Below are 113,611 nucleotides of genomic sequence, written 5' to 3'. Positions count from 1 at the left end.
TTGGCGTTAGGGTCCAGGGCAAAGGTGTAGAAATAGTTTCCCACAAGGATCAGGGCACCCAATGCCAGCAGGATCAAAAGGAAGACGATCACCAGGGCCGCCCTGAGGCCGCAAATCGCTGTTTTATTCACAGGGGGTCACTCCTTCGGCCTGGAGAGAGGCCCGGTCCGTCCCAGATACTCCTGGGTCTCCACCGGGAGCTTCCGCTTCCCCAGCCCATAGCGTACCAGACGGTTGACCACGCTGTAAAACATGGCAAAGACCGGGACACCCAGCACCATGCCGGCGAATCCAAACAGCCCGCCGAACAGCAGGATCGAGAACAGCACCCAGAAGCTGGCCAGTCCCGTGGAGTCCCCCAGGATCTTGGGGCCCAGAATATTCCCGTCAAACTGCTGGAGCACAAGGATAAAGATCACGAAATAAACACACTGGATAGGACTGATGATGAGAATCAGCAGGGCGCATGGAATGGCACCGATAAAGGGGCCAAAAAAGGGGATGACATTGGTCACACCGATGATGACCGCCAAAAGGGCGGGGTATGGGAAGTTAAAGAGATTGCAGCACACCAGCGCGATGATCCCAATGATGAGGGAGTCCAGCAGCTTGCCGTTGATAAAGCCGCTCATGATGCGATAGGCATTGCGCACCTCCTCCACGATCAGGTCCGCCCAGCGGGTCTCACACACACTGTACACGATCTTTTTGGCCTGGGCAGAGAAGATATCCTTTCTGGCCAGCAGATAGACGGAGACGATAACGGCGATCAGCAGGTCCTTGGCCAGCATCAGCAGGGCGATGAACACAGCGGACACACTGGAGAACATGGAGGTGAGCCGGGGAACGATCTCCTGCTGGAACCAGGACAAAGAGCTGTTTACGGACTCCAGATTGGGGAGCAGATCGGACTGGAGCCACTCCTCCACCGACACAGCTACCGAGTTGTAGTAGGGCATGACCGCTGTCTGAATGTCCGGGTTATTGGCCAAAAATTCCATCAGCCGCTCCTGGAGGGTCATAAAATAGCCGGGGATGGACTGGACCAGCCCTACCACGCTCTCATAGACCTGGGGCAGGACCATGGCCAGCAGGATATAAATGACTAGGGCGGCGAACAGAAGGCTGAGGATGATGGCCACTGCGTTGAGAAAGCTCAGGTTCCGCCGGTCTGACAGGCGGCTGTCCGGGGTGAGTCCGGTGAGAAATCTTAAAATGGCCCGGTGGATGGGCAGCAACAGGAAAGCCAGGACCGCTCCGTAGTAGATGGGACGGAGAATGCGGTTGACCGTGGAGAGAAAGCTCAGGATGCCCTTGAAGTGAAAGACGGCAAAAAAGACGAGGATAGCGGCGGCGATGACCAGAAATGCAGTCACGCCGGCAAAAAAGTATGGATTTTGCGGCTTCTTGTTCACGTGGGCAGCTCCTTTTTCTCAGACTTTCAGCTCTGTGTCCTCATCCTTCAGGCAGTCCTGATATTTGGCCAGAGCGGGGGCGACCTGCTCCTTCAGGAACTCCTCCACCTGCTGGGGGCAGCGGCCGATGTAGCGGCTGGGCTCCAGATGGGCGGTGAGCTCCTCCCGGCTCATACCAAAGGCCGGGTCCTCTGCGATCAGATCGATCAGATTGTTGGGCAGGCCCAGGTCCTTTACATTCCGCCCGGCTTCCTGGGAGAGCACACGGATACGCTCGTGGAGCTCCTGGCGGTTGCCGCCCCGCTTCACCGCATCCATCATGATGTTCTCGCTGGCCATGAAGGGCAGCTCCTCCAGAACGTGGCGCTCAATGACCTTGGGATGGACCACCAGACCGGAGGCCACGTTCAGGTAGATGTTCAGGATGGCGTCCACAGCCAGGAAGGCCTCTGGCACAGACAGGCGCTTGTTGGCGGAATCATCCAGGGTGCGCTCGAACCACTGGGTCGCGGTGGTGACAGCGGGGTTGCCCGCGTCCACCATGACGTAACGGGCCAGGGAGCAGATACGCTCGCAGCGCATGGGGTTGCGCTTGTAGGGCATGGCGGAGGAGCCGATCTGGTTCTTTTCAAAGGGCTCCTCCACCTCCTTCAGGTGGCAGAGCAGCCGCATGTCGGTGGCAAACTTGCTGGCGGACTGAGCGATGCCGGACAGGGTGGACACCACGTTGTAGTCCATCTTCCGGGAATAGGTCTGGCCGCTCACCGGGACCACGGCGTCAAAGCCCATCTCACGGGCTATCTTCCGCTCCAGCTCCTTGACCTTCTCGTGATCCCCCTCGAACAGCTCCAGGAAGGATGCCTGGGTACCGGTGGTCCCCTTGGAGCCCAGCAGCTTCAGGGTGGAGATGCGGTGCTCCACCTCCTCCAGATCCATGAGCAGCTCGTTCATCCACAGGGTGGCCCGTTTGCCTACCGTCACCAGCTGGGCAGCCTGAAAATGAGTAAAGCCCAGGGTGGGCAGGGCCTTATACTCCTCTGCGAACTTGGCCAGCCGGGCGATGACCTTTACCAGCTTGGCCCGGACCAGCTCCAGTCCCTCCCGCATGAGGATCACGTCGGTATTGTCCCCCACATAGCAGCTGGTGGCCCCCAGATGGATGATGGGCATGGCTTTGGGGCACAGCTCACCGTAGGTGTGGACATGGGCCATCACGTCATGGCGCAACTTCCGTTCCCACTGGGCCGCCTTCTCATAGTCGATATCAGTGATATGGGCCTCCAGTTCATCCACCTGCTCCTGGGTCACCGGGAGCCCCAGCTCCATCTCGGCCCGGGCCAGCGCGACCCACAGACGTCTCCAAGTGGAGAATTTCTTGTCAGCGGAAAAGAGATACAGCATCTCGTCGCTGGCATATCGGGAGGACAGCGGACTTTCATAGGCGTTGGTCGGCATTTGCATCAAACCTCATTTTATTTAGAATCTGGGCAGCTCTCCCCTGCCCGCTTGTATCAAATATTATAACGTACTCCCCGGGGGATTGCCAGTGCTTTCCCAAATTTTCACGAAAACTTAAGAGAGGAAAGCGGGAGCGCGGACATGGGTCTGTCCGTGCTCCCGCTCTGTTTCGTCATGTTTAGATGGTCTCGCCCTTCAGGAAACGCTCCAGCCGGTTCAGGCCCTCCTTGATGTTCTCAATGGAGGTGGCATAGGACCAGCGAACAAAAGTGGGGGCACCAAAGCCAGTACCGGGCACCACAGCCACCTTGCCGTACTTCAGGAAGAGGTTGCCGAAATCGTCCGCGTCCCGGATGACCACGCCGTGGAGCTCCTGGCCGATGAGCTTCTCGATGTTCATCATCACATAGAAAGCGCCGTGGGGCTTGATGCAGCTGACGCCCTCGATGCTGTTCATCCGCTCCACCATGTAGTCACGGCGGCGCTCGAAAGCCTTGCGCATGACCTCCACACTCTCCTGGGAGGCAGTGAGGGCGGTCACAGCGGCCTTCTGGGAGATGGAGCTGGGGGAGCCGGTGCAGTGGCTGAGGTAGTTGGCGATCACCTTGGAGACCTGGTCGTTAGCGGCCACATAGCCGATGCGCCAGCCGGTCATGGCATAGGACTTGGAAACACCATTGACCAGCAGGGTGCGTTCCTTGATCTCCGGGCTGATGGAGGCAAGGCTGACGAACTCCTCTCCATCATACACCAGATGATAATAGATCTCGTCGCAGATCACGTAAATATCCTGTTCTACGCAGACCTTGGCGATCTCCTCCAGCTCCTTGCGGCTGTACATCATGCCGGTGGGGTTGGATGGGTTGTTCAGGATCATGGCCTTGGTCTTGGGGGTGATGGCGTCCCGCAGCTCCTGAGCGGTGAGCTTGAAATGGTCCGCCTCCCGGGTCTCCACAATAACAGGCACGCCGCCGGTCATCTTGATGAGCTCAGAGTAGCTCACCCAGTAGGGAGAGGGCAGGATGACCTCGTCCCCGGGGTTGATGAGGGCCCTCAGGGCCACATAGACGCAGGGCTTGGCGCCGTTGGACACGGAGATCTGCTGGGGGGTGTACTCCACGCCGCAGTCGGCCTTCAGGCGCTGGCAGATGGCCTTGCGCAGCTCCACCGTGCCGCTGGAGGGAGTGTAGCGGGTCTCGTTGTGCTCGATGGCGGCAATACCCGCCTCTTTGATATAGTCCGGCGTATTGAAGTCGGGTTCTCCGGCTCCAAACCCGATCACGTCCTGCCCCTCGGCTTTCATCTGCTTGAACAGAGTGTCGATGGCCATGGTGCTGGACGGCTCAACAGCCAGTGCGATCTTGGAAAGCTCTTTCATATCAATGTTGTCCTCCTTCTGGCGAATCACGCATGGCATATTATATGCGCCGACTTGCAGGATTGCAAGTGGTTTCCGGTTATTTTCCTGAAATTCTGAACAATTTGGCAGGGGACGGTGCAAGTCAGGGGTAGAGCTCCCTCCATTCTGTGCTTTTTCACCAAATTCTCCTCTGCCCTGTTCCCACTCCCGTTCCTCCAGAGGGCAAAAGGACCCGGGCCCCCCTCCCGGATCTGGCTTGGGGGTCCCGGGTCTGTGTGTTTTCTCTGAGTCAGAGCTTTTCCCGGATGCGCCGGCCCATCTCCCGGGTCCCGATGGGGATGACGCCGGGCTCGGCGATGTCAGCGGTGCGCCAGCCCTCAGCCAGCACCGCGTCCACGGCGTTTTCGATGGCCTGGGCCTCCGCGGCCAGGTGGAAGGAGTAGCGGAACATCATGGCCACAGACAGGATGGTGGCGATGGGGTTGGCCTTGTCCTGGCCGGCGATGTCCGGAGCGGAGCCGTGGATGGGCTCATACAGGCCGGGGGCGGCGTCCCCGATAGAGGCGGAGGGCAGCAGGCCGATGGAGCCGGTGACCATGGAGGCCTCGTCGGAGAGGATGTCCCCGAACATGTTCTCGGTGACCACCACGTCGAACTGGCCGGGGTCCCGGACGAGCTGCATGGCGCAGTTGTCCACCAGCACGTCCTCATAGGACACGTCGGAGTATTCCTCCGCCAGCCGGTGCATCACCTTCCGCCACAGGCGGCTGGTCTCCAGCACGTTGGCCTTGTCCACGCTGGACACCTTGTTCCGGCGCAGGCGGGCCAGCTCAAAGGCCCGGCGGCCGATGCGCTCGATCTCCTGCTCTGAGTAGGCCATCAGGTCGGTGGCCTCCTCCCCCCTGTCCTCAGTCTGATAGCGGTCCCGCTTGCCGAAGTAGATGCCGCCGGTGAGCTCCCGGACCATCATCAGGTCGATGCCTTTCTCGGCGGTCTCCTTCTTCAGGGGGCAGGCGCCGGCCATGGCGGGACGCAGGGCGGCGGGGCGCAGGTTGGCGTACAGCCCCAGGTCCTTTCGGATGGCCAGCAGGGCCGTCTCCGGGCGCTGTTCCGCTGGCTTGTCGCTGCCCCACTTGGGACCGCCTACGGCGCCCAGCAGCACCGCGTCGCAGGCCCTGCACTTCTCCGCGGTGCCTTCGGGGTAGGACACCCCCACTGCGTCAGTGGCGCAGCCGCCCATCAAAATGTCCTCAAAGGTAAAGCTGTGGCCGAACTTCTTCCCCACGGCTTCCATGACCTGGACCGCCTCGCCCACTACCTCTGGGCCGATGCCGTCGCCCCGGATCAGCGCGATCTTGTAGTTCATTTCGCCACCCCCCGGTCCTTCAGGGAGTTGAGCAGGCCGCCGCTTTTGATAATTCCGTCAATAAACTCCGGGAAGGGGGCCGCCTGGTAGGTCTTGCCGGTGGTCTCATCGGTGATGACACCAGTGGCAAAATCCACCTCCACCTGGTCCCCAGCCTGGATCTCCTCCGCCGCTTGGGCGCACTCCATAATGGGGAAGCCAATGTTGATGGCGTTGCGGTAGAAGATGCGGGCAAAGGAGGGGGCGATGACGCACTTCACACCGCAGGACTTGATGGCCAGAGGGGCGTGCTCACGGCTGGAGCCGCAGCCAAAGTTAGGACCGGCCACGATGATGTCGCCGGGCTGGACGGTGGAAGCGAAGTCCTTATCGATGTCCTCCATGCAGTGGGAGGCCAGGGCCGCGGGAGAGGGGTCGTTCAGGTGCCGGGCGGGGATGATGACGTCAGTGTCCACGTTGGCACCGTATTTGTAAACCTTCATTGGTTCGTCGATCCTTTCTTTACAAATTAAGAATTAGGAATGAGGAGTTCGGGACCTTATATTCCCCGTTCGCTTTAGATGCGGGGGTCGGCCACGCAGCCGGCCACTGCAGAGGCGGCGGCCACGGCGGGAGAGGCCAGGATGACTTCCGACTGCACATGACCCATGCGGCCCACAAAGTTGCGGTTGGTGGTGGAGACGCAGCGCTCCCCCTCCGCCATGACGCCCATGTGTCCACCCAGGCAGGGGCCGCAGGTGGGGGCGGAGACAGCGCAGCCGGAGGCGATGAAGATCTCCAGCAGCCCCTCTTTCATGGCTTGGAGGGTGATCTCCTGGGTGGCGGGGATGACGATGCAGCGCACATTTTCCGCCACCTTTTTCCCCTTCAGAATAGCAGCGGCCTCCCGCAGGTCCTGGATGCGCCCATTGGTGCAGGAGCCGATCACCACCTGGTCGATGTGCAGGCCGGCCACCTCGCTGACCACCTTGGTGTTCTCGGGGAGATGGGGCATGGAGACGGTGGGTTCCAGCTTGTCCAGATCGATGACTACCTCCCGTGTGTAGACCGCATCGGGATCGGCCTCAAAGGCCTCGCAGGGGCGGCCCACCCGGCCGTTGATATACTCCATGGTCTTCTCGTCTACGGGGAAGATGCCGTTCTTGCCGCCGGCCTCGATGGCCATGTTGGAGATGGTGAAGCGGTCGTCCATGGACAGGGAGGACACGCCCTCCCCGGCGAACTCCAGGGACTGATACAGGGCACCGTCCACCCCGATCTCGCCGATCAGGTGCAGGATCACATCCTTGCCGCTGACGCAGGGCTGGAGCTTCCCCTTCAGGGTCACCTTGATGGCAGAGGGGACCTTGAACCACAGCAGGCCGGTGGCCATGCCCGCGGCCATGTCGGTGGAGCCGATGCCGGTGGAGAAGGCACCCAGCGCGCCGTAGGTGCAGGTATGGGAGTCGGCCCCCACGATGACCTCTCCCGGGGCGGCCAGCCCCTTCTCGGGGATCAGGGCGTGCTCTACGCCCACCTGGCCCACGTCGTAGAAATGGGTGATGCTGTGCTTGTGGGCAAACTCCCGTGCCTGCTTGCACAGCTGGGCAGACTTGATATCCTTGCAGGGGGTATAGTGGTCCAGCACAATGGCGATCCTGTCCTTGTCAAAGACCTGGGTGAAGCCAGCCTTCTCAAACTCCGTGATGGCCACAGGGGTGGTGATATCGTTGCCCAGGACCAGGTTCAGCCTGGCTTCGATCAGCTGGCCCGGCTGGACTGAGGACAGCCCGGCGGCCTTTGCCAGAATTTTTTGTGTCATCGTCATTCCCATGGAATGTGCCTCCTCACTTTTGTGGGTGATTTTTTCCTGTCCAGTATGACGGTTCTCTTGCCAAAAGAATGTTAACTATGATACAATTAATAGGATTTCTTGGGAAAAGAGGAGAGATCGATGGAATACGCCAACACCTTTTCGCTGGACTTCCCTGTGGAGCTCTGGCGTCCCTTCGCCCAGGACCGCCCCTCGGTCCGCTGCTCCTCCGGCTATCTGATCTACCTCCAGGGGACAGAGGCCACCTGCTTTTATTATTTGAAAAAGGGAAAGGTAAAGAGCTTCATCCAGTCGGAGGACGGGGCGGAGCGCACCCTAAACCTGTATCAGCAGGGCTCCATCTTCGGGGAGGCATCCTTTTTTGACGAACTGCCCCGGGTGTCCTCCGCCGTAGCCCTCACCCCCTGCGAGATCGTCCCCATCGACCGGGAGCAGGTCACGGCGGAATTTACCCGGAATCCAGGCATGGCCATGGCCATGCTGAAATATCTGGCCCGGACGGTGCGGCTGCTGTCCGCCCATGTGGACGACATGGCCTTCCGTCCGGCAGAGTGGCGGGTGGCTCAGTACCTGCTCTCCGCAGCATCTGGGCAGGATCAGGTGTCCTGTACCCAGGAGGAGATCGCCTCATCCATCTCTGTTAGCCGGGTGACCGTCAGCCGCATCCTGAACCAATTCTCCCGCAGGGGGCTGGTCGCTCTGGGATACCGGAGCATTTCTCTTTTGGACCGCAGGACTCTGGAAACGCTCTGCACACCCTAAAGCTGGAGCGGCGCATTTCTGATGCGCCGCTCCAGCTTTTTAGGTCTCTAATGTATCCATAAGCTGCCGAAGCTGCTCCAGCTCCGGCTGACAGCCATAGTCCTCTAAGTCCCAGGGGTCCAGCTTCTCACAGAGCAGCGCACGCCCCAGCTGCCGGGCCGTGTCCGGATCACGCGGCGTTCCGATCCCCAGAGCATAACATCGAATCAGGCGGCAGCGGCAGTTGACGTTTCCCTTTTCCGCACCCGCCTGGTAGAGCGCAAACGCCTGCTTCGGGTCCTGCTCTACTCCAATTCCGATCTCATAAAAACGCCCCAGTGCCCAAAAGGCAGCTTCATCCCCGGACTGCTGGGCCTGTCGGTAGCAGTCCAGCGCCTCTGCGATGCGGCCCGCCTGTTCTGCATGCCAGCCCATGTTATAGAGCGCACAGACACTCCCTGCCTCCGCTGCACGCTGATACCAAAACATAGCCTGTTCGAAATTTCGGGGCCCTCCCCTTCCATTTGCCAGCATCTCCGCCAAATTGTTCATGCTGGAGGCATTCCCCTTCTCTGCCGCACACCGGTAATATTCGACTGCCCTGGCGTAATCCTGTTCTGTCCCGATGCCGTATTCATAAGACCAGCCCAAAAGCCCCAAGGAGTCGGCATCCCCCACTTCGGCGGACTTGTGAAACCAGATCAACGCCTGCTTCAGGTCCTCTGCAACTCCAATGCCGCCCTGACAGCACCGGCCCAGTTCATACATGGATCGGACGGAACCCCGCTCTGCTCCCTGCCTGTACCAACTTACCGCAGCTGCCGGGTCTTTTTCCACACCTTTTCCCTTTTCATAGCACCAGCCCAGATTTCCCATCGCAACAGTATTTCCGGCCTGTGCCGCCCGCCGATACCACTCCACGGCCTGCTTCCAGTCCTGGGGAACACCGTGTCCACGCTCATAGCACCACCCCAGGTTGCACATGGCGTTGTCCTGCTCTTGTTCCGCAGCCCTTCGCAGCCAGATGACTGCCTGCTTGTCATCCTTCCCAATGCCCCTGCCGTGGAGGAGCCGGTATCCAAAGCTGCTCATAGAGCGGGGATTGCCCGCTTCCGCGCCTCTGCGATACAGCTCTGTTGCCTGGACCTGGTCCTGCTCTACCCCGATCCCTTCAGAATAGCACCAGGCCAGATTTCCCATGGCGCGGATGCTGCCCGCCTCCATTGCACGGCGGTACAAAGCTGCGGCCTTTTTCCCGTCCTGATCCACGCCCTGCCCTGTCTCATACAGCCACCCCAGGCAGCGGCTGGCTTCCGCGTCTCCGGCCTCAGATGCCTGTTCATACCAGTGCGCGGCAAGAGGGAGGCTGGCCTCTACGCCCTCCCCATGCTCATAGTCCCAGGCCAGGCAGTACATGGAACGTACGTCTCCAGACTCGGCTCCACGCTGGAACCACCGGGCGGCTTCGGCGTGGTCCTGCTCCACGCCTTTTCCGTTGTCATAGCACCAAGCCAGGTTGCCCATGGCCCGGCCGCTCCCGGCCTCGGCGCTCCGCAGATACCACTCCGCCGCCTTCTCCCAGCTCTGCTCCACGCCCTGGCCCGCCTCATAGAGCCAGCCCAGGTTGCACATAGCATCGCTGTCCCCTCCGTCCGAAGAGCGGCGGTACCAGTAGGCGGCCTGAGCATAGTCCTGTCCGATCCCCCGGCCCTTCTCACAGCACCATCCCAGATCATACTGGGCCGTGGAGTCCCCCTTCTGAGCCCCCAGGGTCCACCAGCGGACCGCCTCCTGGTCATTTTGAGGGACCCCATCCCCCTTCAGGCACATCTGTCCCAGCTCGCAGGCCGCGGACTCGGCCCCCAGCTCCCATGCCCGGACCAGCAGGTCCCAGGCCCGGTCTGGGTCCCGGGGCATCCCGGTCCCATTGAGGCAGCAGATCCCCAGAAGCAGAGCGGCCCGGCTGTGCCCCTGCTCCGCCGCCTGCGAATAGAGCTGGACCGCGCCGTCCGCGTCCTGCTCCACCCATTTTCCGTGTTCCATCAGCCAGCCCAAACAGCACTGTCCGTCCGCATCCCCTGCCTGAGCCGCACGGCGGTACCACTGTACGGCCTGCTTGGGGGAGATCTCCGTCCCGATGCCAAACTCATAGTGCCGGGCCAGCTCCGCCTGGCTGGAGGCGTCCCCCTGAAGGGCGGAGGTCCGCAGCCATTCCAGGGCAGCCTTTTGGTCCTGGGGCAGTCCCAGCCCCTGTTCCAGACAGCGGGCCAGCAGCCTCTGCCCCCGGGAGGAGGCGTGCTCCGCCGCTTGCCGGAACAGCTCCACCGCCTTTTTCTGGTCTGAAGTGGTGCCGATCCCCTGCTCATAGCAGACGCCCAGATTGCACACCGCCGACAGGCTCCCCATCTCCACGGCCTGCTGATAAAGCCAGAAAGCCTGGCGGGGGTCGGCCTCCACTCCGAGCCCCTGTTCCATACAGATGCCCAGGTTGCAGGTCCCCCAGCCGCTTCCCTTGCCGGCGGAGCGGCGGAAGCAGGCCAGTCCCCTCTCTTTCCCATCGGGCCGGCTGATCCAGAAGACACCAAGGGCGGACCAGTCATCTCCGGTCATCTCCCCCTCCGCCGCCTGGAGCATCCGCTTGCCGCAGCGGGGACAGAACTCCGGCAGCCGGGGCCCCTCTCCAAAATAGCCGCACCCCTGGTCTGAACAGCGAAAAATCATACTGCTCTCCTTTCTCTGGCCAGCCTACTCCAGGCCCTGCTCCAAAATTCGATAGATGGCCTCCATGTCCAAGCTCCGCCGCAGCATGTCAGCCAGCCGGTCATACTGCCGCTCCTTAAAGGTACGGGCGTCCTCGGTGCAGGACTGTTCTCCGTTCCACTCCACCCCCTTCTCATCCAGGAGCAGATCCACCAGCCCGCAGGTGAACGCACCGCTGTCAAACAGTCCGTGGAGATAGGTCCCAAGCACCCGGCCCTCCACGGTGAAGATACTCTCTCCCCCGCTGGTCCCCATATGGATCTCATAGCCCTCCAGAGGACACCCCCTGAGCCGTCCATAAAATCCGTCAGGGAGATCCGCTTGACAACACTTCTGTTCTCTGGACTTTTTACGAGAAAAGGTGGTGGCCACCGGCAGGAGTCCCATCCCATGCATGGAGCCGCCTCCCTCCACGCCCTGGGGGTCCTCCAGAGTGCGGCCCAGCATCTGGAATCCGCCGCAGATCCCGATAACTGGGACACCCTTTCCCACCAGCCGGAGGATCGTCCCCTCCAGCCCGCTCTGCCGAAGCCAGGACAGGTCGGCCAGGGTGCTCTTCGTACCTGGGAGGATGACCAGATCCGGCCTTTCCAGTGCCTGGACCCTGTCCACATAGCGCAGTCCTACCGCCGGATGGCGCTCCAGAGGGGCGAAATCGGTGAAGTTGGAGATGCGTGGCAGGCGGATCACCGCCACGTCCAGGGGCTTCCCCTCCCGTCTAGCAGAAAAGTGCTGGGAGAGGCTGTCCTCTTCATCCAGATCCAGCTCCATCCAGGGCACCACCCCTACCACCGGCACATGGGTCAGCTCCTCCAGCTGGGTCAGGCCGGGGCGGAGGATCTCCACGTCGCCCCGGAATTTGTTGATGATAGTCCCCTTCACCATAGCCCGCTCATCAGGCTCCAGCAGGGCCATGGTCCCGTAAAGGGCAGCAAAGACACCGCCCCGGTCGATGTCACCCGCCAGCAGCACAGGCGCCCCCGCCATCCGGGCCATCCCCATATTCACGATGTCCTCCGCCTTCAGGTTGATCTCTGCGGGGCTGCCGGCCCCCTCCAGTACGACGATATCGTGGGTCTGGGCCAGGGCGTGGTAGGACTCCAGAATAGTGGGGATCAGCTGCTTTTTGTAGGACAAGTAGGCAGCGGCGGACATGCTGCCCACCACCTCCCCGTTGACGATCACCTGGCTCCCCACATCGCTGGTGGGCTTGAGCAGGACGGGATTCATCCGCACAGAGGGCTCCACGCCGGCCGCCTCCGCCTGCATCACCTGGGCCCGCCCCATCTCCAGTCCCTCCCGGGTGATGAAACTGTTCAGCGCCATATTCTGGCTCTTGAAGGGAGCCACAGAGTACCCGTCCTGCCGGAAGATACGGCACAGCCCCGCCGCCAGAACGCTCTTTCCCGCATTGGACATGGTCCCTTGGATCATGATGGATCTAGCCATGGAAAGCCTCCCTCTCCTGCTGAATGGCCTGGATCAGCCTCTTATTTTCCCTGCGGCTCCTGACGCAGACGCGGTAGAAGCCAGGACCCAGCCCCTGGAAGTCGGCGCAGCTCCGGATCAGGATGCCCCGGTCCAGCAGGCGCTCCCGCCAGCCCTCCTCCCCCTGGAACAGCAGGAAATTGGAGTCGCTTGGGTAGACGTGGAACCGCAGCCTGCTCAGTTCCTGAGAGAGATAGCGGCGCTCCTCCTCCAACTGCTGGTGGACGCGAAATGGCCAGTCCGGCGCATACTGTAAAGCAGATATCCCTGCCTGTTGTGCCAGCTGTGACACCGGCCAGGGCGGGCCCTCCTCCGCCATAGCGGCCAGCAGCGTCCGGTCATCGGACAGGCAGTAGCCCAGCCGCAGCCCGGCCATGGCATAGCTCTTGGTCAGGGCCCGCAGCAGTAGCAGCCCTCCGCCCTCCAGCTCCCGAACCAGCCGGTCCGGCTCCCCTGGAGACAACTCCAGAAAGCACTGATCCACCACCAGCAGTGCTCCGGCCTCCCGGCAGCGGGCCAGAAGGGCCCGCAACAGCTGGGGAGAGATCAGTGTGCCTGTGGGGTTGTTGGGATCACAGAGGAACACAGCATCAATTTCCTGGGAAATTTTTCCGAGCAGGGCGCTGGAAAAGCGGAAATCTTCGTGCATATTTGCGTAATGGAATTTAACTTTACAATTATTTTTGTACAGGGCCCTGTGGTACTCTGAAAAGGTCGGGGCCAGGACCAGGGCGTGGTCCGGACGCAGGGCTCGGACCAGCCGGTCGATTAGGTCAGAGGCCCCGTTCCCACACAGCACCCAGTCCTCCGGAACGCCGTCCCGGGCGGAGATGGCCCGCCTTAGGCCACGGCAGAGGGGGTCAGGATAGGCGGGAGAGCGCTCCAGCGCCTCCCGCGCCGCCTGGATGGCGCAGGGCGGCACCCCCAAGGGGTTCAGGCTGATGGACAAATCCAGCACAGGCCGCTCCAGTCCATAGATGTCGCCACCGTGGGTCCTCTCCTCCATTTCGCTCCCTCCTATCTGAATATGTGAGAACACAGCACTGCCGCTGCGGCGCACAGGGCCAGACACAGGACCTCGGTCCCGTACATCAGTCGGTTGGCCGCCGGGATGTCCTCCGGCCGGATGGGCCGCTCCGCCTCCCCGATGGTGGGCTTTCGGACCAGCGTCCCAAAATAGCTGGCATCCCCGGCCAGCTGGACCCCCAGCGCCCCGGCACAGGCCGCCTCCGTCTGAGCGGAGTTGGGGGACTTGTGCTTACGCCGGTCCCTGCGCCAGATCCGCAGTGCGTCCCGCCCCCGGAATCCAGGCAGCAGAGCGGCGGCCAGGCACATGAGCAGGGCGGACAGCCGGGCTGGCAAATAATTGGCCACGTCGTCGGTGCGGGCCGCAGCCCTGCCGAAAAAGAGGTATCGCTCGTTTCGGTATCCCACCATGGAGTCCATGGTATTGACAGCTTTGTACACCATGCCTAGGGGCAGCCCGCCCAGAGCCAGCCAGAACAGGGGAGCGATCACGCCGTCAGAGGTGTTTTCTGCCACCGTCTCCACTGCGGCCCGGGTCACGCCGTCCCGGTCCAGGCACTGGGTATCCCGTCCTACAATGCGGCCAACCGCCCTCTGCGCGTCCATGAGGCTCCTGCCGGTCAAGGCCCGATACACCGCCATACTCTCATCCCGGAGGCACCGGGCGGCCAGCAGCTGATAGCTGAGCCAGACCTCCGCCGCAGTCCCCGCCGCCGGAGAGAGGGCATATAGAGCGGCCAGGAGCAGCAGGCTCCCCCCTCCGAAGAGCAGGACCATGGTCAGCACCAGCACCCCGCCAGCCAGCAGTTCTCCTCCCGGCGTCCTGGGAAAAAGCCGCCGCAGGCCGGTCTCCAGGCGGCTGATGGTCCATCCCATCAGCCGTATGGGGTGGGGCATCCACGCCGGGTCCCCCAGGAGCCAGTCCAGCGCGGCAGCGGCCAGCAGGACCCACAGGCGGCTCACAGCGTCTCCAGAAGGGTGAAGGCCAGCTCCTTCCCCTCCTCCACCCGGACTAGGTATCCGCCGCAGTTGCTGGGCAGCCAGCTGTAAAAATCCTGATGTGGCACCGCAAAGCCGGACATAGCGGACATCAGGGTCCCGCCATGGGCCAGAATCCCGGGCCGGGACATGCCCAGGGCACGGGCCTGCTCCACCACATGGGCCACCCCCCGGCGGCAGCGGGCGATGTGCTCCCCCAGCACCTCTCCTCCGGGAAAGGCGATGTGGGGGTCCCCCGCCAGCCACGCCTGATAGATGGGGTTGTCCTTCAGCTCTGCCCAAGTCTTGCCCTCAAAGGTTCCGAAATCGCACTCCTTCAGCGCGTCCACCAGCCGCTGCTCCACGCCGGGAAACAGGATCTCAGCCGTCTGCCGGCACCGGAGCATAGGTGAGACCCACAGCCCATCGATGGGAGGCATCTCCCCCCGGCGGCGCTCCGCCAGCGCCACGCCCTCCGGGGCCAGGGGGTGGTCCTGGGAGCCTACATACTGCCGCAGCAGATTCCCTCTGGTGGAGCTGTGGCGGATCATCAGCAATTCCATGTCTATTCCTCTCTGTCTGTTCTATTTTAGTCTTATAGCCAGCCCGCAGGAGATCCGGTACACCGCCTCGGCCCTCTCCGCCAGCTGGCAGCAGAGGCGGCCCACCGCCTCCCGCCGCTGCCGTTCCTCCGCCTGGATGGGGACCAGGCCGCAGCCCACCTCGTTGCAGATCACTGCCCGCAGTCCCATCAGCTCCTCCAGATCCGGGAGGGGGTCCAGCGCCTGGAGGTCGTAGAGCACCTGTGTCCCAAGCCCCAGGACCGGGGACAGCTCCTCCTCCCGGACCCCCAGCTCACGCCGGGCGAAGTCCCGTTTTCCTGCCCCAAGGCCGCCCACGATCAGGATCATATCAACACCTCCGCTATCTCTCTCGCCAACACCATCGCCGCCAGACAGCCCAATTCGCACACCTGAAGGAACCACCCCGCCAGGTCACCCGTCAGACCGCCGAACTCCCGACGGGCCATTTGGATATACCAGAGATAGACGAGGATGGCGGCGGCCACAGCGGCGCAGCCCACCCCCAGCATCCCGATGGCCAGCGCCAGCAGAGCGCACAGAAACAGCAAAAACCGCTGCCGCCCCCTCCCCTGCTCCTGCTCCGTAAAGGCGGCCAGCAGGCCGTCCGCCCTAGCCCCCGGCTGGGTCAGCGCCCCGTACCCCGACATGGCCCGGGAGAGCACGGGGACCAGAGCCAGTGCCCACAGATCCTCCTTCTCCCAGCCCGGCTGGCACCACAGGGCGTATTGCAGGAGGAGATAGGACACACAGCCCAGCACCGCGAAGGCCCCCACGCGGGAGTCCTTCAGGATCTCCAGCTTCCGGGCCCGGTCCTGGTGGGAGGCCAGCGCATCACAGGTGTCGCAGAAGCCGTCCATATGGATACCACCGGTGTAGGCCAGCGGCAGGAGGACCGCCCCCGCTGCCCGGAGCTGCGGCGTCAGCGTCAGCAGATCCGCCAGCGCGGACCAGGCCAGCAGGAGCAGACCCAGGACAGCCCCCACAAGGGGAAACGCGCACAAAACCCAGGCCCGGCAGTCGTCGGACCACCGGACCCAGGGCATGGGAAGACGGGAGTACATGGAGAAGGCCATAGAGACCGCCCGCAGATACCTCAACAGCACTCCTCCTTCCAGATCACCGGCAGTCCGCAGACCACCTCTATTACCCGGCCGCACCGCCCTGCAGCCAGCCGGTGCAGGCTGGCCAGCCCGTCCAGATAGACCGCCGTCTCGGGAGAACAGGGGACCTCCTCTCCGAACACATCGGCGCTCACCACCACCAGGTTCTGGGCCTGGACGCTGAGCCGCTCCAACCCCTCCGCCGTCCGGAGCAGGGCCCCATCCGGGTCGAAGCCCGAAGGGGAAAACAGCTCATTGGCCCATAGATTGCCCAGATCCTCCAGCAGCACGCTGCTCCCCACCGGGATGGTCAGCCCGCCCAGGTCCCGCGGGCACTCCAGGGTGGAGAAGCCCTTGTTCTGCCGCAGGGCCCGGTGGCGCCGGACCCGCGCCCGGCTCTCCTCATCCATCGCCTCCATGGTAGCCAGATAGATCCGAGGCCCCTCACCGGACAGCGCACACAGAAGATCTTCCGCGTACCGGCTCTTGCCGCTGGCCGCGCCGCCGTACACCAGTGCCTCCATCTCAGCTCTGGCGGCGATAGGGCGGGATGCCCAGGCCCTGGAAGGTGGCCATGTCCCGATAGATGGACATGGCCATATCCAGCATGGGCATGATGGTCACGGCACCGGTCCCCTCTCCCAGCTTCAGGTCCGCCGAAACAATAGGGCGCAGCCCCAGGGCGTCCAGGAGCAGGCCGCTGGAGGGCTCCGCTGACCTGTGGCTGGCGATGAGGGCCTTGGCCGCGTCCGGGCAGAGCCGCACAGCCAGCAGGGCGGCCGCGGCGGAGATGGCGCCGTCCAGTACCACAGGCACATGGTGGAGGGCGGCCCCCAGATAAAAGCCCGCCATACCGGCGATATCCAGCCCTCCCACCTTGGAGAGCACATCCAGCGGGTCCCGGGGGTCAGGGGCGTTGACTTCGATGGCCCTGCGGATCACGGCGATCTTCCGCTCCAGCCCTTCATCTGACAGGCCGGCGCCCCGGCCCGTCACCTCCTCCACCCGCCGCCCCAGCAGCACTGCTGTCACGGCGGCGGCGGTGGTGGTGTTGCCGATGCCCATCTCCCCTGCCGCCAATAGGCGATATCCCCTGCCCTTGAGCTCCTCTGCCAGCGTGATGCCGGTGACCACTGCGGCCACCGCCTCGTCCCGTGTCATGGCAGGGCCCTTGGCGATGCTCCTGGTCCCACGGGTCACGTGGCGGCGCAGCAGGCCGCCCTCCTCCACCGGGTGGGCGATCCCGATGTCCACCGGGAACACCTGTGCTCCAGCGGTCCAGGCCATGCGGCAGACACAGGCCTCCCCCCAGGCCATGGAGGCCGCCACAGAGGCCGTCACCTCCGGCCCGGTCTGGGTGACCCCCTCCTCAGTCACACCGTTATCTGCGCAGAAGACGGCCAGAGCCTTTCTGTCCAGACTGACATCCGCGGTCCCCTGGACTCCGGCGGCCCGGATCACCGCCTCCTCCAGCAGACCCAGGCCCCCGATGGGCTTGGCGATGGAGTCCCAGCGGCGGGCCGCCTCCGCCATAGCCCCCTGATCCGCCGGCGTGATGCCGGAGATCGCGATACTCAATACGCTGGTCGTCATAATGCTCCCTCCTGAAATCGCCCGCACGCCGCCACGAACCGGGACGCAAAGGCCGGATTTGACCGAAAATACAGGTGCGGAAATCCCGCGAACAGGGCTCCCTCACACCGGACACAGAGCCACGCTTCGCCTGTCAAAGGCTTTTGCGCCCGGCAGGCCGTTCCGTTGTCCCCACTGTCCCAGCGGTGGAACTCGTGGGCTGCGATGGTCTCCCCCCGAGGAAGATAAGGGGTGTCCTGCTCTGCCGTCAGGGAGATATAGCCGAAGCGGCCGGTTCCGGATGCCCGTTTCCCCCTGCCGGACAGGACCCCCGCCATGGGCCAGAAGACACCGTTTTCATCCTCCAGCTCTTCCTGGAGATAGAGAAAACCGCCGCACTCCGCCAGCACTGGCATCCCGGCGCGGGCTGCCGCACAGATCTCCGCCCGCAGAGCCCTGTTCCGGCTCAGCTGCCGGGCATACAGTTCCGGATAGCCTCCGCCCAGATACAGGCCCTTTGCCCCGGAAGGCAGGTGCCGGCTGGTCAGGGGGCTGAACTCCACCAGCTCCGCCCCCAGCTCCTCCAGCAGTTCTAGGTTATCCTCATAATAAAAGGAGAAAGCCCGGTCCCGTGCTACGGCGATGGGTATCCCGCCGCCGCTCCGGGGCCTCGCTGTCTCCAGCGATGCAGTCAAAGGGGGGGCTGAAGCCGCAATGGCGAACAGGGCGTCCAGGTCCACGCTCTCCTCCATCTGGCCGGCCAGACGCAGGATCTTCTCCTGAAGCCCCTCTACCTCGGCCGCCGTGATGAGGCCCAGGTGGCGGCTGGCCAGCGCACAGTCCGGCATCCGCGGGATATGCCCCAAAACCTGCAGGCCGGTCTCCCTCTCCAAAATGGGTGTGAGATGGCGGCAGAGCTTCGGGGAGCACTGATTCAGGATGACGCCCTGTATCATGTCGGGTGCCTGGAATGACCGCAGCCCCTGCAAAACAGCAGCCAATGTGAGGGAGGTGCCCCCTGGAACGACGGTGAGAACGACCGGCGTATCCGTAGCCCTGGCCAGGTGCCAGCTGCTGGCCCGTTCCGTTCCGGCGATCCCATCATAAAAGCCCATGCAGCCCTCCAGAACGGCCAGGCCATGGCCCGCACCGGCACGGGCCATCAGCCCCCGCACCGTGGGCTCGTCCGAAAAAAACAAGTCGAGATTGCGGCTGGGCAGACTCAGCACCTCCCGGTGGAAGAGAGGGTCAATATAGTCCGGGCCGCATTTGAAGGCACAGGGGTCCAATCCCCGGTTCAGGGCGGCCTGGAGCAGCGCGCAGGTCAGAGATGTCTTCCCGCTGGAGCTGGCAGGGGCCGCCACCATCACTCTGGGGAGCGATACGGTCTGATGTTCCATGGATCAAGTTCCTCCCAGTGGGTTCCTCGGATTCTCATTATAGCGGCTCTCCAGACAAAATGCAATCTGAGAATCCAGACATTCCTGCCCTTTCCAGGCCCGATCCAGAAAGCTCCTCGAAAAAAAGAGGGCGATCCGCCGCGGACATGCTCTGGGACGCCTGTGTCCCGCCGGGGCCGCCGCTCTCCCCACGGCATAGGATGGTGCGGAGGAGCAATCCTCCAATCCACACAAGGAGGAATCCTGCATTGAACAAAGAAACTTGCAGCGCGGCCGGATCGGCCAGCTGCCCGGACTATTTCGGCACACTCCCCTCTTGTGCCGGGCTGGCTGTCCCCTATGTCCCCTTTCAGCAGAATGGGTCTCAAAAATATTCTCAGGGGGATGCCCTGAGTAACGGTACGCTGTTTCCCGGTCTGAATCTGCCCTTCCATCTGAAAGTGGAAGGCAGCACCCTTCCCTCCAATCCGCTGGTAGAGCTCCAGGCACTGGAGTTCGTGGTGCTCGAGCTGGGCATCTATCTGGATACCCATCCGGATGACATGGAGGCATTCCAGCTGTTCCAGCAGTATGCTGCCATGGAAAAGTCCGCCAAGGCGGCCTATGAAAAGCGGTTCGGGCCGCTGATGAAAAGCACGGCGGCCACGGAGGACACCTACCGTTGGCTCCAGGACCCATGGCCCTGGAACTACCAGCAGAATGAGGTGAAGTGACATGTTTATTTATGAAAAAAAGCTCCAGTTCCCGGTAAAGATCGCCACACCTAATCCCAAACTCGCCGCTTTTATTATCAGTCAGTACGGAGGTCCCGACGGGGAGCTGGGCGCTTCCATGCGCTATCTGTCCCAGCGCTACTCTATGCCTTATGCCGAGGCAAAGGGACTGCTCACCGACATCGGTACTGAGGAACTGGGCCATATGGAGATGGTGGCTGCCATCGTCCATCAGCTGACCCGGAACCTCACTGACGAGGAGGTACGGAACTCCCCGTCCTTTGCCCCCTATTTTGTAGACCACACCACCGGCGTCTATCCCACGGCAGCTTCGGGCTTCCCCTGGAGCGCCGGCTCTATCCAGTCCACGGGCGACGTCATCGCTGACCTTACAGAGGACCTGGCAGCAGATGGTGCAATGGCGTAAGGCCAACAGCCCTTAAAATGCATCAAACTCCCTGATTCCGCAACAAAAACGGAATCAGGGAGTTTTCCTATCTTATACGGTTTAAGTCAGCGCTGTCAAGCCCTTCTCCTTCAGGAAACCATCTGCATTTTGAATCGCCGCATCAATTTCTTTGTGGTTGATCCGGTTTAAGTCGGCCTCCTTCTCCCCCTTCAAAACCAGCCGCACCTTGCACATCTGGAAGAGCATGCTTACCAACCGGACCGTGTTCTCTGTCAGCGTCTTCTCCGCATCGGAATAAAGATTCCAGTCAGTTTTTCCGGACAAAATCACCAGATTGCCGAGCTGCTCCAGATGACGCCGGTAGACCCGATCTACAGCGGAGAGTGTTTTTTCAAATTTTGCCTCCGTATCGGCCAGCTCCACCAAATACAGCCGGATCTGGTTGATTTCTTCCTCCGCCTTTTTCATTTGCTCCATGGCTTGATTGGCCTTATCTGAGAGCTTGCTGCCGGTCAGATTGAAGATGATCCCACCAACCAGAAGTCCCATGCCCAACGTCGTCGCGCCGAGAATCGTCGTACCAAGTGCGATCCCTCCGCCGCCGGCCGCAATCGCTCCGCCGCCCAGAGCAGCCAGCGTGGCATTGGTTGCCGCAGCGCCGCTCAATGAGGCAATGGCCGTTCCGGTAGAGGCTGTCCCAAACGCCATAACGGCGGCTGTTGTCGCACCAGCAGCGGCAAACCCACCGGCTGTGCCCAACGCGGCACCGCCAAGACCGCCCAGCAGGACTCCCGCTCCTACAGATACTTCCTTCAGTTCCTCGGCATTATACATGGGGATCTTCACATCATCCTTGCTATATTCTTGGAACTCAGGGCGGTTCTGGATTCGGTCAAAAATGTCGGAAAATTTCTGAAAGCTCTCCAGGATCTCCAGTTCTTTCTTACCCAGCGCATCCATGGCTTCGGTCGTCTGCTTGTTCTGCGCTTCAAAGCGAGCAATGTTGTCCTGGTGCCGCTGTTCCGCACTCTTCATGGTGTCGTGAGCTTTTTTCATTTTTACGCCCCCATGAATGGCGCTTCCAACCCCGGCAGCAGCGGCAGCAGCGGCGGCTCCTCCTAAAATAAGCGGTAATGGCATGATAATATCCTCCTTCACTCTTTCAATAATTTACATGCCTCTTTATTGAGACGGATATACTCCTCATAAGTCATCATCTCCTGAAAAAACAGATGATAACATTCATCGACCCGGCACAAAAGCGGCCGGTTTTCATAAATGCTGCACAGATTTCCAGCCAGGTACCGGCACGTCCCGTCCCCCCGGTCCAGTTCGGCATACAGCTTGGACTTCCTTAGATTCCGGCAGCATGCTCCGCATCGATCGCAGTAAAACATCACCGAAACACCAGATGATTCTTTTTGTTGGACATAAAGGTATCAAAATTTCCCTGCCAAGGAAGGTCAATTCCTAAGTCAATCATGGATTTCCGAAGAAGGATGTTAAGTTGATCTTCTGTCTGAACGTGATCCATATACTGAAGCGAATGATTATAAAATTCCGTTTCTTGCTGGAAAGATTCCAAATCAATGCTCTTCAGTTGGGTAAGATAGAGCTCGAGACTTTTGTTAATCCGCTTATATGCATCCAATTGTTTTTGAAGTGAAAGCGCAATTCCGGTACGAATACAGATTTCTTTCAAAACCAATGTACTGAAACGTACCCAGGCAATCAGATTCATACGCAAAAAGAGATTTAACCAATTCCCGCCAGAACGAATAGCCGCATCTGCTCCATCCATCAGACACAGCGTGCCGTGTCCAAAAAGTAGCATTACTCTCAAATCCGCATGAGCTTGCGTTGGCACACACTCGGTCAAAGGAATTCCACGATAAAAATACCTCTTTATTGTCCAAATGAGCCGAATGGTTAAATCACATACCAGAACCGGGATCGCCATAGCAAGGCTAAAACGGGCATCATATCCCTCTTGGAAAGCCCGGATTGCTAAGGTCGCAAAATCTTGTCGATCTTTTCCGATTTGAAAACTTCCAAAATTACAAAATTGAAAAAGCTCAAAAAAAGGAATAGCCACGCCTGTCCCTCGTCCAGAATTTCCTCGACTACCGGAACTCCCTGCAATATCGGACATGATATGTCCAAACCAGTTTGCCACACCACAGAAAAGTTTTGAAATAACATTATGTCCTTGCAATTCGAATGTCTGTGTCTGTATTGTAATTAGTTTTCCATTGCTGATAAAGGAAGCAGTTGAGGTAAATTGGTTCAGAATGGAAAAAAAGAGCCCGACGACATCCGGCGAGTGGGCCAGCGATTTTATATGATGATTCTTGGTGCTCATAGCAAAAACGCTGTCTACATCCGCTGTGTAACGTTGATCATAATTTACTTTAAATTTTCGCTCTAAGTAACCGATTGCACTGGCAACATTGCTTTCCTTTCCAGCAGCCGGTTTCCAGCCTGTCATGCTTGCAAATTTCATGACGGCAGTATCGACCTGTTTGTCCGTCCACTGCCCAAGCGCACTCTCGCCCGGAGCCCCTACAAAAAAAATATCAAGCAAACCTGCAATGGCTCCGCAGGCAATGGAACACAAATAATCTTGTGTCTCACAGGAATCCTGTCTTAACAAGACAGCATCACTTTTGGAAATGGCTCCCCACTCCATTATGGATTCTCCTTCCAATTATTCTACAACCGTTTGACTCGATTCCCCTGACTTTTCAGCCACATATCGATCCCCTTTCCAAACACTTCCGCCCGGATCTCATACGTCCCGTCCCGCTCGCCGACAATCTCCGCTGTGGGCAGGCGGTCCAGGACGGCTTCCACCGACAGTCCCTGATACAGAAAATGAACCGTCCGCAGCCTCCCTCCGTACATGAATTGGACCCGCTTTCGAAATTCCCCTTCTGAAAAGCGCTGACTATATGGGACGGTGAAGTGTTCCGATTGTACCTGGATCTGTTCCAGGCGGTCCACCCGATAGATAGTGGGATAGGGGTCCTCCGGATATTCAAATTCCTCATTTCGGTCCACGTTTTTCAAAAATGCCGCCAAATAAAAGTAGAACTCGGAGCACATCAGGCCCACTGGTTGGAGCCGGCGGTGCTTCTTCTCTCCTGTCTGAGTTTGATAATCCGCCTCGATCTCTGAATGGGTCTGAATGGCCTGCCCCAGGGTCCATAAAATGTCTACCAGCGGTTTTCCGTGGCGGGGCTCCACATAACAATGGCGCTCGTTGGAAAGAATCTCCTGGAGCTTTTCCCGCTCCGGCGGCCGTATGCCAGGAGCCAGGAGTTTATCCAGAATCTGATCCAGCTCCCGCTTTGATAGCGACCGGCTTTCTAGGAGAATCTTGCAAACCGCCAGCATTTCCCCACAGGAGAGAAGCGCACCCTTACCCTCGGACAGCCGGTAGCAGTTCCGCTCCGGATCATAGTGGATCTCCAACGGCGGAGTCTGCTCCGCAAAAAAGTTCCGGAGCTGTTCAATATCCCGCTGAATGCTGCGCTCAGACACGCCAAAGACTTGCGCAGCCTCTTTCTTCCAAATGCTCCCCCGGTTGACCAACTGATCGTACAGAGATAGGAGGCGGAATCCTTTTTCCTCTGCCATTTCTCTCCCTCCTTCTCCATTATACCGACCGGGTTAGACGGAAACTGTCCATGAGAAGAAAAAAGCTCCTGTTTCCTATCCCTTATTCTACCCTAAAAGTTCTTTTATTTCAACACCAAAAGTTTATTTATAGAAGGAACTCTCCGGGATAAACTGAATGAAACTACTGGGGGGCGCTATATGGACTGGATAGCAATCGGAAGCAGGATACGAAAACAGCGGGAATATCTTGGCTACACCAGAGAACAGTTTGCCGAACTGCTGGAGGTCACACCGAAATTTTGTTCGGATATTGAACTCGGCGTCAAAGGGATGTCTGTTCCGACCCTCTGTAAGATATCTTCCACGCTCCGTCTGACCACAGATTATATTCTATTTGGCAGAGCAGAGGCTCAGGCCGACGATCCGATTTCTCTTCTCCTCCACAGCTGTACAAATACAGAGCGGGAGTACGCCGAAAGTCTGCTGAAAACCTTTCTTTTGGCCATGAATACAAAAAAAGATTCGCCTTAACCGGCGAATCTTTTTGCTTTCCGATAAAATGTGCTGGGTGACAAGTCCAGCTTTCTCATAGCTTCTGCTGCTGTCAGCTCTCCTGCCCGCCACCGTCGTATAACCATGTCCAGACCTGGCGGCTCAATGGGTTTTCGCCCCTTATATCGCCCTTGACCTTTTGCAGCCGCAATTCCTTCCCGCTGCCGCTGGAGGATGTATTCCCGTTCCAGTTCTGCCACCGCACCAAAAACGGTCAGCATAAACTTTCCTGTGGGCGTCGTAGTGTCGATCGCCTCCTTCTGGGATATAAATTCTACACCTTTGCCTGTAAGCCGCTCTACTAATTCGAGCAGGTCGCGGGTGTTCCGAGCAAACCGGCTGATCGACTCGACAATAACGGTATCCCCCTTTCGCACATACTCCATCATTTTCTGCAGTTCCGGTCTCTGTGCATTTTTCCCACTGGCCCGGTCGATGTAGAGGTCATCCACGCCCAGGCGCTCCATCAGGATCTCCTGACGAATCGTATTCTGCTCTTGTGTGCTCACTCTGATATAGCCGATTTTCATCGTTCATTCCCTTTCTCTTGCCAAGTTTACAGTTCCTTGGTATACTAAAATTGATAAAGTTTGTACAGAATCTTGTTTCGGGGAGTGGTTATTATGGCAGTCCGCACGCTATCTGAGATCCAGGATATCGTTTCCCGCTTAGCCCGACAATACGGTGCGAAGCGGATCTATCTATTTGGCTCTTACGCCCGCGGAGATATGAATGAGGACAGCGATATCGATCTCCGCATTGATAAGGGCGCAATCCAGGGGTTACAGCTGGCAGGTCTTCTCCTTGATTTGGAAGACTCTCTTGGAGTGTCCGTCGACTTGATTCCAACCACCAGTTTGGATTCCTATTTTTTGGAATCCATTCACAACGATGAGGTGCTGCTATATGAAGCCTCTTAATCGTGATATCCACATCCTGGAGCATATTGTCTCCTATTGTCAGCAGATTGAAGATACCGTGGCCCGTTTTGGCAACGATGGCTCTATTTTTTCCTCAGATCCTATTTATCGAAACGCAGCCGCTCTCTGTATCCTGCAAATTGGAGAGCTGGTAGGAAAATTGAGCGAGGAATTTCGATCTCAGCATTCTTCGATTCCCTGGCGTCAAATCAAAGCCATGCGGAATATTGTCGCTCATAGTTATGGTACCGTAGATCCGGAAACTACTTGGGAGATCATTCAATATGACATTCCAAAGTTAAAGGAATATTGTGTTTCCCTCTTAGATGCTCCTGCAGAAATAACTTGAACCTTTCTCAAAAGGGTCGGTTTCCAAATTGGCACATGCCAAATCTCGGAAACCGACCCTTTTGAAATACATAATCCGTGTGCCACTAGGGTATGCCCTATTGGCACACGGTTTTGGTTTATCCAGGCAGGATCAGCAGACTTCCGCTGATGTTCAGGAACTGCTCCGGTCGCCGGAAGATGCTCATATATCTCTGAATCTGTTCCTCTGTCAGGGAGGCAAAGCTGTCCCCAGCCAGTCCGCACACAAAGAAAGGGCCAGAGATCATATCATAGACCGTCCCATCTACCGTTCGCAGGGCTCGGTTCAGGGGCAGCTTCAGCAACTTTCCCTCCTCGTGACACACAAGAGCGGCAGAATCCTGAAAGGGGTAGACCGCTTGGATTGGGCCGCCCACTACCTGCTGCATTGCGTTCAGGCCATGTGCGATTTCTCTTACATAGGGTGCTTTTCCTGGCTCCACCATTAGAATTTTCATGCGTTTTTCCTCACCATAATTCTCTGCTATATAGAACGGACTCCAACTCTTCGGGCGTAAATCCTCCCTGGTACAGCTGATCAATGTCCTCCGGTGTGTATCCAAAGGCGGCAGCCACTGACTTGATTTCCTCCAGGTAAGGGTCCGCTTCTTCCGTCTTTTCTCCAAACCTGCGCCAACTGCTGTACGGATACCATCCCGGCCATCGCCAGGAGGAAAACAATTTACTGTCGTCAAACTCTCCGTAGGAGATATGTCCGTCCTCGTCGATTTTCAAAATCTCTCCGCTCTGAATTGAGACCGGTATCGGTTTTCCAAACGACAGACGCAGACACCGCAGCGCCCGGTTCAGGATCTCCTCTGTAGACGCATACAGGTAAAGTCCCGCACTTGGGTAGTGGTAGAGGCACATGGGGTTGTCCCCCTTGATGAAGTACAGTTCATTCTTAGGCCCCAGCAACGTGACGGTGTAGGAGCCCTCCAGCTGCTCGGCCATCCGCCGTAGGCTGTCAAAGTTCAGCGCTCTCTCCCGCTCCAGGATCTGGACCGCCACATAGCTGTCCGTCTCGATCCTGGTCTTGGGTAGCCGCAGCTTTTTCCGCAGCGACCGGTCGTTCTGGATCACCCCGTTGTGGGCCAGAGCAAAGGGTCCCTCCTTGACACGGCCCGGAAAGGGGTGGTTATTGTAATTGCGTTTTTCACCCCCCTGGGTGGTCATGCGGGTGTGCCCCATCACCGCCCAAGCGTCTCCAGGAATCCTCCAGTGCATGGCATGGGCGGGCCGTGGACGCTTATAGACGTGGAGCTGTCCCCGGCTGTGGTAGGCAATTCCGGCGGCGTCCGTTCCCCGTACCTCGCAAGCCGTGGAGAGTACGGCAAGAATCTGGTTTCGCTCCCCTTTGGACAGGCTGTGTCCGTAGTCGATTAGGCCGAATAGACAGCACATCTCACAGCTCCTCCTCTCCGGCCACCGGCTCATTTACATACAGGCGGCGCTCCTTACAATACTGCACCAGCTCCGGAGCCTGACAGCCGGAGACAAAGGTGGTCCAGGATACGGCCTTCAGCTCCTCGTCAGACAGAAAAATCGCCACATCGCAGATCCGGTCAACGAGCTGCAAAGTGGCGATTAACGTGTTGTATTTTAGTGAGCCCCGGAAGATCCGAAACTCAATGGTACTGTCGTTCTGGAGATTGACGCAGGTATAGCGGCTTCCATTGGTTCCCTTCTTGGCGTGGTCCAGAATATCCTTGGGATGTTCCTTGTAGCCGTATCGGGCCGCCCAGTGTTCCAGCTGGCGCGGAGTCCGGCGGCTGAACTTCAACAGCTCCTCCCAGTGCTTCTCAAAGAAGTAGAGCACCCGGGCAATGGCGGCTTCCTGCTCCTGATAGGTCTCACCGAAAGCGGCACGGCTCACATGGACATGGAGCCCGCAGGTCCCGGCCTGATGGCTCCGGTACCCCATGGAGACTGCCTCTCGCAGGATCTCCCTCCAGGGCATGTTCTTCTGGTGGAACTCCGGGGTCATAGGATGGGTCACGATCTCAAACCCATCGCTCAGGGAGCCGTCGTGCTTGCAGTAGATCAACTCCCGGCTTTCGTTGGCCAGTTCCAGAATCTGCTGGGCGTTGTCGCTGCACTCCCCAGCTCCATCAATCTCCAGTTCCACGCCCAAGTAACGAGGGCCCTTTCCATAAAAGATCGGGGTAGGCTTGTAATAGTAATCTTGAATGGCCTTTTGCTGAGTGGAGCGGGAATAGCAGTCGCGACACAGAGGTTCCTCATTGCCGACATCATCCCAGGCGTAAAAGGCCTGGTCATTACGAATCAATCCCCCACAGCGGCTGCAGTTGGTGTAAAGGCGTTCATAGCAGTCCTGGCAGAGGCGCGTGTTGGAGTCTCCTGCGTTATGTTCGCTCCAGAGCCGTTCCCCACAAACAGAACAAATTTCGGTTTCCTGGTCCAGACAGTCCGGGCAAAGATCCTGGTCGTCAAACTCCCGCCGCTGGTCCAACTCGTATTCCCCACCGCAGACGGCACATGTAAAAGTTTCTCCTGTCATGGCTCTTCATCCTCCTGTTTCACAAAATAGTCTATGGCTGCACACAGTAAGGCTGCTGCAGCCGCCAGAAGAACCCCGAGCAGCTTCTCCTGGGCCTCCTGGCGGTCATCCTGATTCACCCCATAGTAGTACAGACTTGCCGGAACAGCTGATTCACCAGTTCCACGATGACGGCGCGAATGACGGATAAAAGCGTTTTCAGCATAGTTTCCTTCTCCTTTCCAACGAAAAATGAGAAAAGCCGGAAGCTGCGTTTGAGGCGTAAACCTCAGCAGCTTCCGGCTTTCTATCGAAATGATATATTTTTGAAGAGGACAGGAAAAGCAAACAGGGTGCAACAGGGGAATAATGCAAAAAGGGGGAATTCATATGTACCGTGATTCACTCGACTACGCCCAGGACCGGTTCTCAAACGTCCTGGAATCGTGCACCGTCCTTACTCCGGCTGAAGTAATGGAAGTTCTTGGAATTGGAAAAAATAGTGTCTATACACTCTTGAATTCCGGGAAGCTCCGTGGATTTCGGATTGGAAGAAGCTGGAGGATTTCAGCAGAAGCACTGGAGGAATTCATCGTAAAATAAATCGCTAAATCGACTAATACTTTTTAAAATTTTACTTAATTAATTTAGTCCATATAATTAGTCTCCTTTCAACCATCTTTATCAAAAAACGCGCAGACACTTTTTCCCATGAAGTGCCGGCGCGTTTTTTCTTATTTGGTCATGAACCCGAGCGGTAAGAGCTTGTGTCTTGCTCCATCTTCTGCAGCGCAACGTGCACGATTTTATGAGCAAAAAATTTCTCCGACAAAATTTGGGCACGGATTTTCAGGACAGATACCTTTTCAGAACTCCCCGTCTTGGTCCGAATCTCAAAAGAGCGGCGGGTCTGAGTTTCTCGCTGTACTGTCTCCAGAAAGCCTGCCTTCTCCATCAACAGTTCCCAGTTTCGTTTTGTAAATTTATAATTTTCTGCAAACAGCTTCTTTAGCTCAGGAAAATAGGAATTTTTTAGCAGGAACATTTGTTTCCTCGGGTCGTACCAGAGGCAAACAGTTTCCCTATCACTACCTTTCCCGCGAAGACGAGCACAGCGTTTTTCTGAAATTAACTTTATCAGGTAGGTCTCTAAAACGGCTCGGACCGGAAACTCCGGCTGGAACTGCTGCCACTCCCGCAGAAGCGCACGTTCCAGCTGTGCGATCATAGGCCCCTGTTCGTCCTCCGGAGCGCACAACTGTAAGAAACACTGATATGCCGCCAGAAAATAGGCGACCTTTTTCTGTGATTGCTCATCTAGATTGTATTTTTTCACACCTTCCACTACGTCTTTGTAAAGTCGTTCGAGCGTTTGCTTTTCCACAAAAATTTTTCTCTCTATCGCTCGAATGTCTTTGCGGGCCTGTTTGAATCGATTACGGAATTCTTCCTCCAAGTGATCTATTTGAGCTATCGCCCATTCCATTATCTCATCTCGGCACTCTCCCACATCTTGTAATACAAACATCTCCAATGACTCCAGCCGTAATGTCTCAGATTTCGTATTGTTTTGATACCACTCCTCTGGGGTATCACCGGAAAAAGCAAAATTATGCTTATTCGCTGCCGCCATAAGATGGTCGACAAGATCTTTGACAACCGGAATCGATTTTGTAAATACAGCTTTCTGCCTGGCTTCCCAACTGTCAACAGATACATTGCGTAGTATCCCTGTGAAGTACGCCAACAGAGGCTGTAAAAATGGTTCCACAAGGAATTCTGCTCCCGTTGGGATGGTAAGAGAAAGACACAGTTTTTGGGCCGAGACTTCCACAGAAGGTTTTCTCCCCACCCACAGTACACCCGCCTTCTGAAGGACCTTTGCCTCAAATTCCGACATCGAAACATCCTTACGTGCCATCTTCTCTGTGGCTTGAAAGATCTTCACTCCATCTACAATTGGAAAACGCGGTGGAAGTTTAGGGACGATATCACAGCACAACTTTGCCAGTTGGGTTGCTTTGTCCAGGTCCATACAGGAAACACAAATTGCAAACTGTTCAGAAAAATGTTTTTTTACTTGCAGATACGGCGTCGACCGGTCCAGTCGATGGAACTGGGGAAAAAACGGCTTCAGGACCGAGAACAATGTAAATGCCAGCAGTATGGCTGCAATATCCCCTGCATTCGATTGAAGCAAACTTTTGAGGCGGTTCCATGCCTGATCCTTCGCTTCGATCAATTCGGGTCCTAATGTTGTATACGGACATCCTAAATAGTAGGCGATTCCCTCCTTTGTAAACTGCCAGACTGGAATGGGCCCCATTCCCCAACACCGAACCAGAAAATTATTGAAGAGAACTTTGTTAATCCGCGCTACCTGTTGTTTTGGAAAGGGAAAAACCGGAACTCCTATACTGCCCGACTGGTGTTCTGTGCTGCGCCTAAGAATCCGGCCGGATCTATCAGTTTCGATCAAAGAGAGGCGTGTATTTGAGGCCCCATTTAACGTCCAGCTCTCCGCCAAAATATATCGAAACTTGAGGGCTTCCGGTGCTATGGAATACTTTCTGCATTCAATATCGATTGGTTTAAGGAACCAAATACTCTTTTTCTCTTCTTGATGTTTTTTGGGGGGATTCTTAAACCATTTGACGCGCTGTTTGCCCCGTTTGTTATGATACGAACATTTGCAGATACAAATGCTGGAGACCGCGTTCGCAAAATCTGGGCTCTGAGGGGATGGCCGGTAAAGTGGAACATTGTCTAGTGAGAGGCGACCCAGAAGTTCTTCGCCACAGTCATCCCAAAAATCTTCCGCCTTGTCTCTGTCTTTTTGATATATGGATGTCACCACGTCTCCTGCACCTCCTTTGCCCTCTTGGGTTTTCTAGGGCTTATAAAAAATTATACTATCCCTACATAGTCCATAACGGGTTCCCCAGGGAATGCTCACTGCACAGAAATATTGCGGGCATTCCCCGCTTGCGGGAATTGTACCAAATAAGGAATGAACTTAAAATGGGAAAAAGAACACCAATACTGGTCTATCTTACATCAGATGAACGGCAGCGCATCACCGCATTGGCCCAGAAAGTTGGAATGGATCGCTCTGCTTATATCCGACACCAATGCCTCAATGAAAATCCAAATCTGGAACCCGTCAACCGCGATTTGGCACAGCTTCTATGTGACCTGGCGAATGCAGCTCAGGAACTGGACTGTGACAAGGCGCTTCGGGAGAGGCTCAGCAGATTGGAGGAACAGTTATGGCAATCTATCGAGTAATCCACCATTCGGGCAAATACCACGATTGGAACGCGATCCGGGATCTACTCCAATATGTCAGTTCACCGGAGAAAGCGAAAAACGGACTTATCTTTGGCGGAGCTCTCTTTCCAAATATCGCAGCAGACTCTATGGAGGGACTCTGCCGGACGTTGGGTAAGACAGAGGGACTTCTGCTCCGGCACTCAATTCTCAGCTTCTCCCCAGAGGAGAGGATCGATGCCTGGGACGCAGCGGACATCGCAACCCGAGCCATCCGCTATTACAAACAGCAGTACCAGATCTTAGCCGCTGTACATGAGGACAAACCACATCTTCATATTCATTTTGTGATGAACACTCTCAACTACCGCACAGGGAAGAAGTATCCCGGAGATCGAGCCGATTACTATGGCTTCCTGGCATACCTTGGTAAAATTTTAAAACCCTATGGACTAAAGGTCAAGCCAGAAAAATAATCAAATATCATCCTATTAGAGAAACAGCAATCATAAAATGACTAAGAAAGGAGCACACCCTTTATGAATCGACTTCCTCTCCCTACCCCATCCTGCCGGAGTGTATTCCGGAAATCCGAGACTCCCCTGACGGCGGAGCGGTACACCAAGATCTGGATCCAGCTGATCAACCAGATGGAGCATTCCAACTCCATTGCAGCAGGGCTCCAGTAACAACCACAAAAGCGGTCTCCTGACGAGCATTGTCAGGGGGCCGTATTTTTTATAGGAGCGATGTCCAATGTCCAAAGCTGCAATCTACTGCCGCCTGTCGGAAGAAGACCGGAATAAGGCCTCCGCCGAGGACGACAGTGCCAGCATACAAAACCAGAAGTCCATGCTCCTGCAGTACGCCATACAGCAGGGCTGGGAAGTATTTCACATTTACAGCGACGATGACTACACGGGTTCCGACCGAAACCGCCCGGAGTTTCGCCGCCTCTTAGCGGATGCTCAGGCCCATAAATTTGATATCATCCTCTGCAAAACTCAGTCCCGCTTTACCCGTGAGCTGGAGCTGGTAGAAAAGTACATACACGGGCTTTTCCCGCTGTGGGGAATCCGTTTCGTCAGCATTGTGGATAATGCTGATACCGACAACAAGGGGAACAAAAAATCCCGCCAGATCAATGGCCTGGTAAACGAGTGGTACTTGGAAGATATGTCGGATAATATCCGCAGCGTCCTCACCAACCGCCGGGAACAGGGCTTTCATATTGGCGCCTTCGCCCTCTACGGATATCAGAAGGACCCGGCTCAGAAGGGCCATCTGATCATTGACCCAGAGGCCGCCGCAGTCGTGCGCCGGGTCTTTACCTTGTTTTCACAAGGATACGGAAAAACGGCCATCGCCCGAATTCTGAATGAGGATGGGATCCCCAATCCCACCGAGTATAAGCGCCGGAAAGGATTGCGGTACCAATCTCCCCCTGGAAAAACAGGAACGCTGTGGAAATATCCTGCCATCTCCCACATGCTGACCAATGAGATCTACATCGGCAACATGGTCCAGGGGCGGTACGGCAGTGTATCTTATAAAAGCAAACAGAACAAGCCCCGCCCCAAAGATCAGTGGATCCGAGTGGAGCATACCCATGAGGCAATCATCGACCGGGACCTCTGGGATCGGGTCCAAGCATTGATACATGAAAAGGCAAAGCCCTTTACCGGCGGTTCGATTGGGCTCTTTGCCAAAAAAGTGCGTTGCGCCAACTGCGGATACACCATGCGCTCAACGAAGAACCGCGGACGGCACTATCTCCAGTGCTCCAACCGCCGCGTTTCGAAAGAGGTCTGTACCGGCGCATTTATTTCCGTGGAAAAGCTGGAACGCATCGTGGTCCAGGAGCTGAACCGGCTTTCCGCGCAGTATTTGGATCAAGATGAGCTGGAACGAAACCTGGAGTTTTCCAGCTCCCTCCAGGCCCAGAAACAAAAAGCGCTGGATCAGCTCTCCAAATATCAGGCGCAGCAGGAGGAGTTTCAAACGGGCCTGCGGGAGCTCTACCTGGACAAGGTGCGGGGAATTCTGTCCGAGGCGGATTTTCTCAGTCTCTCTCGGGACTTCTCCAAGGAAAAGGAGCTTATCGAGGGGAAAATCGCGGAAACCAACTGCCGGCTGGAAGAACTGGACACCCGGATTGCCGCTGGGGACAACCGCCGGGAACTGGTCCAACGATACGCCAACCTGGAGCACCTCACAAGGGAGATGGTGGAGGTTCTGATCGACTATATTCTGGTCGGCCGGAGGCAACCTGGGGAAACGGCCCCACCGGTGGAGATACACTGGAATTTTTAAGCAGGGCCAAAGACGCAGGGAAAAGAAAAGGCTCTTTCCCCTGCGTCTTTTTACCACACACTCAGGAAAAGATTATTTTTTGTCAGTATAACCCCCGCACATGTGGGGAAAAGGACGGCTACACGATAGCCCCGGAGTTTCTTCTGGGATCACCCCCGCACATGCGGGGAAAAGTTGCAGGTTGTATGGATATGGCGCGCCGACTAGGGATCACCCCCGCACATGCGGGGAAAAGTGATGGAACTCAAGCCGCCGCACCTCTACGTTGGGATCACCCCCGCACATGCGGGGAAAAGTGGCTCCCGGAGGAGCTGATCCGGTCGGAGACGGGATCACCCCCGCACATGCGGGGAAAAGGTAGAAAGAATCAAGTCCCTGGACGATGACTCGGGATCACCCCCGCACATGCGGGGAAAAGAGGACCTGGGCGGGAACGGGCACCTGGAGACCGGGATCACCCCCGCACATGCGGGGAAAAGAGGACCTGGGCGGGAACGGGCACCTGGAGACCGGGATCACCCCCGCACATGCGGGGAAAAGTATCAGGAGGATGATGATATGACTCAGGATCAGGGATCACCCCCGCACATGCGGGGAAAAGCCCGTGTCCGAGCTCACGGAGTAGGGCACGTCGGGATCACCCCCGCACATGCGGGGAAAAGTTCTGACCAGCGGCAACGGTTACGATTGCGCTGGGATCACCCCCGCACATGCGGGGAAAAGCTCTGTGTCGTTACTACCCCAACCGGAGGTTCGGGATCACCCCCGCACATGCGGGGAAAAGATCCATTAGCCGCACAAGAGCCGCCTTGTACTGGGATCACCCCCGCACATGCGGGGAAAAGTCTCTTGGCTGAACACTTCTCTGGCATCATCAGGGATCACCCCCGCACATGCGGGGAAAAGCACCGCCGATATTCTGGCCTACATGGAGAGCCGGGATCACCCCCGCACATGCGGGGAAAAGACTCAGAAAGCCTTGAAAGACAAGCGCTTATTTTTTCAAGTGCTCATTTTCCATTTAACTTCTGATATATCCCAAGTGTCAGTTCACAGTCTTTCTGTGCTCGATGGCAGCCCGTCACATCCAGTCCCAAATAAGCGGATATTGCCTCAAGGGAATAACTGTTCAGCCCGGCAAGTTTCTGTCGGGCCAGCTTCAAGGTATCTATACACTGGTTTCTTGGTATCGGCAGCCCCACTTTCTTACAGCCAGCCTGGAGGAAACCGTAATCGAATGCAGCATGATGCAGCACCAACGGGTCAGAGCCGATAAACGTAAGGCAGTCTTTTAATATATCCCATAGTGCCCTGCCACTATGCACAAGCTGTCCATCTGTTAATCCTGTCAGCGCCGAAACGGCAGGAGGAATTGGGATTGGACACTGAACCAAGGCATGGAATTCAGCATCCACAAAGCCATTTCTTACGCGGAGCGCAGCGATTTCTATGATATGATCTTTCAAGTGTGAAAGGCCAGTAGTCTCAAGATCCAGCACTGTATAGTCAGATTCAAACTTGGCCTTTTGCCGTACTCGTTGGATACGGAGGCTGCGCTGATATGCAGCCGCTTTGCTGCATAGATCCCGTGAATTTTTCTCCTTCTTCTCCGCCTCCGTGATTTTACGGCCAAGTGGTCGCCGCATGAGTTTGACTCCGTCGTAATCGACCATTTCCCATGTAGTATTATGTACTCGGAATTCCATTTTCTGCTCTCCGGGAGCAGGATACACCATTGTAGCCTGACCTTGCTGGACTGTTTCACAAATGCGGATCCACAGTGCTTCTCGCACTCGGGCAGATACGTTTCCCACATAGACTCCGGTGTTAATTTCAAACAGCCATTTGGATAGGTCTCCCCTTAGTTTTGGAGGACAGTCCGTCAAAACGACGATGATCATTCTGGCATATCCCCTTTTTCCGCATAGTTTCTGCCGTTTGAAATCAATCTCTTATGGCTGTCCCAGAGATAAGTAATGTCTGTTTTTCCATTATCCGGCTGGTCGTCATCTGACAGTAAAAAACGTATATCCCGCACAATTTGCTCCAGAAGGTGTCTGGCGGCCATTTCATCTCTTATTCTGCGGCGAACTGCACTTGGAAGATCATCCGGCTTTTTTGCCGCTATCTCAAATGCAATGGGAATGGTGAGGTCCGCCTTATAGAGGTCTGCAATATCATAAACAAATGAGCGCTCATGGCCCACATGAATGAATCCCAGCCCCGGAGAACAACCCAACGCTGCAATGACAGCATGCGCAACTCCATACAAGCAAGCATGCCCAGCTGAAAGTGCCTGATTCACAGGGTCTCCGGAGGAGAAATTATCCGGGTCAAATTCCCGGCCGTTCCAAGGAAGATTCCATTCCTTCGCCGCTGTGCGGTAGGCTTTTCTGACACGGACTCCCTCTCTGCCCCGCAGTTGTTGTGTGGTAAGGCCCGAAACGTCCTCCTCTGGGAAGCGGAGTTGATACATTTTTCTGACCACAGCCAAGTGAGTACGCTGATTGCTGACCAACTGAGCCTGTTTCATCAGCAACTGAGCACGGTGGGTCAGCGGTCGTCCGCTGGCATAGAACCTCACCCCGTGCTCTCCCACCCAGACAATCCCTACACCGGCATCTCCAATCAACTCGATTGCCCTATGTGTGACTGTCGTACCTGGTCCCAGCAGCAGCACTGTAATGGCTGCTGCTGGGATTCTTGTCGTTCCCCGCTCATCCCGCACCAGGATTGCGCTGTCCTCCCGGTTGATCTGGCAGTGCTCCAGATACAAAAAGGTCAGCCGATCTCCAATTTGGGGCAGTGCCTGTAAATCAGGGCGCTCCATCCCAGGTATCTTATCCATGAGCGGTCCCTAGTCCCATGACAGTCAACATGCCCTGTCCAAATGCTTTGCCGCGCCCGATTCCTTCCACCAGGGTCTGACGGAAACGCACCTCATCTGTCACTGTAAGTATACCGTCAAAGGTCACGGAAAGCAGTGTGATCGGATGCTTTCGTTCATTGCCTTTGTAGAACCGCTGCCATTGACTACTGATAACCACAACTTCCTCCGGATCCACGAAAAAACCGTGGGCCTCACACCGGTCAAGCAGCCACTGAGTCTGGTGTTCCGGCGTAATATGTGCATGCACTGCCCCCCGCTTTTCGTTTTCAGCAGACTTGACACTTTTCGTTGGATTTGCCGTCAGACGAAACTGCCAGATTCTATTGGAGTGAATACGCTCCAGTAATGTATCGTAGGATTTGGTCTGCCAGGGCGGTCCGCCCTCCTCTTTTCCAAACTGCTTTACCATCTTCGTCAGTTCTGGAATCCGGGCGCTGAGTAAGAGCAGATCATACCGTCCCTGAAACTTATCTATCCGCCAAAGTCGCCGCTCTCTCTCACCCGGAAAGGATGACTCTATGGCTCCATGAAGCAGATTAGGGGAGATCAGCGCCTTCCTTGTGTCGCGCTTGTTCACATCCAGTTCCATTCTGGTCAAATACATAGAAAATCCCCCTCTATGACAGCTCTGACATCGGATCGTGCATAACTTCTGGTGGTATTACCGGAAAGTGCTCCTCCATGCCCCGATAGGTGTATGTCCGGGCACTGTTATGGAAGGTGACCGGCAGGTCCCGCTGGAGCCCCATATTTCTTCCGCCGCAGTGGGCATCGGTCATTAGACGCAGTTTCGGCTGCTGCTTTCCCAGCCGTCTCTGCATCCACAGTGAGGCCTGCCATGGCTCCTTTTTCAGTGCGTCTACCAGATTTTCTTCCCGGATCCCAAGTGTAAGAGGCAGGGTGGGCGGACAGGAGCGCCTGCCCAAGAACAACGGGTAGATCGGGGATTGCAGAGCCTTGTCCAACTCCTGCAGCCATTCTTCATCCTTACTTTCTAAACCTACCAGGAACACTGCATCACAGAGATAATACCGCTGGGTAACATATGTGGTTTTCGCCCCCTGATGAGCGGTGTGAAAGTCCCGGAGCAATTGCCCCTCTTGATCTACCCGTACTCCAAACCGGAGTTGACACAGATCATCAATAGAATCAGCTCTACTTCGTCCTAGTGCGGCCGCCAGCAGTCCAATGACTCCGCTTTTTGTTGGTTCTCTGCCTGTGCGCCGCACCTCAAACCTAAAGTCACTGCCCCACGCCTGCATAGATGCGGCCAAGCGTAACAGCAGGGTGCTCATTTTTCTTCCTCCGCTTTACAGTAGTCCGCCACCATATTCTGCACCGCATCCAGCATCTCCTGCATTCTGATCGATGGCGCGAGTGCTTCAGCTCTCTCTGCCGAACCAACACAGAAAGCCTGCTCCGGCGGTGCCACAAAGGACTGATAGGTTCTCAAGGCATAGCGACCCAGGGCTCGGACCGAGGCTCCTACATACCCTTCACCATTGGCCCGCACAGGGCACTCAAATGCTCCAGCCAAGTTGACCGGCTGGTCGCACCGCAGCGTAACATAGGCTAAGTCAGGCGCTGTACGATTAGCAAAGGTATTCTGCTTCCCGGTAGGCATGGACAGCAGAAACGCCTTTACAAAGTTCTTTGTAGCCTCCGGAGTATCCTCCTTCAGATGCTGCGCCAACTCCTGCACGTTGACCGTTGCGTACCGATAGAGGGTCGCCGAATAGAATTCTACAGTCCCCAAATGACCTGCTCCCATGTTGTCATTGTGAGCGCAGTCATCCACGGCGGTAAAATAGTCATATTCGTTGCGCACCTCATGGGTAGAAATACTGTGGGCCACCTGGGCAGCGGCATCGTAGTTGAGAGATGGGTCGCTGGCCACCATACGGCCAAACAGCGCCATATCCACGGAAGGATACTCCTGAATGGCGTTTTTATAATACTGCTTGTCCGTTTCCCCCACGATCGCTAGCCGGGCCAGTTCTTTTGCTTGGGCTTGACTGAGGAACAACAGGGCATCAGTCTGAGATGCTTTATTAACCTTGATCCCGGCATTTTCCAGTGCTTTGGCTGCCATCTTTTCGCAGCCTTCCTCCACACCCTGCGCTTTCAACTGAGCTGTGACCAATTCCACCGCCCGTTTGGTCCGCAGGCCCAACTGCTCCCGGGAAAACATCTCCCGGAACATAAGCCGAACCGCTCTCTTCCACGCCTGGCTGGACACTCTGGCCCGAGTGACGCCACCGTAAACGGCGGTTTTAGGGCTTCCCGTGTCATCCCGGTTGATACAGCTGGGGGGAACGGTCTGCAACACATGTACATCCACATACAACTTTGACTGATTATTCATGAACTCCATCCTCCTTTGTTCCCGCAATCTGCTCAGTCAGCGTGCGGCGGTAAAAATCCTGTCCCCAACGAAGGCGCACTTGTGCCTGAAAATTTGGCTGCTGATACCAGAATAAATCTTCGGCCAATGCCGGGTAGTCCAAGGGGATTCCCTTGCTGCGCAGAAGCTGCACCATGCCCCGCATATGATGGGATAATTCCTCCATGCTGGCTGCAGTAGCCAGTGCGTAAAAGCGCCTGGATATCCGCCCTTCATCCTCTTCCGAACCAATCAGTCTGGCAGCAGACTTTCCTAATGTTGCTCCAGACTGGCTCATCCACTCCTTTTCAGGATCCTGCCCCTGCTGGTGGAGCGCAAACAGAGTCAGTGCCGTATAGACCGCCCACTCCGCCCGGCTGGGTTTCCGGTCTCCCATCCACCCCTCGGGCATTCCATCCAAAAAGAAGCCCCACAGTTGAGGTATCTCCCCCGGTACGTATCCAACGCCCCTGCGCAAGTGGGCCAGCGTGCTGCGGAAAGCGCTCTCCCCCGCCTGGCTTTTTAACTGTTTCAGTTTCCGGGCTGTAAACTGCGCCACCCGGCCAATGGTGTTTCCCTGACTCATCCTGTTTCACCCTCCCATTGCTTTAATTCTATCAAAAATTGATTAAACGCTTTGGGTGCACAGTAGTAGTGGTCTTTCTCTTTCTTTCCCATTTTCTCCGTGACTTTCCTGCCCACCAGCGCCACAGTTCCTCCTTGCTCAACCAGCTCATGGCCCAGATCCAAAGCGATCTTTTTTGCTCGACTCCGCCAAACCGACAGCAGTTCCCGCTGTTCTTTCAGCTTGATATCCGGATCGATGGTCAGCAGCCACTGGCGGAATGGGACATCCAGCCGATAATAGCACTGCTCTTGCGTTCTTTGTACCGCTGTTTTTCCATCTCCCCCCATAGCCCGTTCCAATTTATAGGCTAACTTCCCCACCATCTTTACAAGCTGGTCACAGTGGCTCACTTCATCGCTTATGATTCTCTGCCACTTGTACCCCAACTCGTCCAACAGGCCGCTGTACATCTGCAGCTGATCGGAAAATTCGTCCGTGATACCACAATACATATTGCCGTATTGGACTCCTGCAATCTGAAAGACAATCAATTTGCTCTTTTCCAGTTTCTTTTTGGCTTTTATAAGACCAATCCAGGCCAAAACGCCAGGCTTTCTCCCCGTTTGCCCCATCATGACGGAGAAATCCCGCCACATCTGCCGGCTGGGCTGGTGGGGTTTTGGACGATATCCGACGACTGTATCCCGCTCCCGGATTCCATCCCAGAGCGTCATCTGTTCACTGAATGCATTTTCCTTTGGAAAATAATCGCCTGCAGCCTCCACATAACCAACTACTCGCTGATCTTTTCGCAAAAGGAGAATCCGGCGGCATTGAAGGGTCAGCAGCGCAGCTTGGCTTCCGGGCAGGGGAATCTCCCGCAGTTTTTCCTTGGGAAGTTCCTCTTCCCACGAAGGGACGCCCGCCTCCCACCGTTCCGTTCCGTCCTTCCATAGCACTAGATTCAGCATCAGGGTTTCAAACAGTGTATCTCCCTTGGCAATAATAAGCCCGATGCTACCCAGCCAACTCAATTTTGGGGATGGCTTTTTGGCTGCAGTATCACCAAATCCTTGAAGAAAAATCAACCACCGGGCAGCCTCCGCATATGTCAGCTGGTTTTTCCGCTCTCCTGCCCACAAAGAAAACAGTTGGGGCTTGTTGCTGCTCTCAACCAAGGCCCCATTCATCTTTTTAGCTGGGTTGGTCGTGCCCTGCAATTGCGGAACCTGGTAAAAAGGTCGCTCCGGATGAAAAAGCCAGAACCTCTCCTGCCACTGAGACAGATATCGTTGAATGGGCTCCGATGGGAACATCCCTGACTCCCACAGAGCCCCCCATCGTCGAAGTGCCTCCTGTACACTTGTAGTCTCATGTGGTTGTCCTCCCTCATCTACACGAGAGAATACTGTATAAACCACTGCCAGCAGTAGCCGCAGGATGGCGCTATCCTGTGTCTTGCTTTCCCCTGTCAGATCCCGGATCTGATGGGCTTGCAGCAGTGCCTGCGTCAAAGACACACTTCTTACCTGGTCATCCAGCCCGATTACACAAATCCAAGGCTCTTCCAACAGAGAGAATTCCCGTTGCTCCATGTTACTCCTCCTTTCGCACACACTGAAGTCCGATCTCTCTGGTATAAGTCAATTGATATCCGCGCAGCTCCGCTCGTCCTTGCTCATCTAAGAAGAGAAACAGCTCTCCCTGCAGGAGGGACGCATAATTCCATTCTGGTACAACTGCCCGCTGATTTGCTTCTAACTCAGCAATGGTACGATCTATCGTTTTGCCGCACAACACTCTGGGAAGCTGTAGCCGCTGACGCAGGATATATCTGCATTCCTGTTGAGAGGGGATATGATCCCTTGGTACCAGAGCCCCCCCATATTGCCAGGGCAAAAAGGCCACTTCTCCGGAATCTCTCTGTTCCATGACCAGTACATCCAATCCCGGTGTACCATCACGAACCGAAGCCAGGGATACCCATTCACTGTCACCCAAAGCACTGTCCAACAGTCCGTGGATGGTCTCATCCAAGCTGTCGACACCAGGAATTCGCAAGGATTGGGCCCGCCCCTCTTTCTCCAGAATATTTCGCTGGTACTCCTGCCAAAGTGCCAGAGCAGGATCTCCTTCAGGCAGCACTGCATTTCCATCCAAGTAGGCCTGCTGTACCAGTGGGGAGATATCGTCCGGCAAGATAATCTGCTCCGGAAGAAGCTGAGCGGTACGGTATAACAGCCACTTCCCATAGACCGCTGTTGTGCCATCATCGGGAGCATTTTGATCCAGCACCACGCATGTGGCTTCCTCAAGTCCCGCTGGACGCTGCCTCTTATGCCGGTGCAGCCGCCCGATCCGCTGCAAAAGCAGATCCATAGGACACAGCTGTGTAATCATAAAATCGAAGTCAATATCCAGAGACTGCTCCAAAATTTGAGTTCCCACCACGATCATTCCTCTGCGCTGCTCCGGGGTGGATCGTTTTCCCAACAATCGAAGTAGTTTAGCCTCTCGCTCTGAACGGTCTCCCATGATGAGTCTTGCATGAATGAGAATGACAGGATTTTCAGGGAAAATATGCTGCAGCTCCTGAGCCAGCTGCTGCGCCCGATGGACTGTATTCACAATGATTCCCATACAGCCCCCCTTAGCAACGACACCTCCCACCAGAGCATACAGCTGCTGTTCCTCTGCCTGCTGCATCCGAATCAAACGGGGTGGTTGATCTACCCGGATATTTTTCTGCTGTACCTGCATCCCATCTGTCCAGGTCAGCAGTGGATAAGCCTGGTTCTTCTCCCAACTCAATCGGATCTCTTTTTCAGGCATCTTGTTTTGATACGCAAAAATCAGATCCCTGCGCCGCCGAGAAGGCAATGTAGCTGAGAGCAGGATGACAGGAACCCCGTATTTGCCAAGCCAGTTGAGCGCACGGTCCAGATATCGATTCATATATGCATCGTAGGCATGGCATTCATCCACGACAACTACCTTACCTGCCAATCCCAGATGGCGCAGCATCACATGCTTCTGTTTCAGGGCGGACATTAAAAGCTGATCTACCGTTCCAATGACAAACTGCGAGAGGAGGGCCTGTTTTCTCCCTTCAAACCAAGGGTGAACCACCAATCCAGATGGATCTACATCCTCATTCTGCACTGCCTTTCCGCGAAAAATGGCCTGGTAATCCTCGTTCAGATCGGCCATGCCGTGGGCAAGGCGGATTCCATGCTGCACCCACTCAGATTGCTGTTGTGCCCACTGCTTCAATCGGGGAAAAATCCCGTTGGATGTGGCCTGTGTAGGTAGGCCAAAGAAGATGCCAGTACATCCAAGTCTGCTACCAATCAACTCCGCCGCTGCCAGCGCTGCTTCCGTCTTTCCAACTCCCATCTGGGCCTCTAAAATGAAGATTCCAGGCCGTGTACTCTCTTCGACCGCCTGAACCATTTCCTGCTGAACCGTATTCCATGTAAATCCAAACCGACTGCAGAATTCCTGCACATCCATGGAATAGGTATTTGGGCACCACTGCTGAGGGAAAGACAGCCTCTCCCATCCCTTCTGAATCCGTGTGGGATAGGTGAGGGATTCACCCATATCTTCCAACTCTAGAAGCGGGAAATACGTGGTATTGCTGGCAATCCAGTCTGCCATAATCAGCAGGCCGGAAATTAACATTTGGGTTGGAACATCCAGTTGGGGAAGATTATCAATCTGGGAGTACCCACACTCGTCCAATGCAAACTTGATCCAATCTTGCCACATTGACTCCCACTGCATCCCATCGGAGCTTCCCTCCCCCTCTAAACCGTAAAAATTCTCCTCATATAATTCCAGCCAGTCTTCTACATCATCCCAAATTTCCTGTGGACGCCCGTGATGCGCACCTACAACAGCAGCTACCCCAGGTGGGCAGCCAAAATGGAGCAATATTGCTTCTCCAGATAATCCATGAGGGGTTTTACCCGGCTCAAGGAAGGAACTCCGGGACGAAATCTTTATACCACAGTTTTGTAGTATCTCTTCCAGTACAGGTGCTTGATCCTTTATTTTTGATTGAAACACCGGTGTGCATTTTCCGATATCGTGAACCAGCGCAAGAAACACGCACACCTGTGTCCATTCCCGCTCTGTCAGTTGCTGTGTCTCTAAGGGGTGGCATGGCCCCCGCTCGGACACCAGTAGTTCCATCACTCCAGCTGTATCTAACAAATGGGCCCAGAGGGGCAGCCACCCTGGCTGCCGCCGTTGCCCAGACTTAGCGATCAGATAATAAAATGACTTGTTTGACAAGTCATGGAATATTGGAATCTTCAGCATATTGTCTTCTCTTTTCTGCATTATAGCTGGTTTCTGATAAACACATTATATTTTTCCTCTTATGCAAAAGCAAGATATTTTCAATAAATTTCCTTTTTTATTCTCTATTTTATATTCAAATATCACAACATCAAGATCTTCACAACTATGTTGCCCTTACACCATTGCAGCAGAGCAGAAAGCCCGCCTCACCTATGACAATATCCTGCGTCTCAGTGATGACCCGGATGTGAACAACGTGATCCGCTTCCTGCGGGAGCGGGAGATCGTCCACTTCCAGCGCTTCGGCGAGTGTCTGCGGCTGTGCAAGGAAAAGATGAACAGCAAGAATGTCTATCTCACCAACCCCGCATTCGACAAACAGATGACGCCCCAGCCCCGGAATGCCTGAGTGTCCCGGAGTCTGCTATCAAAAAGTGCAAAAAAGCCTGCGGTCTGATGGACCGCAGGCTTTTTTGTGGGTTCAGACCCGGATCAGCTCATAGGTCCGGCTGCCCAGGCCGATCTTTTCCCCATGGGCCAAGCAGCTCTCCCACTCGCACTCCGGCGTCACATTCCGGAAGTGGTCGTGGAGATCATGGAAGCCTTCCTCATGCATCCGGTCATCCAGAAGGCTGCCTGGGATGGGCTGCTGCCGCAAACAGGCATCCACGCACGCCTGGTCCAGGGCCACCGGGTCAAACGAAGCGAACATCCCCACATCAGGCAGGATGGCCATATCGTTGTCCCCATGGCAGTCGCAGTAGGGAGATACATCGATCACCAGGCTGATGTGGAACTGGGGCCGTCCATCCACCACCGCCTTGGCGTATTCGGCCATCTTCCGGTTCAGCTGCTCACAGGCACAGTCGTTGGGGTTAAAAATGGCATCAAAGTTACACACCGCGATGCACCGCCCGCAGCCCACGCACTTTTCCTGGTCAATAAATGCCTTACCCCCATCGTAGGAGATAGCGTCCTGCCCGCACTGCTTGATGCACTGGCGGCAGCCTGCGCAGCGCTTCTGCTTCACCACCGGCTTGCCGCCGGAGTGCTGCTCCATCTTGCCCCGGCGGCTCCCGCACCCCATGCCAATATTTTTCAGCGCACCGCCGAACCCGGTCTGCTCATGGCCCTTGAAGTGGCTCAGGCTGATGAACACATCTGCGTCCATGATGGCGCGGCCGATCTTAGCCTTCTCCACATACTCGCCCCCCGCCACCGGGACCTCTACGTCATCATTGCCCCGCAGGCCGTCTCCAATGATGACCTGACAGCCGGTGGAGAAGGGGGAAAACCCGTTCTCATAGGCGCTCTCAATGTGCTCCAGGGCATTTTTCCGCCTCCCCGGGTAGAGGGTGTTGCAGTCCGTCAGAAAGGGAACGCCGCCCAGCTCCTTCACCACATCCGCCACCGCCTTGGCGTAGTTGGGCCGCAGATAAGTCAGGTTCCCGGGTTCTCCGAAGTGGAGCTTGATGGCCACCAGCTTTTTTTCCATGTCGATCTCACCGATCCCAGCGCTGCGGATCAGCCGCTGAAGCTTGGTGAGCTGGCTTGTCCCCACAGGGGCCCGGAGGTCCGTAAAGTAAACTTTCGATTTGTTCATAGATCTCACATCTCCTCACATGCATCGATTGCATCGATCAAAACTCAGTTGGACGGCATCTGTTGTTTGGCGCGTCTGATCTCCAGTATCCCGGGGATGATATTGGCAAACGAGCCCGCCAGGATCAGCAGGATACCCGCCAGCATATTGCCCGGGATCTCCTCCCCGTGGACCATCCAGGCCAGTATGGGCGAGAGCGCCGGCTTGAAGAAATACACCAGCGAGACCACGCTGGCCGGCTGGTATTCCATAGCCAGGAAGTAGGCGCAGAAACCCACGCCGGCCACGCCGGCCGAGACATAGAGCACATAGGGCAGGTTCTGGAGGGTATAGCCCTCCAGAATGGGGATCTGGGCAAAGGAGGGCAGACCGATGGACTGGAAGAATCCCGCCACGGCGGGGATATGGGTGATCAGGATAAAGCAGAAAATGATGACGCTCCCGAAGAGGAAGCTGAAGCAGGTGACCACCGCGCCCCCGTACTCCGCACACTTTCGTTTGCCCATCACCCCGTAGATGGAGAACAGCACAGTGGAGCACAGGGCCAGTCCTACGCCCACCATGTTCAGCTTGATATGCAGGGGGTTGATAATGGCCAGGGTCCCCAGGATCTCCAGACTCAGGGCTGCCAGATGGCGCCTCTTGATGGGCTCCTTCAGGATCATGAAGGCAAAAAAGGTAACAAAGACTGGGTTGCAGCTGAACAGGACCGCCACCACGGAGGACTCGGTAAAGTTGATGGACATCTGATAGATCGGCATGCAGATGGCAATGCCGATCAGGCCCAGCAGGGCGAAATAGGCCACGCTTTTCCGGTCCAGGCGCTTGCTTCGCTTCTTTAGGGTGTAGACAGCCACCGGGGCCAGAAAAACGAAGCCGATGGAAAAGCGGGCCAGCGTCAGCTGGACCGGATTGACCTCCCCCGCGATGAGTTTCAGCACCACCTCCATGGAACTGAACGCGATAGTTGCAATCAGGATAAAAAAATATCCTTTTTTCATGTTAAGTGTCTCCCCTTACAGGCTCATGTAAGTTTGTTTTTTGATTATAGCACAGCAGGCCCTGAAAAGGAACCAAAACTCAGAGCAGACACCGAAACGGCTGGACCAGGAGCGATGTGATGGGATAAAGTGCATGCTTCCAGTCTCCGTTATCCCAGGGGGTCACCCCTTCCTTCTCCACATAGGTCTCCAGTCCGGACACCAGCAGAGAATCCTCCTCCATTTCCGCTAGGTAATGTTCCAAGACCGCATTAAATTCCTCCCCATGGATCACGAACATCACTTCCGTATCCACATAGGTGCTGCGCATATCCAGATTGTAGGAGCCTACCGCCGCGAGGTCCTGGTCAATGAGCAGGGACTTTCCGTGGGAGGAGTAATCCCCGTACCACTCCCATACCTGAGCACCGGTATCCAGCACCCGAGCCTTATTGCGGTAATAGTCGGAAGAGGCCATAAAATTGTCCCCTACTCCCATGGAGTTGATCTGAACGGAGAAGGGCACCCCGCGCCCAGCCACCCGTGAAAGTCCGTCATACATCGACTGATCACATACTGCGTAGGGTGTTTGGAGGTAGACTCTCTCCTCAGCACCCTCCATCAGCTGCTGCAGCTGCCACCATACCAGAGGTTCTTTTGCCAAAATATTGATCGGGTTATGGATAAAAGTCACAGCTTTTAATGGGACCGTGGCCTCTATGTAATCTGTATTCTGTTTGCTCAAAAGCTCCGGATGAGCCTCCCTCCATGTGCTGTGCCGCATATGGAGGGCTTCTGTCTCCAGAAGTACGCTCTTTCGATAGAAAAATGGTGCGGACTCCAGCCAGGTTTTGCTGTGGCTGTCAGACCAAACCATCTGAAAGTACTGCTCCACCTGATGGAGTACGCTCTCACCGCTGTCAGCCGTCCCTGCGGCAGAATTATAGAACAGAATATCCAGGTCATGACTCTTTTCCGGGTCCGGGACATAGTCCCCTAAAAATTTATCAAAAGTGTTTCGTCCGCCTGCCAGCAGCAGCCGGTCATCTGAGAGAATATATTTGTCATGGAGCCTGCCGTTAAAGGTCCAGGGCATGAGCGGATTGGGCGTATTATAGAAACGGATCTCAATATTGGGATGTGCGCCCAGGGCATAAAACACCGGCGAGGAGGCCATGCTGACCAGGCCGTTCATCCCATCCGTGAGGACCTGGACCTGGACCCCGCGCTCCGCTGCCGCCAGGAGGGCCGCTGCCACATCCCTGCCGCTCTCACAATCCCGGATATCAAAATTGGTGAAAATCAGCCGCTTCTGCGCCTCTTCAATCATGCGGATCCGGATCTCCAGTGCGGCAACATTGTCATCTATCAGGGCTGCACGATCCACGCTTCCAGTCCCATAAAATCCACTTTTGTCAAATCCTCTCTGAAATTCTTTTGACACTCCCGGCTGGAACAGAAATGGGAGCCACATTCCCAGGAGCAGATAGACCGCATAACACAGAAAAACCACTGGCAGAATCCGCAGTATAAGGTGTACATGCCGGCCACCAGCTCCCCCTGCTTTGAATAAATGTTTCATCTTATCTGTAAACCTCCGGGCTTTGTTATGAGAGCAGACGCTTTCATTCTCTATTTTTCATTATTATAGAACGAAACGACTTTTTTCTCAAGGGGATATGATCGGAACCCACACAGGCTTTCGATCGCACTGTCCCTCAGAAGCGGACGGCGGACCGTCTGCCCCCTGCTGGCCTCCAATGAGCTGACAGCCGGGTATTCTCTATCAGAATACCCGGCTGCCTCTGACTTTTCACATCTTTACGCGGTGGAACACCTTTTTTCCTTTTTTGAGCATCAGGCCGTCGCCTGCCATCTGGTCGGCAGTGTAGGATGCGGCCACGTCGGTGACCTTCTCCCCGTCCACCTCCACGCCGCCCTGTTCCACCAGGCGGCGGGCCTCCTTCTTGGAGGGGGCCAGCTTGCACTTCATCATCAGGTCCAGGATGCCGATGGAGCCGCCGGCCAAGTCCTCCTGGGACAGCTGGGTGGCCGGGACATTGCTCATGTCTCCGCCGCCCACAAAGAGGGCCTTGGCGGCCTCCTGGGCCTTCTCAGCCTCCTCCTTGCCGTGGACCAGAGCGGTCAGCTCATAGGCCAGAATCTCCTTGGCGGTGTTCAGCTGGCTGCCCTCCCACTTGTCCATCTCGTCGATCTGCTCCAGAGGCAGGAACGTGAGCATGCGCAGGCACTTGAGCACGTCGCCGTCGCCTACGTTGCGCCAGTACTGATAGAACTCATAGGGGCTGGTCTTGCTGGGGTCCAGCCACACCGCGCCCTTGGCTGTCTTGCCCATCTTCTTGCCCTCGGAGTTGAGCAGCAGGGTGATGGTCATGGCGTGGGCGTCCTTGCCCAGCTTTCTCCGGATCAGCTCAGTGCCGCCCAGCATGTTGGACCACTGATCGTCGCCGCCGAACTGCATGTTGCATCCGTAGTGCTGGAACAGGTAGTAGAAGTCGTAGGACTGCATGATCATATAGTTGAACTCCAGGAAGGAGAGTCCCTTCTCCATCCGCTGCTCATAGCACTTGGCCCGAAGCATGTTGTTCACCGAGAAGCAGGCTCCCACATCCCGCAGCAGCTCGATATAGTTCAGTTTCAGCAGCCAGTCGGCGTTGTTTACCATCTGGGCCTTGCCCTCACCAAACTCGATGAACCGCTCCATCTGCTTTTTGAAGCAGTCGCAGTTGTGCTGGATGGTCTCCGGGGTCATCATGTTCCGCATGTCGGTGCGGCCGGAGGGGTCCCCAATATAGCCGGTGCCGCCGCCGATGAGTGCGATGGGCCGGTTGCCCGCCATCTGGAGGCGCTTCATCAGGCACAGGGCCATGAAGTGGCCCACATGGAGGGAGTCGGCAGTGGGGTCAAAGCCGATGTAGAACACCGCCTTCCCCTCATTCACCATCTTGGAGATCTCCTCCTCGTTGGTCACCTGGGCGATCAGTCCGCGGGCTTTCAGTTCCTCATAACAGGTCATCGTACTTTCTCCTTTTTATTCAATATTCTGCTGGCATGAAGTGTTTTCAGCAGGACTGTTGTTTCTCTCCCTGAGCAGGCACGCGCTCCTTGTGCTCCCTGCGTCCACAGATCACATTGTAGGCCACCACGCTGCCCACCACGATCACCGCGCCCACCAGCGCAGTGGGACCGATCATTTCATGGTAAAAGACGGCTACCAGGATGGGGTTGAGGACCGGCTCGATGCCGGAGACCAGGCTGGCCGTCACCGGCGGAGTGGTCTTCAGGCCGATGGTGAGCAGGATATAGGCCAGTGCCACCTGGAACACCCCCAGGATCAGGACGCTGACCACCGCTGTGGCGGAGAAGTCGGTCTCCATGGCCACAAAGGGCAGTCCCACCACCGCGCTGAATACATCTCCCCAGAAGACCGAGCTGATGGCGTCCCCCTCCGGCATGTCGTTCATCATGAACACACCGGCGTAGGAGATCCCGGAGATGAGGGCCAGCACGTTCCCCACCATCCCGCCAGCGGAAAGGCTGTCCACAAAGAAGAACAGGATGCCGCCCAGCACGGCCGCGCAGGTCACCAGATCCAGCTTTCCCGGCCTGCGCCGGAAGAAGATGGCGGTGAACACCATCACGAAAATGGGGGCGGTGAACTGGAGGACGATGGCGTTGGCCGCCGTGGTCATCTTGTTGGCGATGGAGAAGAGGATGTTGGTCCCACACACCGCCAAAGCGCCCAGCAGGACCCAGCGGTTCATCCTGGGCTTGTGGCGAATGGCCCACAGGTACAGCCCGATGACCACCAGGGCCACCGCGGTCCTGGCTCCGTTGATAGACATCCCGTTCCACGGGATCACTTTGATGCAGAGCCCCCCGATGCTGTACAGCACCGCGGCGGCAAAGACGCACAGGACGCCTCTCTGCTTTGCGGACACGACACCGCCCCCTTTTCTGTCTCTCTCCACATTTCCAGACCGCCCGAACTCATTTTGCGGAGTCTCCCCCGCTGTTCCCGCCCCTGCGGCGCGGGAATACACAGAGAGGATCGGGCTCTCTGAAAAATGCCCCCTGTCCCGAAGGACAGAGGGCATGAAATGCGGTACCACCTCTGGACCGTCCTGTCCTCGCGGGCAGGACCTTATGGAGTGCTGGACTCCGGCGCGGTAACGGGCGCGGACCGGCCTGTCCCCTACTGCGGCTTGTCCGGTTCGGGCGGCTGCTCGGAGGCGTATTCCCGGAGCGCCCCTCTCCCCCTCTCACCGTCCGGGGGTTCTCTGGGCAGCGGCGGCTCCGCTACTGGTCCTCTTCATTGCAATGTGTGCAATATAGCACACGCCGTTTTCTTTGTCAAGGGGCGGGCGGGGATTTCCGGACAGATCTGGGTCCGGGCGGCCGCCCCGGCCCTTGTCACTCGGACCGGCCCATGGTACAATAGCACCGCCCCCCGGCGGGGTCCGGGGAGGCGGATCAACAGATAAGTGGTGATATCTCATGCATCAGATCCTCATCGTGGAGGACGACCCTGCCCTCAGCCAGGGCATCCGCCTGGCACTGGGCCAGGAAGGGCGCCAGTTCGTCCAGGCCGGCACCATCGGCCAGGCGGAGCGGGAGCTGGCGGAGCGGACCTTTGACCTGCTCATCCTGGACCTGAACCTGCCCGACGGGAACAGCCTGGACCTGCTCTCCCGGCTGCGGGACCGCTCCGCCCTGCCGGTGCTGATCCTGACGGCCAACGATCTGGAGATGGACCAGGTGACCGGTCTGGAGCTGGGGGCGGATGACTATGTGACCAAGCCCTTCTCCCTGGCGGTGCTGCGCGCCCGGGTGAACAGCCTGCTCCGGCGCAGCCGTCCTGCCCCCGCCGCACTGGAGCTCCCCCCGTTCCTGTTCGACTTTGACGCCATGGTCTTTGCCAGGGACGGCGTGCCGTTGGAGCTGTCCAAGACGGAGCAGCGGCTGCTGCGCCTGCTGGTGGAGCACCGGGGACAGACCCTGTCCCGGGAGGTGCTGCTGGACCGGGTGTGGGACGGCGGCGAATTCGTGGACGAAAACGCCCTTTCCGTGGCGGTGAACCGCCTGCGCGCCAAGCTGGCGGACGCCCCCATCCGCACCGTGTACGGCCTGGGCTATCAGTGGGCGGTGGACTGAGATGGACTGGAAGCTGATCCTCTGCATGGGGCTGGCGGCGGCCGGCCTGCTCTTTGGTCTGTCCCAGTGGCTGCGCGCCCGGCGTCAGTTGGAACGCATGGACCGGATGCTGGACCGGGCCATCGATGGGAGCTTTTTGGAGAGCTCCTTCGATGAGTCCGTCCCCTCCGCCCTGGAGTCCAAGATGTCCCGGTTCCTCAACGGCTCCGCCTCCTCCGCCCGGAATCTGGCGGAGGAAAAGAGCAAGATCGCGGCTCTGATCGCCGACGTGTCCCACCAGACCAAGACCCCCATCGCCAATCTGCTGCTGTACGCCTCCCTGATGGCGGAGAGCGAGCTGACCCCGGAACAGCGGGCCCAGGCCGAGGCCCTGAAGACCCAGGCGGAGAAACTCTCCTTCCTGGTGGATGCTTTAGTCAAGTCCTCCCGGCTGGACAACGGCATCCTCACTCTGTCCCCAGCACCTCACCCCATCCAGCCCCTGCTGGATGGGGCGGCCGCGCAGGGGCTGGCCGCCGCCGGACAGCGTGGCATTTCCCTCACTGTCCTGCCCTGGGAAGGCGCGGCCCGCTTTGACTCCAAGTGGACGGCGGAAGCCCTTTACAATGTTCTGGACAACGCCTTGAAATATACCCCGCCCGGCGGGACAGTGACCCTGTCCGTCACCGCCTACCATATGTTCTGCTGCATCCAGGTCTCAGACACCGGCCCCGGCATCCCGGAGGAGGAGCAGGCCCAGATCTTCTCCCGCTTTTACCGGGGGGCCGCCGTCCGGGAGCAGGAAGGGCTGGGGCTGGGCCTCTACCTCACCCGCCGCATCCTGACCAGCGAGGGGGGCTATATCCGGGTGTCCTCTCAGCCGGGAAAGGGCAGCACCTTCTCCCTCTATCTGCCACTGGAGTGACGGCTCCCCCGCGGCCCCGCCCCTGAAATCTTTCAGCTCTGAAAGATTTCAGAAAGAGTGTGGAAAGGATCTTTTGCTAGAATGGGCACTGTCAACAAGGGCAGCGCCCATTTTTATCCATAAGGAGCGATCAACATGACAATTTTGGAGACCAAGGATCTGAGAAAATTTTACGGCAGCGGCGACACCCAGGTGAAGGCCCTGGATGGGGTGGACCTGAGCGTGGAAAACGGGGAGTTCGTGGCCATCGTGGGCACCTCCGGCTCCGGCAAGTCCACCCTGCTCCACATGCTGGGAGGGCTGGACCGGCCCACCAGCGGCGCTGTGCTGGTGGACGGGAAGGACATCTTCTCCCTGAAGGACGAGGAGTTGACCATCTTCCGCCGACGGAAGATCGGCTTCGTGTTCCAGTCCTATAATCTGGTGCCGGTGCTGAGCGTGTATGAAAACATCGTCCTGCCCATCCAGCTGGACGGCGGCAAGGTGGACCAGTCTTATGTAAATCAGGTCATCGAGGCCCTGGGGCTGGAGCAGAAGCTCGAGAACCTGCCCAGCCAGCTCTCTGGGGGACAGCAGCAGCGCGTGGCCATCGCCCGGGCTCTGGCCACCAAGCCCGCTATCATCCTGGCCGACGAGCCCACAGGCAACCTGGACTCCAAAACCAGTCAGGACGTGCTCTCCCTGATGAAGGTCACCGGGCAGAAGTTCGCCCAGACCATGGTGATGATCACCCACAACGAGGAGATCGCCCAGATGGCCGACCGCATCGTCCGCATTGAGGACGGCAGGATCGTCAAGCGCTGAGGGGGTGGATTCCATGAACGTCTCCAACGGCAAGTGTATCCGAGATCTCTCCCGTAAGAGCCTGCGAGCCAACCGCACCCGGAACCTGATCGCGGTGCTGGCCATCGCCTTGACCACGGTGCTCTTCACCTCCCTGTTCACCATCGCCATGTCCATCAACGACGGCATCCAGCAGAACAACTTCCGCCAAGTGGGCGGCTTCTCCCACGGCGGGTTCAAGTACCTGACAGAGGAGCAGTTTCACGAATTGAAGGACGACCCCCTCATCGACCAGTGGGGTCTGCGGCGCTTTGTGGGCATGCCCAGTGAGGTGCCCTTCAACAAAAGCCATGTGGAGGTGGGCTACTCCGATGCCAACGAGGCCCACTGGATGTACTGCGACCCGGTTGAGGGGCGCCTGCCCCAGGAGGGCACCGATGAGGCCGCCACGGACACCCATGTGCTGGAGCTGATGGGGGTCACGCCGGAGATCGGCGCCAAGTTCACGCTCACCTTTGACGTGGACGGCCATGAGACCACCCAGACTTTCACCCTGTGCGGCTGGTGGGAATATGACGAGGCCATTGTGGCCAACCACATTCTGATCCCGGAGAGCCGGGCGGACGCCATCCTGACGGAGACCGGCGTGGTGCCCGGGCAGACCACGGACGGCATGACCGGGACCTATAACATGGATGTGATGCTGAAAAATGGGGCCCGAAATATTGCAGGCGACCTGGACCAGATCCTGGAAAACCATGGCTATCAGGCCGAGAGCTCCGCGCAGCCGGGCTATATCCATACCGGCGTCAACTGGGGCTACACCGGCGCCCAGCTGTCCGGCAGCATGGACCCCGCCACCTTCATCGCCATCTGCGCGGTGCTGCTGCTCATCATCTTCACCGGCTACCTCATCATTTACAATGTGTTCCAGATCTCCGTCACCAACGACATCCGCTTCTATGGCCTGCTGAAGACCATCGGCACCACCCCCCGGCAGCTGCGGCGCATCATCCGGCATCAGGCCCTGGCCCTGTCCCTGGCGGGCATCCCCCTGGGGCTGGTGCTGGGCTGGCTCATCGGCGGACAGCTGACGCCGGTGATCGTCCGGCAGGTGAACGGGGTGTCCAATGTGGTGTCAATGGACCCGATCATTTTTGCGGCCTCCACCCTGTTTTCCCTGGTGACCGTTCTTCTCTCCTGCCGCAAGCCGGGAAAAATGGCCGCCCGGGTCTCCCCCATCGAGGCGGTGCGCTACACCGAGGGCGGGAACCTGAAACGCAGAGCCAAGCGCAGAGCCAAGGGCGTCTCCCTCTTCTCCATGGCCTGGGCCAACCTGGGCCGCAGCCGGGGCAAGACGGCGGTCACCGTCCTCTCTCTGTCCCTGGCGGTGGTGCTGCTCACCGTGACGGTCACCTTCACTCAGGGCTTTGACATGGACAAGTATGTCTCCAACTTCACTGCCAGCGACTTCATCGTGGCCGACGCGGGCCAGTTTCAGACCGGCGGCGACGCCTATAACGACGAGATGGACGTGACGGAGGACGTGATCGCCGCCATCGACGCCCAGGGCGGCATCACCGGCGGCGGCTTGGTCTACGGAAAGACCTCCGCTGCGCTGGAGTTCGTCACCGAGGAGTACTACCGCTCCGTCTGGAGCCGCTGGAACACCCCCGAGCAGCTGGACAGCATGGTCCACTTCAAGGACCGCAATGAGGAGGGCCTGCTGGCCGACCGGGTGCAGCTCTACGGCATGGAGCAGTTCCCCCTGGACCACCTGACGGTGCTGGAGGGAGACCTGTCCAAGCTCAGTGAACCCGGCGGGCGGTATGTAGCCGCTGTGTACAGCGATGACGACTACGGCCGGCCCGAGTTGGGCTCCCACTGGGCCCGGCTGGGGGACACCGTCACCATCCGGTATGTGGAGGAATATGAGTACTATAATCCCGACACCGGAGAGGTGTACGGCCCATGGGAGAACGTGCCCGATGGTGCCAACTGGGTGGACCGGGCGGTGAAGTACCGGGACGTGGAGTACGAGGTGGCCGCCCTGGTGACCGTGCCCATGGCCCTGAGCTACCGCTATTACGGCGCGGATGAGTTCATCATGAACGACCAGACCTTCATCCAGGACACGGGCACGGACAGCGTCATGTACTATGCCTTCGACACCACGGATGAGGCCAACGCCGCCATGGAGTCCTTCCTGGCGGACTACACGGAAAATGTGAATCCCCAGTTCGACTATGAGAGCAAGTCCACTTACGCCGCGGAGTTTGAGGGGATGCGATCCATGTTCCTGCTGCTGGGCGGGGCCCTCAGCGGCATCGTGGGCCTGGTAGGGGTGCTGAACTTCTTCAACGCCATCCTCACCGGCATCATCACCAGGAAACGCGAGATGGCCGTCCTCCAGTCCATCGGCATGACCGGAAAGCAGCTGAAGACCATGCTGGTCTGTGAGGGCCTGCTGTACGCCCTGAGCTCTGTGCTCCTGTCCCTGGTCCTGGCGGTGGTCCTGGGCCCCCTGGCCTTCTCCGCCCTTCAGAGCATGTTCTGGTTCTTCACCTACCGCTTCACCCTGGCCCCCATCCTGGCGGTGGCTCCGGTGTTTGCCCTGCTGGGCGCCCTGGTCCCCCTGGCGGTGTACCGCTCCATCTCCAAACACACCGTGGTGGAGCGCCTGCGGGAGTCAGACAACTGACCAAACCATACAACGGGACAGCTCCTCCGCCTGTGCGGAGGAGCTGTCCCGTTGTATATCTCTCCATAGGGCCCACCGGATGGGGAGATGACAAAAAGGAGGAGCCGGGATCGAGCGGCTCCTCCTGTCCATCAGGGCTCAGCCATAGAACTTATGGCCCCCGATGGTGGTGATATGTGTTTTGTTCCGGGAAGCCCAGCTGTTGGAAGCTGAGTCAAAGTAGAGCGCCCCGGCGGCCTCCTCCACCACGGCGCCGTCCATCGCCAGCTTGGCGGCGATGATGCTGCCCTCGTTGGGGGTGCGCTTGGCCAGGCTGCCGGACCCGTAGGTGGGGAACTGGTTCTTCTGGGCCAGCACTCCTTCGATGGTATTGGGGAAGATCGGGCTCTTGACCCGGTTCAGGACTACGTTGGCCACGGCGATCTTACCATCCAGGCTCTGGTTCCCGCTCTCCGCGTAGACCACGCGGGACAGCCAGAACAGGTCGTCCTGGTTGTAGAAGGAGTCGCCGGAGGCGATGCCGCCGCTCCCCGTGGTGATGGAGGTGGTCCCGTCTGCCGGGTCCCAGCTCAGCTTGGCATCAAAGGCCTTGACCAGCTCCTTCAGCGGGACGACTACCCGCCCGGCCTCCATGCGGACGCCCTCGGGGACATAGAGATAGCGGCCGTTGGCCACCAGATACTGCTGGCCCACCTTGGCCGTCAGGTCCAGAACGGCGCTCTGGACCGCAGCGGTGCTGGAGCCCCCATCCCAGGTGATGGTCACGCTGGGGTCCAGGGTCTGAGCCATGGCGGCCAGCGCCACATAGGTGGTCCCCTGCTCCACAGTCTTTCCCATGTCCGCGGGGACGGGCTGGCCGTTCACCAGCAGGGTGTGGTCCAGGGCCACAGCGGGCTCGGCCGTGACCGAGGTCTGGGTCCCGTCGGAATTGATCGCCTCCAAATATATCTCGTCAGCGGAGATCTCTTCTGTATCCTGCGCTTCGATACCGGTCTGGATTCCGGTCTCAAGCACCTGCGCCGATCCGTCGGCGGAGGCGCTCTCCTCCTCGATCACAATGGCCGCGGCGGCGGAGTCCTGCTCCACACCGGCGCCCATCAGGAGGAGCAAGGCAAATGCGCACAGCAGTGTTGAAAACAGCTTGCGTTTCATTGTCTTCACTCCCTATTACAATTTGTGTCGAAACGGTGACACCAAAAGCAACGTTTTTGTTACTTTTGTTACCACATTGTAACCAATTCCTCAAACAGGCGCAAGGGCAAAATTGACTAGAGTTCTCTCTGAAATCTTGTGCATTTTTTCGGAATATTCCTAGTATAAGCCTTAGAATGACCGGTTAAGCCCTCTTTCCCCCTCCTCTGACGCATTTTTACATCCGTGCTCTTCTGCCTTTCTGCCCATTACTCGCTGTCTTCCTACCCGCCAGGCACGTCCACCTTTGGCCTTTTCCTCTGATAATTCCTTGACATCCCCTTTTTTCCGGGTACAATTGAGAAAAAAGGAGGCGTTCTTATGGCCTATTCGCTGTTCGAGACTGCGGAGCTGGGCCCGCTCATATCCAAAAACAGGACCGTGCGTTCCGCCACCAACGAGCACCTCTCCGATCCCAGTGGACAGATCACTCCCGCCTGGGTGGACTCCCTGGAGGCGCTGGCCCGGGGTGGAGTGGGCATCATCATCACGGGCCACCTGTCGGTGGACCGGGACCAGCGGGCAGATGAGGGGCAGGCGGTGCTGGATCAGGAGACGGACCCCGCCCTCCTCTCTCTGGCCGCCCAGCGGGTCCACCAGCACTGGGCCCTGCTCATTGCCCAGATCAGCCACAGCGGCGGGAAGGCGCGCCCCGGCGTCAACGGGCGGCCGCCCCTCTCCCCCGGCGATCTCACGCCCCAGCTGCTGGACAGGCTGGTGGAACAGTTCCGCCATGCGGCCCGGACGGCCCAGATGGCGGGCTTTGATGGGGTCCAGGTCCACTGTGCCCACAATTATCTGCTCTCCAGCTTCCTGAACCTCCGGTGGAACCACCGGGAGGATGCCTATGGCGGCAGCCTGGAGAATCGGTTCCGGTTGATCCGCCGGGTCCTGCTGGCTATCCGGGACGCCTGTGGTCCCCGCTTTGCCCTCCTGGTCAAGGTGGACAACGACAGCTGTGATGACCTGCCTGCCCTGCTCCGGCTCTTCCAGTCCGCCGGCGTGGACGGCATCGAGCTCAGCGGCCTGGACATGGCCCGCCGGGACGGGCAGAAGACCCCCTTCTTCCTGGACCGCCTGCTGGCTGCCTGGGAAGGCCTCACCGTACCCATCTTCCCGGTGGGAGGCGTCTTTTCCCGCGCTGCGGCAGAAAAGGTGCTGGCCGCCGGTGCCCCCTTTGTCTCCCTCTCCAGGGCGCTGATCTGTCAGCCCGACTTCGTGGAGCGGATGGAAAAAGGCCAGACAGAGAGCCCCTGCCTGGCCTGCAACCACTGCTACAATGTGTACCGCCAGCGCCCGGTGCGCTGTGTGCTCCATACCGAAGTCATCCCCCAGCTGGAGGCGGTGTTCGGCCCCTACCCCACCTGACTTTCCCCGGGCCCGTTCCCCGGATCGGGAGCGGGCCCGCTCACACTTTTGCCCGCCGGTCCCCGCCCTTAAAAAAGAAAACAGAAAAAAATAGAAAAAAGGACTTGACTCCAGCGGAAAAGCTGGTATAATACATTTTGCTGTCACGGTCGACCGCAGACAGCGCCATGGAGAGATGGCTGAGCTGGTCGAAGGCGCACGATTGGAAATCGTGTAACGGCTAATACCCGTTCGAGGGTTCGAATCCCTCTCTCTCCGCCACGCCGGAGCAAAGTCCGCTTTGCTCCGGCGATTTTTTATCTTTCCAGGCGGGCGCTCCGCCGCCTCGCCCCACCCACTTCAGGAGGGATCTCTTATGGATCTGTGCGACATCCAGCAAATCAAGGCCTTGTTGTCCCGGCACGGCTTTCACTTCTCCAAGTCCATGGGGCAGAATTTTCTGGTGGAGGACTGGGTGCCCCGGGACATTGCGGAGGCATCCGGCGCCTCCCCTTCCTGCGGTGTGCTGGAGGTGGGCCCCGGCATCGGCCCCCTCACCCAGGAGCTCTCCCGGCGGGCCGGGCGAGTGGTCTCTGTGGAACTGGACCGGTCCCTCCTCCCCATCCTGTCAGAGACCATGGCCGGCCGGGAAAATGTGGAGATCGTTCCAGGAGACATCCTGAAGACTGATCTGGCTGCCCTGACAGCGGAAAAGTTCCCCGGCCTTACGCCGCTGGCCTGTGCCAATCTTCCTTATAATATTACCTCCCCCGCCATCACCGCCCTGATCCAGGCGGGGGTCTTCGCCGCCATCACCGTCATGATTCAGCGAGAGGTAGCCCTGCGTATCTGCGCCCGGCCTGGGACACCGGATTACGGGGCCTTCTCCGTCTTCTGCCAGTACCACACCGCCCCGGAGCTGCTCTTCGAGGTCCCCCCCTCCTGCTTTATCCCCGCACCCAAGGTGACCTCCGCCGTCCTGCGGATGACGCCCCGGCCCGCCCCGGCCGAGGTGGATGACGAGGCCCACTTCTTTCGGGTGGTCCGGGCCGCCTTCGCCCAGCGCCGAAAGACCCTGGCCAACAGCCTCACCTCCTCCCTGTCCGGCCTGTACACGAAAGAGGACATCCAGGAGGCTATCCGGATCTGCGGCCTCGCCCCGGACGTCCGCGGGGAACGGCTTGGCATCCCGGAGTTCGCAGCCCTCTCGAAGGCCCTGCGGGCCCAGCCCCAATGAGCCCCTGCGTCCTATTTCTGAAACACAGTGTGCGCCAATAGAGACCGGGCCTTCCCAGACGGGAAGGCCCGGTCTCTATTGGGTTCACACCGCCCGCATCCGGTGGTCGGTGCCCACCGCAGCCGCGGCCGCGAGGATGGCGCCCCCCGCCCCTGCCATGATCCACCGCAGAGAGACCACATCGGCCAGGGGGCCAAAGATGGCCATGCCCAAAGGCAGGCACCCGGCGTACATGGTGCTGAGCAGTCCGAACACCCTGCCCTGCATGTCCGCCTCTGTGTGCTCCTGAAGCATGGTGGTGATCGCCGTCTGCACCACCGTCAGTGCTGTCCCGTACAGCGCCATCAGCCCCAGATAAGGGACAAAGTGCCGGGACAGCCCCATCCCTGCCGCCAGGACGCCAAAAGCCAGCAGGCCCGCCGTCAGGGTCCTCCCCCTGCGCCGGAAGCCGCCCCAGGTGCTCATCAGCACTCCTCCTGCTATCATCCCCGCAAAGCCGGCCAGCTCCACCGCTGTAAGATGCCAATAGGTCTCCCCAAAGGTCCGCCGGACAAAGAGGCCCGCCAGATACCCCCCTGGCACGCAGAAAAAGGTGACCAGCCCGTATAGTACCAGCAGCCTCCCCGCCAGCCTGTGGGAGAAAGCACAGCTCACCCCGGCACGGATATCAGCCAGGAGGGGAGACCGCTCCCTAGTCCCTCTCTGTCCGGGCAGCGCCAGGCAGGACAGCAGACCTGTCCCCACGACCGCCGTCACCACATCGATTATCAGGGTGGTGCGCAGATCACTCACCGCGAATACAGCGCCTGCCGCCGCCGGGGCGGCGAAATTCACCAGCGACTGCATGGCGGCATTGAGGCCGTTGTACCGCATGAGCTGGTCCTCCGGGACCAGCTGGGGAATGGCCGCGTTCACCGCCGGGGCCTGGATGCCGGCCCCCAGGGAACGGAGGAGCGACATGACCAGCAGGCCGCCCAGCAGGGCCGGGCCCGACGGGATGTGGGGAAGCGCAGGGATCATAGCCAAGGTGGCGCAGGCAATCAGGACATCCGCTCCGATGATGAGTGCCTTTCTGTTGTACCGGTCCGCCCAAACACCGCCTAAAAAGGAGACCAGAAACTGTGGCAGATAGGAGCAGACAGAGAAGGCGGCCACCCACCCGCCGCTGGCGGTCTCCATAGCCGCGTACCAGACCAGGGCCATCTGCACCAGGGTGGAGCCGAACAGGGTGATGCACTGGCTGGTCAGAAAGAGCAGAGCCCTTTTTCGCCATCCGGAGGGCTGTCTGTTATCTGTCATCCCGCCCCTCCTCTCCCCGGGGAAGGAGCACCAGGCGCTGGGTGGGGTAGCCGAACTCCGTCAACAGCTCACGCTGGGCAAAGCCCAGTTCCAGCAGCAGGGCCCGGTGCCCCGTGTCCGCCCTGTCCCGTTCCCGGTAGGTGGTGGTGCTGATCTGCTGATCGGGCAGACAGGTCTCCGTCAGTACGTCCAGAAACAGCCGCTGGAGCCCCCGCCTCCGGTACTGGGGGTGCACCCCCAGAAACTCGATGCGTCCCGGCCCCGTGGAGAAGGCCAGAGCCCCCGCCAAGGTGTCACCCTCCCCCAGGACCAGGGCGTGTCCGGCGCGAATGCTCTCCCGCAGCTGCTCCAGATACGCCCCCTCGTCCATGGCGGGATAGCCGTCGATCACCAGACGCATCAGCTCCATCCAGGCAGGGATATCTCTCTCTTCTGCCAGCCGGATCTCCTCCTTTCTGAACGCTTCCCTGCCCCTCTCCATACGGAGGGTAAAGGGCAGCTGGAGGGGATAGAAGTTCCCAGCCGCCCGGTAAGCCGCAGGAGGCGCCTTGTACATGCTCTTAAACGCCTGGGAGAAGGACTGCTGGCTCTCGTATCCGCACTGCAGAGCGATCTGGCTGATGGGCCGTCGGGAAAAAGCCAGCAGCTTGGCCGCCTCAGTGAGCCGGCGGCGCTGCACATAGTCATGAAGCGTCATTCCCACCGTCTCTGTGAACATGCGGTGCAGGTGGTATTTGGAGTAGTGGACCGCCTCCGCCACCGTCTCCAGTTCCAGCCTGCCGCCCAGGCGGCTCTCGATATACCTGATGACGGTCTGTATCCCACGGACCGCTCTGTCTTCCATTGAAGCCCCTCCTCTCTGGATGGTATGATAACAGATTTCATGGAAAATGGCTTCCTCATTCTTGCGGTTTTAAAATTTTCCTCCAAAATGTAAGGGTGCAGCCTGACTTGTTTTGGCCCTGATGAGCTCCTGAAAAACTTGCCCTTGCCATTCTTCGGAAAATGGAGTATAATATTTTCACGAAATTTTCCAAGAAATTTTGTTGAAAATAGGAGGATTGCCCCATGGAAACTTATGGACTGGAACAGCTGGGCATTATCAGCCCCAGCGCTGTGTATCGGAACCTCTCCCCTGCCATTCTGGTGGAGAAGGCGCTGGCCCGGGGCGAGGGCAAGCTGAATTCCACGGGCGCCCTGTGCGTCAACACCGGGAAATATACCGGACGCTCTCCCAACGACAAGTTCATCGTGGACTCCGCCGGTGTCCATGACGAGATCGCCTGGGGCAAGGTCAACGTCCCCACCACCCAGGAGGTCTTTGACGCCTTGTATGAGAAAATGGTGGCCTATCTCCAGAACCGGGAGATCTTTATCTTTGACGGCTTTGCCGGTGCGGACCCCAAATACACCAAAGCTTTCCGGGTGATCAACGAGCTGGCCAGCCAGAACCTTTTCATCCACCAGCTTCTGCTGCGTCCCACGGAAGAGGCGCTTGCCAATTACAAGCCTGACTTCACCATCATCTGCGCCCCCGGCTTTAAGTGCATCCCTGAGCGGGACCATGTGAACTCGGAGGCCGCCATCATGATCGACTATGAGAAGAAGATGGTGCTCATCGCAGGCAGCCAGTACGCCGGTGAGATCAAGAAGTCGGTCTTCTCCGTCATGAACTACCTCATGCCCAAGGAGGGCGTCTTCCCCATGCACTGCTCCGCCAACATCGGTGAGGCCGGGGACTCCGCCATCTTCTTCGGCCTGTCCGGCACCGGCAAGACCACCCTGTCCGCCGATCCCAACCGCAAGCTCATTGGCGATGACGAGCACGGCTGGGCGGATGACTCTGTCTTTAATTTCGAGGGCGGCTGCTACGCCAAGTGCATTGACCTGACCGAGGAGCGGGAGCCCGAGATCTTCCGGGCCATCAAGTTCGGCGCCTTGGTGGAGAACGTCATCATGGACGAGGAGACCCGCGTCCCCGACTACTCCGACGGCAGCCTGACTGAGAACACCCGCGTGGGCTACCCCGTGGACTATATCCCCAATGCCGCCATCCCCGGCATCGGCGGCACCCCCAAAACGGTGATCTTCCTCACCGCCGACGCCTACGGCGTCATGCCCCCCATCTCCAAGCTGAACGAGAAGCAGGCCATGTACTACTTTGTCTCCGGCTTCACCAGCAAGCTGGCGGGCACCGAGCGGGGCATCACCTCCCCCGTGCCCACCTTCTCCACCTGCTTCGGCGCCCCGTTCATGCCTCTGGACCCCTCCGTCTATGCCGGGATGCTGGCTGAGAAGGTGGCCAAGTCCGGCGCCAACGTCTATCTGGTCAACACCGGCTGGTGCGGCAACAGCGGCAAGCGCATGAATCTGAAGTACACCCGCGCTATGGTCACCGCCGCCCTCAACGGCGAGCTGGAAAAAGCGGAGTTCGTCACCGACCCCTACTTCGGCGTTCAAGTGCCTACCTCCTGCCCCGGTGTGCCCGACGAGCAGATGATCCCCGCCAAGCAGTGGGGGGACGACACCGCCGGTTACGAGGCCAAGGCCAAGGAGCTGGCCAAGTCCTTTGTGGAGAACTTCAAGAAGTACACCCATATGCCTGCCGATGTGGTGGCAGCCGGCCCCAACGCCGAGTAAAGCTGGCAGAACTCTATGGGGCGCCGCAGATGCGGCGCCCCATTTCTATGAGGAGGTGGACCCATGAAGCGATATCAGATGTCAGAATCCATGCCGGTGGGCCTCCTGCTGGCACTGGCGGGCGGGATCTTGGATTCCTATACCTATTTGAACCGGGGACAGGTATTCGCCACCGCTGAGACCGGGAACCTGGTCCTGCTGGGCATCCATTTGGCCCAGGGAGAGCTGGGCCGGGTCCTCTCCTGCCTCTTTCCCATTCTCGCCTTTGCCCTGGGCGTCCTGACTACCGAGGGGCTTCGCCGCCGCCTGAGCTCCGGCCGGGTCCACTGGAGGCAGCCCATCCTGGCGGCGGAGTGCCTGGTCATCCTGGTGGTCTCCTTCCTGCCTCAGGGAGATCTGGACGCCCTGGCCAATGTGCTCATCGCCTTTACCAGCGCCATCCAGATCGAGAGTTTCCGAAAATTTGCAGGCTGCGGATGCGCCACCACCATGTGCACCGGCAACCTGAGGAGCGGCACCGAGCACCTGTTCCGCTGGCTCCACCACCGTGAGGGGACCTCTGGCCGCAGCACTCTGGTCTATTACGGGCTGATCCTCTCCTTCGTCGCCGGCGCGGTCCTCAGCGGACTGCTCACCCCCCTCTTTGGGACGCGGACGGTCCTGGCCGCCTGCCTGCCCCTCCTGCTCTCTCTGGCGCTGATGTTCCGGCTGCCGGACCCCACATAGCCAAATGGGAAAGTGGGCCGCACCCCGCAGGGGGCGCGGCCCACTCCATTACTCTGCCACCGGAACGTGGGACAACACTGCGTCCCGCAGGAAGCGGGCGCAGCCGGGAACGCTTTTGTCATAATAGGCCGTAAAGCGTTCATCCTGTACATACAGCTCCGCCAGTCCTCGGTGCCTGGCCGGATCGTAGGGGCTGCTGCCAAAGGACAGCCACGCCCGGTGCAGCTCCGCCAGCGCTCGGCCGGCCTCCCCTGCCGGGTCCGCGCCGGAGCGGACGGCCTCCTCCAGCTTCCTCTGGATGGCTTCACCGATGTCCTTCCAGCTCTGATACCGCTCAGGAGTCAGGTCCAAAATGTCCCGGCTGGCCCGCTCCGCCTCCTCGTCTCCGTACTTCTCCCGGATCTCCGCCCCGTAGCGCGCCTCGTTTTCCTCCACGGCGCGCCGCTTGAACGCCTCAAACTTTGCCTCGTCGCTCATAAACTCATTCCTTTCTTCTGACAGGATCGTCCGCTTTACAGTATGGATCAATTCCTGGATACGCCCCTCTTCCTTTTCCAAGGCGGCCAGATGGCCCCGGAGCGCGTCCAGCCGGTCAAAGGATGGATCATCCAGAATGGCTCCGATCCGGGCCAGCTCCACCCCGAGGGCCCGGTAAAACAGGATCTGCTGGAGCCGGTCTACCTCCGCCCCGCCGTAATATCGGTATCCATTCTCGCCGATGCGGCTGGGCGTGAGCAGACCGATCCGGTGGTACCAGCGCAGGGTGCGGGTGGTCACCCCGGCCAGTTCCGCCAGCTTCTGAATGGTGTATTCCATAGGCGTCCCTCCTTTGACTGAGTCCATTCTACCCGTTTACGCTGCGTCAATGTCAAGTCTGTTTTTTCATTTTTTCTGCGGTCACGCCCCGTGGCCTTTTCCCCGGTTTTCGGCAAGGCTGCGGGCGCGAACCCTGTCCACAACTGCAGTGCCCTCTGCCCTTGGCAGAGGGCACTGGTCTTTTATATCTTAGCCGCTTTACTGGTCCTGTCCTTCCTTTCTGCTCTCCTTCCGTTTTTTACGCAGTATGCTCCGCCCGATCACCACGCCGGCCGCCGCGATCACGGCCAGCACGACCAGGCCGAACACATGGTAGGAGATCCAGATTAGCATGCCCTGGAAGCCATCCACCAGCCCCTCCAGGCTGGCGGAGAAGCCGGCCGCCATTTTGGCTCCCAGCGAGGAGGTCTCTCCCGGCTCCTCCGTAACCTTCGTCACCTCCTGAAGGGTCAGGTCGATGGTGGAGAAGCTCACAAGGCTGTCATACTGATTCATGGTGGAGCTGTACTGTTCGATCTCATACTCCACGTCGCTCAGGGCGCTCTCCAGGGAGATGATGTCCTCCATCACCTCTGCTTCCGCCAGAAGGGCCTGGAGCCGCTCCTGCTTGGTGCGCAGGGTCTTCAGACGGGCCTCGGTGTCATAGTACTGGGTGCTGATGTTCTCTGTGCTCTCTGTCTTACTGGCCAGGTAGCCCAGCTCCCCTGCATCCTGCAAAAAGCCGGTGTAGGCATCCTCCGGCACACGGATGACATAGGAGCCATACCGGTTTGCGTTCACGTTCCGATAGCTCCCGCCCTCCACCGCGGCGCTCTCGAAATAGCCCCCCGCCTGATTCACCATCTCGTTCAGCTGCTGAGCCGCCTGGTCGAACTCGGTGGTCTCCACATACAGCTCCGCCCGGCGGACCAGCTTGGCGTCCGGGTCCTGGTAGACCGGGCTCTCCTGAGGGGACTGGCTTGGGCTCTCCACCTCATAGATCCCGCCAAATTCCGCGGTCTCCCCGCCGGCAGCCCCCGGCGTGCTGGAGGCAGTCTGATCCGCCGGCGCCCCATTCCCGCCGCCGCTTCCGCAGGCGGGCAGCAGCAGGACCAGGGCCAGCATCAGGGGAAAAAGCGCGCGTTTCATGGTTCGCTTCATGGTATCGCTCCTCCTTTTCATCGTTTCCGCAAGGCAAAGATCAGGTCTCTCTGTCCGATTAGACGCCTCCGCCTGGAAAAAGTTCCGCACCTCCGCCCCCTTTTTTTCATAGAATGGGAAAAAATCGGGAGGTAATCGTATGCCTATCATCTATCTCTCCCCCTCCACACAGGAGTGGAACTACTACGTCAACGGCGGGACCGAGGAGGAATACATGAATCTCCTGGCGGACAAGATGGTCCCCTATCTGGACGCCTCCGGCATCCGGTATGACCGGAACACCCCCAGTATGACGGCGGCCGACTCCATCGCCGCCTCCAACGCGGGAAACTTTGACCTCCACCTGGCCCTCCACTCCAACGCCGCCCCTGAGGGACAGTACGGCACTTCCAGAGGTTCCATTGCTTTCTATTACCCCGGCAGCATCCAGGGCAAGTGGGCCGCCGACATCATCGCCAACAATCTGCGCTCCATCTACCCCCTGCCGGACAAGGTCCGGGCGGTATCCACCACAACGCTGGGCGAAGTGCGGAAGGTCCGGGCCCCTGCCGTCCTCCTGGAGCTGGCCTTCCACGACAACCTGGACGACGCCGCCTGGATCAAAAACAACTTGGATGAGATCGCCCGCAACCTGGTCCTCTCGGTCACTGAGTTCTTCGGACTGCCCTTCCTGACTCCGATCCCCGCCCGCTCCGGCATGGTGGATGTGAACTGGGGCTCCCTCAATATCCGCAGCCGCCCCTCCCTGGACGCCCCCGTTCTGGCCCAGGCCCCGGACGGTGCGCTCCTCACCATCATCAACCAATGGCAGGACTGGTATCTGGTCAACTATAACGGCACCATTGGCTACGCCAAAGACAGCTTCGTGACGCTGAACTGATGCAAGGAGGTTTCTATGGATATCCATGTTGTCAAACCGGGCGATACCCTGTACTCCATCGCCCTTTCCCACGGCGTGCCCATGTCCCGTCTGCTGGAGGACAATCAACTCCCTGACCCCTCCCGGCTGGTGGTGGGACAGACCATCGTGATCGAGTACCCGGAGCGCACCTATGTGGTCCGCTCCGGCGATACGCTCTTCTCCATCGCTCAGGCCAACGGCCTGACTGTCAAGACCCTGCTCCGCAACAACCCCTCTCTGGCGGGGGAGGACCGCATCTTTCCAGGGCAGGAGCTGGTCCTCGCCTACCGCCAGGAGAAACAGGGGACCCTCACCGTCAACGGATACGCCTACCCCCACATCGACCGCGCCCTGCTCCAGCGCACCCTCCCCTATCTCAGCGGCCTGCTCCCCTTCTCCTACGAGGCCACCGCCCTGGGGGAGCTCACCCCGCTGGACGACGTGGCCCTGGTGGATGCGGCCAAACAGATGGGGGTGGTCCCCATCATGAACATCACCAACCTGACACCGGACGGCATGTTCTCGCCGGAGCTGGCCCATATCATCCTCTCCGATCCCGCCATCCAGGAGAAACTGGCCGCCAACGTGATGGAGGTCATCCGTGCCCGCAGCTATCAGGGGCTGGACGTGGACTTTGAATCCATCTACGCCGAGGATGCCCAGTCTTATGTGTCCTTCATCTCCCGCCTGCGGGAGCTTGCCGCGCCCATGGGCATCCCGGTCCTTGTGGCTGTAGCCCCCAAGTCCTACGCCAACCAGCCGGGTCTGCTCTATGAGGGGATGGACTACGCCGGGCTGGGCCGGGCCGCTGATCTGATATTCCTCATGACCTATGAGTGGGGCTACTCCTACGGTCCCCCTATGGCCATCTCCCCCATCCGCAGCATGCGCACCGTGATCGAGTACGCCCTGAAGGAGATCCCAGCAGAGAAGCTCCTGCTGGGCATCCCGAATTATGGCTATGACTGGCAGATCCCCTACTCCCAGTCCAGAAAGGCGGTCTCCATCTCCAACCAGTACGCCGTCTCCCTGGCCGCCCGCTACTATGCTGCCATCCGGTTCGACGAGTCGGTCCAGGCCCCCTGGTTCCGGTACGTGGACGAGCGGGGGCAGGAGCACGAGGTCTGGTTCGAGGATGCCCGCAGCATCAGGGCCAAGCTGAGTCTGGTCCCGGAATACGGCCTGCGTGGGGTGGGGTACTGGAACCTGATGCGTCCCTTCCCCCAGAACTGGGTGATCCTCAACGCCCTGTATCACATTCGGGAAGGGCTGTAACATTTTTCTCTCCGCCGCTGGATTTTTGTCCTCCTTTGTAGTAAAATGAGGTATCATTTGTGCAAAGGAGGACATTTTCATGTCTGTTGAAATTGGCCTGAAGGGCCGCGCGGAGGAGACGGTGACCGACGCGAATACCGCTCAGGCCGCCTGCTCTGGCGCTCTGCCCGTCTACGGTACGCCCTTTATGACCGCTCTGATGGAAAAGGCGGCCTGGACCTCCATCGCCCCCCACCTGGCGCCGGGCGAAAGCACGGTGGGCACTGCCATGAACATCACCCACATCTCCGCCTCCCCCGTAGGCATCCGGGTCTGGGCGGAGAGCGAGGTCACCCTGGTGGACGGCAAGCGCATCGAGCTGAAGGTGGCCGCCTATGACCAGGCGGGCAAGATCGGTGAGGGCACCCACCAGCGCTTTATCGTCACGGATGACCGCTTTCTGGCCAAGGCGGCCCGGAAACTGGAGGGCTGAGCGGCATGTCCATTGAAAAAGTCCGGCAATATTTCCAGCCTTTAGGCCGTGAGCAGGATATCCTGGAATTTGAGACCTCCAGCGCCACGGTGGAGCTGGCCGCCCAAGCCGCCGGCGTCATCCCCGCCCGGATCGCCAAGACCCTCTCCTTCCTGGTGGACGAGGGCTGTGTGCTGATTGTGACCGCAGGGGACGCCAAAATCGACAATTCCAAGTTCAAAGCCATGTTCCACACCAAGGCAAAGATGCTCAGTCCTGAGCAGGTATATTCCTTTACAGGCCATGCGGTGGGCGGCGTCTGCCCTTTTGCCAACCCGGATGGGGTGCGTACCTACCTGGATGTGTCCCTCCAGCGCTTCGAGACTGTCTTCCCCGCGGCGGGCAGCAGCAACTCCGCGATCCAGCTCACCTGTGACGAGCTGGCGGAGTACTCCCACAGCCTGGGATGGATCGACGTGTGCAAGGGCTGGCAAGAGACCCCCTGACCCTGTTTTCCCATCAGAAAGGAGCGCCCTGTTTCCATGGAGACAAAAGACTGTATCCTGACCCGCCGCAGCGTGCGGAAATTTACAGACCGGAAGGTGGAGCACCGGCTTGTGGAGCAGATCATCTCGCTGGCCGCCTATGCCCCCTCCTGGAAGAACACCCAGATCAGCCGGTATATTGCCATTGAGGACCCCAAGGTCCTGGAGGAGATCTGCCGCACTTACGCCCCCTTCAACGCCCGGATCATCGGCAACTGCCCCCTGCTCATTGCCCAGACCTTTGTGAAAGGCCGCTCCGGCTTCGAGCGGGACGGTTCCTTCTCCACTGACCGGGAGGCGGGCTGGCAGTACTACGACTGCGGCATTGCCTGCCAGACCCTATGCCTGGCCGCCCACGACCTGGGGCTGGGCACCGTGGTCATGGGCGTCTTTGACCGGAAAGGCCTGGAGGCGTATCTCCAGATCCCGGAGGATCAGGAGCTGATGGCCCTGATCGCCCTCGGCTATCCCGATGAGTCCCCCGCCGCTCCCAGGCGCAAGGAGACCTCCCTCCTTCTCAGCTATCGATGAACAAAATGGAAAAGAGGACCTGTCTGTGAGACAGGTCCTCTCTTTCTCTGTTCAGCGGCGCGCTCAATTCCGGGACTTGCCCAAAAAGCGCAGCAGGTACAAAAACAGGTTGATGAAATCCAGGTACAACTGAAGGGCGGAGAAAATAGACGCCTTCTCCAGCATGTCGGGGTAGCCCGCATAGTAGTTGTAGTAGGCTTTGATCTTCTGGGTATCATAGGCAGTATAGCCCAGGAAGATGGCGATGCCCGCCAGGCAGAAGATCCGGTCCAGGGCGGTAAAGCCGGGGATAAACAGGCTGACCAGCGCGAATACGAACAGGAACACCAGTCCAGTGAAAAGGATGGGGCGCAGCCGGGTCAGGTCTGCCTTGGTAAAATAGCCGTAGGCAGCCAGCACCGCGAAATAAGCCGCAGTGGCCAGGAATACGAAAATCAGGCTCCCAAACTCAAAGATATACAGGTACATGGACATGGTGAAGCCGAACAGCGCGGAAAAGGCGATAAAGATCCCTCTGGCTGTCCCCACTGACATCTTTTCAATGCGGGAGACCATCGTGATGGACAGTACGATGGTGGCGATCAGTACGATCAGATGGATATAAGGCACATAGGCCAAGGCGTAGAGTGTGGCATTGGTGACCCAGCCCAGCAGGGCGATCCCGAAGGTGACTAGAAGCCCCAGCACCATCCATAAAAATGTCTTGGCCGTATATTGCCCGATGCTCTCCATCCGGCTGGACTGCCCATAGTCCCGGTCAAACTCATAGGGATCAAAGCTCATAAAAACAGCTCCTTTCTTCCTGATCGGTCAGGTGTTGTGATCGGCAACATGAAACTGCTTCAGATTCCCGATCTTGTGACTGCGGCGGTCCAGCTCCTCCAGCACAGCTTCCAGAGGGATGTTCTGCTGGGCCATCATCACGGTGAGATGGTAGATCAGGTCTGAGATCTCCCCCACCGTCTCCTCCTGCCGCCCATTCTTGGCGGCGATGATGGTCTCTGCACATTCCTCTCCCACTTTTTTCAGGATCTTATCCAGCCCCTTGTCAAAGAGGTAGCAGGTATAAGACCCCTCCTGGGGGCTGGCCTTCCGGTCCTGGACCACCTGATACAACTGCTTCCATACGTCGTTCACAGACATTCTCCTATCCGCTCCCCAAAACGGGGAGTCAACTCCCCAGCGGAACTATGGGTATCATAACATAATCTCCTGAAAAAAGCAACTGTCTCGTCCTGTGTGACAGGTAGGGCCGTCGGGCAGGCAAAAATAGAGCAGGGTGTCGGTATCGCAGTCGGTAAAGATCTGCTCCACATGGAGGAAGTGGCCGGAGGTCTCCCCCTTGTTCCATAGTTTGCCCCGGCTCCGGCTCCAAAACCAGGCAGTCTTTGTCTGGAGCGTCCGCTCCACTGCCTCCCGATTCGTAAAGCCCAGCATCAGCACGTCCTTCGTCCGGGCATGCTGGATGATCACTGGGATCAGCTCTGATTTTTGAAACAGCTGGTCCAAATCAAACATATCTATCCTCATTTCTCCCAGGGTGGTTTTTTTACCTGGTACTCCCACGGGTCCTTTCCAGGCTGAAAAGCGGTCTTCTGCTGCCTCCGGCCGCCGTCCGGGACAGACGGCTGGCCCTCTGGCTTGCCCTGCTCCCCCTTCTTTCGGGAGAACAGCAGCTCTCCGCCCACGTCCAGCACCAGCTCCAGCAGATCGTCCAGCATGGCATCCGTTCCTCTCAGCGCACCGGGATCTTCCGCTTCCGCAGATACTCCTTCACCTGGGGCACTGTCAGCTCCCCGAAGTGGAACAGGGAGGCGGCCAGAGCCGCATCACAGTCTGTCTCTGCGAAGACCTGGGCAAAGTGCTCCAGGCTGCCGCAACCTCCGGAGGCGATGACAGGGATGGAGACCGCCTGGGTCACGGCCCGGGTCATCTCCAGATCAAAGCCCGCCTTGGTGCCGTCTGCGTCCATGGAGGTGAGCAGGATCTCCCCCGCTCCCAGCGCCTCGCCCCTCCGGGCCCACTCTACGGCGTCCAGGCCGGTGGGGGTACGCCCTCCGGCCACCACCACCTCATAGCTGCCCTCCGGCCGCCGCCGGGCATCGATGGCCAGCACCACGCACTGGGAGCCGAATCGCTCCGCCGCCCGGGAGATCAGCCCCGGGTCCTTCACCGCGGCGGAATTCACGGAGATCTTGTCCGCACCCGCCCGGAGGAGCTGCCGGAAGTCCTCCAGGGTGCGGATGCCGCCGCCCACGGTCAGGGGGACGAACACCTGCTCCGCAGTCCGCTCCACCACGTCCGCCACTGTGGCCCGGCCGTCGCTGGTAGCGGTGATGTCCAGAAAGACGATCTCGTCCGCCCCCTGGTCCGAGTAGAACCGGGCCAGCTCCACCGGGTCCCCGGCGTCCCGGATATTCACAAAGTTGACTCCCTTGACCACACGCCCGTCCCGGACGTCCAGACAGGGGATGATGCGCTTTGCCAGCATACGATCACCTCAATCCTGACGGCCGGCGTCCCGCACTGCCTGGGCCAGATCCACCGTCCCCGCGTAGTACGCCTTTCCCACGATGGCCCCGTACAGCCCCATGCGGGCCAGACGGCGGATATCCTCATTGGACGATACGCCGCCGGAGGCCACAATATTCCCGGTGTACACCTGTTTTAGGGCCTCCAGCCGGGCAAAGGAGGGACCGGAGAGGGCGCCGTCCGTCTCAATATCTGTAAAGATAATATTCTTTACTCCAACTTCCATCATAAACTTTGCAAACTCCAAGTAGTCCAATCCAGAGTCCTCCACCCAGCCCGCGGTCCTGACTCTGCCGTCCTGGGTGTCGATCCCCACCGCGACGCGCTCCCCATAGCGCTCCGCCGCAGCGCGGACAAAANTCTCAATATCTGTAAAGATAATATTCTTTACTCCAACTTCCATCATAAACTTTGCAAACTCCAAGTAGCCCAACCCAGAGTCCTCCACCCAGCCCGCGGTCCTGACTCTGCCGTCCTGGGTGTCGACCCCCACCGCGACGCGCTCCCCATAGCGCTCCGCCGCAGCGCGGACAAAATCAGGGTCGCTCACCGCAGCCGAGCCAATAACGGCCCGCCCCACCCCGGCCTGGAACACCGCCTCCAAGTCCTCCATGCACCGGATGCCGCCCCCCAGCTCCACCTGGAGACCGGAGCGGGCGGTGACCTCCGCCACGATCCCGCCGTTGATTCGGGTGCCTCCCCTGGCTCCGTCCAGGTCCACCATATGAATCCAGCGGGCACCGGCCTCGGAAAAGGCACGGGCGGTCTCCAGTGGGTCCTGGGCCACCTGGTGGACCGTGTTGAAATCCCCCTTGTAAAGGCGAACTACTTTTCTGTCTTTTAAATCAATGGCGGGCAGAATATACATGGCTCTGTCGCTCCCTTTCTGTTCAGATCCTGCCGGTCCTCAGCAGTTCAGCCCTGCGAAATTGCGCAGGATGGTCAGCCCCACCTCGCCGCTCTTCTCCGGGTGGAACTGGGTCCCGTAGAAGTTCCCGCTGGACACCGCCGCTGTCACCGCCGACCCGTAATCGGTGACAGCGATCACCTGGGCAGGATCGGTGTCTTGGGCGCTGAAGGAGTGGACGAAGTAGACATACGCCCCCTCGTCCAGCCCCCGGAACAGGGGCGAGTGGTGAAAAAACCGCAGGCTGTTCCATCCAATGTGGGGCAGCTTGCTTTGGGTGGGTATCCGGTCCACTGTGCCGCGGATCACCCCCAGACCGGGACAGGGGCGCACCTCCCGCCCCTGCTCCAGCAGCAGCTGCATCCCCAGGCAGATGCCCAGCACCGGCTTCTTCTGACCCTGGGCCAGCACATGCTGGTCCAGCCCTCCGCTCCGCAGCCGGTCCGCCGCGTCCGGGAAGGCCCCCACTCCAGGCAGGATAATGGCGTCAGCCCGTTCCAGCTCCGCCGGGTCGGCGGTGATGCAGCTGCTGCAGCCGAGATAGCTCAGGGCGTTGGCCACACTCTTCAGATTGCCCACCCCGTAGTCCACGATGGCAACTGTGCCCATCACAGCACCCCCTTGGTGGAAGTGACGCCGGTACCGGTGATTTGAACGGCCTCCTTCACCGCCGCTCCCAGGGACTTGAAGAGGGCCTCTGTGATGTGGTGGGCATTTTTTCCATAAAGGCACTTCATATGCAGAGTGAGGCCGCTGTTTACTGCAAGGGCCCGCAGAAACTCTTCGGTGAGGCAGGGATCATAAGTCCCGATCATAGGCTGAGGCATATCAGCGTCAAAGACCAGGAAGGGCCGGTTAGAAAAGTCCAGAACCGTGAAGCACAGGGCCTCGTCCATTGGGATACAGGCGGAGGCGAAGCGGCGGAGCCCCTTCCGATCCCCCAGGGCCCGGTTCAGAGCCTGGCCAAGGACGATGCCCGTGTCCTCCACCGTGTGGTGGCCGTCTACCTCCAGATCTCCCTCGGCCTCTATTTTCAGCCCCAGTCCGCCGTAAAAAGCGAAGGCTGTGAGCATGTGGTCAAAAAAGCCTATGCCGGTGGATATGCGGATCTCGCCGCCTTCCAGGCACAGGTCCACGCTGATCCGGGTCTCCTTGGTCCTGCGCTGGATGACATAGGCCCGGCAAGGGCTCTCCTCCGCCTCATATACTGGGATTTCCATTATTTTTCCTCCTCTTCCCGCCCCCCGTCGGGAGCATTGTCCTCCAAAAACGGGGTGTACATCATCATCGCGTGGTTCTCCACCACCAGCCGGTCCTCCAGCAGCTCTCCCTCCAGATCAAAGACCTGGAGATACAGCTCATTGTGGCGGCTGCATCCGCCCCACCACTCATGGCGCATCTCATGATGACGCTCCACGATCTGATACCGGAACTGGGGCGGCCGGTCGGAGCGCCACTCCCCCTCCAGGTCCGTCTCTCCCACCCGGAGGCACAGCTGGAAGGGCCGGTCCGTGGGATTATAGATCATCAGGTCTCCGTAGGGATAGAAGCAGGTGGCTCCGCTCCCAAAGGGCTGGGTCCGGTTGGAGTCGGGAAAGACGTCGTAGCCATGGCGGTGACGCTCCTTCACCTCCAGCGGGGTGTGCAGGGTCATCCAAAAGATGAGATTGGACAGCTGACACAGCCCCCCGCCGCATCCGTACTGCACGGTCCCGTTTTTCAGCAGCACACCGTCCAGATACCCCTTCCGGTAGGTGGGGCGGCCGATAAGCTTCCAATAGCTCAGCGTCTCCCCCGGCTGGACCACGATCCCGTCCAGCCGGGCCACCGCCAGCTTCAAATTGGTGATCTTATTGTGCTGATACTGCATCTCCACATCCTTCAGCTTTCGGAGCAGAGGGGTGTGGTGGGCCATATGGACGCAGGGCAGCCTGTCCTTCTGCCGCTGGGAGGCGAACCGATACTTGCCGGACATCCACAGCAGGTACCGCCGCGCCGAGTAGTAGGCGGTCCCCAGGCACAGGCGCAGGGCGGAGCGGTGCTTGGACCGCAGGCCGTGGGGATCTGCCCGCTTGGACATTCTCATCCCGATCTCCTTTCCCGTTCCCCCTCCGGGGGCTGTCAGCCGTCCATCCGCACCCGGATGGAGTTGGCGTGGGCAGTCAGATGCTCGGTCTCTGCCAGTGTGATGATCTCCCCGGCAATGGGCGCCAGGGCGGCTCGGTCGAATTCCAGCACGCTCATGGTCTTCAAAAAGCTGTCCACGCTCAGGGGCGAGAAGAAGCGGGCGGTGCCGCTGGTGGGCAGCACATGGTCCGGGCCGGCCAGATAGTCCCCCAGGGGTTCCGGCGTATAGGCCCCCAGGAAGACCGCTCCGGCGTTCTTCACCAGAGGCAGCAGGGCCCTGGGCTCCTCCGTCATGATCTCAAGGTGCTCCGGGGCGATCTCGTTTGCCAGCTCCACACAGCGCTCCAGGCTGTCACAGACGATGGCGCACCCGAAGTCCCGCAGGGATTCCTCCATGATCTCCGAGCGCTCCAGATACCCGGTCTGCCGGACCACCTCCCGGTCCACCGCCTGGGCCAGCTCCCAGCTGTCGGTGAGCAGCACGGCGGAGGCCAGCCTGTCGTGCTCCGCCTGGCTGAGCAGGTCCGCGGCCACGTACTTCGGGTCCGCCGGCCTGTCGGCAATGACCAGCACCTCCGAGGGGCCGGCCACCATGTCGATGTCCAGACTGCCGTAGGCCAGGCGTTTGGCGGCGGCCACATAGGCGTTGCCAGGCCCCACCAGTTTGTCCACCCGGGGGATGAAGCCCGCCCCGTAGGTCAGAGCGGCCACCGCCTGGGCGCCGCCCACTGCAATGCACCGGTCCACGCCGGCGATGCGGGCCGCCGCCAGCACGGCGGCGTTCAGATTCTCGGTGGGCGGTGTCACCATGACGATCTCCTCCACCCCCGCCACCTTGGCGGGGACGGCGTTCATCAGCACGCTACTGGGATAGGCGGCGGTCCCGCCTGGGACGTAGATGCCCACCCGGCTCAGCCCTCGGACGATCCGGCCCACCCGGCCTCCGTCCGGTGAGGTCCACTCCATGGTCCGGGAGAGCAGCTTCTCGTTGTAGTCCCGGATATTGGCCGCGGCGTGCTCCAGGGCGGCGATCAGCTCCGCCGGACAGCTGCGGTAGGCCTCCTCCAGCTGCGCCCTGGTGAGCTCATAGGGCTCCCTATGGTCGAACTGCCGGGAGTAGTCCCGGACAGCCGAAAGGCCATTTTCCTTTACATTCTGCATGACTGCTGAGACAGCTAGCTCGATATCTGCGTTTTTCTGTGCGGCGCGGGCGCGCATGGCCTCCAGCTGCCGCACCTCGGAAGTGCCATCCGCTTTGATGATGGAAATCATATGTCTCTCTCCAATTCCGCCTCACAGCGGTCGATAAAATCGTTGATCTGGCTCTTGTGCAGCTTCATGCTGGCGGTGTTGACGATCAGCCGTGCGGACACCGGGGCCACTGTCTCGATGGGCACCAGGCCGTTGGCCTTCAGGGTAGCCCCGGTCTCCACGATATCCACAATGGCATCCGTCAGAGAGAGGATGGGGGCCAGCTCCACGCTGCCCTCGATCTTGATGATGTCCACATCCATCCCCTTCTCCGCGAAAAAGGCCCGGGTCACCGCCGGATACTTGGAGGCCACTCGCCGGGTCTTATAGGTCCCATAGAAGTCGGTCCCCTCCTTCACTGCCAGAGCGAAGCGGCAGCGGCCGAAGCCCAGGTCCAGCACCTCATAGAAGGCGCCCCCCTTCTCCAGGATGGTATCCTTGCCCACCACCCCCAGGTCACATACCCCGTGCTCCACATAGGTGATGACGTCGGGCGCCTTGGCCAGCACAGCGTCCAGGGGATAGTTGGGGATGGCGTGGACCAGCCGCCGCCCCGGGTCCCGGACGGGGGTGCAGTCCAGCCCCATCCTCTCAAACAGCTCCACCGACTTGTCCTGGAGCCGCCCCTTGGTCAGGGCGATACGCAGACGGCCGCTCATACCTTCACCACCCTTTCTCCGGTCACATCAAAGACCAGCACAGTCTTGGCGCCCTTCTCCCTGGCCAGGCTGCAGCTGGATTCCAGCGTGCGGCAGGGGGAGAGCTCACAGGTCCCCGCCGGCCGGCTGTCCACCGCCTCCAGCGCCTTGGCCAAGTAGCCGGGGGCGTAGTGGACCACAGTGTCCAGCGCGGATGGGGCAGCCTCGGGCAGGGTGCGGGCCATAGCGTCCACATCTACGGCAAAGCCGGTGGCCTGGGCCTCCCGGCCGAATACCCCCACCAGCGAGTCGTAGCGTCCGCCAGACAGCACCGCATCCCCTGCTCCCTCCACATAGCCCCGGAAGACCACGCCAGTATAGTAGTCGATCTGGTGGACCATCCCCAGGTCAAAGCGGACCAGCGCGCCGTATCCCGCCGCGGACAGTTCCCCGTACAGGGCTCGGAGGTACTCCACCGCCTCCGTCTCCCCGGCCAGCGCCTCCGCCTCATCCAGCACCTCCGGCCCGCCGAACAGCCGGGAGAGGCGCAGCAGGGCCGCGCTGGCGGGGTTCTCCCGGAAGGGGGCGAACATATCCCGCAGGGCGGCGAAGTTTTTGCCCTCGATCAGGGCCCGCATCCGCTCCATCTCCCCCTCCTCCAGCTCCATCCGGGCGGCCACATCCCGGAAGAAGCCGGCGTGGCCCAGCTCCACATGGAACCGTGAGGCCCCGCACACCCGCAGGGCGTCCACTGCTGTGGCCACCATCTCCAGATCCGCTTTCATCCCGGCGGCTCCGATCAGCTCCACCCCGCACTGGGGGAGCTCCCGGTTCCCGCCGCTGTGGGCCGGCCCAGCCCGGTACACGGTCTGGTCGTAGTACAGCCGCTGGGGCAGGGGCAGGGCCCGAAGCTTTGTGGCCGCCACCCGGGCGATGGGGGTGGTGGAATCCGGCCGCATGACGCAGAGCTTCCCACTTTGGTCGAACACCTGTACCATTTGTTCCTGGGGGATGGCACTGCCCGAGCGGGCAAATAGGTCGTAAAACTCCGTCTCCGGGGTGGAGACCTCCCGATAGCCCCGCTGGCGGAAGAGACGGATCAGCCGCTCCTGCACCTGTCGGCGGCCCATGCACTCGGCAAACAGACGGTCGCGGGTGCCCTCCGGGGTATTGACAGTCAATTTCATGATCTGGCTCCTTGTCAACCGCGGGACAGCGCGCTGTCTCCGCTTTCATTCTTTACTACGCTAATATACTACTACAAGAAAGTGCTGTCAAGAAAAATCTTGCGCCCCGGAAAAAGCGGCGCGGAGCAGGACCCGTTCCGGTCCTGCTCCGCGCAAAGCAAATTGGGGTCACAGCACGAGAGAGGGGGCGGTGTAGACCCGGGCGGCCATCTCGCTGTTGAGCATATACAGCCCCTTGGCGTCCTCGCCGTAGAGCTTCATCTTTTTGATCAGGTCCTCGGCGTTCTTCTCCTCCTCCCCCTGCTCCTTGACGAACCAGTCCAGGAACTGCATCGTCCGAAAATCCTTGGCGCTGTAAGCGGCTTCATACAGCGTGTGGATCAGGCCGGTGACATACCGCTCGTGCTCCAGCCCCAGCTCCAGCACCCGCAGGCGGCTGGTCAGCTCCCTGTCGGGCTTGGCGATGGCCTCCAGCGTCACCTTTCCGCCGTTGTTCTGGAGATACTGCACCATCAGCATGGCGTGATCCCGCTCTTCCTGCGCCTGGATCTTGTACCAGTTGGCAAAGCCATCCAGGCCCTCCTCCTCATAGTAGATGGAGAAATCCAGGTACAGATAGGCGGAATAAAACTCCTTGTTGACCTGCTCGTTGAGCAGCTGCGCGACCTTTGCGTCCAGCATAAAAAACAACTCCTTTTTCTTTTTTCTGAAACTCTTTCTGAGTCAAGATCCTCCCCCTCTGTTCCCCGCTCTGGTGCGGGACAGACAGACGGATCAGGACCCCGACCTCTCCACGATCTGCCTCTATCCTAACACAGAACCGGGCATCCGGCAACCTCGATCCCATCCATCTGTGCAGACCGTTCCATCGGTCACCCCAGCATGGCGAACAGGTCCAGCTGGCTGGTGGCCGGCATATCTCCGAAAGCCCCCGCCTCCGTCAGCTTGTCGATGTGGGTCTTGGAGACCTTGGGGCAGGCAGCGGAGACCTCCTCCACAGAGATGAACCTCCGTCCCTTAGCCTGCTCCGCCAGGGACAGAGCCGCCGTTTCCCCCAGCCCCGCCACCGAGATGAAGGGCGGGATCAGCGCCTTGTGTTCCTCGTCCACCCGGAAGTGGAGGGCGTCCGACAGGTACAGGTCCATCCTTCGGAAGGTGAATCCACGCAGATAGAACTCATAGCACACCTCCAAGGTGGTGAGCATGTCCTGCTCCACCGCGGAGGCGTCCTTGTCCTTGGCGATGATCTCCCTCATCTTCTTCTGGCACACATCCATCCCCTGGCACATGAACTCCTGGTCAAATGCCTTGGCCCGGATGGAGAAGTAGGCGGCGTAAAAGGCCAGAGGCCGGTGGACCTTGAACCAGGCGATGCGGAAGGCCATCATCACATAGGCCACCGCATGGGCCTTGGGGAACAGATAGGCGATCTTCTTACAGGAGCCGATGTACCAGTCAGGCACCCCGTGCTCCTTCATCTCCTCCTCCGCCCCCTCCGGCAGGCCGCGGCCCTTCCGCACCGCCTCCATGATCTTGAAGGAGCGCTTGGGGTCCATCCCCTTGGAGATCAGGAACAGCATGATGTCGTCCCGGCAGCCGATGGCCTCGCTGACCTTGGCGGTGCCCGAGGTGATCAGGTCCTTGGCGTTGCCCAGCCACACGTCGGTTCCGTGGGAGAAGCCGGACAGGCGGACCAGGATATCGAACTGGTTGGGCTGGGTGTCCTCCAGCATCCCCCGGACGAAGGAGGTGCCGAACTCCGGGATGGCAGTGCCGCCGGTGGGCCCCAGGATCTTGTCGTTCTCATAGCCCAGCACCTTGGAGGACTGGAAGATAGACATGGTCTCCGGGTCATCCAGTGGGATCTTCTGGGGGTCCACCCCAGTCAGGTCCTGAAGCATTCGGATCATAGTGGGGTCATCGTGTCCCAGCATGTCCAGCTTCAGCAGGTTGGACTCCATGGAGTGATATTCGAAGTGGGTGGTGACGATATCGGTATTGGGGTCGTCCGCCGGGTGCTGTACGGGACAGAAGTCATAGATCTCCTTGTCCTGGGGGATGACCACCATGCCGCCGGGGTGCTGGCCGGTGGTGCGCTTGACGCCGGTGCAGCCGATAGCCAGGCGGTTCTCCTCCGCCTTGGAGGCCGTCCTCCCCCGCTCCTCCAGGTACTTCTTCACATAGCCGAAAGCCGTCTTTTCCGCCACCGTACCAATGGTCCCGGCTCGGAACACGTGGGTCTGTCCAAACAGCTCAAAGGTGTACCGGTGGGCGCTGGACTGGTACTCGCCGGAGAAGTTCAGGTCGATATCGGGCACCTTGTCTCCCCCGAAGCCCAGAAAGGTCTCGAAGGGGATGTTGAAGCCGTCCTTCACATAGGGCGTGCCGCAGACGGGACAGTTCATATCGGGCATATCCGCCCCGCACCCGTAGGGGTGGGCGGGGTCCTGGGCGTAGTCAAAGTCCGAGTGCTTGCACTTGGGGCAGCGGTAGTGGGCGGGCAGGGAGTTGACCTCAGTGATGCCCGACATGAATGCCACCAGAGAGGAGCCCACCGATCCACGGGAGCCCACCAGATAGCCGTGCTCCAGGGAGTTCTGCACCAGCTTCTGGGCGGACATGTAGATCACGTCGTACTTGCAGCGGATGATATCCCCCAGCTCCACGTTGATGCGGTCCACCACGATCTGGGGCGGCTCCTCGCCGTAGAGCTCATGGGCCTTGCCCCATACCAGCCGCTTCAGCTCCCCGTCGGAGTCCTCAAGCTTGGGGGCAAACAGTCCTTTGGGCAGGGGCTCAATGGGCTCGCACCAGTCCGCGATGAGATTGGTATTCCTCACCACCACGTCGTAGGCGGTCTCCTTCCCCAGATAGGAAAATTCCTCCAGCATCTCGGTGGTGGTCTTGAAGTAGATGGGCAGGGGCTCGTCCGCGTCCTCAAAGCCCTTGGAGGCCAGAAGGATGTGGCGGTAGATCTCGTCCTCCGGGTCCAGGAAGTGGACGTCGCCGGTGGCGCACACCGGCTTGCCCAGCTCCTTCCCCAGAGCCACGATGGCCCGGTTGAAGTCCCGCAGCTCCTCCTCTGTGCGGACCATCCCCTTGCGGAGCATGAACATATTGTTGCACAGGGGCTGGATCTCCAGATAATCGTACCAGGAGGCGATGCGCTTGAGCTCCTCCCAGTCCTTGCCGTCCGCCACCGCCCGGAAGAGCTCGCCCGCCTCGCAGGCGGAGCCCAGGATCAGCCCCTCCCGGTTCTCGTTGATGACGCTTTTGAGCATGATGGGGTAACGCTTGAAGTAGTCCAGATGTCCCAGGGAGATGAGCTTGTACAGGTTACGCAGACCGGTCTGGTTCCGCGCCAGCACGATCAGGTGCTTGGGCTGGCGCTTGGCCTTTCCTCCCTTGCGCAGGTGGACCATGGCCCCGTTGATCTCCCCCAGGTGGCGCAGGCCCATCTCCTCCAGCATCTTAAAGAACGGGGGCAGCATGTAGCCCACCGTGGCCGCGTCGTCGCTGGCCCGGTGGTGATTGAAGGCGGGCAGGTGCAGGTGCTCCGCCACGATGTCCAGCTTGTACTTGCCCAGGTCAGGCAGCAGGTTCTGGGCCAGGATCAGGCTGTCGATGGAGGGATTGTGGAAGGGAATGCCGTATTTCCGGCAGCCGGCGGCGATAAAGCCCATGTCGAAGTCGGCGTTGTGGGCCGCCAGGGGCCGGTCCCCGGCAAAAGCCAGGAAAGCCCGCAGGGCCTCCTCCTGGGAGGGGGCCCCCACCAGCATCTCATCGGTGATACCGGTCAGGCGGATGATCTCCGGACTCAGGATGCGGCCGGGGGAGACAAAGGTGTTGAACCGGTCGGTGATCTCCCCGTTTTTCAGCACTACGGCGCCGATCTCGATGATGACCTCGTACTTCCGGTTCAGCCCTGTGGTCTCGATGTCGAAGCAGACGATCTCCTGGTCAAAGGGCTGTTCTGTTTCCCCGTGGACCACTACTCTGTCATCCACGTCGTTGATGTAGTACGCCTCCACGCCGTACAGGATCTTGATATTTTTGGCGGAGTGCCACGCATCCGGGAAGGACTGGGCCACCCCGTGATCGGTGATGGCGATGGCCCGGTGGCCCCAGGCCTCCGCCCGCTTGACCACGTTTTTGTCCGGCCCCAGCTTGGGACCGACCGAGGTGAGGGCGTCCATAGCGGACATGGTGGTGTGCAGGTGGAGCTCCACCCGCTTTTCCGGCGCGTCATCCATCTTCATAGGCTTGGGCACCGCCATGATGGACATGGGCTCCAGCACCATGTCGCCGTAGAACCGGTCCATGTTCAGCCGGCCCTGGATCTGGAGGTGCATCCCCTTCTTGACCCCGTCCACGATGGGCTTGCCCTCGTCTCCGGGGAAGAATTTGTTCACCCGAATGGAGCCGGTGTAGTCGGTCAGATCGAAGGCCACCACCCAGGCGCCCCGCTTTTTCAGCTCCCGGTTGTCCACGGCAAAGACATCGCCCTCGATGACCACCATGCCCATGTCCAGCTCCAGCTCCCCGATGGGGGTAGGCCGCTTCTTGATGACATGCCCGAAAATCGTCTTGCCGGAGGGCTTGCCCTCCCCTTTTCCCTTGGGTCTGGCCGCCGGCGCGCTCCCCCGGGCCTTCCGCAGCGCCTCCCGCCGAATGGCCTCCGTCCGCGCGAAGGCGTCCATCTCCGGTGCCGTGCTCTCCCCCTGCCGAGGATGGGCCGGGCGGGTCTGGGGCGCGGAGGCAGGCACAGAAGGAGCCGCCGGTGCCGGCGCTTCGGCGGGGGTCTCCGGCTCCGGGGCCGCCATCTGAAACTTCACTGAGGCGAGCCCGTAGCACCGGGCCACGGCCTCCTCTGCCTGGCGGATCAGATTGGCCCCGGCTCCCCTGGCCCCATCCAGGGTCACCAGGGCGCTCCGGCTGGCCTTGTCAATGGCCGCGGCCACAATGACCCAGCCCTCTACGGCCTCCGCCAACTCCTGCCACTGGCACAGGGCAGCAAACATTTGTAAAAATGGGATCTTCTTGGACATGATGCAGATGCTCCTTGCGCTTGATTCTCAGTCAGTGGGATGGTGGAGCGCCCCCTGTGTTACAGTTCCTCGATCAGGGCAAACAGCTCGTCCACCAGCCGGTCCTGGGGGACCTTTTTCACGATCTCCCCTTTTCGGAACAGGAGGCCTTCGCCGATGCCGCCCGCGATCCCGCAGTCGGCGGCAGACGCCTCCCCCGGCCCGTTGACGGCACAGCCCATCACCGCCACCGTGATGGGCTTGTCCACCCCCTTCAGCCGCTCCTCCACCTGGGCAGCCAGGCCGATCAGATCGATGCGGGTCCGCCCGCAGGTGGGACAGGAGACCAGCTCTGCCCCCTCCCGCCGGACCCCGGCGGCCTTCAGGATGTCCCGGGCCGCGTAGACCTCCTCCACCGGGTCGGCGGAGAGGGAGACCCGTATGGTGTCCCCGATCCCCAGGGCCAGCAGGCCCCCGATGCCCACCGCAGACTTCAGGGTGCCCATCCGGACCGTCCCGGCCTCGGTAACGCCAATATGTAAAGGATAATTGCTTTTCTCTCTCATCAGCTGATAGGCCCGCATGGTCATGGGGACGCTGGAGGACTTCAGCGACACACAGATGTCGTCAAAATCGAATTTGTTCAGCAGACGGATGTGGCCGAAGGCTGACTCCACCATGGCCTCCGGACAGACGCCGCCGTATTTGGCCAGCAGTCCCTTCTCCAGAGAGCCGCCATTGACACCGATGCGGATTGGGATGCCCCGCAGACGGCAGGCGTCTGCCACCGCCTTGACCCGGTCCTCTCCACCGATATTGCCCGGATTGATGCGGACCTTGTCCGCTCCGGCCGCGATGGCCTCCAGGGCCAGCTTATAGTCGAAGTGGATATCCACCACCACTGGGAGCGGACTGGCCTCCTTGATCTTGGCCACCGCCCGGGCGGCGGCCCCATCAGGGACCGCCACCCGCACGATCTGACATCCAGCCGCAGCCAGGGAACGGATCTGGGACAGGGTGGACTCCACATCGTCGGTGCGGGTATTGGTCATGGACTGGATGGTGACCGGCGCCCCGCCGCCGATGGGGATGCCGCCCACATGGATCTGTCTGGTCATTGAAACCGCTTCCTTTCCCATATCTGGTCCGGCTAGACGCCGAACAGCTTGCCCACGTCGCTGAAAGTCACAGCCAGGGACAGGGTCAGCAGCAGGGCCAGCCCCGCCATATGGACGTACCCCTCATACTTTGGGTCGATCTTTCTGCGGAACAGCCCGAAGAGCAGGCCGTTCAGGAACAGAAAGAAAATGCGTCCCCCATCCAGCGCGGGGAGGGGCAGCAGATTCATCACCGCCAGGTTCACTGCGATCAGCGCAGACAGGTAGAGGATGTTATACACCGCGTCCCCCACCGTCTCAGACTGGGTCCCCACCTGGGAGATGGTGGTCACGATGCCCACCGGGCCTGACAGGTCCCGCAGTCCAACCACCCCGGAGACCAGATCTCCCAGGCTGATCCAGACCGTGCGCACAAAATCCAGGCTGTTGTACCAGCTGTACAGCAGCTTGCTGCCCAGGGTGGCGGGGATGATCTCCCGCCCCACGCTGATCCCCCGCAGGTATGTGGTCTTCCCCTCCTCATCCGTGCGGGCCTGGAGGGGCATCTCAACGCCGTCCAGGCGGACCTTCTCGCCGTCCCGGAGCACCACGAAGTCCAGGGTATCCCCCGCCCGGCCGAGAAAGAAGGTCAGGTTATTATAATTGTAGATCCGGTGTCCGTCCAGGGAGTAGACCACGTCCCCGGGCTGGAGCCCGCTGTCCTCCACACCGTAGCCCTCCAGAAAGCCGTCTATGGTGGGCAGCACGAAACCGGTGGCCTGGGAAAAAAGGATCAGGATCAGCACAAAGCCGGTCAGAAAATTCATGAAAGCCCCGGCGCAGAGGATGACGATCTTTTTCCACCCGCTGGCCCGGCCGAAGGCCCGGGGGTTGTCGCTCTCCTCATCCTCCCCCTCCATGGCGCAGTATCCGCCGATGGGCAGGGCACGAATACTGTAAAGCGTCTCCCCCTTCTCCTTCTTCCAGAGAGCGGGCCCCATGCCCACCGCGAACTCATTCACCTGCACCCCCAGCAGCTTGGCGGTGGCAAAATGCCCCAGCTCATGGGTGGCGATCAGCACGCCGAAGATCAGTACCGCGATGACAACATAAAAAAGAACAGAACCGAGCATAGAACCTCCAAAAGAAAATCAGTCTGGACCTTGTCTCATACGGCGCGGGCCGCCCGGTCCGCCTCCAGAATGTCCTCCAGAGTGGGCCGCTGGACCACAGGGACCTGATCCATGGCCCGGGCGACCTGTTCTGCGATGTCCAGGAACCCGATCTTCCCCTCCAGGAACCGGGCCACCGCCGCCTCATTGGCCCCGTTTAAGATGGCCCCCGCTGTGCCGCCTGTCCGCGCTGCCTCCAGTGCCAGGGGAAGGCAGCGGAATGTATCCAGATCCGGCGTACCGAAGGTGAGCGGCCCACAGTTCCACAGGTCCAGCGGTGAGGCCGGTCCTGGGATGCGCTCAGGCCAGGTCAGGGCGTATTGGATGGGCAGACGCATGTCCGGCGTCCCCAGCTGGGCGATCATGGCATTATCACAGTATTCCACAAGGGAGTGGATAATACTCTCCCGGTGGATCACAATGGAAATTTTCTCCGGAGGCATGTGGTACAGGTGCATCGCCTCGATAAATTCCAGGCCCTTATTCATTAGAGTGGCGGAATCCACAGTGATCTTGGCCCCCATGGACCAGTTTGGATGCTGTAAGGCGTCCTCCCTTGTCATTCCTTTCAGCTCTGAGGCCGTACGCCCATAAAAGGGCCCCCCGGAGCAGGTCAGGATCAGCCTCTTCACACCTCCCCGGTCCCGGCAGCCCTCCAGGCTCTGGAAGAGGGCGGAGTGCTCCGAGTCCACCGGCAGGATCTCCGCGCCGGACGCCTCCGCTGCCGACATCACCAGCTCCCCCGCACATACCAGGGTCTCCTTGTTGGCCAGGGCGATGCGCTTTCCCTCCCGGATGGCGGCCAGGGTGGGGCGCAGCCCCACCATCCCCACCACTGCGGTGAGCACAGTGTCCGCACCGGGCAGGGAGGCGGCCTCCAGCAGCCCCTCCATCCCGGCGGCCACCCGGACCCCCGTGTCCGCCAGGCGGACCTTCAGATCAGCTGCGGCGTCCTCCTCCATCAGGACGGCCAGCTCCGGCCGGAACCGGCGTGCCTGCTCCTCCAGCTCCCGGACGCTCCGGTTGGCAGTCAGCGCCGCCGCACGCATGCCACAGGCGGCAATCACATCCAATGATTGCCGCCCGATGGAACCGGTGGAGCCCAATATTGAAATACATCTGCTCATATGACAAAACTCCTCGCTGACCACCGTATCCGCCTAAAAGGCTGGAAACAGAGTCACCATCAGCCAGAGAGCCGGAGCCGCAAAGGTCATGCTGTCGAAGCGGTCCAGCATCCCGCCATGGCCGGGGATCACATTTCCATAGTCCTTGATCCCATACTGACGCTTGATGAGAGAGAAAGACAGATCCCCCAGCTCTGTAATGGCGCTTCCCACGAGCCCGTAGACCACCATCAGAGGGAAATTCACTTCTATCCCGCCGAACTGATGCAAAATGGCTCCGTAGAGCAGCATGAACAGCCCCCCGAACAGGATGCCGCCAGCATAGCCCTCCAGTGATTTGTTGGGGCTGACCCGAGTGATGCCTTTGTGCTTCCCAAAGAACACCCCCACGAAGTAGGCGCCCGCATCCGTGAGGAAAGCGGAGATCACCGGCAGCAGGACCAGATATCTGCCGCTCTCCATCCCCTTGAGTAGCACCAGCGTGGACAGGAACGCCGGGATCACGATCCCGCCGAACATACACACCAGCAGATCCTCCAGGGAGATCGCGCTGCCGCTGTCAAAGCGGCGGATGGCCCCCAGAAAAAGAGCGGCCATCAGCAGCAGGGACAGGGCAGCCAGGGACCAGTTCCCCCACCCCAGCCAGAAGGTCAGGGGGATCAGGCCGGCCGCCGCCGCCGTGTAGACATACATTCCATTGTGGTGGGCCACCTTGGTGGCCCTCAGCAGCTCAAAGGACGCCCGCGCGGTGATGCATGCCAGCAGTACCGCGAGAAAGACGGGCGGCAGAAAGAACAGGACAACAAAAAACAGCGGGGCCAATACTACAGCCGAGAGGATGCGCGTCACCATTTCTCAAATACCTCCAAATCGCCGGGCCCGGCTCTGATAGCTGGCGATGGCCCGCAGCAGCTCTGCTTTGCTGAAATCCGGCCACAGCACATCCGTAAAGTAGAACTCCGCATAGGCGGACTCCCACAGCAGGAAATTGGATAGGCGCAGCTCCCCGCTGGGGCGGATGATCAGGTCCGGGTCCGGCACCCCGCGGGAGAACAGGTAGCCGGAGAAGTTCTCCTGTGTCAGGTGGTTGGGGTCCGCCCTCCCCTCTACACAGTCCAGGGCATAGGCCCGGGCGGCCCGGAGGATCTCGTCCCGTCCGCCATAATTCAGGCAGATATTCACCTGACAGCCGTCGTACCTCTTGGAGATGCGTCGGGTCTGCTCACACAGGTCCCGGAGCTCCTGGGACAGCGGAGAGAGGTCCCCGAAAAACTCCATCTTCACCTTGTCCCGTTCCATCTGTCCGATGGCCTCCAGCAGATACTTCTTCAGCAGGCCCATGATGGCGCCCACCTCATCCTCCGGCCGCTTCCAGTTTTCCGTGGAAAAGGCATAGACCGTCAGATACTCCAGGCCGATCTCCTTGCAGTAGGTGGCGATGGTGCGGAAAGTCTCCGCCCCGGCGGCATGTCCCGCCGAACGGGGCAGCCCCCGCTTTTTGGCCCACCGGCCATTTCCATCCATGATAATGGCGATATGCCGGGGCAGGTCCTGAAAGTCAACCTGTACCTCCGGCTGAGGCTTCTTTGTAAACAGCGGCATATCTGATCTTCCTTACCCAAACAAAATGCTGAGAGCGCACGTGCAGAATGAAGAATGAACGTCTTGAGAACATTCCGCATCCTGCATTGTGCAGCCCGCATCGCTCAGACCGCCATCAGCTCCTGCTCCTTTTTCGCGGTCAGCTCATCCACCTCTTTGCACCGCTTGTCGGTCAGGTCCTGAAGCTCCTTTTCCAGCTGCTTCTGGTCATCTTCGGTGATCTCGCTCTTCTTGACCTGTTTTTTGATCTCATCCATGGCCTCGCGCCGGATGTTCCGAAGGGCCACCTTGCCCTCCTCACCGTACTTGTGCACCTGCTTGGTCAGATCCCGGCGGCGCTCCTCTGTCAGCTGGGGGAAGCCCAGGCGGATCACCCGGCCGTCGTTCTGGGGATTGATGCCCAGGTCAGAGGTCTGGATGGCCTTCTCGATCGCCTTGAGCAGGGTGCCGTCCCAGGGCTGGATCATCAGGGTGCGGGGGTCGGGGGAGGAGATGGCCGCCACCTGGTTGAGCGGGGTGGGCGTGCCGTAGTACTCCACGAAAATACGGTCCAGCACGCCGGCATTGGCCCGTCCGGCACGGACAGAGGCGAAGTTGGCCTTGACCACTTCGATGGTCTTCTGCATCTTGGCATCGTAAACTTTTGTCTCAGGGCTCATCGTCGAATCTTCCTTTCTGTTGTCAGCTGGCGCCTTGGTTCAGCCTTTTACAATGGTTCCGATCTTCTCTCCCATGACCGCCCGGATGATGTTCTGAGGGTCCTTCAGAGCGAAGAGCAGCACCGGGATCTTGTTGTCCATGGAGAGCGAGGTGGCGGTGGAGTCCATCACCTGGAGATGCTGAGCCAGCACGTCGTCGTAGGTGATGGTGTCGTATTTGACCGCCTTGGGGTCCACCTTGGGGTCGGCTGAATAAACTCCGTCGATGTTCTTGGCCAGGAGGATCACATCGGCGTCGATCTCCGCCGCCCGCAGGACCGCAGCTGTGTCCGTGGAGAAGAAGGGGTTCCCCGTGCCGCAGCCGAAGATGACCACCCGGCCCTTGTCCAGGTGCCGGATGGCTCTGGAGCGGATATAGGGCTCCGCCACCGCCCGCATCTCGATGGCAGTCTGGACCCGGACGTCCACTCCCTTCTGCTCCAGCACGTCCGCCAGGGCCAGGGCGTTGATGCTGGTGGCCAGCATCCCCATGTGGTCGGCCCGGACCCGTTCCATCCGGTCGCCGCCGTCCTTCAGCCCGCGCCAGAAGTTTCCGCCGCCTACCACGACGCCCACCTGCACGCCCAGCTGGGTGCACTCCTTGATGACCTCGCACACCTGTCCGATCACGTTGAAGTCCAGTCCCCGGGAGGCATCCCCCGCCAGGGCCTCGCCGCTGATCTTCAGCAGCACGCGTTTATACTTTGGCTGTTCCATTGGAAACACTCCTCGCATCAAGATCAATGATTCATCCCTATTCTAATATAATTCTCCTCTTTTGCATAGGGGGTACGGCAAAGTTTTTCATTTTCCCTGGAGGAGCACCGGGACACCCCCTCCCGCATAGTGTGAAGCGGGGGGAGCCGTCAGTGCGCTCCCCGCCTATCACAGCGGCGCGTGACCCGCGCCGGGAAAGGAACAGTACATTGGCACAGGCACTGTTATGGGCCGCCGGCGGAACAGGGTTCACCGCTCTGCTCACCGCCCTGGGGGCGGCCACCGTATTTTTCTTCCGGAGCCGCCCTGACCCCACGGTCCACCGGATCTTCCTGGGGTTCGCCGCCGGCGTGATGATCGCCGCCAGCATGTGGAGCCTCCTGATCCCCGCCATCGAGGAGGCGGAGGCCATGGGCATGGTGGGATGGGTCCCGGCCGCTGGGGGGTCCGTCCTGGGCATCGCCTTCCTGCTGGCCATGGACGCCCTGCTCCCCCAGCTCACCCCTGAATCCTTCCGCCATCTGGGCCGCCGGACCCCCCTTCTGGTCCTGGCCGTCACTCTCCACAACATCCCGGAGGGGATGGCGGTGGGCATCTCCTTTGCGCTGGCCTCCCAGGGGGACACCCCCGCCCAGCTCACCGCCGCCGTCGCTCTGGCCCTGGGTATCGGCATCCAGAACTTCCCCGAGGGGGCTGCCATCGCCCTGCCTCTGCGCCAGGAAGGGCTCAGCCGGGCCAAATCCTTTTGGATGGGGGCCCTGTCCGGCGTCGTGGAGCCCATTTTCGCCCTGCTCACCGTCCTGATGGTGGGCAGCCTCCAGCCGCTGATGCCCTGGCTGCTCTCCTTTGCAGCCGGCGCCATGCTGTATGTGGTCGTGGAGGAGCTGATCCCGGGCGCCCACCTGGAGGACCACTCCTCCCGGGGCGGAACTCTGGGGGTAATGGCCGGGTTCCTGCTCATGATGATCCTGGACGTAGCCCTGGGCTGAGTCTACAAATATGTAAAGCCGCCCTGAGGCGGCTGTTCACAGGTCCTTTTTGATCTGGCGCAGGGCGTTCTTCTCCAGGCGGGACACCTGGGCCTGGGAGATCCCCACCTCGGTGGACACCTCCATCTGGGTCTTTCCCTGAAAAAAACGGAGGGACAGGATGCGCTTCTCCCGGTCCGACAGCTTGGCAATGGCTTCCCGCAGTGCGATCTGCTCCAGCCAGTTCTCGTCCGTGTTTTTGCTGTCCCGCACCTGATCCATCACACAGATGGTATCCCCGCTGTCGGAGTACACCGGCTCGTAGAGGGAGACCGGGTCCACGATGGCGTCCAGGGCAAAGACCACGTCCTCCCGCTTGAGCTCCAGCATCCTGGCGATCTCGTCTACGGTTGGCTCCCGCTGGTGCTCGGCCATATAGGCCTCCTTGGCCTGGAGCACCTTGTACGCCGTGTCCCGCATGGCCCGGGACACCCGCATGGTGCTGTTATCCCGGAGGTACCGCCGGATCTCCCCCACGATCATGGGCACGCCATAGGTGGAGAAGCGCACGTCCAGATCCGTGTTGAAGTTGTCGATGGCCTTGATGAGGCCGATGCACCCCACCTGGAACAGGTCGTCCGCGTTCTCCCCCCGGTTGGCAAAGCGCTGGATCACCGAGAGGACCAGCCGCAGGTTGCCCGCGATCAGTTCCTCCCGGGCCTTCATGTCCCCCTGCTTGGCCCGGAGCAGGAGGGCCTGGGTCTCATCGTTTTTCAGGACCTTCAGCTTTGACGTGTTTACCCCGCAGATCTCCACCTTGTTTTGCATCTGTTGGAACCTCCTGCCATGATACTGTGCTTTCAGTATCTCCGGGACAGAGGGTTTCATACCGCGGGGAGCGGCTTAAAAATTTTAACGCTCGACAGGGTTCGATGGAATTTCAGGAACAGCCGGAAAGCGGGACAGCAGGCAGTACGCGCTCTGCCCCGGCCCCCATCTGGGGCCGGGGCAGAGCGCAGCCGTTCAGGCCGTCACAGTTCCTTGACCGCGCCGCTGCGGGACAGGGCCTCCGCCGCGGCCACCGAGACCGCCAGGCCGAAAACGCCCTGGATCAGGTTGCCCGGGATGGCGGCAGCCGCCCCCAAGCCGAATCCAAGGACCACTCCTTCATAGGCGAAGTAGCCCGCCACCATCACCGCCTCCCCCGCCAGGGCGCCGCCGATGCGGGCGGCCAGCCCCCGCTTTTCTCCGGCTGCCGCCCGGAATACTGCCCAGGCGCAGACCGCCATGCATGCTTTGATCACAAAGGTACCAGGTGCATACAGAGGGTATCCGCTGACCAGGTCGGCCAGCATAGAGCCAAGCCCAGCCGCCGCGCCGCCGTACATTGGACCCAGCACCCACCCGGCCAGCAGCACCACGCAGTCCCCCAGGTTGACATAGCCCCCCGTGGCAGGCACTGGGATCTTGACGATCATGGTCATCACACAGGTCAGCGCCGCAAACAGCGCCGCGTACACCAGCTTTCTCGTTTTTTCTCCAATCATCTCGCTCTACGCTCCTTTTGTCCTGTTCACAGGAAAAATGTCCTTGCATTTTTCCGCTGTCTGTATTTTAATCTTATCTGGTCTGATGAAAAGGTCCAGTTTCGTTCTTTTTTATCAGGCCAGATAGGAGGGTGACCATGCTCACATATGATCTGGACCGGCGGGGGACCATCCCCCGCTATGACTACCTCTGCCGCTGCATCCGGGATGACATCCTCTGCGGCCGCCTGACCGCCGGGAGCCGGCTCCCCTCCCGGCGGAGCCTTGCGGAGCACCTGAAGGTCAGTGCCGTCACGGTGGAGAGCGCCTATGCTCAGCTGGCTGCGGAGGGATACATCGTTTCCCGGGAAAAGAGCGGCTATTTCGTCTCCCAGCTGGAGCCCGCCCTGCGTCCCCCGTCCCCGCCCCCCATCCGGACCGATGCTCCGCCCCCGGGGCAGCCCTGGATGATGGATCTGCGGGGAGGCGGCGGGAGCACAGAGCTCTTTCCCTTCTCTGTCTGGGCCAAGCTGATGCGGCAGGTACTGTCCCAGCGTGGTCCAGATCTCCTGCGTCCCGTGCCCCACAGCGGGGTCCCTGAGCTGCGGGAGGCCATCGCCGGCACCCTGTACCGCCTGCGGGGCCTCTCCGTCTCCCCGGAGCAGATCGTGGTGGGCTCGGGGTCCGAATATCTGTATAACCTCATCGTACAGCTCCTGGGCCGGGAGCTGGTCTATGGCGTGGAGGACCCGGGATACCCAAAGCCCGCCAGGATCTACGCCCTCAACGGGGCCCGCTGCATCTCCCTCCCGGTGGACGGACAGGGGATCTCCCCCCAGACCCTCGCTGCCTCCCCGGCTCAGGTGGTCCACCTCTCCCCCTCCCATCAGTTTCCCACCGGAGCCGTCACCCCGGCGGGGCGGCGTCAGGCCCTGCTCCGCTGGGCCGCCCAGGGCGGGGACCGCTATCTCATCGAGGATGACTACGACAGCGAATTTCGCTTTACAGGGCTTCCCATCCCTGCCCTCCAGAGCATCGACCAGGCGGACCGGGTCATCTATTTGAACACCTTCTCCCGGGCTCTGGCCCCCTCCCTGCGCATCAGTTATCTGGTGCTGCCTCCCACCCTTCTGGACCGCTATCACCAGCGCCTGGGGTTCTACTCCTCCACCGTCCCCGCCCTGGAGCAGTACACCCTGGCCTCCTTCCTCTCAGAGGGGCGCTTCGAGCAGCACCTCAGCCGGGCCCGGAACCGCTACCGGGCCCTCCGTGACCAGGTGCTGGAGGCCCTGGAGGCCAGCGGCCTGGCCGGCCGGGCCCAGATCTCCGGTGCGGACGCGGGGCTCCACTTCCTGGTCCGGCTGGAGACGGAGCGCGGCGACCAGGAGCTGACCCAGCTGGCCCGTGCGCGGGGCATCCGCCTCTCCTTCCTGTCGGAGTTCTGCGCCTCCCCCGGCCCGGAGCACCAGCACTTTCTGGTCATCAGCTACCCGGGCATCCAGATGGAGCGCCTGCCCCAGACCCTGAGGGAGCTGGCTGCGCTGCTCCACTGAGTCCGGGGCGTAAAAACTCTTTAGGAGGGGGCAAGCAAAAAATCTCACTCCGCCCAATCTCGATAAATGATAAAAAGCGCAGGAGCTGGCGCTCCTGCGTCCCGTTACTTTTCCGCCCAGTGTGGGGCGGAAAAGTCCTCGCTTTGCTGGCCACAGCCCTTGTTGTACAAGGGCTGTGGCGGATGATATCCCATTCGAGGCGGGCTGCCGCCCCCTCGAGCTCCCCCTCCCGGCCTTGAAATATCCGTCCCTGAAAAAGGTCTTTTGACAGCCTGAGCGCAGGAGCTGGCGCTCCTGCGCTTTTTGCAGCGTCCCTTTTCCCGCCTCATCTGTTACAGCTTCTGCTATGCCGCCTTTCCTGTAAAAGAGAAGGCTGTTTAGTCCCGGTCCCCTGCGGGGGACCGGGACCAACATGGGGATCAGTCCTCCCCGTTGATGATCCGCTGGTAATTTTCCTGGTCGGTGTCCCCCTCGGTGCTCACCAGGAGCACCCGGGAGGACTCGTTCAGGCCCAGCGCCTGCCGCACCTCTGACGGGGCGTCTCCCCGCATCAGGGCATCCAGCACCCCGGCTGTCACTGCGCCGGACTCCCCGGACACCACCGCCGGGTCGCCCTCCTCCGGCCGGGCCAGCAGACGCATTCCCCGGGCGGCGTATCCGTCCCCGCAGGACAGGAAGGCATCCGCGTAGGCATCGATGATCTTCCAGCTGATGGTGCAGGGCTCTCCGCAGCACAGACCCGCCATCATGCTGTCCATGTCCCCGGTGACGAAGTGCAGCGCCCCGTCGTCGGCCTGGGCGGTGCGGAACAGGCAGTCGGCCCGGTCTGGCTCCACGATGGCGGTGACCGGCCGCTCCTCCCCCCATACGGAGGTAAAGAAGCCCAGCGCCGCACCGGCGAAGCTGCCCACCCCCGCCTGGAGAAACAGATGGGTGGGCCTCTCCGCCCCCTGCTCCTCCAGCTGCTGGAGGGTCTCGGCGGCCAAAGTGGTATAGCCCTGCATGATATGAGCGGGGATCTCCTCATAGCCCGGCCAGGCTGTGTCCTGGATCAAGATCCAGCCGTGCTCCTCCGCCATCCGGTTCGCCAGGCGGACCGCGTCATCATAGTTATACTCGGTGATCTCCGCCTGGGCGCCCTGGGCGCGGATGTTCTCCAGCCGCTCCGCCGCGCTCCCCTTGGGCATGTAGACCACCGCCTTCTGGCCCAGCAGCCGGGCCGCCCAGGCCACTCCGCGGCCGTGGTTTCCGTCGGTGGCAGTGACGAAGGTGATGTCCCCCAGCGCCCGGCGGGCGGCGGGGGCGCACAGCTCCTCAAAGCTCATCTCCTCCAAGGGCTTCCCCAGCTTTTCCGACAGACACCGGGCCATGGCATAGCTCCCGCCCAGCGCCTTGAAGGCGTTGAGGCCGAACCGCTTGGACTCATCCTTGATCCAGATCTTGGACACGCCCAGACTGTGGGCCAGGCCGTCCAGGGATACCAGCGGAGTAGGGGCATAGCCCGGCAGGCCGCTGTGGAAGCGGCGGGCCTTCTCCGCCTCCCCGGGACTGGTCAGGGTCAGGTCGGCCCCGGGACGCTGCCCCCGCGGGCGCAGGACAGATGCAAAGTGTTCCATGCGATTCACTCCTGTTCGATCTCATTCCCGGCGTATCCTCAGGGCGCCGGTCTCCCCAGCTTTTCGCTGTATTCCGCCCGGAACGCCTCAAAGCGCCCCTCGTCCAGGGCCTGCCGGATGCGGGCCATCAGCTCGTTATAGAAATGCAGGTTGTGCATGACAGCCAGCCGCATGGCCAGCATCTCCCCCGCCGCCAGCAGATGGCGGACATAGGCCCGGGAGAAGGCGGCACAGGTGGGGCAGGTACAGGCGGGGTCGATGGGGCGGTCATCCAGCTTATACTTCTCATTCTTGATGTTGATGGTGCCCTCCCAGGTGAAGAGCTTGCCGTGGCGGGCGTTCCGGGCGGGCATGACGCAGTCGAAGAAGTCGATGCCCCGGGCCACGCCCTCGATGATGTTGGAGGGGGTCCCCACCCCCATGAGGTAGCGGGGCTTCTCCCGGGGCATATGGGGCTCCACCGCGTCGATGATGTCGTACATGGTCTGCGTGGGCTCCCCCACCGCCAGCCCCCCGATGGCGAAGCCGTCACAGGGCAGCTGGGCGATCTGCTCCATGTGCCGCACCCGCAGCTCCGGGTAGGTCCCGCCCTGGTTGATGCCGAAGAGCATCTGCTGGGGATTGACACAGCCGGGCTGCCGGTTCAGCCGCTGGTGCTCCGCCACGCAGCGCTCCAGCCAGCGGTAGGTCCGGGCACAGGAGGCCTCCACGTAGTCGAAGGGGGCGGGGTTCTCGATGCACTCGTCAAAGGCCATGGCGATGTCGCTGCCCAGATTGGACTGGATCTGCATGGACTCCTCCGGTCCCATGAAGATCCGACGTCCGTCGATATGGGAGGCGAAGGTGACGCCCTCCTCCGTTATCTTACGCAGGCCGGACAGAGAAAAGACCTGAAATCCGCCGCTGTCGGTGAGGATGGGGCCATCCCAGTCCATAAACCGGTGCAGTCCGCCCAGCTGCCGCACCACCCCGTCTCCCGGCCGCAGGTGGAGGTGGTAGGTGTTGGACAGCTCGATCTGACAGCCCAGCGTCTTCAGGTCGTGGGAGGAGACCGCCCCCTTGATGGCCCCCTGGGTCCCGACATTCATAAAAACAGGGGTCTGGGCAGTTCCATGGGCGCAGGTGAACACGCCACGCCTGGCCCTGCCCTCCGTCTTCAGGATCTGAAACACAAAAAAACTCCTTTACCGTATCTTGTTCCCCGCCGGGGCGGGGCCTTTGATCCGCCGGAAAAAGCCCGCAGCTTTCTGTCAGCCCTTTTCCCTTTCCTGCTCTTTGAAGTCCGCGATCAGCATCGCGTCTCCGAAGGAGAAAAACCGGTATCGCTCCCGCACCGCCTCCCGGTAGGCGGCCAGCACGTGCTCCCGGCCTGCCAGGGCGGAGACCAGCATGATCAGCGTGGACTCCGGCAGGTGGAAATTGGTGATCAGCCCGTCCAGCACTTTGAAGCGGTAGCCGGGATAGATGAAGATGTTCGTCCAGCCGGCAGACTCCTCCATGGTCCCGTCCTCCGCTGCAAAGCTCTCCACCGTGCGGCAGGAGGTGGTGCCCACACAGATCACCCGCCCCCCGTTCTTCCGGGTCTCGTTGATGATCCGGGCGGTCTCCCCGGGGACCATGCAGTACTCGGAGTGCATCTCATGGTCGGTGATCTCCTCCTCCTTCACCGGGCGGAAGGTCCCCAGCCCCACATGGAGCGTCACATAGCACAGCCTGACCCCCATCTCCTCCACCTGGCGCAGCAGCTCCGGCGTGAAGTGCAGGCCGGCGGTGGGAGCGGCGGCGGACCCCAGCACTTTGGAGTAGACGGTCTGATACCGCTCGTTGTCCTGGAGCTCCGCCTTGATATAGGGGGGCAGAGGCATCCGGCCCAGCTCCTCCAGGATCTCCAGAAAGATCCCCTGGTAGTGGAAGCGGACCAGCCGGTTCCCGCCGGGCAGCTCCGCCTCCACCGCGGCGGTGAGCTTCCCCTCCCCGAAGGAGAGCTGAGCGCCAGGCTTCATCTTCCGCCCCGGCCGGACCAGACACTCCCACAGGCCCTCCCCCCTGTCGATGAGGAGCAGCACTTCGCAGGCGCCGCCGGTGGACCGGCGGCCGATCAGCCGGGCGGGCAGTACCCGGGAGTCGTTGAGCACCAGGCAGTCCCCTGGTCTCAAAAACCGGGGGAGCTCATAGAAATGGTGGTGGCCCGTTTCGCCCGTGTACTTGTCCAGCGTCAGCAGGCGGGAAGCATCCCTGCGCTCCAGTGGAGTCTGGGCGATCAGCTCCTCCGGCAGTTCAAAATCAAAATCAGATGTCTTCAATGTACTTCCTTGTCCTCTTTTCTCTTAGTCCAGGGCATCGACCTCGACCCCCGGGAAATAGAATTCCACGATCTCGTCGTAGTCGAATCCCCGCTCCGCCATGGCGTAGGCACCGTACTGACTCATGCCCAGCTGGTGGCCCCAGCCGGAGCCCTGGAATACATACTGGCTGCCGCTCACCGTGACCTCGGTGCCCGCCACAGCGCCTGTGTCTCCTCCGGAGCTCCCCGTCTGCTCTCCCATCCGGTCGATGGACCCCGCCCCGGAGATGACATACAGGTCATCCCGGTCCTCCCGACTCAGGGCTCCTGTTCCGCTGATGGTGTAGAGGCGGCTCCTGCCGCTCAGCCCTTCCCCGCTCAGGCTCCCGCCGGAGGGGGAACCGGGCTCCGCCTCCGCCCCGTTGATGGTGAAGCGGATGGAGGGCAGGCCGAACAGATTGCGCAGGTCAGTGCTCCGCTGGCGGATGGTGCTGCTCTCCCCGTTGGTATAATTGACCTTCACCTGGATCACGTTGCCCAGGTCCGAGTAGGTCAGGGTCAGCGACTCCACCGAGGCGTTCACGCCCCCCCATTTCTGGAGCAGGCTGGTCAGCTCCGAGGCCGTATAGCGCACGGTCCAGGAGGAGTAGGAATTCAGGCTGGCCACATCCTGCTCATAGGGGTCCTCCACCCCGCACAGGTAGGGATATTTCTCCCGGGAGGAGCCCCAGACGTTGTACACGTCCTCGCTGGCCCCGCCGTGGCTGGAGGAGTAGAACGCCTCGATCACCGTGCCGTCATAGAGGGCGTACTCCCCCGCTGTCTCCTCCACCGCCCGGTCAGTGCGGTCTGTGGACTGATAGCTGCTGACGTTGGAGCCGGCCCCCCGGTAGACCTGGCAGTCCGTGGAACTGCACACGTCGAAGTGGTGGGCGCTGTGCTTGTTCTGAGAGATGTTGTTGTAGGCATAGCTCCTGGCGCAGATGGCCTGGGCCTTCAGCGCCTCCAGGGGCCAGTCGTTGCTCATCTCAAAGGGGATCACCCCCTTGATGTAGGTCTCCATGTCCACCACGCTGACCACCGTCAGGTCTCCGCCGCCGATGCGCTCATAGCGGAAGCCGCCGTGGTACTTGTACCCCTGGAACCAGGTCCGGACCTCATCCTCGCCGGTCACGTCCGGCATGATGCCCAGGGCCAGGTCCTCTCCCCCGTCAAACTGGAACAGGACCCGGTCGGTCCCCGTCTGAATCACTGTGACGGCATAGGCGCTGGTCCCCACGACCTCCCCTTCGCCCAGCTCATCGGCGGCGTCCAGGGCGTCCTCCTTGGAGAGGTAGGCTCCCACCCGGACCTGATATTCCCCGTCGATCCAGGCCACGAAGCCGCCGTCGTACTCCTCTGCCTCCTCCGCCGCGTCGTCAAAGCGCCGGAAGGAGTCGATGAGCAGGTGGAAGCAGCCCACCACAGTGCCCCCGTTGTCCGAGTTGGAGTAGATATATTTTCCGCTGCTCCTGTCATAGTAGAACCAGGTGTTCTGGGCTTTCAGCACGGTGATCTGGGTCTCTTTCTCGTCGGTCTCCCCCAGCTCCTCGAACCGCAGGTCCTCGTCAAAGTAGCCGAAGCGGTAGCCGGAGCCGTAGCCCGTGTTGTTCTCCAGGTTGGCCCCCACCAGGGCGCCGCTGCCGTAGGCCAGGCCCACCCGGACCATCTCCTCCCCCCGCCGGGCCGCCCCGGCCGTGGGGACGCACAGGACAAATGCAAGAGACAGCGCTAAAAATTTCAACAGTTTTTTTCTCATACTGGGCTCCATTTCTCACAAAAGCGTCAACACGCAATTTGTTGACACTGATTTCTCATCATGCTATCATAGATACTAATTAAAAATAGGAGGGAAACAGGCCGGCCCCGTCAGATCCCTGTACTTCTTGTCGTCTATTATACTGACTCCGGCCCTGATTGGCAACCTCTGTTTTTTCCCTTTTCCGCAAAGTCCAAATCTGCGGCACGAGCCGCCATGAAAGGAACCTGAACATGAAAAAGTACAAAGTAGGCATCATCGGCGGCACCGGCATGGTGGGGCAGCGCTTCGTCACCCTGATGGAGGACCACCCCTGGTTCCAGCTCACCGCCATCGCCGCCAGCCCCCGTTCCGCCGGCAAGACCTATGAGCAGGCCGTCTCCGGCCGCTGGGCCATGAAGACTCCCATCCCCCAGCAGGCCAAGGACCTGGTGGTGCTGGACGCCTCCGCCGACGTGGAAAAGATCGCCGGCATGGTAGACTTCGTCTTCTGTGCCGTGGATATGAAGAAGGAGGAGATCCGCGCCCTGGAGGAGGCCTACGCCAAGGCCGAGGTGCCGGTGGTCTCCAACAACTCCGCCCACCGCTGGACCGACGACGTGCCCATGGTGGTGCCCGAGATGAACCCGGAGCATCTGGCGGTCATCCCCGCACAGCGCGCCCGCCTGGGCACCCGGCGCGGCTTCATCGCCGTCAAATCCAACTGCTCCATCCAGTCCTATGCCCCTGCCCTGCATCCCCTGATGCAGTTCGGCATCGAGAAGGTCCTGGTTTGCACCTATCAGGCCATCTCCGGTGCGGGCAAGACCTTTGAGCGCTGGCCCGAGATGGTGGATAATCTGATCCCCTACATCGGCGGCGAGGAGGAGAAGAGCGAGCAGGAGCCCCTGAAGGTCTGGGGCAAGGTGGAGGACGGCAAGATCGTCAAGGCCGCCGGACCCGCCATCACTGCCCAGTGCCTGCGGGTCCCCGTCTCCGACGGCCACACCGCCGCCGTGTTCGTCACCTTCCGCAATAAGCCCTCTATGGAGGAGATCAGGGAGACCTGGAAGAACTTCAAGGGCCGGGCCCAGGAGCTGGAGCTCCCCTCCGCCCCCAAGCAGTTTCTCCACTATTTTGAGGAGCCCGACCGTCCCCAGGCCAGACTGGACCGGGATCTGGAGGGCGGCATGGCCATCTCCCTGGGCCGTCTGCGCCCCGATACCCAGTACGACTACAAGTTCGTGGGCCTGTCCCACAACACCCTGCGCGGCGCCGCCGGCGGCGCGGTCCTGCTGGCCGAGCTGCTGTGCGCGGAAGGGTATATTTAACGGATAACTGAGAAAAACATGACGCAGGAAGGGCCCCGCCTCTGCGGTCCCTTTCGCTGTCTCTCCATCCGAAGCGCTTTTACGGCCGTCAATTCCTCTGAGTGAAGGGGCGCAGAGACGTCCCCTGCATGGGCCGCCTCCGTGTTCCACGCTTCACTCTTCCACTCTCAATCAGAAGGGATGCTGTTTTATGAGAACACCCGTATTTACCGGCTCCTGCCCCGCCCTGGCTACACCCTTTGACCAGAACGGCAATATCAATTACGACGCCTTCGGCAAGCTGATCGACGCCCAGATCGCCGCCGGCGTGGATGCGGTCTGCGTGTGCGGTACTACCGGCGAGTCAGCCACCATGTCCATCCGGGAGCACATCGCCGCGGTGGAATTCTGCGTCAAGCGGGTGGACCACCGGGTCAAAGTCATCGCCGGCACGGGCAGCAACGACACCTCCGCCGCCGTCTACCTGTCCCAGCACGCCCAGGACTCCGGCGCCGACGCCTGCCTGCTGGTGACCCCCTACTACAACAAGGCCAGCCAGACCGGCCTCATCAAGCACTATGAGTACATCGCGGAGCGCATCGAGCTGCCCATGATCCTCTACAATGTGCCCAGCCGCACCGGGGTCTCCTTTACCGCCGAGTCCTACAAGGTGCTGGCTCAGAATCCCAAGATCAACGGCGTGAAGGAGGCCTCCGGCAACTTCTCCCTGCTGGCCCACACCCGGTTCCTCTGCCCCGATGACTTCTACATCTGGTCCGGCAACGACGACCAGGTGGTCCCTATGATGTCCCTGGGTGCCAAGGGGGTCATCTCGGTGGCCAGCAACATCATCCCCGAGGTCATGGTCAAGATGTCCCACCTGTGCCTGGAGGGACAGTTTGAGGATGCCTCCAAGCTTCAGATCGCCTATATGGACCTGATCGACGCCCTGTTCATCGAGGTCAACCCCATCCCCATCAAGGCAGCCATGAACCTGATGGGCATGGAGGCCGGTTCCCTGCGTCTGCCCCTGTGCGACATCTCCCACAAGAATCTGGAGACGCTGCGCCAGGCCATGGGCCGCATGGGCCTGCTGTAAGGAGCCGCCATGCAAAAGATCATCATCTCCGGATGCAGCGGCCACATGGGCCGGGTGGTGGAGTCCCTGTGCGCCGCCGACCCCCAGGTCCAGGTGGCGGCCGGCTTCGATATCCTGGGCTCCTCCGACCGGGACTTTCCCGTCTTCTCCTCCCCTGCCCAGTTCAGCGGGGAGGCGGACGCGGTCATCGACTTCTCCTCCCCCGCCGCCCTGGAGGGGCTGCTGGACTTCGCCCGGGCCACCGGGACCCCTCTGGTGCTGGCCACCACCGGCTACACCCCTGAGCAGGTGGCCCAAATCGGCGCCGCTGCCCTGGAGGTGCCCATTTTCCGCTCCGCCAACATGTCCCTGGGGATCAATGTACTGCTGGAGCTGGTGAAAAAGGCGGCCTCTGTGCTGGGGGACAGCTATGACATCGAGATCGTGGAGCGCCATCACCGCCGGAAGGTGGACGCTCCCAGCGGCACTGCCCTGATGATCGCCGACGCGGCGGCGGGGGCCTGCGGCCACGAGACGGAGTACGTCTTCGAGCGCCACAGCGTCCGCCATCCCCGTGACAAGAAGGAGATCGGCATCTCCGCGGTCCGGGGCGGCACCATCGTGGGGGAGCACGAGATCATCTTTGCCGGCCACGACGAGGTCATGGAGATCCGCCACACTGCCCTCTCCCGGGAGATCTTCGCCCAGGGCGCCGTGGAGGCGGCCAAGTTTATGGCCGGTGTGAAGGCACCCGGCCTGTACGATATGAGCAGCCTCATCCGGTAAGTCAGAAAAAACAGCCTTCCACTCCGGTGGAAGGTTGTTTTTTTCGCTTTTTTCTGTTATGCTGGTCTTGTACCTCGGGCCTTTGGAGGAAGGAGGCAGGATATGGCTGTCGCTGCGGCAGTACTGGCCGCCCTGTGCATCAGTTTGATCATCTTCCGTCTGCACAACCTTCAGGACTCCTCCAGAGGGGAGCCTGTCCGGGCCGAAGAGGCCCGGGTCCACGCCAAGGAGAACTGCCACTCCCGCGCTGGCTCCTCCTACTACCTCTATTTCCATGTCCCCTGCCGGGACACTGTGGTGACCTGCCAGGTCCCGCCGGACATCTGGTACTATCTCTCCAAGGGGGACCGGGGCACCCTGTGCCATCAGGGCGGGCGGTTCATCTCCTTCACCCGGGACGGGGAGCTGATCGCCGTGGACCCGGTGGCGGAGCGGCATCAGCTGTGGCGGATACACGGCTCGTAACACTAAGATCCTGTTGCTATTTCCCTGTATTTTGGGTATAATAGGGCTGAGCTCTTCCGGCACATCCCGGCCGGAAAATCACGGGCTCCCCATTGCAAAGGAGGCAGCATCCTATGAAGTTCTACATCTGTGAGCACTGCGGGAATATCGTCACCTTTCTCCAGTCCAGCGGCGTGCCCGTCATGTGCTGCGGGCAGAAGATGACCGAACTCGTCCCCGATTCCACCGACGCGGCTCAGGAGAAGCATGTCCCTGTGGTCACCGTAGAGGGCAGCATGGTGGATGTCAAGGTGGGCTCCGCCCCCCATCCCATGATCCCCGAGCACTATATCCAGTGGGTGGCCCTGGAGACCACCGAGGGCTGTCAAATCAAATACCTGGAGCCAGGTCAGGCCCCGGAGGTCAAATTTGCCCTCGCCCCCGGCGACCGGGTCAAGGCCGCTTACGCCTATTGCAATCTTCACGGGCTCTGGAGAGCCTGAGCGACACCATGACCAGAAGCCCCCTCTGCCGGCTCTTCCGGCGGAGGGGGCTCTTTCTCCGTTATGGCTTCCCTTCCGTCACCTGCTGGTAGCGGTAAAGGAACTGGATGGTCTCCTCCCGGGTGGTGAAGTCCCGATAGCGCATCCCAGCGCTGTCCCCGGAGACCAGTCCGGCCTCCTCCGCCCAGCGGCGGGCGTTCTCAGACCAGTCAGAGGGCTTCTCTCGGCCTCTGCGGGCCAGATAATCCGCCATCATGGCATCAAACTGTTCCTGTGTCACCGTCTCCTCTCCTCCTCTCATCGCATCCCTCACGGCCCGCCTGAAGTCATCCATGGTCTTCCCGTGCAGCGGCCACCACTGGCCCACATCGCTGTGGTTGCTGGCGATCCCCAGGGCGTGGCCGCCGGCGTGGTCCAGGATCACGCCCGGCTCCATGGGGTCCAGGCGGTACTGGCGGCACAGCATGGCGGACAGCTCCACGGCGTTGCGGTAGATGTCCTGAAAATATGCCTCGTTCTTCTCCACATCATAGCCCACCATCTTTCCGTTCTGATAGGTGTGCCCGGCTGGCTCACAGCACTCAAAGGAGATGTGGGTATTGTTGGCGCTGCCGTTTTTTCCCGAGCCTGCGTGCCAGCCCCGCCAGTTCCAGGGCAGGGTCTGGATGACCTCATCCCGGGCCACGAAGGCGTGGACGCACACCTCCACCCCGGGCTTGTTCCAGCGGCGGATGAACACCTGCGGGTCCGGCTGCGCCACGCCGGTGGAGTGGACCATGATCCCCTTGGGTACGATCTTCCGCCCGGCCTGGTAACAGTCATTCTCTGTCAGGAACTCCTGACTCAGCTTCAGTTCCATGGCTCCCTCCTCTGTCCATACAAAGGCTGTTCCATCCTATGCCGCCTCCTTTTCTATTGACACCCTCTCCCAACTCCTCTAAAATAGAAAGGTCAAAAGAGAAAGAAAAAGGGGGTCCCTTCCTATGGGAGAACTCAATCCGGCGCAGAAGCGGGGCAATGCCGCCGCCCTGCTCCCTATCCTGGTGTTCCTGGTCCTCTATTTGGGCTGCGGCCTGCTGTTCGAGTATGGGCTCAAGATCGAGATGGGCTTCTATCAGACCCCGGCCATCGTGGCCTTCCTCATCGCCCTGTTCGTAGCCTGCGTCCAGAACCGGGCCCTGGACTTCAACGCCAAGCTGAAGGTAATGGCCAACGGGGTGGCGGATGAGAACATCCTCACCATGTGCCTGGTCTTTCTGGCCGCAGGCGCCTTTTCCGGCGCGGTCCAGGCCGCCGGCGGCGCCGACAGCACGGTCTATCTGTTCCTGGACTACCTGCCCAGCCAGTTCGCGGTGGCGGGCCTGTTCTTGATCTCCTGCTTCGTGTCCATCTCCATGGGCACCTCGGTGGGCACCATCTCCGCCCTGGCCCCCTTCGCCGTCTCCATGAGCGAAGCCACCGGCTTCGAGGTGGTCCTGTGCATCGCGGCGGTGGCCTCGGGCGCCATGTTCGGTGACAACCTCTCCATGATCTCCGACACCACCATCGCCGCGGTCCGCACCCAGGGCTGTGAAATGAAGGACAAGTTCCGCATGAACTTCTTCATCGTCCTGCCTGCGGCCATCCTCACCCTGGTGATCTTCATCGCCCTCACCTGGGGCGGCAGCGGCCAGCCGGAGATCGGCACATACAGCGTCTGGAAGGTCCTGCCCTATCTGGTGGTCCTGGTGGGGGCCGTGGCCGGCGTCAACGTGTTCCTGATCCTGACCATCGGCGCTGTGCTGAGCCTGATCGTGGGCGTGGCCTCCGGCGCCTTTCCCTGGACCCAGATCTTCTCTGTGATGGGGACGGGCATCACCGCCATGTATGACATCACTGTCATCTCCATCGTCGTGGCCTGTATCGGCGCCCTGGTGCGGGAATATGGCGGCATCCAGTGGCTCATCGACTTCGTCCACCGCCGCGCCAACTCCAAGCGGGGTGCCCAGCTGGGCATCGCCGGACTGGTGGCCGCGGTGGATGTAGCCACCGCCAATAACACAGTTGCCATCGTGATGACCGGCTCCATCGCTAAGGACATCAGCCAGGAGTACCACATCGACCCCCGGCGATCCGCCTCCCTCCTGGATATCTTTGCCTCGGTGATGCAGGGCATCCTGCCCTATGGTGCGCAGCTGCTCTACGCCTCCGCAGGGACGGGGGTCTCTGCCGTCAAGATTATGCCCTACATGTTCTACTGCTATCTTATGGCGGTGTGTGCCCTGGTCTTCATCCTCTTCTGGCCAGACCGGAAGCGGAAGTGATCCCTAAAAAAGAAAGGCCGGCGGCTCTGGGTCTCCTCCCAGAGCCGCCGGTTTTTTACTTGCTGCATGGCCGGTCCTTCTGTCCGGACTCCCACCGCTCCCCGGTGTAGAGATATTTCTTGATGGCAAAGATCCCGGCCACCGCCCCCACGCTCATCAGCGTCTGCATGGGTTCCTCATGGCTGATGATCATCTGCCGGGCGATGGCGAACAGCAGCACATCGATTACCGCCCCGTAGGTATGCAGCATCAGCATCTTTACAAACTCAATCCCCATGACGATGAGGAACGCATTTGCCATAAATGCGTCAATGGAGAAGGACTCCCACTGGCAGCAGAACTTCTCCACCGAGCCGCAGATCAGCAGTGCAATGCTGGCCAGGATCGCCCCCAGGATGGTGATCGCCATCACGATCTCCATCGCCATGGTAAACTTCAGCAGTCTTGTCCTTACTTTTGTTCTCATACGGCCCTCCCGCAGCACGATTTTATGTAAGACCAGTATATGGGATAGCCATCTGGTCCGTCAATCATTTCCCCATCTTTTTTACAGTAAAAAGGACGGGCGGAGAGGTGGGAGATGACTCCCCCTCTCCGCCCGCTTCCGGATCTATTTTCCGTGGATCACCGCTGCGTACAGTGTGTTCTTCATCAGCATGGCCCGGGTCAGCGGCCCAACGCCCCCCGGAACCGGGGTGATGTACGACGCCCGTCCGGCCGCCTCCTCAAATACCACGTCGCCGCACAGGGTCCCGTCCGCCCGGCGGTTCACTGCCACATCCACCACCACGGCCCCCTCCTTCACCATGTCTCCAGTGATGAGGCCGGCCTGTCCGGCGGCGGAGATCAGGATGTCCGCCCGGCTGCACTCCTTTTTCAGGTACTCCGTCTTGGTGTGGCAGATGGTGACCGTGGCGTTCTCCCGCAGCATCAGCATAGCCAGCGGCTTGCCCACGATATTGGAGCGCCCCACGATCACGCAGCTTTTCCCCGACAGCTCCACGCCGTATTCCGCGAGCAGACGCATCACGCTGGCCGGGGTGCAGGGATAAAAGCCCTTCTCCCCGATCATCAGCTCCCCCACGTTGAAGGGGTGGAAGCAGTCCACATCCTTGTCGGGCCTGACCACAGACAGGACCGCCCGCTCATTCAAATGGGCCGGCAGGGGCAGCTGAATCAGGATGCCGTCGATGTCGCTGCGTCCGTTCAGCGTTTCAATGAGCAGCATCAGCTCCTCCTGTCCTGTCTCCGCCGGCAGGATGTATTCCTCACTGTATATCCCGCACTGGGCACAGTCCCGCTTCTTTCCATCCGCGTAGACCTGGCTGGCGGGGTCGTCCCCTACCAGGATCACGGCCAGGCCGGGGCGGCGCTCCATCCGCGCCGCCGCCGCCCGGACCTCCTCCTTCACCTTTTTTGCCAGTGCCTTTCCGTCCATGATGACCGCCGACACAAATCAGTCCTCCTTTTTCTCCGGTCCGCCCGGGCCCTCTCCAGCGTCCGCCCTGTGGGCGGCCAGCCGGTTCACATAAAGCTCAGACGGATCGTGCCGACGGAACTTCAGCTCATAGATCAATACAACAGCCGCCACGGCGGCAGAGACGATGGCCAGCACCTGGGAGGTGCGGATGGGGGCGCCGAACAGCTCCAGTCCGAAGAAATACAGGCTGTCCGTCCGCAGGCCCTCGATCCAGAACCGGCCCAGGCCGTACCACAGCACATAGCTCCAGAACACCTGGCCATCAAATTTCTTCCAGTGCTTTCCGATCCAGTAGATCAGAAAGATGCCCACAAAATTCCACAGGGATTCGTAGAAAAACGTAGGGTGCACCCCCAGGGTGCCGTCCAGGATGGCCTGATAGCCGTCCGCGTCCACCAGTCCCTGGGACAGCAGGGAGCTGGCGATGCTCTCCGAACACATCCGCCAGGGAAGTCCGGTGACGCCGCCGTAGGCCTCCACATTCATAAAGTTTCCCCACCGGCCGATGCACTGGCCGATCAGAAGGCCGTGGACCCCCAGGTCTGCAAAGGAGAAGAAGCTGATCTTCCGGATACGGCAGAACACGATCAAGGTCAGGGCGGCGGCAATGATGCCGCCGTAGATGGCCAGGCCGCCGTCTGTAATGCGGAAGATGGCCCCCCAGTTCAGGGAACCGTCCGCCTCCCGGTACAGGTCCAGATAGAAGAGTACGTAATAGACCCGCAGCCCCACCACGGAGAGGGGCACCGCGAAGATCAGCAGGTCCATGATCTGGTCGCTGTTCACGCCGAATCTGGGCGCCCACCGGCAGCACAGCAGGACGGCCAGCAGAAATCCGCAGCCGATGATGACCCCGTACCAGTACACCGGGTGGCCAAACAACGAGAAGGCCACCCGGTCAAGGTGGAACTCCAGCCCCAGTCCGGGAAATGTCACGATGTTGGTCATTCCACCGCTTCCTCTCTGGGCCGGACCACGGACAGGGCGGTGCGCTCCGGCGTGACCCAGCGGGCGATCATGGCCTGGGCGTCCTCCCTGGTCAGGCTGTCGTACACCTCCGGGAAGCGCAGGAAATCGCAGCCCTGGAAAAACGACTGGGCCTGACTGATGCAGATGTGCTCAAAGGAGTTCAGCGCCCGCACCCGGTTTCCGTAGGAGGATTTTTTCAGCCGCTCCCACAGCTCTGGGTCGATCCCCTCCCGTGCGATCCGCTCCGCCTCGGCGGCCACCGCCGCCCGCACTCCCTCCGGGTCCTTGCTCTCCCCCCCGGCACACAGGAAAGCGCAGCCGGGGTAGCTCTCATACCCGTAGGAGAAATTCCGGTTGACCAGCCCCTCCCGGTAGAGTCTGGCATACAGCGGGCCGGAGTTGCCCAGAAGTGCCTCACAGGCCAGCTCGCCCAGCAGCTGCTGGCGCAGGGCCCCCTCTCCCTCCGGGGCCGCCTCCCCCTTGAATCCCAGCTGGAACAGGGGGACCGAGACCTCCATCTCCCGCTGGATCATGGGCTGGCACACCTCCGCGGGCTCCTGGGCGCCGTAGTCCCCCCGGGCAACCGGCGCGCCGGGCCGCTCCGGCAGGATCTCCCGGGCCGCCTGGCAGATCTTCTCCGGGTCCACGTCCCCTGCCACGCACAGCACCATATTGGAGGGGTCGTAGAATGCCTTGTGGCAGGCGTAGAGGGTCTCAGCGGTGATGTGGGAGATGGACTCCGCCGAGCCCGCCACCGACACCCGCACCGGGTGCTTCTCGTAGAGGGCCTGCATCAGATCCATAAAGACCACCCAGTCCGGGTCGTCCTCGATCATGCCGATCTCCTGACCGATGATCCCCTGCTCCTTGTCCACGCTCTCCTTGGTGAAATAGGGAATGGAGACGAAGGAGAGCAGGATGCGCAGGTTCTCCTCGAATTTCTCTGTGCTCTCGAAATAGTAGCCTGTGATGGCGTTGCTGGTGAAGGCATTGGGGGAGGCGCCGTTGGCCGCCAGCTCCTGGAGGGCGTTGCCCTCCTTGGTGTCGAACATCTTGTGCTCCAGATAGTGGGCCACCCCCGCCGGAGTGTCCATATCCTGGCCATCCAGCTTGAACTTCATATCCATGCCTCCGTAATTGGTGGCAAAAAAGGCGTAGCTCTTCTGAAAGCCGGGCTTGGGCACCACAAAGATATGCAGTCCGTTGTCCAGCACCTGGTGGTACATCTGCTCCCCCACCCGGGGAAATTCCAGTTTCTCCATGGTTCAGCCCTCCGTTCCCTTCAGGAAGTAAATGGTGTCCAGTTCCAGCTTCTGAGCCGCCTGGGCCACCTGCTCCCGGGTGACCTGCTCCAGCTGGGCCACCAGCTCCTTGATGCCGGTCTCCAGACCGGCGGCCGTCTGGCCCAGCCAGAAGTCCTCCTGCCGGTCCTGGACATCCAGGGTGGCCAGATGGGCGCCGATCATGGTGCGGCGGGTCCCCTCCAGCTCCCAGTCCTCCATGTTCCCCTGTCGGATCTCCTCCAGCTGATGGAGGATCTCGTCCCTGGCCTGCTGGAACTTGTCAAATTCGATCCCGGAGGAGACCAGGATCAGCCCCTTCATCTTCTCCAGGGTGGAGCTGGCGTAGTAGCACAGAGACAGCTTCTCCCGCACGTTCATAAAGAGCTTGGACAGGGTAGTGCCGCCGAATACGGCGTTGCACATGGCCATGGCGGGGTATTCCTCCTCCCAGCAGGTGACGCCGCCGGTGCGGAAGCCCATGGCCAGCTTGCCCTGGGTCACGTCCATGGACTCCTCCACCATGCTGGGCTCCGGTCCGGCGTGGAGCCGGACCTCGCAGTCCGGGCAGATCCGCCCCTCATTCACGGGGAGGGCGGACAGCGCCTCCTTCAGGGCGCGGGCCACCCGCTCCTCCTCCGCGGAACCGCAGTAGTACAGCTCGATCTGGGCGGTGGAGAGCAGCTGCTGATACCGCTCCCACAGAGAGCCCGGCGTGACGGCCGCGGCATGCTCCACATCCCCCAGCTTGTCCACCCCGAAGGCCTCCTCCCCGCACATCAGCTGTCCCAGGCGCAGGGTGGCGTAGGAGCGCTTGTCGTTGATCTGGCCCCGGATGCGGTCCACCAGATTGGCCCGTTCCCCGGACACATATTCCTCCGCAAAAATGCCGTCCTGAAGGCGGGGGCGGAGCAGCAGCTCCCCCAGCAGCCCCGCCGCGGGCTCCAGGATGGGCTCGCCCCCGGGCGCAAAGGCATCATCCAGAAAGCTGGCCACAAAGCCCAGGCACTGGGTCTCCCCCTTTTTCCGCACGATGGGCTCGATGGCGCCTCCGTACAGCTCATCCAGGGCGGCGGAGAGGGACTCCATATCCGGGTGCTCCCGGGTCCCCCGGCGCAGCACCGGGAAGAGCAGGGCATTGGCCGCCGCCCGCTCCCGCTCCAGGGGGACCAGCATGGTCAGGCTGAGATAGCTGCTTTTGAATTTGTCGGTGTGGACTGTCCGCAGCCACACCCCGGGAAAGAGCTCCCGGCGCGTTACTTGAGTCATAGATCAGATTCCTTTCTCTGCACGAAAGGGGGCGTCCCCCTTTTCCTGTGGCCTTTCAGAAGGGAATTTCCTTCCTGGAAGCAGAACAGAGTTATCATACCACATCTTTCGCGGAAAAGCAAAGCTTTCCATTCCCGGGTACCGCTGTCACTTCCAGCCGGTGGTCCCCTGTCAGTTCCCGGAGGGGGACGCCGTCCCGGATCTCCCGGCCGTCCAGCCGGACGGAGAGCTCTCTCCCCCGGCTCACCTGGATGCTCAGCCGCCCCCGGTCCAGTTCCCACTCCCCGGTCCAGCCCGGCCAGTCCTCCGGCAGGTGGGGCTCCACAAACAAGCGGCCTTCCCGGACCTTCAGGCCCAGCAGCTCCTCCACCGCGGTGCGGTAGTACCACCCCGCCGCCCCGGTGTACCAGCTCCAGCCGCCCCGGCCCAGGTGCCCCGGGGCCGCATAGACATCGGCGGCCAGCACATAGGGCTCCGCCTGATAGATCTGCGTCCGGCGGCGCTCCGGCAGGAGGGCCCGCAGCAGCTCCAGCCCATCCTCCGTCCGGCCCAGGCGGAGGCAGGCCAGAGCCAGCCACACAGCCCCATGGGTGTACTGTCCCCCGTTCTCCCGCACGCCGGGCAGATAGCCCTTGATATAGCCCGGGTCCGGGCCCCTGTCCTGGAAGGGCGGATCGAACAGCTTCACTACCCCGGCCTGGGGCAGATAGAGCCGCTCCAGCGCGGCAGACACTGCCTGGCAGGCCCGCTCCCGGTCCGAGTCCTCCACCAGCGCGGCGAAGGACTGGGCAATGGAGTCGATCTCGCAGCTCTCCGCCCCCCGGGTCCCCAGGGGGGCCCCGCTGTCAAAATAGCCCCGGCGGTACCAGTTCCCGTCCCAAGCCGCCTCCGCGGCCTTCCGGTATCCCTCCGCCCGGCCCAGCAGCTCCTCCGCCAGCTGCGGCTCCTCCATATGCCGGCACACCGGCGCGAACTTCCGAAGCACCAGGGCGAGGAACCAGGTCAGCCACACAGACTCCCCCCGGCCTCCCGCCCCCACGCGGTTCATGCCGTCGTTCCAGTCTCCGCCTCCTATCAGGGCCAGGCCGTGGCTGCCCGCACCGCGCTCCATGGCGCACCGGATGGCCGCCAGGGCATGGCGGTAGACCGTGTCCTCTCGCTCCGAACACCGGGGCGTCTCATACCGCTCCCGCTCCCCCTCCCGCAGGGGCGGGGATTCCAGATAGCAGGTCTTCTCCCCGCACACGGACCAGTCCCCAGTCACCTCCAGATATTCCGCCAGCACATAAGGCAGCCACAGCAGGTCGTCGGTGATCCGGGTCCGGACCCCCGCCCCATGGGGCGGATGCCACCAGTGCTGCACGTCTCCCTCCGGAAATTGGCGGGAGGAGGCCAGCACCAGCTGTTCCCGGGCCCGCTCCGGCACAGTGAGCAGCAGGGCCCGCACGTCTTGGAGCTGGTCCCGGAAGCCGTAGGCTCCGCCATTCTGATACTGAGACGTGCGGGCCATCAGCCGGCAGGCCAGCACCTGATAGAGCGCCCAGCCGTTGAGATACCGGTCCAGCGCCGGCTCCGGGGTGGAGAAGCGCAGGGCGGACACCTTTTTCCGCCAGTCCAGCACGACCTGCTCCCCCTCTGCCTCCGCCCGTTCCGGCGGGAGGGCGTCCCAGCGGTGGACCAGCCCGCCCCGTTCCCCCGGCGCGCTCACCAGGACGGCCGGCAGTCCCTCTGCCACCGGGCAGGCGGACGCCTCTCCATCTCTCCTTTGGATGGACAGCGTCCCAGCTCCTCCGGAGAGCGCGAAACGGAGCACCCGCTCCGGCCGGTCCGGGGGCACATGTCCCTCCGTCACCAGCAGGGTCTCCCCAAACCGCTTCTCCCAGCGGGCAAAGCCGGGGCCGTAGGTCACTGTACAGGGCAGGCCATCCCCGTCCGCGAAGACGGAGGCGCAGATGCCCCCTGTCTCCAGCAGCAGCCGCTCCTCCCCGCCCACGGCCAGCGGGTCGTTTTTCCAGCGGGTGAGGCGGCCCTCGTGGGCATTCTCCCTCCAGAGCAGGCCGTTGCCTGTCTCGTCGGTCAGCCATCCGAAGCTCTCTCCGCACAGGATCTGACTCCAGCCCACAGGGGGCAGGCGCTCCCCGGCGCGGATGACCACGCTGCCCGCCTGGTCAAAGTGCCAGGGGGCGGGCTCCGGGCGGACCGACACCGCCGGCGGAGGCGTCCAGTGCTCCGGCTCTTCCTCCATCAGTTCCAGGGGCAGG

General features: G+C 60.2%; 108 protein-coding genes, 1 tRNA gene, 2 pseudogenes and 1 CRISPR repeat array (1 of these 112 cut by a window edge). Of the genes and pseudogenes, 34 read left to right on the top strand and 77 right to left on the bottom strand.

Annotated features, from left to right (window positions below; all coding sequences use genetic code 11):
- The 7 genes from BN1969_RS13660 to leuC all read right to left on the bottom strand — a co-directional run.
- A protein-coding gene (locus tag BN1969_RS13660; protein WP_050624813.1) for an alpha/beta hydrolase crosses the window boundary here: on the bottom strand, nt 1-131 show its 5' portion. 805 nt of this gene lie to the left of the window's left edge; the window shows 131 of its 936 coding nt (coding positions 1-131); the start codon lies at nt 129-131; its stop codon lies off the left edge, out of view.
- Between the two features lie 6 nt (nt 132-137).
- Nucleotides 138-1,415, bottom strand: coding sequence for an AI-2E family transporter (locus tag BN1969_RS13655; RefSeq protein WP_050624812.1), 1,278 nt, complete (start codon nt 1,413-1,415; stop codon nt 138-140).
- Between the two features lie 18 nt (nt 1,416-1,433).
- Nucleotides 1,434-2,870 (bottom strand): adenylosuccinate lyase, encoded by a 1,437-nt coding sequence (gene purB, locus BN1969_RS13650; RefSeq protein WP_050624811.1) that lies wholly within the window; start codon nt 2,868-2,870, stop codon nt 1,434-1,436.
- Between the two features lie 181 nt (nt 2,871-3,051).
- On the bottom strand, nt 3,052-4,251 hold the full coding sequence (locus BN1969_RS13645; protein WP_050624810.1) for a pyridoxal phosphate-dependent aminotransferase: 1,200 nt from the start codon (nt 4,249-4,251) through the stop codon (nt 3,052-3,054).
- A 271-nt stretch (nt 4,252-4,522) separates the two neighbouring features.
- Nucleotides 4,523-5,599: a 3-isopropylmalate dehydrogenase gene (gene leuB, locus BN1969_RS13640; RefSeq protein ID WP_050624809.1), complete on the bottom strand. Its 1,077-nt coding sequence runs from the start codon at nt 5,597-5,599 to the stop codon at nt 4,523-4,525.
- Nucleotides 5,596-6,081, bottom strand: a complete 486-nt coding sequence (locus BN1969_RS13635; protein WP_050624808.1) for a 3-isopropylmalate dehydratase small subunit — start codon at nt 6,079-6,081, stop codon at nt 5,596-5,598. Before BN1969_RS13635 ends, leuB begins: the two co-directional genes overlap by 4 nt.
- Before the next feature lie 74 nt (nt 6,082-6,155).
- Nucleotides 6,156-7,412, bottom strand: a complete 1,257-nt coding sequence (leuC, locus tag BN1969_RS13630; protein WP_050624807.1) for a 3-isopropylmalate dehydratase large subunit — start codon at nt 7,410-7,412, stop codon at nt 6,156-6,158.
- Nucleotides 7,413-7,532: 120 nt separating this feature from the next.
- Between leuC and BN1969_RS13625 the strand changes: the two genes are divergently transcribed.
- On the top strand, nt 7,533-8,174 hold the full coding sequence (locus tag BN1969_RS13625) for a Crp/Fnr family transcriptional regulator (RefSeq protein ID WP_050624806.1): 642 nt from the start codon (nt 7,533-7,535) through the stop codon (nt 8,172-8,174).
- Between the two features lie 39 nt (nt 8,175-8,213).
- Here BN1969_RS13625 and BN1969_RS13620 read toward each other — a convergent pair whose 3' ends face one another.
- The 10 genes from BN1969_RS13620 to BN1969_RS13575 are packed head-to-tail and all read right to left on the bottom strand — an operon-like array spanning nt 8,214 to nt 19,061.
- On the bottom strand, nt 8,214-10,874 hold the full coding sequence (locus BN1969_RS13620; protein WP_050624805.1) for an SEL1-like repeat protein: 2,661 nt from the start codon (nt 10,872-10,874) through the stop codon (nt 8,214-8,216).
- 24 nt (nt 10,875-10,898) lie between these two features.
- A complete protein-coding gene (locus BN1969_RS13615) occupies nt 10,899-12,362 on the bottom strand; it encodes a cobyric acid synthase (RefSeq protein WP_050624804.1) in 1,464 nt (487 codons plus the stop codon).
- Nucleotides 12,355-13,407, bottom strand: a complete 1,053-nt coding sequence (locus tag BN1969_RS13610; RefSeq protein ID WP_050624803.1) for a pyridoxal phosphate-dependent aminotransferase — start codon at nt 13,405-13,407, stop codon at nt 12,355-12,357. The genes BN1969_RS13615 and BN1969_RS13610 overlap by 8 nt, the downstream gene beginning before the upstream one ends.
- Before the next feature lie 11 nt (nt 13,408-13,418).
- A complete protein-coding gene (cbiB, locus tag BN1969_RS13605; protein WP_050624802.1) occupies nt 13,419-14,390 on the bottom strand; it encodes an adenosylcobinamide-phosphate synthase CbiB in 972 nt (323 codons plus the stop codon).
- Nucleotides 14,387-14,968: a histidine phosphatase family protein gene (locus BN1969_RS13600; RefSeq protein WP_050624801.1), complete on the bottom strand. Its 582-nt coding sequence runs from the start codon at nt 14,966-14,968 to the stop codon at nt 14,387-14,389. The genes cbiB and BN1969_RS13600 overlap by 4 nt, the downstream gene beginning before the upstream one ends.
- Before the next feature lie 21 nt (nt 14,969-14,989).
- The gene (locus BN1969_RS13595) at nt 14,990-15,316 is read right to left on the bottom strand and encodes a bifunctional adenosylcobinamide kinase/adenosylcobinamide-phosphate guanylyltransferase (protein ID WP_050624800.1); all 327 of its coding nucleotides are present in this window, start codon (nt 15,314-15,316) and stop codon (nt 14,990-14,992) included.
- Nucleotides 15,313-16,086 (bottom strand): adenosylcobinamide-GDP ribazoletransferase, encoded by a 774-nt coding sequence (locus BN1969_RS13590; RefSeq protein ID WP_050624799.1) that lies wholly within the window; start codon nt 16,084-16,086, stop codon nt 15,313-15,315. The genes BN1969_RS13595 and BN1969_RS13590 overlap by 4 nt, the downstream gene beginning before the upstream one ends.
- Nucleotides 16,083-16,601 carry a bifunctional adenosylcobinamide kinase/adenosylcobinamide-phosphate guanylyltransferase gene (locus BN1969_RS13585; protein WP_242850345.1) on the bottom strand — a complete coding sequence of 173 codons (519 nt, stop codon included), beginning with the start codon at nt 16,599-16,601 and terminating at the stop codon, nt 16,083-16,085. Before BN1969_RS13585 ends, BN1969_RS13590 begins: the two co-directional genes overlap by 4 nt.
- A 13-nt stretch (nt 16,602-16,614) precedes the next feature.
- Nucleotides 16,615-17,682, bottom strand: a complete 1,068-nt coding sequence (cobT, locus tag BN1969_RS13580; RefSeq protein WP_050624797.1) for a nicotinate-nucleotide--dimethylbenzimidazole phosphoribosyltransferase — start codon at nt 17,680-17,682, stop codon at nt 16,615-16,617.
- A complete protein-coding gene (locus BN1969_RS13575) occupies nt 17,679-19,061 on the bottom strand; it encodes a cobyrinic acid a,c-diamide synthase CobB (protein WP_207642598.1) in 1,383 nt (460 codons plus the stop codon). The genes cobT and BN1969_RS13575 overlap by 4 nt, the downstream gene beginning before the upstream one ends.
- 248 nt (nt 19,062-19,309) lie before the next feature.
- Between BN1969_RS13575 and BN1969_RS13570 the strand changes: the two genes are divergently transcribed.
- On the top strand, nt 19,310-19,774 hold the full coding sequence (locus BN1969_RS13570; RefSeq protein WP_050624796.1) for a spore coat protein CotJB: 465 nt from the start codon (nt 19,310-19,312) through the stop codon (nt 19,772-19,774).
- A gap of 1 nt (nt 19,775) precedes the next feature.
- Nucleotides 19,776-20,186 (top strand): annotated as a pseudogene (locus BN1969_RS13565) (manganese catalase family protein); the annotation flags it as partial.
- Between the two features lie 96 nt (nt 20,187-20,282).
- Here BN1969_RS13565 and BN1969_RS13560 read toward each other — a convergent pair.
- The 3 genes from BN1969_RS13560 to BN1969_RS13550 all read right to left on the bottom strand — a co-directional run bounded on the left by BN1969_RS13560 (nt 20,283) and on the right by BN1969_RS13550 (nt 23,822).
- On the bottom strand, nt 20,283-21,323 hold the full coding sequence (locus BN1969_RS13560) for a hypothetical protein (RefSeq protein WP_050624795.1): 1,041 nt from the start codon (nt 21,321-21,323) through the stop codon (nt 20,283-20,285).
- Nucleotides 21,324-21,579: 256 nt separating this feature from the next.
- Nucleotides 21,580-22,872 (bottom strand): hypothetical protein, encoded by a 1,293-nt coding sequence (locus BN1969_RS13555; protein ID WP_050624794.1) that lies wholly within the window; start codon nt 22,870-22,872, stop codon nt 21,580-21,582.
- A 23-nt stretch (nt 22,873-22,895) separates the two neighbouring features.
- Nucleotides 22,896-23,822: a helix-turn-helix transcriptional regulator gene (locus tag BN1969_RS13550; protein ID WP_050624793.1), complete on the bottom strand. Its 927-nt coding sequence runs from the start codon at nt 23,820-23,822 to the stop codon at nt 22,896-22,898.
- A 180-nt stretch (nt 23,823-24,002) separates the two neighbouring features.
- Here BN1969_RS13550 and BN1969_RS13545 point away from each other — a divergent pair, with 180 nt between their 5' ends.
- The gene (locus BN1969_RS13545) at nt 24,003-24,335 is read left to right on the top strand and encodes a helix-turn-helix domain-containing protein (protein WP_050624792.1); all 333 of its coding nucleotides are present in this window, start codon (nt 24,003-24,005) and stop codon (nt 24,333-24,335) included.
- Here BN1969_RS13545 and BN1969_RS13540 read toward each other — a convergent pair.
- Nucleotides 24,332-24,886, bottom strand: coding sequence for a recombinase family protein (locus BN1969_RS13540; RefSeq protein WP_050624791.1), 555 nt, complete (start codon nt 24,884-24,886; stop codon nt 24,332-24,334). The genes BN1969_RS13545 and BN1969_RS13540 overlap by 4 nt on opposite strands.
- Nucleotides 24,887-24,979: 93 nt before the next feature.
- Between BN1969_RS13540 and BN1969_RS13535 the strand changes: the two genes are divergently transcribed.
- Nucleotides 24,980-25,276: a nucleotidyltransferase family protein gene (locus BN1969_RS13535; RefSeq protein WP_050624790.1), complete on the top strand. Its 297-nt coding sequence runs from the start codon at nt 24,980-24,982 to the stop codon at nt 25,274-25,276.
- The gene (locus BN1969_RS13530; RefSeq protein ID WP_050624789.1) at nt 25,263-25,625 is read left to right on the top strand and encodes a HepT-like ribonuclease domain-containing protein; all 363 of its coding nucleotides are present in this window, start codon (nt 25,263-25,265) and stop codon (nt 25,623-25,625) included. The genes BN1969_RS13535 and BN1969_RS13530 overlap by 14 nt, the downstream gene beginning before the upstream one ends.
- A 118-nt stretch (nt 25,626-25,743) precedes the next feature.
- Here BN1969_RS13530 and BN1969_RS13525 read toward each other — a convergent pair whose 3' ends face one another.
- The 3 genes from BN1969_RS13525 to BN1969_RS13515 are packed head-to-tail and all read right to left on the bottom strand — an operon-like array spanning nt 25,744 to nt 28,166.
- Complete coding sequence (locus BN1969_RS13525) at nt 25,744-26,103, bottom strand: DUF3846 domain-containing protein (protein ID WP_050624788.1); 360 nt, start codon at nt 26,101-26,103, stop codon at nt 25,744-25,746.
- A gap of 10 nt (nt 26,104-26,113) precedes the next feature.
- Entirely contained in the window at nt 26,114-27,049 is a 936-nt protein-coding gene (locus BN1969_RS13520) for a class II glutamine amidotransferase (RefSeq protein WP_050624787.1), read from the bottom strand.
- A 1-nt stretch (nt 27,050) separates the two neighbouring features.
- On the bottom strand, nt 27,051-28,166 hold the full coding sequence (locus tag BN1969_RS13515; protein ID WP_050624786.1) for an amidoligase family protein: 1,116 nt from the start codon (nt 28,164-28,166) through the stop codon (nt 27,051-27,053).
- Between the two features lie 369 nt (nt 28,167-28,535).
- Here BN1969_RS13515 and BN1969_RS13510 point away from each other — a divergent pair, with 369 nt between their 5' ends.
- The gene (locus BN1969_RS13510) at nt 28,536-28,748 is read left to right on the top strand and encodes a helix-turn-helix domain-containing protein (RefSeq protein WP_050624785.1); all 213 of its coding nucleotides are present in this window, start codon (nt 28,536-28,538) and stop codon (nt 28,746-28,748) included.
- A gap of 139 nt (nt 28,749-28,887) precedes the next feature.
- On the opposite strand, the gene BN1969_RS13505 is transcribed toward BN1969_RS13510, so the two are convergent.
- Nucleotides 28,888-31,002, bottom strand: a complete 2,115-nt coding sequence (locus BN1969_RS13505; protein WP_050624784.1) for a hypothetical protein — start codon at nt 31,000-31,002, stop codon at nt 28,888-28,890.
- Nucleotides 31,003-31,166: 164 nt separating this feature from the next.
- Between BN1969_RS13505 and BN1969_RS13500 the strand changes: the two genes are divergently transcribed.
- The 4 genes from BN1969_RS13500 to BN1969_RS13490 all read left to right on the top strand — a co-directional run bounded on the left by BN1969_RS13500 (nt 31,167) and on the right by BN1969_RS13490 (nt 33,728).
- Entirely contained in the window at nt 31,167-31,433 is a 267-nt protein-coding gene (locus BN1969_RS13500) for a plasmid mobilization protein (protein WP_050624783.1), read from the top strand.
- On the top strand, nt 31,415-31,891 hold the full coding sequence (locus tag BN1969_RS13495; protein WP_050624782.1) for a relaxase/mobilization nuclease domain-containing protein: 477 nt from the start codon (nt 31,415-31,417) through the stop codon (nt 31,889-31,891). Before BN1969_RS13500 ends, BN1969_RS13495 begins: the two co-directional genes overlap by 19 nt.
- Nucleotides 31,892-31,954: 63 nt before the next feature.
- On the top strand, nt 31,955-32,104 hold the full coding sequence (locus BN1969_RS18070; RefSeq protein WP_154669736.1) for a hypothetical protein: 150 nt from the start codon (nt 31,955-31,957) through the stop codon (nt 32,102-32,104).
- 67 nt (nt 32,105-32,171) lie between these two features.
- Nucleotides 32,172-33,728: a recombinase family protein gene (locus BN1969_RS13490; RefSeq protein ID WP_050624781.1), complete on the top strand. Its 1,557-nt coding sequence runs from the start codon at nt 32,172-32,174 to the stop codon at nt 33,726-33,728.
- A gap of 84 nt (nt 33,729-33,812) precedes the next feature.
- A CRISPR array of direct repeats spans nt 33,813-34,695; the repeat unit is 29 nt; unit sequence GGGATCACCCCCGCACATGCGGGGAAAAG.
- A gap of 43 nt (nt 34,696-34,738) precedes the next feature.
- Here BN1969_RS13490 and cas2e read toward each other — a convergent pair.
- Genes cas2e through BN1969_RS13450 form a run of 8 tightly spaced genes read right to left on the bottom strand, consistent with a single transcriptional unit; the run spans nt 34,739 to nt 43,895 of the window.
- The gene (cas2e, locus tag BN1969_RS13485) at nt 34,739-35,629 is read right to left on the bottom strand and encodes a type I-E CRISPR-associated endoribonuclease Cas2e (protein WP_050624780.1); all 891 of its coding nucleotides are present in this window, start codon (nt 35,627-35,629) and stop codon (nt 34,739-34,741) included.
- Entirely contained in the window at nt 35,626-36,576 is a 951-nt protein-coding gene (gene cas1e, locus BN1969_RS13480; RefSeq protein WP_050624779.1) for a type I-E CRISPR-associated endonuclease Cas1e, read from the bottom strand. The genes cas2e and cas1e overlap by 4 nt, the downstream gene beginning before the upstream one ends.
- The gene (gene cas6e / locus BN1969_RS13475) at nt 36,569-37,222 is read right to left on the bottom strand and encodes a type I-E CRISPR-associated protein Cas6/Cse3/CasE (RefSeq protein WP_050624778.1); all 654 of its coding nucleotides are present in this window, start codon (nt 37,220-37,222) and stop codon (nt 36,569-36,571) included. The genes cas1e and cas6e overlap by 8 nt, the downstream gene beginning before the upstream one ends.
- Nucleotides 37,223-37,235: 13 nt before the next feature.
- The gene (cas5e, locus tag BN1969_RS13470; RefSeq protein WP_050624777.1) at nt 37,236-37,913 is read right to left on the bottom strand and encodes a type I-E CRISPR-associated protein Cas5/CasD; all 678 of its coding nucleotides are present in this window, start codon (nt 37,911-37,913) and stop codon (nt 37,236-37,238) included.
- The gene (cas7e, locus tag BN1969_RS13465) at nt 37,910-38,983 is read right to left on the bottom strand and encodes a type I-E CRISPR-associated protein Cas7/Cse4/CasC (RefSeq protein WP_050624776.1); all 1,074 of its coding nucleotides are present in this window, start codon (nt 38,981-38,983) and stop codon (nt 37,910-37,912) included. The genes cas5e and cas7e overlap by 4 nt, the downstream gene beginning before the upstream one ends.
- A complete protein-coding gene (casB, locus tag BN1969_RS13460; protein ID WP_050624775.1) occupies nt 38,976-39,587 on the bottom strand; it encodes a type I-E CRISPR-associated protein Cse2/CasB in 612 nt (203 codons plus the stop codon). Before casB ends, cas7e begins: the two co-directional genes overlap by 8 nt.
- Complete coding sequence (gene casA, locus BN1969_RS13455) at nt 39,584-41,164, bottom strand: type I-E CRISPR-associated protein Cse1/CasA (protein ID WP_050624774.1); 1,581 nt, start codon at nt 41,162-41,164, stop codon at nt 39,584-39,586. The genes casB and casA overlap by 4 nt, the downstream gene beginning before the upstream one ends.
- A 1-nt stretch (nt 41,165) precedes the next feature.
- Nucleotides 41,166-43,895, bottom strand: a complete 2,730-nt coding sequence (locus BN1969_RS13450) for a CRISPR-associated helicase/endonuclease Cas3 (RefSeq protein ID WP_050624773.1) — start codon at nt 43,893-43,895, stop codon at nt 41,166-41,168.
- A 163-nt stretch (nt 43,896-44,058) separates the two neighbouring features.
- Here BN1969_RS13450 and BN1969_RS17270 point away from each other — a divergent pair.
- A pseudogene (locus BN1969_RS17270) lies at nt 44,059-44,286 on the top strand (manganese catalase family protein); the annotation flags it as partial.
- A gap of 72 nt (nt 44,287-44,358) precedes the next feature.
- Here BN1969_RS17270 and BN1969_RS13445 read toward each other — a convergent pair.
- From BN1969_RS13445 to BN1969_RS13425, 5 genes are all read right to left on the bottom strand, one after another.
- A complete protein-coding gene (locus tag BN1969_RS13445) occupies nt 44,359-45,480 on the bottom strand; it encodes a DUF362 domain-containing protein (RefSeq protein WP_050624772.1) in 1,122 nt (373 codons plus the stop codon).
- A 44-nt stretch (nt 45,481-45,524) separates the two neighbouring features.
- Nucleotides 45,525-46,481: a DMT family transporter gene (locus BN1969_RS13440; RefSeq protein WP_050624771.1), complete on the bottom strand. Its 957-nt coding sequence runs from the start codon at nt 46,479-46,481 to the stop codon at nt 45,525-45,527.
- Nucleotides 46,482-46,560: 79 nt separating this feature from the next.
- Nucleotides 46,561-47,847 (bottom strand): phospholipase D family protein, encoded by a 1,287-nt coding sequence (locus BN1969_RS13435; protein ID WP_170116229.1) that lies wholly within the window; start codon nt 47,845-47,847, stop codon nt 46,561-46,563.
- A gap of 426 nt (nt 47,848-48,273) precedes the next feature.
- A complete protein-coding gene (gene tyrS / locus BN1969_RS13430; RefSeq protein ID WP_050624769.1) occupies nt 48,274-49,497 on the bottom strand; it encodes a tyrosine--tRNA ligase in 1,224 nt (407 codons plus the stop codon).
- A 46-nt stretch (nt 49,498-49,543) separates the two neighbouring features.
- On the bottom strand, nt 49,544-50,422 hold the full coding sequence (locus BN1969_RS13425; protein ID WP_050624768.1) for a DMT family transporter: 879 nt from the start codon (nt 50,420-50,422) through the stop codon (nt 49,544-49,546).
- A gap of 556 nt (nt 50,423-50,978) precedes the next feature.
- On the opposite strand from BN1969_RS13425, the gene BN1969_RS13420 reads away from it, so the two are divergent.
- From BN1969_RS13420 to BN1969_RS13405, 4 genes are all read left to right on the top strand, one after another.
- Complete coding sequence (locus BN1969_RS13420) at nt 50,979-51,635, top strand: response regulator transcription factor (protein WP_050624767.1); 657 nt, start codon at nt 50,979-50,981, stop codon at nt 51,633-51,635.
- 1 nt (nt 51,636) lies between these two features.
- On the top strand, nt 51,637-52,539 hold the full coding sequence (locus tag BN1969_RS13415; RefSeq protein WP_050624766.1) for a sensor histidine kinase: 903 nt from the start codon (nt 51,637-51,639) through the stop codon (nt 52,537-52,539).
- Nucleotides 52,540-52,674: 135 nt separating this feature from the next.
- A complete protein-coding gene (locus BN1969_RS13410; protein WP_050624765.1) occupies nt 52,675-53,343 on the top strand; it encodes an ABC transporter ATP-binding protein in 669 nt (222 codons plus the stop codon).
- 13 nt (nt 53,344-53,356) lie between these two features.
- On the top strand, nt 53,357-56,023 hold the full coding sequence (locus tag BN1969_RS13405) for an ABC transporter permease (protein WP_050624764.1): 2,667 nt from the start codon (nt 53,357-53,359) through the stop codon (nt 56,021-56,023).
- A 138-nt stretch (nt 56,024-56,161) separates the two neighbouring features.
- On the opposite strand, the gene BN1969_RS13400 is transcribed toward BN1969_RS13405, so the two are convergent.
- A complete protein-coding gene (locus BN1969_RS13400; RefSeq protein WP_050624763.1) occupies nt 56,162-57,175 on the bottom strand; it encodes a cell wall hydrolase in 1,014 nt (337 codons plus the stop codon).
- A gap of 360 nt (nt 57,176-57,535) precedes the next feature.
- On the opposite strand from BN1969_RS13400, the gene BN1969_RS13395 reads away from it, so the two are divergent.
- The 3 genes from BN1969_RS13395 to rsmA all read left to right on the top strand — a co-directional run bounded on the left by BN1969_RS13395 (nt 57,536) and on the right by rsmA (nt 59,798).
- A complete protein-coding gene (locus tag BN1969_RS13395) occupies nt 57,536-58,582 on the top strand; it encodes an NADH:flavin oxidoreductase (protein WP_050624762.1) in 1,047 nt (348 codons plus the stop codon).
- A gap of 169 nt (nt 58,583-58,751) precedes the next feature.
- Nucleotides 58,752-58,843: transfer RNA gene (locus BN1969_RS13390), tRNA-Ser, on the top strand.
- A 94-nt stretch (nt 58,844-58,937) separates the two neighbouring features.
- The gene (gene rsmA / locus BN1969_RS13385) at nt 58,938-59,798 is read left to right on the top strand and encodes a 16S rRNA (adenine(1518)-N(6)/adenine(1519)-N(6))-dimethyltransferase RsmA (RefSeq protein WP_050624761.1); all 861 of its coding nucleotides are present in this window, start codon (nt 58,938-58,940) and stop codon (nt 59,796-59,798) included.
- 84 nt (nt 59,799-59,882) lie between these two features.
- On the opposite strand, the gene BN1969_RS13380 is transcribed toward rsmA, so the two are convergent.
- Together BN1969_RS13380 and BN1969_RS13375 are read right to left on the bottom strand one after the other, a co-directional pair.
- Nucleotides 59,883-61,097 carry an MFS transporter gene (locus tag BN1969_RS13380; protein ID WP_050624760.1) on the bottom strand — a complete coding sequence of 405 codons (1,215 nt, stop codon included), beginning with the start codon at nt 61,095-61,097 and terminating at the stop codon, nt 59,883-59,885.
- Nucleotides 61,087-61,941 carry a GNAT family N-acetyltransferase gene (locus BN1969_RS13375; protein WP_050624759.1) on the bottom strand — a complete coding sequence of 285 codons (855 nt, stop codon included), beginning with the start codon at nt 61,939-61,941 and terminating at the stop codon, nt 61,087-61,089. The genes BN1969_RS13380 and BN1969_RS13375 overlap by 11 nt, the downstream gene beginning before the upstream one ends.
- 224 nt (nt 61,942-62,165) lie before the next feature.
- Between BN1969_RS13375 and pckA the strand changes: the two genes are divergently transcribed.
- Both pckA and BN1969_RS13365 read left to right on the top strand, forming a co-directional pair.
- Entirely contained in the window at nt 62,166-63,737 is a 1,572-nt protein-coding gene (gene pckA / locus BN1969_RS13370) for a phosphoenolpyruvate carboxykinase (ATP) (RefSeq protein WP_050624758.1), read from the top strand.
- A gap of 63 nt (nt 63,738-63,800) precedes the next feature.
- A complete protein-coding gene (locus BN1969_RS13365) occupies nt 63,801-64,463 on the top strand; it encodes a YoaK family protein (RefSeq protein ID WP_050624757.1) in 663 nt (220 codons plus the stop codon).
- A 48-nt stretch (nt 64,464-64,511) separates the two neighbouring features.
- On the opposite strand, the gene BN1969_RS13360 is transcribed toward BN1969_RS13365, so the two are convergent.
- On the bottom strand, nt 64,512-65,279 hold the full coding sequence (locus tag BN1969_RS13360; RefSeq protein WP_050624756.1) for a MerR family transcriptional regulator: 768 nt from the start codon (nt 65,277-65,279) through the stop codon (nt 64,512-64,514).
- A 198-nt stretch (nt 65,280-65,477) separates the two neighbouring features.
- Nucleotides 65,478-66,419 carry a DUF4349 domain-containing protein gene (locus BN1969_RS13355; RefSeq protein WP_050624755.1) on the bottom strand — a complete coding sequence of 314 codons (942 nt, stop codon included), beginning with the start codon at nt 66,417-66,419 and terminating at the stop codon, nt 65,478-65,480.
- Nucleotides 66,420-66,558: 139 nt separating this feature from the next.
- On the opposite strand from BN1969_RS13355, the gene BN1969_RS13350 reads away from it, so the two are divergent.
- From BN1969_RS13350 to BN1969_RS13330, 5 genes are all read left to right on the top strand, one after another.
- Nucleotides 66,559-67,299 carry an N-acetylmuramoyl-L-alanine amidase gene (locus BN1969_RS13350; protein ID WP_050624754.1) on the top strand — a complete coding sequence of 247 codons (741 nt, stop codon included), beginning with the start codon at nt 66,559-66,561 and terminating at the stop codon, nt 67,297-67,299.
- Nucleotides 67,300-67,314: 15 nt separating this feature from the next.
- On the top strand, nt 67,315-68,595 hold the full coding sequence (locus tag BN1969_RS13345) for a LysM peptidoglycan-binding domain-containing protein (protein WP_050624753.1): 1,281 nt from the start codon (nt 67,315-67,317) through the stop codon (nt 68,593-68,595).
- Between the two features lie 79 nt (nt 68,596-68,674).
- Nucleotides 68,675-69,067 (top strand): thioesterase family protein, encoded by a 393-nt coding sequence (locus tag BN1969_RS13340; RefSeq protein ID WP_050624752.1) that lies wholly within the window; start codon nt 68,675-68,677, stop codon nt 69,065-69,067.
- A gap of 5 nt (nt 69,068-69,072) precedes the next feature.
- Nucleotides 69,073-69,552 (top strand): YbaK/EbsC family protein, encoded by a 480-nt coding sequence (locus tag BN1969_RS13335; RefSeq protein WP_050624751.1) that lies wholly within the window; start codon nt 69,073-69,075, stop codon nt 69,550-69,552.
- A 36-nt stretch (nt 69,553-69,588) separates the two neighbouring features.
- A complete protein-coding gene (locus tag BN1969_RS13330) occupies nt 69,589-70,122 on the top strand; it encodes a nitroreductase family protein (protein WP_050624750.1) in 534 nt (177 codons plus the stop codon).
- Nucleotides 70,123-70,185: 63 nt separating this feature from the next.
- Here BN1969_RS13330 and BN1969_RS13325 read toward each other — a convergent pair whose 3' ends face one another.
- The 21 genes from BN1969_RS13325 to pyrH form a co-directional block, all read right to left on the bottom strand.
- Nucleotides 70,186-70,905 carry a Bax inhibitor-1/YccA family protein gene (locus BN1969_RS13325; RefSeq protein ID WP_050624749.1) on the bottom strand — a complete coding sequence of 240 codons (720 nt, stop codon included), beginning with the start codon at nt 70,903-70,905 and terminating at the stop codon, nt 70,186-70,188.
- Between the two features lie 27 nt (nt 70,906-70,932).
- Entirely contained in the window at nt 70,933-71,265 is a 333-nt protein-coding gene (gene hisE, locus BN1969_RS13320; RefSeq protein ID WP_050624748.1) for a phosphoribosyl-ATP diphosphatase, read from the bottom strand.
- Nucleotides 71,266-71,319: 54 nt separating this feature from the next.
- Nucleotides 71,320-71,640, bottom strand: coding sequence for a phosphoribosyl-AMP cyclohydrolase (gene hisI / locus BN1969_RS13315; RefSeq protein ID WP_050624747.1), 321 nt, complete (start codon nt 71,638-71,640; stop codon nt 71,320-71,322).
- Nucleotides 71,641-71,648: 8 nt separating this feature from the next.
- On the bottom strand, nt 71,649-71,843 hold the full coding sequence (locus tag BN1969_RS18065) for a hypothetical protein (protein WP_050624746.1): 195 nt from the start codon (nt 71,841-71,843) through the stop codon (nt 71,649-71,651).
- 14 nt (nt 71,844-71,857) lie between these two features.
- Nucleotides 71,858-72,613 (bottom strand): imidazole glycerol phosphate synthase subunit HisF, encoded by a 756-nt coding sequence (gene hisF / locus BN1969_RS13305; RefSeq protein WP_050624745.1) that lies wholly within the window; start codon nt 72,611-72,613, stop codon nt 71,858-71,860.
- A 9-nt stretch (nt 72,614-72,622) separates the two neighbouring features.
- Nucleotides 72,623-73,522, bottom strand: a complete 900-nt coding sequence (locus BN1969_RS18675) for a 1-(5-phosphoribosyl)-5-[(5-phosphoribosylamino)methylideneamino]imidazole-4-carboxamide isomerase (RefSeq protein WP_050624744.1) — start codon at nt 73,520-73,522, stop codon at nt 72,623-72,625.
- A 39-nt stretch (nt 73,523-73,561) separates the two neighbouring features.
- Nucleotides 73,562-74,170 (bottom strand): imidazole glycerol phosphate synthase subunit HisH, encoded by a 609-nt coding sequence (gene hisH / locus BN1969_RS13295; RefSeq protein WP_050624743.1) that lies wholly within the window; start codon nt 74,168-74,170, stop codon nt 73,562-73,564.
- The gene (gene hisB, locus BN1969_RS13290) at nt 74,170-74,781 is read right to left on the bottom strand and encodes an imidazoleglycerol-phosphate dehydratase HisB (protein ID WP_050624742.1); all 612 of its coding nucleotides are present in this window, start codon (nt 74,779-74,781) and stop codon (nt 74,170-74,172) included. Before hisB ends, hisH begins: the two co-directional genes overlap by 1 nt.
- Nucleotides 74,781-75,641: a VanW family protein gene (locus BN1969_RS13285; RefSeq protein WP_050624741.1), complete on the bottom strand. Its 861-nt coding sequence runs from the start codon at nt 75,639-75,641 to the stop codon at nt 74,781-74,783. Before BN1969_RS13285 ends, hisB begins: the two co-directional genes overlap by 1 nt.
- Nucleotides 75,642-75,682: 41 nt before the next feature.
- Nucleotides 75,683-76,960, bottom strand: a complete 1,278-nt coding sequence (gene hisD / locus BN1969_RS13280) for a histidinol dehydrogenase (RefSeq protein ID WP_050624740.1) — start codon at nt 76,958-76,960, stop codon at nt 75,683-75,685.
- Nucleotides 76,957-77,598: an ATP phosphoribosyltransferase gene (gene hisG, locus BN1969_RS13275; RefSeq protein WP_050624739.1), complete on the bottom strand. Its 642-nt coding sequence runs from the start codon at nt 77,596-77,598 to the stop codon at nt 76,957-76,959. The genes hisD and hisG overlap by 4 nt, the downstream gene beginning before the upstream one ends.
- Complete coding sequence (gene hisZ / locus BN1969_RS13270) at nt 77,595-78,764, bottom strand: ATP phosphoribosyltransferase regulatory subunit (protein ID WP_050624738.1); 1,170 nt, start codon at nt 78,762-78,764, stop codon at nt 77,595-77,597. The genes hisG and hisZ overlap by 4 nt, the downstream gene beginning before the upstream one ends.
- A 168-nt stretch (nt 78,765-78,932) precedes the next feature.
- A complete protein-coding gene (locus BN1969_RS13265) occupies nt 78,933-79,445 on the bottom strand; it encodes a ferritin (protein WP_050624737.1) in 513 nt (170 codons plus the stop codon).
- A 191-nt stretch (nt 79,446-79,636) separates the two neighbouring features.
- Entirely contained in the window at nt 79,637-83,812 is a 4,176-nt protein-coding gene (locus BN1969_RS13260; RefSeq protein ID WP_050624736.1) for a PolC-type DNA polymerase III, read from the bottom strand.
- Between the two features lie 59 nt (nt 83,813-83,871).
- Nucleotides 83,872-84,909, bottom strand: coding sequence for a flavodoxin-dependent (E)-4-hydroxy-3-methylbut-2-enyl-diphosphate synthase (gene ispG, locus BN1969_RS13255; RefSeq protein ID WP_050624735.1), 1,038 nt, complete (start codon nt 84,907-84,909; stop codon nt 83,872-83,874).
- Nucleotides 84,910-84,941: 32 nt separating this feature from the next.
- Nucleotides 84,942-86,021, bottom strand: coding sequence for a M50 family metallopeptidase (locus BN1969_RS13250; RefSeq protein ID WP_050624734.1), 1,080 nt, complete (start codon nt 86,019-86,021; stop codon nt 84,942-84,944).
- A gap of 35 nt (nt 86,022-86,056) precedes the next feature.
- On the bottom strand, nt 86,057-87,187 hold the full coding sequence (locus BN1969_RS13245; RefSeq protein WP_050624733.1) for a 1-deoxy-D-xylulose-5-phosphate reductoisomerase: 1,131 nt from the start codon (nt 87,185-87,187) through the stop codon (nt 86,057-86,059).
- A 33-nt stretch (nt 87,188-87,220) separates the two neighbouring features.
- Nucleotides 87,221-88,039 carry a phosphatidate cytidylyltransferase gene (locus BN1969_RS13240; RefSeq protein WP_050624732.1) on the bottom strand — a complete coding sequence of 273 codons (819 nt, stop codon included), beginning with the start codon at nt 88,037-88,039 and terminating at the stop codon, nt 87,221-87,223.
- Nucleotides 88,040-88,042: 3 nt separating this feature from the next.
- Nucleotides 88,043-88,789, bottom strand: coding sequence for an undecaprenyl pyrophosphate synthase (locus BN1969_RS13235; RefSeq protein ID WP_050624731.1), 747 nt, complete (start codon nt 88,787-88,789; stop codon nt 88,043-88,045).
- A 104-nt stretch (nt 88,790-88,893) separates the two neighbouring features.
- Nucleotides 88,894-89,448: a ribosome recycling factor gene (gene frr / locus BN1969_RS13230; protein WP_050624730.1), complete on the bottom strand. Its 555-nt coding sequence runs from the start codon at nt 89,446-89,448 to the stop codon at nt 88,894-88,896.
- 39 nt (nt 89,449-89,487) lie between these two features.
- Entirely contained in the window at nt 89,488-90,204 is a 717-nt protein-coding gene (pyrH, locus tag BN1969_RS13225; RefSeq protein WP_050624729.1) for a UMP kinase, read from the bottom strand.
- A 209-nt stretch (nt 90,205-90,413) separates the two neighbouring features.
- Here pyrH and BN1969_RS13220 point away from each other — a divergent pair, with 209 nt between their 5' ends.
- A complete protein-coding gene (locus BN1969_RS13220) occupies nt 90,414-91,193 on the top strand; it encodes a ZIP family metal transporter (protein WP_050624728.1) in 780 nt (259 codons plus the stop codon).
- Between the two features lie 36 nt (nt 91,194-91,229).
- On the opposite strand, the gene sigG is transcribed toward BN1969_RS13220, so the two are convergent.
- Together sigG and BN1969_RS13210 are read right to left on the bottom strand one after the other, a co-directional pair.
- The gene (gene sigG, locus BN1969_RS13215; RefSeq protein WP_050624727.1) at nt 91,230-92,000 is read right to left on the bottom strand and encodes an RNA polymerase sporulation sigma factor SigG; all 771 of its coding nucleotides are present in this window, start codon (nt 91,998-92,000) and stop codon (nt 91,230-91,232) included.
- Between the two features lie 203 nt (nt 92,001-92,203).
- Nucleotides 92,204-92,719: an ECF transporter S component gene (locus tag BN1969_RS13210; protein ID WP_050624726.1), complete on the bottom strand. Its 516-nt coding sequence runs from the start codon at nt 92,717-92,719 to the stop codon at nt 92,204-92,206.
- A 137-nt stretch (nt 92,720-92,856) separates the two neighbouring features.
- Here BN1969_RS13210 and pdxR point away from each other — a divergent pair, with 137 nt between their 5' ends.
- On the top strand, nt 92,857-94,251 hold the full coding sequence (gene pdxR, locus BN1969_RS13205) for a MocR-like pyridoxine biosynthesis transcription factor PdxR (protein ID WP_050624725.1): 1,395 nt from the start codon (nt 92,857-92,859) through the stop codon (nt 94,249-94,251).
- A gap of 419 nt (nt 94,252-94,670) precedes the next feature.
- Here pdxR and dpaL read toward each other — a convergent pair whose 3' ends face one another.
- The 4 genes from dpaL to BN1969_RS13185 all read right to left on the bottom strand — a co-directional run bounded on the left by dpaL (nt 94,671) and on the right by BN1969_RS13185 (nt 99,949).
- Entirely contained in the window at nt 94,671-95,867 is a 1,197-nt protein-coding gene (gene dpaL, locus BN1969_RS13200; protein WP_050624724.1) for a diaminopropionate ammonia-lyase, read from the bottom strand.
- A gap of 38 nt (nt 95,868-95,905) precedes the next feature.
- Nucleotides 95,906-97,039 (bottom strand): tRNA guanosine(34) transglycosylase Tgt, encoded by a 1,134-nt coding sequence (tgt, locus tag BN1969_RS13195; protein ID WP_050624723.1) that lies wholly within the window; start codon nt 97,037-97,039, stop codon nt 95,906-95,908.
- A gap of 78 nt (nt 97,040-97,117) precedes the next feature.
- A complete protein-coding gene (queA, locus tag BN1969_RS13190; protein WP_050624722.1) occupies nt 97,118-98,170 on the bottom strand; it encodes a tRNA preQ1(34) S-adenosylmethionine ribosyltransferase-isomerase QueA in 1,053 nt (350 codons plus the stop codon).
- A 24-nt stretch (nt 98,171-98,194) separates the two neighbouring features.
- Nucleotides 98,195-99,949: a SpoIID/LytB domain-containing protein gene (locus tag BN1969_RS13185; RefSeq protein ID WP_050624721.1), complete on the bottom strand. Its 1,755-nt coding sequence runs from the start codon at nt 99,947-99,949 to the stop codon at nt 98,195-98,197.
- Nucleotides 99,950-100,182: 233 nt separating this feature from the next.
- Here BN1969_RS13185 and asd point away from each other — a divergent pair, with 233 nt between their 5' ends.
- The 5 genes from asd to BN1969_RS13160 all read left to right on the top strand — a co-directional run bounded on the left by asd (nt 100,183) and on the right by BN1969_RS13160 (nt 104,049).
- Entirely contained in the window at nt 100,183-101,259 is a 1,077-nt protein-coding gene (gene asd / locus BN1969_RS13180) for an aspartate-semialdehyde dehydrogenase (protein WP_050624720.1), read from the top strand.
- A 190-nt stretch (nt 101,260-101,449) separates the two neighbouring features.
- Nucleotides 101,450-102,337: a 4-hydroxy-tetrahydrodipicolinate synthase gene (dapA, locus tag BN1969_RS13175; protein WP_050624719.1), complete on the top strand. Its 888-nt coding sequence runs from the start codon at nt 101,450-101,452 to the stop codon at nt 102,335-102,337.
- Nucleotides 102,338-102,346: 9 nt separating this feature from the next.
- A complete protein-coding gene (dapB, locus tag BN1969_RS13170) occupies nt 102,347-103,102 on the top strand; it encodes a 4-hydroxy-tetrahydrodipicolinate reductase (RefSeq protein WP_050624718.1) in 756 nt (251 codons plus the stop codon).
- A gap of 102 nt (nt 103,103-103,204) precedes the next feature.
- Nucleotides 103,205-103,567, top strand: a complete 363-nt coding sequence (locus tag BN1969_RS13165) for a DUF2500 domain-containing protein (protein ID WP_050624717.1) — start codon at nt 103,205-103,207, stop codon at nt 103,565-103,567.
- Nucleotides 103,568-103,680: 113 nt separating this feature from the next.
- Nucleotides 103,681-104,049 carry a desulfoferrodoxin family protein gene (locus tag BN1969_RS13160; RefSeq protein ID WP_050624716.1) on the top strand — a complete coding sequence of 123 codons (369 nt, stop codon included), beginning with the start codon at nt 103,681-103,683 and terminating at the stop codon, nt 104,047-104,049.
- A gap of 61 nt (nt 104,050-104,110) precedes the next feature.
- Here BN1969_RS13160 and BN1969_RS13155 read toward each other — a convergent pair whose 3' ends face one another.
- Nucleotides 104,111-104,908: a peptidoglycan recognition protein family protein gene (locus tag BN1969_RS13155; RefSeq protein WP_050624715.1), complete on the bottom strand. Its 798-nt coding sequence runs from the start codon at nt 104,906-104,908 to the stop codon at nt 104,111-104,113.
- Between the two features lie 124 nt (nt 104,909-105,032).
- Between BN1969_RS13155 and BN1969_RS13150 the strand changes: the two genes are divergently transcribed.
- Complete coding sequence (locus BN1969_RS13150) at nt 105,033-106,352, top strand: Na+/H+ antiporter NhaC family protein (protein WP_050624714.1); 1,320 nt, start codon at nt 105,033-105,035, stop codon at nt 106,350-106,352.
- 55 nt (nt 106,353-106,407) lie between these two features.
- Here BN1969_RS13150 and BN1969_RS13145 read toward each other — a convergent pair whose 3' ends face one another.
- The 6 genes from BN1969_RS13145 to BN1969_RS13120 form a co-directional block, all read right to left on the bottom strand.
- On the bottom strand, nt 106,408-106,818 hold the full coding sequence (locus tag BN1969_RS13145) for a hypothetical protein (RefSeq protein ID WP_077138763.1): 411 nt from the start codon (nt 106,816-106,818) through the stop codon (nt 106,408-106,410).
- 144 nt (nt 106,819-106,962) lie between these two features.
- Nucleotides 106,963-107,805: a bifunctional methylenetetrahydrofolate dehydrogenase/methenyltetrahydrofolate cyclohydrolase FolD gene (gene folD, locus BN1969_RS13140; protein ID WP_242850343.1), complete on the bottom strand. Its 843-nt coding sequence runs from the start codon at nt 107,803-107,805 to the stop codon at nt 106,963-106,965.
- A gap of 3 nt (nt 107,806-107,808) precedes the next feature.
- A complete protein-coding gene (gene lgt, locus BN1969_RS13135) occupies nt 107,809-108,780 on the bottom strand; it encodes a prolipoprotein diacylglyceryl transferase (protein WP_050624712.1) in 972 nt (323 codons plus the stop codon).
- Nucleotides 108,777-110,063 (bottom strand): EF-P 5-aminopentanol modification-associated protein YfmH, encoded by a 1,287-nt coding sequence (gene yfmH, locus BN1969_RS13130; RefSeq protein ID WP_050624711.1) that lies wholly within the window; start codon nt 110,061-110,063, stop codon nt 108,777-108,779. Before yfmH ends, lgt begins: the two co-directional genes overlap by 4 nt.
- Nucleotides 110,064-110,066: 3 nt before the next feature.
- A complete protein-coding gene (gene yfmF / locus BN1969_RS13125) occupies nt 110,067-111,350 on the bottom strand; it encodes an EF-P 5-aminopentanol modification-associated protein YfmF (RefSeq protein ID WP_050624710.1) in 1,284 nt (427 codons plus the stop codon).
- A 94-nt stretch (nt 111,351-111,444) separates the two neighbouring features.
- Nucleotides 111,445-113,611 (bottom strand): GH36-type glycosyl hydrolase domain-containing protein (locus tag BN1969_RS13120; protein WP_419185506.1); only part of this gene is annotated, 2,167 nt, incomplete at its 5' end.

This window comes from Clostridium phoceensis (genome assembly GCF_001244495.1).
In the GTDB taxonomy this organism is placed as follows: domain Bacteria; phylum Bacillota; class Clostridia; order Oscillospirales; family Oscillospiraceae; genus Lawsonibacter; species Lawsonibacter asaccharolyticus.
The sequence above is the reverse complement of the archived record's forward strand: the minus strand, read 5'-3'. Positions and strand labels throughout refer to the sequence as shown.

Coding starts and splice junctions, on each gene's coding strand:
- purB (WP_050624811.1), bottom strand. CDS start 2,870: ATGCCGACCAACGCCTATGAAAGTCCGCTGTCCTCCCGATATGCCAGC.
- BN1969_RS13645 (WP_050624810.1), bottom strand. CDS start 4,251: ATGAAAGAGCTTTCCAAGATCGCACTGGCTGTTGAGCCGTCCAGCACC.
- leuB (WP_050624809.1), bottom strand. CDS start 5,599: ATGAACTACAAGATCGCGCTGATCCGGGGCGACGGCATCGGCCCAGAG.
- BN1969_RS13635 (WP_050624808.1), bottom strand. CDS start 6,081: ATGAAGGTTTACAAATACGGTGCCAACGTGGACACTGACGTCATCATC.
- leuC (WP_050624807.1), bottom strand. CDS start 7,412: ATGGGAATGACGATGACACAAAAAATTCTGGCAAAGGCCGCCGGGCTG.
- BN1969_RS13625 (WP_050624806.1), top strand. CDS start 7,533: ATGGAATACGCCAACACCTTTTCGCTGGACTTCCCTGTGGAGCTCTGG.
- BN1969_RS13620 (WP_050624805.1), bottom strand. CDS start 10,874: ATGATTTTTCGCTGTTCAGACCAGGGGTGCGGCTATTTTGGAGAGGGG.
- BN1969_RS13615 (WP_050624804.1), bottom strand. CDS start 12,362: ATGGCTAGATCCATCATGATCCAAGGGACCATGTCCAATGCGGGAAAG.
- BN1969_RS13610 (WP_050624803.1), bottom strand. CDS start 13,407: ATGGAGGAGAGGACCCACGGTGGCGACATCTATGGACTGGAGCGGCCT.
- BN1969_RS13600 (WP_050624801.1), bottom strand. CDS start 14,968: ATGGAATTGCTGATGATCCGCCACAGCTCCACCAGAGGGAATCTGCTG.
- BN1969_RS13595 (WP_050624800.1), bottom strand. CDS start 15,316: ATGATCCTGATCGTGGGCGGCCTTGGGGCAGGAAAACGGGACTTCGCC.
- cobT (WP_050624797.1), bottom strand. CDS start 17,682: ATGACGACCAGCGTATTGAGTATCGCGATCTCCGGCATCACGCCGGCG.
- BN1969_RS13575 (WP_207642598.1), bottom strand. CDS start 19,061: ATGGAACATCAGACCGTATCGCTCCCCAGAGTGATGGTGGCGGCCCCT.
- BN1969_RS13560 (WP_050624795.1), bottom strand. CDS start 21,323: ATGCCATTACCGCTTATTTTAGGAGGAGCCGCCGCTGCTGCCGCTGCT.
- BN1969_RS13555 (WP_050624794.1), bottom strand. CDS start 22,872: ATGGAGTGGGGAGCCATTTCCAAAAGTGATGCTGTCTTGTTAAGACAG.
- BN1969_RS13550 (WP_050624793.1), bottom strand. CDS start 23,822: ATGGCAGAGGAAAAAGGATTCCGCCTCCTATCTCTGTACGATCAGTTG.
- BN1969_RS13545 (WP_050624792.1), top strand. CDS start 24,003: ATGGACTGGATAGCAATCGGAAGCAGGATACGAAAACAGCGGGAATAT.
- BN1969_RS13540 (WP_050624791.1), bottom strand. CDS start 24,886: ATGAAAATCGGCTATATCAGAGTGAGCACACAAGAGCAGAATACGATT.
- BN1969_RS13535 (WP_050624790.1), top strand. CDS start 24,980: ATGGCAGTCCGCACGCTATCTGAGATCCAGGATATCGTTTCCCGCTTA.
- BN1969_RS13530 (WP_050624789.1), top strand. CDS start 25,263: ATGAAGCCTCTTAATCGTGATATCCACATCCTGGAGCATATTGTCTCC.
- BN1969_RS13525 (WP_050624788.1), bottom strand. CDS start 26,103: ATGAAAATTCTAATGGTGGAGCCAGGAAAAGCACCCTATGTAAGAGAA.
- BN1969_RS13520 (WP_050624787.1), bottom strand. CDS start 27,049: ATGTGCTGTCTATTCGGCCTAATCGACTACGGACACAGCCTGTCCAAA.
- BN1969_RS13515 (WP_050624786.1), bottom strand. CDS start 28,166: ATGACAGGAGAAACTTTTACATGTGCCGTCTGCGGTGGGGAATACGAG.
- BN1969_RS13510 (WP_050624785.1), top strand. CDS start 28,536: ATGTACCGTGATTCACTCGACTACGCCCAGGACCGGTTCTCAAACGTC.
- BN1969_RS13500 (WP_050624783.1), top strand. CDS start 31,167: ATGGGAAAAAGAACACCAATACTGGTCTATCTTACATCAGATGAACGG.
- BN1969_RS13495 (WP_050624782.1), top strand. CDS start 31,415: ATGGCAATCTATCGAGTAATCCACCATTCGGGCAAATACCACGATTGG.
- BN1969_RS18070 (WP_154669736.1), top strand. CDS start 31,955: ATGAATCGACTTCCTCTCCCTACCCCATCCTGCCGGAGTGTATTCCGG.
- BN1969_RS13490 (WP_050624781.1), top strand. CDS start 32,172: ATGTCCAAAGCTGCAATCTACTGCCGCCTGTCGGAAGAAGACCGGAAT.
- cas2e (WP_050624780.1), bottom strand. CDS start 35,629: ATGATCATCGTCGTTTTGACGGACTGTCCTCCAAAACTAAGGGGAGAC.
- cas1e (WP_050624779.1), bottom strand. CDS start 36,576: ATGGATAAGATACCTGGGATGGAGCGCCCTGATTTACAGGCACTGCCC.
- cas6e (WP_050624778.1), bottom strand. CDS start 37,222: ATGTATTTGACCAGAATGGAACTGGATGTGAACAAGCGCGACACAAGG.
- cas5e (WP_050624777.1), bottom strand. CDS start 37,913: ATGAGCACCCTGCTGTTACGCTTGGCCGCATCTATGCAGGCGTGGGGC.
- cas7e (WP_050624776.1), bottom strand. CDS start 38,983: ATGAATAATCAGTCAAAGTTGTATGTGGATGTACATGTGTTGCAGACC.
- casB (WP_050624775.1), bottom strand. CDS start 39,587: ATGAGTCAGGGAAACACCATTGGCCGGGTGGCGCAGTTTACAGCCCGG.
- casA (WP_050624774.1), bottom strand. CDS start 41,164: ATGGAGCAACGGGAATTCTCTCTGTTGGAAGAGCCTTGGATTTGTGTA.
- BN1969_RS13450 (WP_050624773.1), bottom strand. CDS start 43,895: ATGCTGAAGATTCCAATATTCCATGACTTGTCAAACAAGTCATTTTAT.
- BN1969_RS13445 (WP_050624772.1), bottom strand. CDS start 45,480: ATGAACAAATCGAAAGTTTACTTTACGGACCTCCGGGCCCCTGTGGGG.
- BN1969_RS13440 (WP_050624771.1), bottom strand. CDS start 46,481: ATGAAAAAAGGATATTTTTTTATCCTGATTGCAACTATCGCGTTCAGT.
- tyrS (WP_050624769.1), bottom strand. CDS start 49,497: ATGACCTGTTATGAGGAACTGAAAGCCCGCGGACTGATCGCCCAGGTG.
- BN1969_RS13420 (WP_050624767.1), top strand. CDS start 50,979: ATGCATCAGATCCTCATCGTGGAGGACGACCCTGCCCTCAGCCAGGGC.
- BN1969_RS13415 (WP_050624766.1), top strand. CDS start 51,637: ATGGACTGGAAGCTGATCCTCTGCATGGGGCTGGCGGCGGCCGGCCTG.
- BN1969_RS13410 (WP_050624765.1), top strand. CDS start 52,675: ATGACAATTTTGGAGACCAAGGATCTGAGAAAATTTTACGGCAGCGGC.
- BN1969_RS13405 (WP_050624764.1), top strand. CDS start 53,357: ATGAACGTCTCCAACGGCAAGTGTATCCGAGATCTCTCCCGTAAGAGC.
- BN1969_RS13400 (WP_050624763.1), bottom strand. CDS start 57,175: ATGAAACGCAAGCTGTTTTCAACACTGCTGTGCGCATTTGCCTTGCTC.
- BN1969_RS13395 (WP_050624762.1), top strand. CDS start 57,536: ATGGCCTATTCGCTGTTCGAGACTGCGGAGCTGGGCCCGCTCATATCC.
- rsmA (WP_050624761.1), top strand. CDS start 58,938: ATGGATCTGTGCGACATCCAGCAAATCAAGGCCTTGTTGTCCCGGCAC.
- BN1969_RS13380 (WP_050624760.1), bottom strand. CDS start 61,097: ATGACAGATAACAGACAGCCCTCCGGATGGCGAAAAAGGGCTCTGCTC.
- BN1969_RS13375 (WP_050624759.1), bottom strand. CDS start 61,941: ATGGAAGACAGAGCGGTCCGTGGGATACAGACCGTCATCAGGTATATC.
- pckA (WP_050624758.1), top strand. CDS start 62,166: ATGGAAACTTATGGACTGGAACAGCTGGGCATTATCAGCCCCAGCGCT.
- BN1969_RS13365 (WP_050624757.1), top strand. CDS start 63,801: ATGAAGCGATATCAGATGTCAGAATCCATGCCGGTGGGCCTCCTGCTG.
- BN1969_RS13360 (WP_050624756.1), bottom strand. CDS start 65,279: ATGGAATACACCATTCAGAAGCTGGCGGAACTGGCCGGGGTGACCACC.
- BN1969_RS13355 (WP_050624755.1), bottom strand. CDS start 66,419: ATGAAGCGAACCATGAAACGCGCGCTTTTTCCCCTGATGCTGGCCCTG.
- BN1969_RS13350 (WP_050624754.1), top strand. CDS start 66,559: ATGCCTATCATCTATCTCTCCCCCTCCACACAGGAGTGGAACTACTAC.
- BN1969_RS13345 (WP_050624753.1), top strand. CDS start 67,315: ATGGATATCCATGTTGTCAAACCGGGCGATACCCTGTACTCCATCGCC.
- BN1969_RS13340 (WP_050624752.1), top strand. CDS start 68,675: ATGTCTGTTGAAATTGGCCTGAAGGGCCGCGCGGAGGAGACGGTGACC.
- BN1969_RS13335 (WP_050624751.1), top strand. CDS start 69,073: ATGTCCATTGAAAAAGTCCGGCAATATTTCCAGCCTTTAGGCCGTGAG.
- BN1969_RS13330 (WP_050624750.1), top strand. CDS start 69,589: ATGGAGACAAAAGACTGTATCCTGACCCGCCGCAGCGTGCGGAAATTT.
- BN1969_RS13325 (WP_050624749.1), bottom strand. CDS start 70,905: ATGAGCTTTGATCCCTATGAGTTTGACCGGGACTATGGGCAGTCCAGC.
- hisE (WP_050624748.1), bottom strand. CDS start 71,265: ATGTCTGTGAACGACGTATGGAAGCAGTTGTATCAGGTGGTCCAGGAC.
- hisI (WP_050624747.1), bottom strand. CDS start 71,640: ATGTTTGATTTGGACCAGCTGTTTCAAAAATCAGAGCTGATCCCAGTG.
- BN1969_RS18065 (WP_050624746.1), bottom strand. CDS start 71,843: ATGCTGGACGATCTGCTGGAGCTGGTGCTGGACGTGGGCGGAGAGCTG.
- hisF (WP_050624745.1), bottom strand. CDS start 72,613: ATGCTGGCAAAGCGCATCATCCCCTGTCTGGACGTCCGGGACGGGCGT.
- hisH (WP_050624743.1), bottom strand. CDS start 74,170: ATGGGCACAGTTGCCATCGTGGACTACGGGGTGGGCAATCTGAAGAGT.
- hisB (WP_050624742.1), bottom strand. CDS start 74,781: ATGGAAATCCCAGTATATGAGGCGGAGGAGAGCCCTTGCCGGGCCTAT.
- BN1969_RS13285 (WP_050624741.1), bottom strand. CDS start 75,641: ATGTCCAAGCGGGCAGATCCCCACGGCCTGCGGTCCAAGCACCGCTCC.
- hisD (WP_050624740.1), bottom strand. CDS start 76,960: ATGATTTCCATCATCAAAGCGGATGGCACTTCCGAGGTGCGGCAGCTG.
- hisG (WP_050624739.1), bottom strand. CDS start 77,598: ATGAGCGGCCGTCTGCGTATCGCCCTGACCAAGGGGCGGCTCCAGGAC.
- hisZ (WP_050624738.1), bottom strand. CDS start 78,764: ATGAAATTGACTGTCAATACCCCGGAGGGCACCCGCGACCGTCTGTTT.
- BN1969_RS13265 (WP_050624737.1), bottom strand. CDS start 79,445: ATGCTGGACGCAAAGGTCGCGCAGCTGCTCAACGAGCAGGTCAACAAG.
- BN1969_RS13260 (WP_050624736.1), bottom strand. CDS start 83,812: ATGTCCAAGAAGATCCCATTTTTACAAATGTTTGCTGCCCTGTGCCAG.
- ispG (WP_050624735.1), bottom strand. CDS start 84,909: ATGACCAGACAGATCCATGTGGGCGGCATCCCCATCGGCGGCGGGGCG.
- BN1969_RS13250 (WP_050624734.1), bottom strand. CDS start 86,021: ATGCTCGGTTCTGTTCTTTTTTATGTTGTCATCGCGGTACTGATCTTC.
- BN1969_RS13245 (WP_050624733.1), bottom strand. CDS start 87,187: ATGAGCAGATGTATTTCAATATTGGGCTCCACCGGTTCCATCGGGCGG.
- BN1969_RS13240 (WP_050624732.1), bottom strand. CDS start 88,039: ATGGTGACGCGCATCCTCTCGGCTGTAGTATTGGCCCCGCTGTTTTTT.
- BN1969_RS13235 (WP_050624731.1), bottom strand. CDS start 88,789: ATGCCGCTGTTTACAAAGAAGCCTCAGCCGGAGGTACAGGTTGACTTT.
- frr (WP_050624730.1), bottom strand. CDS start 89,448: ATGAGCCCTGAGACAAAAGTTTACGATGCCAAGATGCAGAAGACCATC.
- pyrH (WP_050624729.1), bottom strand. CDS start 90,204: ATGGAACAGCCAAAGTATAAACGCGTGCTGCTGAAGATCAGCGGCGAG.
- sigG (WP_050624727.1), bottom strand. CDS start 92,000: ATGCAAAACAAGGTGGAGATCTGCGGGGTAAACACGTCAAAGCTGAAG.
- BN1969_RS13210 (WP_050624726.1), bottom strand. CDS start 92,719: ATGATTGGAGAAAAAACGAGAAAGCTGGTGTACGCGGCGCTGTTTGCG.
- pdxR (WP_050624725.1), top strand. CDS start 92,857: ATGCTCACATATGATCTGGACCGGCGGGGGACCATCCCCCGCTATGAC.
- dpaL (WP_050624724.1), bottom strand. CDS start 95,867: ATGGAACACTTTGCATCTGTCCTGCGCCCGCGGGGGCAGCGTCCCGGG.
- BN1969_RS13185 (WP_050624721.1), bottom strand. CDS start 99,949: ATGAGAAAAAAACTGTTGAAATTTTTAGCGCTGTCTCTTGCATTTGTC.
- asd (WP_050624720.1), top strand. CDS start 100,183: ATGAAAAAGTACAAAGTAGGCATCATCGGCGGCACCGGCATGGTGGGG.
- dapA (WP_050624719.1), top strand. CDS start 101,450: ATGAGAACACCCGTATTTACCGGCTCCTGCCCCGCCCTGGCTACACCC.
- dapB (WP_050624718.1), top strand. CDS start 102,347: ATGCAAAAGATCATCATCTCCGGATGCAGCGGCCACATGGGCCGGGTG.
- BN1969_RS13165 (WP_050624717.1), top strand. CDS start 103,205: ATGGCTGTCGCTGCGGCAGTACTGGCCGCCCTGTGCATCAGTTTGATC.
- BN1969_RS13160 (WP_050624716.1), top strand. CDS start 103,681: ATGAAGTTCTACATCTGTGAGCACTGCGGGAATATCGTCACCTTTCTC.
- BN1969_RS13155 (WP_050624715.1), bottom strand. CDS start 104,908: ATGGAACTGAAGCTGAGTCAGGAGTTCCTGACAGAGAATGACTGTTAC.
- BN1969_RS13150 (WP_050624714.1), top strand. CDS start 105,033: ATGGGAGAACTCAATCCGGCGCAGAAGCGGGGCAATGCCGCCGCCCTG.
- BN1969_RS13145 (WP_077138763.1), bottom strand. CDS start 106,818: ATGAGAACAAAAGTAAGGACAAGACTGCTGAAGTTTACCATGGCGATG.
- lgt (WP_050624712.1), bottom strand. CDS start 108,780: ATGACCAACATCGTGACATTTCCCGGACTGGGGCTGGAGTTCCACCTT.
- yfmH (WP_050624711.1), bottom strand. CDS start 110,063: ATGGAGAAACTGGAATTTCCCCGGGTGGGGGAGCAGATGTACCACCAG.
- yfmF (WP_050624710.1), bottom strand. CDS start 111,350: ATGACTCAAGTAACGCGCCGGGAGCTCTTTCCCGGGGTGTGGCTGCGG.